The sequence below is a fragment of the Agrobacterium vitis genome (genome assembly GCF_013337045.2).
Classification (GTDB): domain Bacteria; phylum Pseudomonadota; class Alphaproteobacteria; order Rhizobiales; family Rhizobiaceae; genus Allorhizobium; species Allorhizobium vitis_B.
In genome coordinates, this window is the sequence record NZ_CP118259.1 from 1,033,435 (window position 1) to 1,147,159 (window position 113,725).

Below are 113,725 nucleotides of genomic sequence, written 5' to 3' on the forward strand. Positions count from 1 at the left end.
GCCGGAAGGTGCGACGCCTAAGGACGGTCCGTCGGCTGGCGTGGCAATGGCAACCGCCATCGTCTCGATCATGACGGGTATTCCGGTCAACAAGGATGTGGCGATGACGGGTGAAATCACCCTGCGCGGTCGCGTCTTGCCGATTGGCGGGTTGAAGGAAAAGCTGCTGGCAGCGCTTCGCGGCGGCATCAAGAAGGTTCTGATCCCGGAAGAAAACGCCAAGGACCTGGCGGATATTCCAGACAATGTGAAGAACAATCTTGAGATCGTACCGGTTGCCCGGATGGGTGAAGTGATTGCCCATGCGCTGGTGCGCATACCGGAGCCGATCGAGTGGGATGGCACGGTGGAAACGCCTGCCGTTGGCACTGTCGAAGGTGTCGATGATTCAGGCGCAACCGTGGCGCACTGAGCCGTCTTTGCCACGATCCTGCCCAATTGGCGGAAAAACTTCGAAAAGGCTGGCCTTCGGGCCAGCCTTTTTTGTGCAAACATCACCAGAAGCCTTGTTTTTCAGGCGATTGCGGTGCTTTTGGCTTGCGACGGGCATGGGCATGAGTATTGTCCGCCCGACTTGGAATTTTTGAGTCATGCCGGAGGCCATCGAAAATGGCGGTCGGTATTCCTTTGTGATCCTCTCGGGCGCCTGGCGCTTTGCGGTGGTCGCGGTTCCTCGATGCGGGGATGCGTTAGCATCTTCGCCGCTTTGATATTCATGTCATACAGAAAGGGTGGAAACATGAACAAGTCCGAACTCGTAAACGCAGTTGCCGATAAGGCCGGTCTCAGCAAGGCCGACGCAGCTTCCGCCGTGGACGCCGTCTTCGACACCGTCCAGGCGGAATTGAAGAATGGTGGCGACATTCGCCTCGCCGGTTTTGGCGCCTTCACGGTTTCCCATCGCGAAGCCTCGAAGGGCCGCAATCCTTCGACTGGCGCGGAAGTCGATATTCCGGCCCGTAACGTTCCGAAGTTCACGGCCGGCAAGGGCCTGAAGGACGCTGTTAACAGCTGATCCTGCTAGAGTTTGTCAGGGAAAAGTGGAAACCGGTTTTCCCGAAAAGACAAACGAAAACAAGAGTAGCTAGAGTCTGTCTGGTTCAATCTGAACCTGACAGACTCTAGCGGCAAACGTGCCAGTTCTACCGAAAACCCGGCTCTCAAGCCGGGTTTTTTGTGTTTTTGCAGGAAGGAGGCATCTCGTTGCCGTTTCACTGATCCAAGATGGTCGCTGCTTCGAAATAGCATTGAGTTCAATACAAAATGGCTGCCGCAAACGGGCTGCCAATGGTCCATTAGAGAGGCGCCCGTGGTCACCAAGAAAGCCGATCTCCCGACCAAGCTTTGCGCGGCCTGTCAGAGGCCTTTCGCGTGGCGTAAAAAGTGGGAGCGTTGCTGGGAGGAGGTGCGCTTCTGTTCCGAGCGCTGCCGTAACAGCAGGGCAGCGAGCCATAAATTCGAGGTGGCCTGTTCGAGAGTGTCGCACACCTCATGAAGCCACTGTCGAACCTGACTTTGCTATTTTATGCGCTTCCGGCCCTGCCTTTGGCAGCCATTGCCCTACCGCTCTATATCATCGTTCCGTCCGTCTATGCCGGGCGGTTCGGTATTGCTCTATCGGCCATTGGGGCCGCTTTGCTGGCCATTCGCTGTCTGGATGCGATCACCGATCCGCTGATCGGTTGGCTTGCGGACCGCATTCCCGGTCGGTATGGCCGCCGCCGCTTGTTCTTTCTGTTGTCGCTGCCGCTGACGGCGCTGTCTGCTTTCATGCTGTTCAGCCCGCCGGAAGGGGCAGGCCTTGCGCATCTCGTGGTTTGGGGCTGTCTTCTGTCGATTGGCAGTACCTGGACAAGCCTGCCTTATACGGCCTGGGGGGCCGAACTCGAGACTTCCTACGATGGCCGGGTCAGGCTTTCGGCCTGGCGTGAGGGTACGACACTGCTCGGCACGCTTCTCGCCATCTCGCTGCCTTTCCTGGGGCAGGCATCCACGGCAGGCGCCCAGCCGAACCTGAATGCGATTGCTGCTATGGTGGCATTGCTGTTGCCCGTCTTCGGAGCCGTCGCCGTGTGGCGCGTGGCGGAGCCGGTGGATTTTTCAAAGACGCGGCTTTCCCTACAGAAGGGTCTGGGCTTTCTGCTGGCCAATAGCGCCTTTCTGCGGCTGGCCATGGCTTTCCTGATGAATTCTCTGGCCAATGCCATCCCCGCTTCGCTGTTTCTTTATTTCGTGGCGGCACGGTTGGAGGCGCCTGAACTTCAGGGGCCTTTGCTGTTTACTTATTTCCTTTCGGCGGTCGCTGGCGTGCCGCTTGCGGTTTTCTTGGCGCGGCGGCTGGGCAAGCACCGGGCCTGGTGCTGGGCCATGCTGCTCAGCTGCGCGATATTTGCCTTGGCTGGCCTGCTGGGGCCGGGGGATGCCTGGCTGTTTCTCGGCATCTGCGTGGTAACCGGTGTCTTGCTCGGTTTCGATCTGGCGCTGCCGCCAGCCATTCAGGCCGATGTGATCGATCAGGACACATTGGCGTCGGGAGAACAGCGATCCGGGCTTTATTTCGCCGCCTGGAGTTTCGTCACCAAGCTGGCATTGGCGCTTTCTTCCGGAATTGTCTTTCCATTGCTGGCGTTGGCAGGCTTCCAGCCCGAAGGCAGCGCTCAAAGCGGGCAGGCGCTTTACGCCTTGTCGGCGCTTTATGCTTTCCTGCCAATCCTGTTCAAACTGCTTGCCATCGCTCTTATGTGGCGGTTTTCCATTGACAGCACGCACCAGCAAGCCACTCGACAGAAAATCGAGCAGCGCCAGAGGGATATGTCAAACCCATCATGATCAGGTTTGTGGTGTGGTGGATGGCTTGGGCAGGGCGCGGCCGTCCTGATAGATGCGCCGCAGGAAAGACAGCAGCTGGGCAAGCTCGTCTTTCGAAAACCGCTCGGTAAAACGGGCTTCATGGCCATGGCGAAGCTCTTTCGCCGCAGCCAGAACACGCTGGCCTTCCTGAGTTACGAACAGTTCCTGGCGTCGGCGATCCACCTGGGAGGGCCGACGCTCGACGGCGCCCCGGCCTTCGAGCTTGTTGATCAGCGCCATCATGGTTGCCTTGTCCATTCGCAGGCTTTGGGCAAAGTCGATCTGGCTGGCCCCGGCATTGTTGTCGATCAGTTCCAGTACGGCAAATTGCTTCGGGGTTAAGGCCAGCCCCGACATGGTCGCCTGAAAATCCTGAAACACTGCGACATTGGCCAATCGCAAGTGAAAGCCGAGGACTTTTTCCAGATCGCCGAATGCCACAGTACCGGAAAATTCCGGGGTTTCGAAATCGTCAGTCGCCTGTTCCGGTCCGTCCATGCGCTCAATCCATGTTCGATAATGCCTTCAAGATGAGGATGCTAGCAGCTTCACCTTGATAATATACGGCTCGCTCCGGTGATAAACCCATAAGCCCAAAAGGCAAAGCGCCATATTTGACCTGCGCATCGCGCAGATTTCACTTGTGCCTCCAGAAAGATAATATAATATGTAATACATACTAAATGGCCTTCGGGAGAACTGGCCAGGGAGGATATATGTCGTACTATGGTAGCGCAGGTTTGCGCGAAACATCTGCGTTCGCCGGCATGGTCGCGGAGGATCCTGTCCGGTTCCGCGCCAATAGCGGTCCGGATCGGCCAGCCGTTATGGAGCTGGCAACCGGGCAATCACTGACATTTTCTGAATTCGATACGCTGATTGGGCGATGTGCTGCCGCTCTTGACGATGTGATTGCGAGCGCGGGGACGGGGCAGGACAGCCCAGCCCGTATTGCCTATCTCGGACGCAATTCCACAGCCCAATTCGCGGTTTGTTTCGCCTGCCAGCGGATCGGTGCGATCTTCGTGCCATTGAACTGGCGTCTGAGCACCCGAGAAATTTCGTTGATCCTTGCCGACTGCGAACCGACGCTGTTGCTGTACGATGCGGAATTTGCCGAAACCGGTACCAGTTTCGATGTCGAAAGCCTTGTTGTGACCGGCAAGGGAGGCTTTCTGGACAAGGCCTCGGGTTTGGAGCCAATCACACCTCGCTATTCATCCGCCGACCGCACTTGCGTGATTCTCTACACATCCGGGACCACAGGTGTGCCAAAGGGCGTGCTGCTCAATGCCCGCAATCTGTTTTTCTCTGCCTTGAATTTTGCTTTCGTCGGTGAGGTAACGCCCGAATCGGTCGTGCTCTGCGACCTGCCGTTTTTCCACACGATTGGTCTGGTAGCCCTGGCACGCACCGCGATGGTGATGGGCGCCCGGCTGGTCATTTCTGACCGCTTTGTCGCCGAACGAACGATTGCCACCATGGCGGATGCCCAAATCGGCGTGAGCCACTATTGTGGCGTGCCGCAAATGGCCAGTACGTTGCGGAACTCGCCGAATTGGAACCCGGCTGCATTGCAGGGTCTGAAGGCGATCTTTCTGGGTGGCGCGCCTTTGCCACCTGTGTTGATCGAGCGTTTTCTCGATGACGGCATTGCGCTGGTCAATGGCTACGGGATGAGCGAAACCGGTACGGCCTATCATATGCCGCTCGACCGGCAACTCATCGCCCGTCATCCAGGCAGTATCGGTTTTGCCGCCCCACTGCTTGAAACCCGGGTTGTTGATTTCGATGGCGCCGATGTCACCAATGGCGGGGTCGGTGAAATCTGGCTACGAGGACCGAGCGTCACCGAGGGCTATTGGAACCGTCCGGACCTGACCGAGGCTGCCTTCACCGATGGCTGGTTTCGCAGCGGCGATATGGCGCGGGTCCAGGATGGCGTGGTCTATCTCGCAGACCGCCTGAAGGACATGTATATCAGCGGCGGTGAAAACGTTTACCCGGCGGAGGTCGAGGCGGCGATTGCCGCCCATCCCGGCGTTGCCGATGTTGCGGTCATGGGTCTTGCCCATGCCGAATGGGGTGAAGTCGGCCTGGCGCTGGTCGTCGCTGGCGACGGTAGCCTACGTGATCACGACATCCTACGCCATTGCGCTGATCGGCTTGCCAGCTTCAAACGGCCCAAGCACGTTGTGTTTGTGGATACCATTCCTCGCTCCGCTTCCGGCAAGGTGCAGAAGCACATTTTGCGCGAAGCCTACACTCACCTTTCATCCAGCTCGACATCGGCGTCCGGACAGCCCGGCGCATAAGGAGACATACTATGACAGTTGCAGAAAAATCCGACGCAGACACCGTACTGGTCGACATTGAAGACCGAATCGCCTTCGTGACCTTCAACCGGCCTGAAAAACGCAATGCGATGAACCCGGCGCTGAATATCCGCATGGCGGAAATTCTTGATGAGCTGGAAGCTGACGACCGTTGCGGTGTGCTGGTGTTGCGCGGGGCAGGAACCTCATGGTCTGCCGGCATGGATCTTCAGCAATATTTCCGCGACAATGACGACAAGCCTCGCCACGCAACACTGAAAAGCCGCCGCCAGTCGGGCGGGTGGTGGCAGCGCCTGACCTATTTCGAAAAGCCGACCGTCGCTATGGTCAATGGCTGGTGCTTCGGCGGTGCCTTCAATCCGCTGGTGGCCTGCGATCTGGCGATTGCCGCCAATGAAGCCACTTTTGGACTCTCGGAAATCAACTGGGGCATCCTGCCGGGTGGCAATGTGACTCGCGCTGTCGCTGAAGTGATGAATCACCGTGATTCGCTGTACTACATCATGACCGGCGAGCCCTTCGGTGGTGAGAAGGCCCGGGATATGGGCCTGGTCAACGAATCGGTGCCACTGGAAGAGTTGGAAACCCGCGTCCGCAAACTCTGCGCCAGCCTGCTCGAAAAAAATCCTGTGACAATGAAAGCCGCCAAGGACACGTTCAAGCGCGTCCGCAACATGCCCTGGGAACTGGCCGACGACTATATTTATGCCAAACTGGAGCAAATGCTGCTGCTGGACAAGACCCGGGGCCGTGACGAGGGCCTGAAGCAATTCCTGGATGACAAGACCTATCGCCCTGGGCTTGGCGCTTACAAACGGAAGTAACATTCCGAACGCATCGATAATTAAACGGAAGAAAAGACCCGCCGGACCACCGGCGGGTCTTTTTCGTCAAGTAGATCGAAACTCGTTCAAAAGAAACGAGCAACGGCGCCGAGTTTTCGAGCAAAACGGTACAAATATTGAATATCAATGGGGAAGAATGGTGGGCGATGAGAGACTCGAACTCCCGACATCCTCGGTGTAAACGAGGCGCTCTACCAACTGAGCTAATCGCCCTTCGCGTCATCGGGTCGTGCCCGCCGCGTCGGTGGCTGTGATCTATTCGGTCGTTGAAAAAACCGCAAGAGGGTTTTTTGCTTTTTTTGATTTTTTTACGACGGCAAGATGACGGCTGGATCAAAAACCCTACAGTTCCGGGCTTGTCGCTTCCTTTCGAAAAGGGGAGGCCGCCTTCGGTATTCTGCTATAGGGCGTGCGCTATGGCCTCGTTCTCAACAGGGCGCGGTTTTCTCTTGTGGCACCCGGTCTGGATTGGCGGTGGGGATCGTGTGACATGCGCAGGATGGCCGAAGGGCCGCACCTGGCAGTCAATACGGTCGGCGTCGTTTGGTCGGTTTGTTCTCGCTGCCTGTTTCGATCCCTGTGCCTGTGCACAATCGCCGGTGTTTTCTGTCCATCAACAGCGAAAAATCATTCTGTCACGTTTTTGTTTTCAATGCTGCTTGACACCCACCAAGGAACCACTTAGTTAGCCGCTCATCGAACGGCACATGACGGTCGGTAAGCGGGGAAGCAAGCTTCCCACCAGGAAATTGCGGGTGTAGCTCAGTTGGTTAGAGTGCCGGCCTGTCACGCCGGAGGTCGCGGGTTCGAGCCCCGTCACTCGCGCCATCCTGGTACTAAAAGTGAATGGCTTTCCATTCAGATGCTTATGACACGGCATCATCAATGCGCGGGTGTAGCTCAGTCGGTTAGAGTGCCGGCCTGTCACGCCGGAGGTCGCGGGTTCGAGCCCCGTCACTCGCGCCATTTTTCCACCTCCTTAGTTCGTTATATCTTTTGAACAGCAACGTACTATATACCAGCCTTCAATCTTGGTGTTAAAGTCTTTGTGTGCATGTGCGAAATGCGGTAAGCGCACTTGCGCACGGGCGCTGGCTGCGCTAACCAACAGCTCGTTGCAACAGTCTTTTTGGCTTGTCGGCGCACCGCCGTGAACGTCGCCCGGCGTTTTGACAAGCAAGGATGGATACGATGACTGAACTCCTCAGTTCCTACCTTCCGATCATGGTTTTCGTCGGAATTGCGATGGTTATCGGCATAGCCCTTCTGGTGACGCCGTTTGCCGTGGCATTCAAGGCGCCAGACTCGGAAAAGCTTTCTGCCTATGAATGCGGCTTCAATGCTTTTGACGATGCCCGCGTCAAATTCGATATTCGATTTTACCTCGTGTCGATTCTTTTTATCATCTTCGATCTCGAAGTTGCCTTCCTGTTTCCGTGGGCGGTTTCCTTCGGTGCGATCGGCTGGTTTGGTTTCTGGTCTATGATGGTGTTTCTCGGCGTGTTGACCATCGGATTTATCTATGAATGGAAGAAGGGAGCCCTGGAATGGGAGTGAGCCAAAGCGATCACCAGACCTTGGTTGCGCCGCAGCCGAAGGGTATTCTGGACCCTGCCACCGGCAAGCCGGTTGGCAATGACAGCACGTTTTTCGGCGAGATCAATGATGAGCTGGCCGACAAAGGGTTTCTCGTCACTTCCACTCAGGCTTTGATTACCTGGGCGCGCACCGGATCTTTGATGTGGATGCAGTTCGGTCTGGCTTGTTGCGCCGTCGAAGGTCTGATGCAGGCCTCTGGCCCGCGTTACGACATGGAGCGCTTCGGCGTCGCGCCGCGTGCATCTCCGCGCCAGTCGGACGTGATGATTGTCGCGGGAACCCTGACCAACAAGATGGCGCCCGCCTTGCGCAAGGTCTATGACCAGATGCCGGAGCCGCGCTATGTGATCTCCATGGGTTCCTGTGCCAATGGCGGCGGTTACTATCACTATTCGTACTCCGTGGTTCGGGGTTGTGACCGGGTCGTGCCTGTCGACATTTATGTGCCGGGCTGTCCCCCCACGGCAGAGGCGTTGCTCTATGGCGTCCTGCTGCTTCAGAAGAAAATCCGCCGCACCGGCACGATCGAGCGCTAAGGCGAGGGACCGACAAGATGAGTGAAGCCCTGCAAGTGCTGGCATCCCACATCACCGAAAACAGCGGTGGTCTCGCTTTGTCGAGCACCGTTGCCTTTGGTGAACTGACGGTCACCACGACCGTCGAAAATATTTACGCGCTGGTGACTTTCCTGCGTGACGACGCCCGTTGCGGCTTCATCAATATCATCGACATCTGCGGTGTGGATTATCCTGAGCGTGTCGAGCGTTTCGAGGTGGTCTATCACTTCCTGGCGCCGAAGCAGAATCAGCGCATCCGCGTCAAGCTTTCCACCAGCGAAGACAAGCCGGTTCCGTCGATCTGTCCGTTGTTTCCAGGCGCCGACTGGTTTGAGCGTGAGGCCTGGGATCTCTATGGCGTGATGTTTACCGGTCATCCGGACCTGCGTCGTCTGCTGACCGATTACGGCTTTGAAGGCCATCCGCTGCGCAAGGATTTTCCGCTGACAGGTTTTGTTGAAGTCCGCTATGATGACACGGTCAAGCGGGTGGTTTATGAACCGGTTGAGTTGAAGCAGGAGTTCCGTAGTTTCGACTTTCTCTCGCCTTGGGAAGGCACGGATTACGTGCTGCCCGGCGATGAAAAAGCCGCGAAGTAAGGGAACGGAAGGCGAGACCATGACTGAACATTCCGTCCGTAACTTCACGATCAATTTCGGCCCCGAACATCCCTCGGCGCACGGCGTTTTGCGTCTGGTGCTGGAGCTGGACGGCGAAATCGTCGAGCGTGTCGATCCGCATATCGGCCTCTTGCACCGTGGCACCGAAAAGCTGATCGAAGCCAAGACCTATTTGCAGGCATTGCCCTATTTCGACCGGCTGGACTATGTCGCGCCGATGAATCAGGAGCATGCCTATTGTCTGGCTATCGAAAAGCTCCTCGGCCTGGAAATTCCGATCCGTGGCCAGCTGATCCGGGTTCTCTATTCCGAAATCGGTCGCATCCTGTCGCATATCATGAACGTCACCACGCAAGCGATGGACGTCGGTGCGATGACGCCACCGGTCTGGGGCTTCGAAGAGCGCGAAAAATTGATGGTATTCTATGAGCGGGCATCTGGCGCGCGCATGCATGCCGCCTATTTCCGTCCCGGTGGCGTTCACCAGGATATTCCGGCCCAGCTGGTCGAGGATATCGGTGCCTGGTGCGATCCGTTCCTGAAAGTTCTAGATGACATCGAAGGTCTGTTGACCGAGAACCGTATTTTCAAGCAGCGCAATGTCGATATCGGCGTTGTCAGCCTGGAAGATGCCTGGAAATGGGGCTTCTCCGGCGTGATGGTTCGCGGTTCGGGTGCAGCCTGGGATTTGCGCCGCTCGCAGCCTTACGAATGCTATTCGGATTTGGAATTCGACATTCCGGTTGGTAAGAATGGCGACTGCTACGATCGCTATCTGATCCGCATGATGGAAATGCGCGAATCGGTGAAGATCATGAAGCAATGCGTCAATCGCCTGCTCGGCGATGCACGCGTTGGTCCGGTTTCGTCTGTGGATGGCAAGGTCGTGCCGCCGAAACGGGGTGAGATGAAGCGGTCGATGGAAGCGCTCATCCATCACTTCAAGCTTTATACCGAAGGTTTCCACGTGCCGGCTGGCGAAGTCTATGCGGCCGTCGAGGCGCCGAAGGGCGAATTCGGGGTTTATCTGGTGGCGGACGGCACAAACAAGCCGTATCGCTGCAAGATCCGCGCTCCTGGGTTCGTGCATCTGCAAGCCATGGACTTCATGTCGCGCGGTCATCAGCTTGCTGACGTAACGGCGGTGCTGGGGTCTCTCGACATCGTATTTGGTGAGGTGGATCGTTGATGCAGCTTATCCTTTCGGATCGGCAGTGTGGTGCTCCTCTTGCAACGTCGGTTGCAGGTTGGGGCTACGCATTGCAGACCGTTGGGACCGACCGGCACTGTCCCGCCACGCCGTCTGCTCTGCAGGCGGCAATCGGGCTTTCTGCCGCATTGCTCGTCAGCGTCCGCGAGAAGGACAATCTGAACGCAGGCCGGGATGTCGTCATGGCGACGCATCAGGGTCTTCTGTTCAAAAACTGAGATAAGGCGTGAGGAAGTATGTCCGTTCGTCGTTTAGCCGAAGATCAATTCCAGCCCGCATCCTTCGCTTTTAGCGAGGAGAATGCCGTTTGGGCCGAAGCCACCATCCGCAAATATCCGGAGGGTCGTCAGCAATCCGCTGTCATCCCGCTGTTGATGCGGGCGCAGGAGCAGGACGGCTGGGTCACCAAGGCGACGATCGAATTCGTCGCGGACAAGCTGGACATGCCCTATATCCGCGTGCTCGAAGTGGCGACCTTCTATACCCAGTTCCAGTTGAAGCCGGTCGGCACCAAAGCCCATATCCAGGTCTGTGGTACCACGCCCTGCATGCTGCGCGGCTCGGAAGAGCTGATGAAAATCTGTAAGAAAAAGATCCATCCGGAGCCTCTTGAGCGTAATGCGACCGGAACCCTGTCATGGGAAGAAGTCGAATGTCAGGGTGCCTGCGTCAACGCGCCGATGGTCATCATCTTCAAGGACGCTTATGAGGATCTGACACCCGCGCGCCTCGAAGAAATCATCGACGCCTTCGAAGCCGGCAAGGGTGGCGAGGTCAAGACAGGTCCGCAGATCGAGCGAGTGTTTTCTGCTCCTGAAGGCGGGCTGACCAGCCTGACGGAAGAGATCACCCCGGTCCGTTGGGGCGAGGGACAGTCTGGACAGGATGAGGTAGCGGTTCCACCGGCTAATGCCGGTCGTCCGACAACCGATACGCCGATAACCGATCCGAAGCTGAAGACGCCCGCCACCGACAAGCCGGCAGCGAGTGAAAATGCGAAAGTCTCCGGCGACAATGCCGACAAGGCCAAGGGGTGAGAGATGTTACAGGATAAGGACCGCATTTTCACCAATATCTACGGCCTCAAGGACAAGTCCCTGAAAGGCGCGATGAGCCGCGGCCACTGGGACGGGACCAAGCAGATCCTGGAAAAGGGACGCGACTGGATCATCAATGAGATGAAGGCCTCCGGTCTTCGTGGTCGCGGCGGCGCAGGCTTCCCCACGGGTCTGAAGTGGTCCTTCATGCCGAAGGAAAGCGACGGTCGCCCGCATTATCTGGTCGTCAATGCCGATGAGTCCGAACCCGGCACCTGCAAGGACCGGGAAATCATGCGCCATGATCCGCATACGCTGCTGGAAGGCTGCGTGATTGCCGGTTTCGCCATGGGCGCCCACGCCGCCTATATTTATGTGCGCGGCGAATATATGCGCGAACGCGAAGCGCTTCAGGCCGCAATCGACGAGTGCTACGAATACGGATTGCTGGGCAAAAACAACAAGCTCGGCTGGGATTATGACATTTACGTTCATCATGGCGCAGGGGCCTATATCTGCGGCGAGGAAACGGCTTTGCTCGAAAGCCTTGAAGGCAAGAAGGGCCAGCCACGCCTGAAGCCGCCGTTCCCGGCCAATATGGGTCTCTATGGCTGCCCGACGACGGTCAATAATGTCGAGTCGATTGCGGTCGCACCAACCATCCTGCGCCGTGGCGCTGGCTGGTTCTCGTCCTTCGGTCGCCCGAACAATGTCGGTACCAAGCTGTTCATGATCTCCGGTCATGTCAACAAGCCTTGCACGGTTGAAGAAACCATGGGGATCACGTTCCGCGAACTGATCGAGCGGCATGCTGGAGGCATTCGCGGCGGTTGGGACAATCTTCTGGCTGTCATTCCCGGCGGCGCGTCCTGTCCAGTGGTCAAGGCGGAAGATATTATTGACGTCCCCATGGATTTCGATGGGTTACGTGATGTGAAATCCTCGTTCGGTACCGCAGCGATTATCGTCATGGACAAGTCCACCGATATCATCAAGGCGATTGCCCGGCTGTCGCAGTTCTTCAAGCATGAAAGCTGCGGCCAATGCACACCGTGCCGCGAAGGGACCGGCTGGATGTGGCGGGTGATGGAGCGCATGGTGAAGGGCAATGCCCAGAAGCGTGAAATTGACATGCTGTTCCAGGTCACCAAGCAGATTGAAGGTCATACCATCTGCGCGCTTGGCGATGCGGCGGCTTGGCCGATCCAGGGTCTGATCCGTAATTTCCGGCCTGAGATCGAGGCCAGGATCGATGAATATACCCGCAAAGCCATGGACCATGGCGCGGTCATGGAAGCGGCTGAGTAACGAAGGCTCTGGTTACGGTGGTTGCCGAATAACAAAGGTGATGCAATGGTTGAGGCTTCGAAACGGACGGGAACGGATGCATCGGCAAAGCCGGCTGACGCCAGCCGCGGCGCTGAGATGGCCGGATCGTCACTGCATGCTTTGATGGCCAACCCGATGGCTGCCTTTGCGGCGGCCACGGTGCTTGGTTTCGGTTTTGCCACCCAGATGACCGGTGTGATGCTCGGTTCCATGCAAACGATGATGGACAAGCCCGCCCGTCGGCCGAAGGACGATGTGCCGGAAGATAAAGCTGATGATCAGGTTGCTGTCGCATCCGTTTCAGAGGTCAATTTGAAGCCTGAAACGCAGCTGCAACCAGTCGATGCTCCGGTTTCGGATACAGTGGTTCCCCCTAAGGCGGCACCCGCACGCCGTCCAGTCGCAAAAACGAAGAGCAAGCCGCAGCCTGCCAAGCCGGTAAAAAGCCAGGCAGTGCAGTCGGCCAAAAAGCCGACAGTCGCGCCTGTGAAATCTGTAGAGGAGCCCGAAGCGAAGGCCGCGCCTGTTGCCGTAAAGCCTGCTCGGCGGCGCGGCAAGAAGGCTGATCTGAAGGCGATCGGCGGTGTTGGACCGAAGGTTCAAGAGATGCTCGGTAAACTGGGTGTTCATGGCCTTGATGATATCGCCACCTGGACGCCCGAAGATGCGGCACGGATTGATGCGGAGCTTGGACTAGACGGTCGCATCCTGCGTGATGACTGGATCGGACAGGCCCGCAAGCTGACCGGTGCCTGATTAGGCGGGTGTGCCTGTATCGGTTTAGGAATTGTGATTGATATAGAATGTGTTACGACGTGTTTTGTGTCTCATGTATGAAGCACGGCACGGAAAAAATAGGCGAAGGCCTATTGGATGAATTAAGGGCGCTCTGCCGCCATGCATTCCATCTTGAATGATGAGATGCAGAGCAGGCGAGCGGTCGAGAACTGAGACATGCGTAGCGGAAAATCCTGTGCGATTTTCCTGGCCGGACTGAAGAAGCGGCGGCTGCGATGGACGTGAGACAGGAAGGCGAATATGGCAAAGCTGAAAGTCGACGGTAAGGAGATCGAGGTTCCCGATCATTTCACGCTGCTTCAAGCGTGCGAGGAAGCGGGTGCCGAAGTTCCGCGTTTTTGTTTCCACGAGCGGCTTTCGGTAGCCGGCAATTGCCGTATGTGCCTTGTCGAGGTGAAGGGCGGTCCGCCAAAGCCGGCAGCCTCCTGCGCCATGGGCGTGCGCGATATCCGTGGTGGTCCGAATGGCGAGTTGCCGGAAGTCTATACCAATACGCCAATGGTCAAGAAGGCGCGCGAAGGGGTGATGGAGTTCCTCCTCATCAACCATCCGCTTGATTGTCCGATCTGTGACCAGGGCGGCGAATGCGACTTGCAGGACCAGGCCATGGCCTTCGGTATCGACAGTTCCCGTTATGGCGAGGACAAGCGCGCCGTCGAGGACAAGTATATCGGACCGCTGGTCAAGACGGTGATGAACCGTTGCATTCACTGCACGCGCTGCGTCCGCTTCACCACCGAAGTGGCTGGCATTGCCGAACTTGGCCTGATCGGTCGCGGTGAGGATGCTGAAATCACCACCTATCTCGAACAGGCGATGACCTCGGAATTGCAGGGCAATGTCGTTGATCTTTGCCCGGTCGGTGCGCTGACTTCCAAGCCCTTTGCCTTCACGGCCCGTCCGTGGGAATTGGGCAAGACCGAATCGGTCGATGTGATGGATGCGCTGGGTTCGGCAATCCGCGTCGATACGCGCGGTCGCGAAGTGATGCGTGTCATGCCGCGCGTCAATGACAGCATCAATGAAGAGTGGATTTCCGATAAGAGCCGCTTCATCTGGGACGGATTGAAGACCCAGCGTCTGGACCGGCCTTATGTGCGACGCAATGGCCGCCTCCAGCCTGCAACCTGGCCGGAAGCCTTCGCTGAAATCAAGACTGCCGTTTCGGCCACCAATGGGTCGAAGATTGGCGCGATTGCCGGCGATCTGGCCTCCGTCGAGGAAATGTATGCACTGAAGGAACTGCTGACCTCGCTTGGTTCCACGAGCTATGATTGTCGCCAGGATGGCACGGCGCTCGATCCGGTTCTGGGGCGTTCGTCCTATATCCTCAACTCGACAATCGAGGGCATCGAGGATGCCGACGCGCTGCTGTTGATCGGTTGCAATCCGCGCCTTGAAGCGGCGGTCATGAATGCGCGTATCCGCAAGCGGTGGCGCCGAGGTGGCTTCCCGATTGGGGTAATCGGCGAGAACGCCGATCTGCGTTATGATTATAGCTATCTGGGTGCGGGCACTGATACGCTTGCCGATCTGGCTGCTGGCAAGAACAGCTTCTTTGATGCGTTGAAGACGGCGGCGAAGCCCTTGATCATCATCGGCCAAGGTGCCTTGACCCGTGGCGACGGCGCTGCCGTGCTGGCTCAGGTCGCAGCGCTTGCTGTTGCCGTCGGTGCGGTCGGCGAAAGCTGGAACGGTTTCGGTGTTCTGCATACCGCCGCGTCGCGCGTCGGTGGCCTCGATCTTGGCTTCGTGCCGGGGCAGGGGGGCAAGACAGCGGCAGAAATGCCAACGGCTATGGACGTCCTCTTCCTGCTCGGCGCGGACGAACTGGATCTGTCGGCCAAGACCGCAAAACTGACGGTCTATATCGGTTCGCATGGTGATAACGGCGCCCAGAATGCCGATGTTATCTTGCCGGCTGCCGCCTATACGGAAAAGTCGGGCACTTGGGTGAATACGGAAGGTCGCGTTCAGCTTGGCAATCGCGCTGGTTTCGCGCCGGGTGAGGCTCGCGAAGACTGGGCTGTGCTGCGCGCGCTTTCGGACGTGCTCGGCAAGAAGTTGCCGTTCGATTCGCTTGGCCAACTGCGACAGAAGCTCTATCAGGCCTATCCGCATTTTGCTGCGCTGGACGAGATTGCCGAAGGCAATCCGGTGGAAATCGACGCGTTGGCGAAAAAAGGCGGGAACATGACCCAATCCGGGTTTGCGTCTCCGATCAAAGACTTCTATTTGACAAACCCGATTGCACGCGCGTCTGCGGTGATGGCCGAGTGTTCGGCATTGGCCCGCAATAATTTCAAGGCTGCGGCAGAGTAAGGGCAAGGGACCATGGACAGTTTCGTTTCTACCTATGTGTGGCCGGCGGCCATCATGATCGGCCAGTCCCTGCTGCTGCTGGTCTGCCTGCTGGTGTTCATTGCCTATATTCTGTTGGCAGACCGCAAGATCTGGGCGGCGGTGCAATTGCGCCGTGGTCCCAATGTGGTGGGTCCCTGGGGGCTTTTCCAGTCCTTCGCCGACCTTTTGAAATTCGTGTTCAAGGAACCGATCATTCCGGCCGGTGCCAATAAGGCCGTTTTCCTCCTGGCGCCGCTTGTAGCCGTGACGCTGGCTCTGGCGACCTGGGCGGTTATTCCGCTCAACCAGGGCTGGGTAATTGCCAATATCAACGTCGGCATTCTCTATGTGTTTGCGATTTCCTCGCTGGAAGTCTACGGCATCATCATGGGGGGCTGGGCGTCCAACTCGAAATACCCATTCCTCGGTGCTTTGCGCTCTGCGGCGCAGATGGTCTCCTACGAAGTGTCGATCGGCTTCGTCATCGTCACGGTGCTGTTGTGTGCGGGATCTCTGAACCTCACCGACATCGTCAATTCCCAGAACCATGGTCTCGGCACGATGATGGGCATGCCGTCCTCGCTGCTGGATTGGCATTGGTTGTCGCTGTTTCCGATGTTTGTGATCTTTTTCATCTCGGCGCTGGCGGAAACAAATCGTCCCCCCTTCGACCTGCCGGAAGCTGAATCCGAACTGGTTGCCGGCTTCATGGTGGAATACGGATCGACCCCTTACATGATGTTCATGCTGGGTGAGTATGCGGCCATCGTGCTAATGTGCGCCCTGACCACCATCCTGTTCCTGGGGGGCTGGTTGCCGCCGTTGGACATTGCCGTACTCAACTGGGTGCCGGGCATTATCTGGTTCATCCTCAAGGCGACGCTGGTGTTCTTCATGTTCGGCATCACCAAGGCGATCGTTCCACGCTACCGTTATGACCAGTTGATGCGCCTGGGCTGGAAAGTGTTCCTGCCGCTGTCGCTGGCCATGGTGGTTATTGTTGCATTCGTGTTGAAACTGGGGGGCTGGGCATGAGCCTTCACCCCGCAGATTTCGGCAGAATTGGAGTTTGAAGATGGCAAGTGTTTCCCAGGCTGTCCGCTCGCTGTTTCTGAAAGAGTTCGTCAACGCATTTTTCCTGTCGATGCGTTACTTTTTCAAGCAGAAGGCGACCGTGAACTATCCGTTTGAGAAAGGCCCTGTCAGCCCGCGCTTTCGCGGCGAGCATGCGTTGCGCCGTTATCCCAATGGGGAAGAGCGTTGCATTGCCTGCAAATTATGCGAGGCGATCTGTCCGGCCCAGGCGATCACCATCGAAGCCGGCCCGCGCCGCAACGATGGCACGCGCCGCACGGTTCGTTACGATATCGACATGGTAAAATGCATCTATTGCGGCTTCTGCCAGGAAGCCTGCCCGGTCGATGCGATCGTCGAAGGTCCGAATTTCGAATTCTCGACGGAATCACGCGAAGAACTCTATTTCGACAAGGCCAAGCTTCTGGCCAATGGAGATCGGTGGGAGCGGGAAATCGCGCGCAATCTTGCGCAGGATGCTCCCTACCGCTGAGATCGTCTTTTGAGGAAACCGATGGCGGCTGGACAAAATCTGTCCGTCCCGGTTTGAAATTGAAACGAAATGCATGGATGGTCCGGCCCGGGCCACTGGCATTTCATGGGACACGGCCGCGCCGCGCTCCTGGGGAAGATGAAAAGGCACCATCATGGGTCTTCAGGCAATCTTTTTCTACCTTTTCGCCTTTGTCGCGATTGCGTCGGCGTTCATGGTTATTTCGTCACGCAATCCGGTTCATTCGGTTTTGTTCCTCATCCTCACCTTCGTCAACGCGGCTGGTCTGTTCATGCTGACGGGCGCCGAGTTCCTGGCGATGATCCTGCTGGTCGTCTATGTCGGCGCGGTTGCAGTGCTCTTCCTGTTCGTGGTGATGATGCTGGACATCGACTTCACGGAATTGAGGGCAGGGGCTTCGAAACATGGTCCCCTCGCGGCCTTGATCGGTGCCATCGTTGCAGCTGAACTGATCTTCGTGATCGGCGGCTCGGTCATCTCGCCTGCTGCTAAGCAGGCGATCACCATGCCGATCCCGGCACTGGCGGACCGTCAGAACACGGCGGCGCTCGGCGATGTGCTCTATACCAATTATGTCTTCTTCTTCCAAATTGCCGGCCTTGTGCTGCTGGTGGCCATGATCGGCGCCATCGTGCTGACGCTACGTCACCGCCAGCACATCAAGCGGCAGAATATTGCACACCAGGTTGCACGTGGACCGGCGACTGCCATCAAGGTGGTCAAGGTCAAGCCCGGCCAGGGCATCTGAGCTGAAGGCAAGGGATCTCAAGGAAACGAACAATGGAAATCGGACTTTCCCATTATCTCACCGTCAGCGCGATCCTGTTCATGCTGGGCGTCTTCGGTATCTTCCTGAACCGAAAGAACATCATCGTTATCCTGATGTCGGTGGAACTCATTCTTCTGGCGGTCAACGTCAACATGGTGGCCTTCTCGTCATTCCTCAATGACATCGTCGGCCAGGTTTTCGCGCTGTTTATCCTGACCGTCGCGGCTGCGGAAGCCGCGATCGGCCTTGCTATCCTCGTTGTCTTCTACCGCAACCGCGGATCGATCGCCGTTGAAGACGTCAACATGATGAAGGGCTGATACGGCTATGCTATTGTATAAGACAATCGTCTTTCTTCCGCTGCTTGGCGCGCTCATCGCCGGCCTGTTCGGTCGCCAGATCGGCGCCAAGGCATCGGAATTCATCACCACCGGCTTCATGGTGCTGACGGCGGCCCTGTCCTGGTACGTGTTCATCTCGGTTGGCTTCGGTCATTCTGAGCTGATCAAGGTTCCTGTGCTGCGCTGGATTCAGGTCGGCGGCATCGATGTCGAATGGGCGTTGAGGATCGACACGCTGACGGCGGTCATGCTGGTGGTGGTCAACAGCGTCTCGACGCTGGTGCATCTCTATTCCATCGGCTACATGCATCACGATCCGCATCGTCCTCGCTTTTTCAGCTATCTGTCGCTGTTTACCTTTGCAATGTTGATGCTGGTCACGTCAGACAATCTCCTGCAGATGTTCTTCGGCTGGGAAGGCGTCGGTCTGGCCTCTTACCTGCTGATCGGTTTCTGGTTCAAGAAACCTTCGGCAACGGCTGCTGCCATGAAAGCCTTCATCGTCAACCGTGTCGGCGACTTTGGCTTTATTCTCGGCATCGCCACGCTGTTCGTGCTGTTTGGCTCGATCAATTTCGAGACGATCTTCGCTTCGGCTCAGACATATCTGCCAGCCGAAGGCGCACCTGCCGGTGACGCTGTCATCAATCTGTTCGGTATGCATCTCGACAAGGGCCATGCGGTAACCGCAGCCTGCCTGCTGCTGTTCATGGGCGCCATGGGTAAGTCGGCGCAATTCTTGCTGCATACCTGGCTGCCGGATGCGATGGAGGGGCCGACACCGGTTTCGGCTCTGATCCACGCGGCAACCATGGTCACCGCTGGTGTCTTCCTCGTTGCCCGCATGTCGCCAGTCTTCGAATTGTCGCCGGATGCCCTGACTGTCGTCACCATCGTCGGTGCGATCACGGCCTTCTTCGCGGCCACCGTCGGTCTCGTGCAGAACGACATCAAGCGGGTGATTGCCTATTCGACCTGCTCGCAGCTTGGCTACATGTTCGTGGCGCTTGGCGTCGGTGCTTATGGCGCGGCTATTTTCCACCTGTTCACGCACGCATTCTTCAAGGCCCTGTTGTTCCTTGGTGCCGGTTCGGTCATTCATGCTGTGGATGGCGAGCAGGACATGCGTCACATGGGGGGCTTACGCAAGCATATCCCAGTGACCTTCTGGGCGATGACCATCGGCAATCTGGCGCTGACAGGTGTTGGCATTCCGGGAACGATGATCGGTACGGCAGGCTTCTTCTCCAAGGATGCGATTATCGAATCCTCCTTTGCCGCTGGCACAGGCGTTTCAACCTTTGCCTTCGTGCTTCTGGTCATTGCCGCCCTGTTCACCAGCTTCTATTCCTGGCGCCTGGCGTTCATGACCTTCTTCGGCAAGCCGCGCGCCTCGCACGAAGTCATGCATCATGTGCATGAATCGCCTCAGGTCATGCTGGTGCCGCTTTACCTTCTGACCGCAGGAGCCTTGTTCGCTGGCTTTATCTTCCATGACTATTTCTTTGGCGAAGCCTATGCCGAGTTCTGGAAGGGTGCATTGTTTACCGGTGCGCATAATGAAGTCCTCCATGAGGTTCATCACGTTCCGACCTGGGTCAAGCTCAGCCCGTTTGTTGCCATGCTCGTCGGCCTGGTTACGGCTTGGTACATGTATATCAAGTCGCCGGAAACGCCGAAGAAACTGGCGCAAAGCCAGTGGCTTCTCTACCAATTCCTGCTCAACAAGTGGTATTTCGACGAGCTTTATGACTTCCTCTTCGTACGGTCGGCCAAGGCGCTTGGACGGTTCCTGTGGAAGAAGGGCGATGTCGCCACCATTGATGCCTACGGCCCGAACGGCGTTGCCGCCGGGGTCGCAGGTCTGACGCAGCGGGTTGTCCGGCTGCAATCCGGCTATCTCTACCACTATGCGTTCGCAATGCTGCTCGGAATTGCAGCGCTTATTACCTGGATGATGCTCGGGAGTTCGATCTGATGACCGATTGGCCAATTCTTTCAACGGTCACCTTTCTGCCGCTGGTCGGGGTTGCCCTGCTGCTGCTGATGAATGGCGACACTCCATCCGGACGCCGGAACGTTCTCAACATTTCGTTGTTGACGACGGTTGCGACCTTCATTGTCTCGCTTTTCATCTGGATCGGCTTCGATAACGCCAATCCAGGCTTCCAGATGGTGGAAAATCATCCCTGGCTCGGCACCGGCATTGCCTATCACCTCGGCGTCGATGGCATTTCCATGCTGTTCGTGGTGTTGACGGCGTTCCTCATGCCGTTCTGCGTGCTCGCCAGCTGGACCTCGGTCCAGAAGCGGATCAAGGAATACATGATCGCCTTCCTCATTCTTGAAGTGATGATGGTCGGCGTGTTCGTGTCGCTGGATATCGTGCTGTTCTACGTGTTCTTCGAAGCGGGCCTGATCCCGATGTTCATCATCATCGGTGTCTGGGGTGGTAAGGACCGCGTCTATGCGTCCTACAAGTTCTTCCTCTATACGCTGCTTGGCTCCGTGTTGATGATGCTGGCGATTATGGCAATGTACTGGGATGCCGGCACGACCGATATCGCAGCGCTTCTCGCTCATAAATTCCCGCCGCATCTGCAGACGGTGCTATGGCTGGCCTTCTTCGCTTCCTTCGCGGTGAAGATGCCGATGTGGCCTGTCCACACCTGGCTTCCCGATGCGCACGTCCAGGCGCCGACCGCTGGTTCGGTCATTCTGGCGGGGATCATGCTGAAGCTCGGTGGTTATGGGTTCATTCGCTTTTCGCTGGCGATGTTCCCGCTTGCCTCCGACTATTTCGCACCAGCGGTCTTTGCGCTCTCCGTTATCGCCATCATCTACACTTCGCTTGTGGCGCTGATGCAGGAGGATATGAAGAAGCTAATCGCCTATTCCTCCATTGCTCATATGGGCTATGTGACGATTGGTATCTTTGCTGCCAATACCCAAGGCTTGCAGGGTGCGGTTTTCCAGATGATCAGCCACGGCTTTGTCTCAGGCGCGCTGTTTCTCTGCGTCGGCGTGATCTATGATCGCATGCATACCCGCGAAATCGTCGCCTATGGCGGTCTCGCCAACAACATGCCGAAATACGCGCTGGCCTTTATGATCTTCACCATGGCCAATGTCGGCCTGCCTGGCACCTCGGGCTTTATCGGCGAATTCCTGACGCTGATCGGTGCGTTCCGCGCCAATAGCTGGGTGGCGTTGTTTGCCGCCACCGGCGTTATCCTGTCGGCGGCCTACGCGCTCTGGCTTTATCGCCGGGTCGTTTTCGGGGCGCTGGACAAGGAGAGTCTGAAAGCGCTTCTCGATCTGTCCTTCCGCGAAAAGGTCACGCTTTATCCGTTGATCGCGCTTACCATCCTGTTCGGTGTCTATCCGGCCCCGATCTTCGACGTGACGACGGCTTCGGTGGATGCGCTTTTGAATAACTACACCGCTGCTCTGCAGGCTGCGCAAAATGTTGCGCTCCTGGTGAACTGACGACAGGATCATTGGACATGAATGCTGAAACTCTCCTTGCAAGCCTGCATCTCGCCACGCCGGAGCTTCTGCTTGCGGTTGGCGCGCTGGTATTGCTGATGATCGGCGTGTTCACCAACAAGACCTCGTTGGTGACGGGCCTGGCGGTGGCGCTTCTGGCCGCTGCCTGCGCGTGGATCCTGTTGATGCCCGCCGATGGCGTCGCCTTCGGCGGTGCCTATATCTCTGACGGCTATGCCCGTTTCATGAAGGTCCTGGCCCTGATTGGCTCCATCACCACGATGGTGATGGCGTTCGGTCAGGCACGCGCCAACGATCTCGACAAGTTCGAGTTTCCGGTCTTGCTGGTGCTGGCGACCCTCGGCATTCTCTTGATGATCTCGGCCAATAGCCTGATCTCTCTTTATATGTCGCTGGAACTCCAGTCTCTGGCGCTCTACGTCATCGCCGCCATGAACCGCGACAGCGCGCGGTCTTCGGAAGCTGGCCTGAAATATTTCGTGCTTGGTGCCCTGTCGTCGGGCATGTTGCTCTACGGCATGTCTCTGGTCTACGGCTTCACCGGCAATGTCGAGTTCGACAAGATCGCTGCCGTCCTGGCCGCTGGTCACACCAATCTCGGACTTATTTTCGGTCTGGTCTTCGTGCTGGCCGGTCTCGCCTTCAAGATTTCCGCCGTTCCCTTTCATATGTGGACACCGGATGTTTACGAAGGCGCGCCGACCCCCGTCACGGCCTTTCTTGCTGCCGCCCCAAAGGTTGGCGCCATGGCGATCCTGGTGCGCATCGTTATCGACGCCTTCCAGCCGATCACCGCCGAATGGCAGCAGATCGTCGTGTTCATCGCGATTGCCTCCATGGTTCTGGGCTCGGTCGCCGCCATCGGCCAGCGCAATATCAAGCGCCTGATGGCCTATTCCTCCATTGGTCATATGGGTTACGCTCTGGTCGGCCTGGCCGCTGGCTCCAAGCAGGGCATTGAGGGCGTTCTGCTCTATATGCTGATCTACCTGATTATGAATCTCGGTACCTTCGCCTGCATCATGGCGATGCGGACCAAGGAGGGCGAAGCGCTTGAAACAGTGGATGATCTGGCTGGTCTGTCGCAGACCCGTCCGTTCATGGCCTTCGTTCTGACGGCACTGATGTTCTCGTTGGCCGGTATTCCGCCGCTCGCGGGCTTCTTCGGGAAGTATTTCGTCTTCCTGGCGGCTATCGAGGCCCATCTCTATGCCCTGGCGATCATCGGTGTTCTGGCCTCGGTTATCGGCGCCTACTACTACCTGCGCCTCGTCAAGGTCATGTGGTTCGACGATGCCAAGATCGAGTTTGCCGCGACGTCTGGCACGTTGCGGGTGGTCTTTGGCCTGTCCGGTCTGTTCGTCATTGCCTATGTGTTGATCGGTGGTCCGATCGGCAGTGCGGCGTCGGCAGCGGCAGCGACCTTGTTCCGTTGAGCGACTATTCCACCCATCGTCGGAAGGCGCTCGACGCCTTCCGACATATTGCGCTGGACGAGGTGGATTCCACCAACCAGCAATGCCTGATCAGGGCCCGTGACGGTGATCCGGGTGATCTCTGGATCACGGCCAACCGCCAGACAGGCGGCCGGGGTCGTCGTGGCAGGCCTTGGGCCTCGGAGCCCGGCAATCTCTATAGCTCTCTTTTATTGATCGATCCGGCGCCGTTGGCCGATCTGGCTTCGCTTCCCCTGGCCGTGGCCGTGGCCGTGCATGATGCGATTGGCGTCGTGTTGCCGCCGGGTGCGCCGCCTTTGGAAATCAAATGGCCGAATGACGTGCTGATCGGTCGTGCCAAGACCTCCGGCATTCTGCTGGAAGCCGAGCGGACGCCGGATGGCCGCAACGCCCTGGTCATCGGTATCGGCATCAATCTTGGTTTCAAGCCCACGGAAACGCCGTATCCCACGGCTTCCCTCGCCGAGCATGGCGCAGCCGTTACACCTGATGAGCTTTTCACGCATCTTTTTGCCGCCATGGCCGATGCCCTGGCGCTTTGGGATCGCGGACGCGGCGTCAAGGCAGTGATGCAGCGCTGGCGGCAGGTGGCGTGTGGGATCGGCGAGAAAATCACCGTCAATCTCCCGGATCGGTCGATTTCCGGTGTGTTTTCAGGAATCGATGATAAAGGGATATTATTGCTCGACCGGGGCTCGCTAGGCATCACGCCAGTTGCGGCGGGAGATGTGTTTTTCGAGCCGAATGGGCCAAGGAAAGAATGACAAAGACAGACGAACTGGTATTTCTGCCGCTGGGCGGCGTAGGTGAAATTGGCATGAACCTGGCGCTTTACGGCTTTGGCCCGCCGAAGAACCGGGAATGGATCATGGTGGACTGCGGCGTGACCTTCCCTGGTCCCGATCTGCCGGGCGTGGATCTGGTGTTGCCTGACATCCGCTTCGTTCTCTCGCAGAAAAACCGGCTCAAGGCTATCTTCATCACCCACGCGCATGAAGATCATTATGGCGGATTGAACGATATCTGGCCGGGCCTGAATGTACCGGTCTATGCCTCGGGTTTTACCGCCGGCATGCTGGAAGCCAAGCGCAATTATGAGGGAACCCGGGCTGAAATTCCGGTAACGCCCTTCAAGCCAGGCGACAAGGTCCATGTCGGCCCCTTCGTTGTCGAGGCTTCGGATGTCAATCACTCGATTCCCGAGCCGATGTCGCTGATTATTCGCACGCCGCTTGGCAATGTCATCCATACCGGTGACTGGAAGATCGACCATGCGCCGTCGCTTGGCCCGCTGACCGATGAGGCGCGGTTCCGTGCTCTCGGCGACGAGGGCGTGCTGGCTGTCATGTGCGATAGCACCAACGCGATGCGCGAGGGCGTTTCTCCCTCCGAGCAGGAAGTCTCGGAAGGATTGCGCAAAATCATCAAGACGGCGGAAGGGCGCGTGGCAATTACCACGTTTTCGTCCAATGTCGGACGTATCCGCTCGATTGCCAAGGCGGCCGAGGCTGCTGGGCGCGAAGTGCTGCTTCTGGGCAGTTCCTTGAAGCGGGTCGTCGGTGTGGCGCGCGATGTCGGTTTGATGGAAGGCGTGCAGCCTTTTATTGCCGAGGACGAATATGGCTATATTCCCCGCGACAAGGTTGTGGTGATCCTGACCGGCAGCCAAGGTGAGTCGCGCGCGGCACTTGCCAAGTTGTCACGCGATGAAATGCGCAATGTGGCGCTGACCAAAGGCGACACGGTGGTATTCTCGTCTCGCGCTATTCCGGGCAATGAAAAGCCGATCAACGATATCAAGAATGGTCTGATCGAGCAGGGCGTAACCATCGTTACCGATAGCGACGCGCTGGTGCATGTCTCCGGCCATCCACGTCGCAACGAGCTTTTGCAGATGTACCAATGGACGCGCCCGCAAATTCTTGTCCCTGTTCATGGCGAGGCGGCTCACCTGACGGCGCAGCAGAAACTGGCTCTGGAAGCCGGGATTGCGCAGGTGCCGAAAGTGCGCAATGGCGACATTCTGCGGCTGGCGCCTGGTCCTGCCGAAGTCATCGGTGAAGCGCCGTATGGCCGGGTCTTCAAGGATGGCAAGCTGCTGGGCGATTTCGAGCAGATGGGCATTGGTGAGCGGCGTAAGCTGTCTTTTGCAGGCCATGTCTCGGTCAGCGTCCTCCTGGACGAACGCTTTGAGTTCCGCGACGATCCGGAAGTGGTTGCCCATGGCCTGCCAGCGGAAGATCTGGAAGGCGATGACATGGAGGATATTCTCTATGACGCCGTGCTGAGCGCCGTCGAGAGCATTCCGCGCACCCGACGCAAGGATCTTGGCGCTCTGCGTGAAAGTATCCGTCGCGCTGTGCGCTCCACCGCCAATGAGTGTTGGGGCAAGAAGCCGGTCGTTACGGTTTTTGTGACCAAGGTCTGATTGCCGGAGCCCGAATAGGTCAGCTATAAACAGACATGGAGCGCCATTCATCTCGTGATAATGGTGCTCCATGTGCGCAGATATGGGAGAAGGGTATGCTGGGCCGGGTCAACCATATCGCCATCGCCGTGCCAGATCTTGGCTCTGCGGTGGAGACTTACGCTGACACGCTTGGCGCGACGGTTTCCGCTGCTCAAGCCTTGCCGGAGCATGGTGTGACGGTGGTTTTTGTCGAACTGCCAAATACCAAGGTCGAGCTGCTGGCACCGCTGGGCGAACATTCTCCGATCAAAGCCTTTCTCGAGAAATCACCCAATGGTGGCATGCACCATATTTGCTATGAGGTCGATGATATTTATGCCGCGCGAGACCGCCTGATTTCCAAAGGCGCTCGCGTTTTGGGAGATGGCGAACCGAAAATCGGCGCGCATGGCAAGCCGGTTCTTTTTCTGCATCCCAAGGATTTTACTGGGACATTGATCGAACTCGAGCAACTCTAAGCAATCCCCGACTCTTTGACGGTTCTGTTTCAATGAATTTTTGGAATGCGGGCAATGACCTTTATTTCAAAATCGAAACCGGCAAGCCAGGTGACGCCAACAGCCGTCCAGTTCGGATAGGGTGCGCGGTGAAAGAACTCCTGCTTGACAGGCATGATGATTGCAAACTGCTGTTCGGGGTCCGTGTGAAACGTCGTTACATCGACGATATCCTCCAAGCCGCATCCCGCAGCACCCAAGACAGCCCTAAGATTTTCAAAAGCCAGTTGGACTTGACGCTTGAAATCAGGCTCGGGTGTTCCATCGTCACGGCTGCCGACCTGACCTGAGACAAACAACAGGTCACCGGAGCGGATGGCGGCGGAATAACCGTGTTCTTCGTAAAGAGCATGTCGGTTGGCAGGAAAGATTGCTTCGCGTTCAGCCATTTTTTCTCTTCTCTGTATTATCGGATAAAAATGCGAGTGGGTCTGCGCGATGCTTCGCACTGAAACCGGTATTTCGTATACGGTTCGTATGCGAAATACCGGTATACGAACCGTATGTCAAATTCACATGCATTTCGTATGTGAAATGAGGTCTAAATGATAAAGTCCCGACAAGAAACGATGCAGGAAAACCGCGTCAAGTTGATCGCGGCTGGACGAAAAGCCTTTGCTGAAAAGGGCTATTCGGCGGCGTCCATGGACGAGTTGACCGCCCATGCGGGGCTGACGCGCGGTGCGCTGTATCATAACTTTGGCGACAAGCGCGGTCTGCTGGCGGCGGTTGTCGACCAGATCGATTCGGAAATGGCCGCGCGCGCCCAGCAAATCGGTTCTCATGCCGCGACGGACTGGCAGCGCCTGCTGGCTGAGGGTGTGGCCTATATCGAAATGGCAATGGAGCCAGAGGTGCAGCGCATCGTGTTACTTGACGGCCCCGCAGTGTTGGGTGACCCCTCCCAATGGCCAAGCCAGAACACCTGTCTTCAAATAACCCGCCGGGCTTTGGAGAGCCTTATTGCTCAGGAAGTCCTAAAGCCGGTTGATGCGGAAGCCGCAGCACGGCTCCTGAGTGGGGCCGCCCTTGATGCGGCACTTTGGATTGCGGCCAGCGACGATCCGGAAAATGTCTTGCCAAAGGCAGTCGAGGCTTTCCGCGCCATGGCTGAAGGCCTGCTTCGCAATCCGCTTTGATTGGTTGGCCCACACTGCCGGATTGAAGAACCACGGTGTGAAAGGCGCAACTGATAGGCTCGGGTTTTCCCCAGAACCGGTTTTCACTTTTCGGTCCGATGCTGTAGATTGCGTTCTTGCGACTGTGTTCGGGGTGCATTTCGGGGAGGAAAAGTGATGTCCTGGGTTACCGGTGGAGCGATCTATTTCATTCTCTGGTGGGTTACGCTGTTTGCAGTCCTGCCCTTTGGAGTGCGGACGCAGGACGAAGAAAGCGACATTGTTCCAGGCACTGTGGCCAGCGCCCCAGCAGGCTTCCGCTTCTGGCGGGTGATGGGCACCACGACGATTGTTGCCGCCGTCATCTTTTTTGGCTGGAATTTCGTGTCGGGCTATTTCGGCTTCAGTTTTTCCGATCTGCCGCACGTCATGCCTGATATTCGCTAAGCCCCGTTATTCGCAAAGCAATGGGTGTGTCCTGTAAGCGGACACACCATATGGGCAAAAAAAAACAAGGCCCGAAGACCTTGTTATTGAAATGTCGCGTGACCTTTCACCAATTAAGGGGCTGCGAATGACCGCGCCTAAGATCTGATCCTCCCAAGACTTTAACCGCGAAATCGGCAGAAATTTAAGCTTTCTGCCTGTTTTGTGAGCGTAAACTAGCTCAACAAGGCAGACTTGTCATCAACTTTTTGCATTTTTGTTACAGCTTTCTAAAAAAAGAAAATGAGCTGGAAATTTTTGCTGATTTGTCAATATTTTGACATGGTTGAGCTGTGAGCGAATGCCCAGGCGAGAGTGATTTGCTCCTATTTTGGAGCAGAGTCTCGGTTGTTTGGTCAGCTGTTCAGTCATGGGCCAACCAGAGCAAGCCCATCTTCAAGATGTCTCTGCATGAGGCAGGTTGGGCCGCGGGCCTTGTTATCCTTCGCCGCCGTGAACAAAAGGACGGGGCGGGTTTTCTTCCGCGTGCGAAACGGTTAGAAGGCTTCAAGAAAAACCAGATATATGGCTGATTCCGCACGACAGGCGGCTCGCCTAACCAATGGAAGTCGGTATGCGTCTCTCCCGTTATTTTTTGCCCATCCTGAAGGAAAATCCCAAGGAAGCGGAAATCGTTTCTCATCGGCTGATGCTGCGCACCGGCATGATCCGGCAGCAGTCGCAGGGCATCTACTCCTGGCTGCCGCTGGGCAAGCGCGTGCTGGACAAGGTCAATGCGATCATTCGTCAGGAGCAAAACCGGGCAGGGGCAGTGGAATTGCTGATGCCGACGCTGCAATCGGCGGAGCTTTGGCAGGAAAGCGGTCGCTACGACGACTATGGCAAGGAAATGCTGCGGATCAAGGATCGCCAGGACCGGCCCATGCTGTACGGTCCCACCAATGAGGAAATGGTCACGGACATCTTCCGGTCCTATGTAAAGTCCTACAAGAGCCTGCCGTTGAACCTCTATCACATACAATTGAAATTCCGTGATGAGATCAGGCCGCGCTTCGGCACGATGCGGTCGCGCGAATTTCTGATGAAAGACGCCTATTCCTTCGATCTGACGAAGGAAGCCGCCATTCACTCCTATAACAAGATGTTTACCGCCTATCTCAGGACCTTCGACCAGCTTGGTCTGCGGGCCATTCCGATGCGCGCCGATACCGGCCCGATCGGCGGTAATCACAGCCATGAATTCATCATTCTCGCCGATACCGGTGAATCGGAAGTGTTCTGTCACAAGAGCTTCTTGGATCGCGCCATTCCGGCTGCCGATACCGATTTTGATGATGTTGCTGGCCTTCAGGCGATTTTTGACGACTGGACGTCAAACTATGCCGCCACATCCGAAATGCATGATGAGGCGGCTTACGGCGCCATGCCCGATGATGCGAAGATTTCCGCGCGTGGTATCGAGGTCGGTCATATCTTCTATTTCGGCACCAAATATTCCGAGCCGATGGGCGCCAAGGTGCAGGGACCTGACGGTAAGGAACATCTTGTCCACATGGGATCCTACGGTATCGGTCCGACCCGCCTTGTTCCGGCCATTATCGAAGCTTCCCATGATGAAAATGGCATTATCTGGCCGGCTTCAGTCGCGCCGTTCGATGCTATCATCATCAACATGAAGGCTGGGGATGCCGGTTGCGATGGCGCATGCGACACCGTGTACGGGGCGCTGACCAAGGCCGGCAAGGATGTTCTTCTCGACGATACCGATGATCGCGCCGGTGCGAAATTCGCACTCGCGGATTTGATCGGCGTTCCCTACCAGGTGATCGTCGGTCCGAGGTCGGTCGCCAATGGCGAAGTCGAGCTGAAGAACCGTAAAACCGGCGAGCGTGAAACCATGACCATCGAGGCCGCCATCAACCGTCTTGCCGGTTGAGCGACGCCAGGAGGCAAGATTGAGCAGTGAAACCGGAAGCTCTGCGGCAGGCGATACCGCAGTGCCGTCATCCGCAAAGCCGTTTTCCGCATTCGAGCGCATGGTGGCCTGGCGCTACCTGCGCGCTCGGCGCAAGGAGGCGGTGATTTCGGTCATTGCCGGCTTTTCCTTCGTCGGCATTATGCTAGGGGTTGCGACCCTGATCATCGTCATGGCTGTCATGAACGGTTTTCGGACCGAGTTGATTTCTCGTATCCTCGGCATAAACGGGCATATGATCGTTCAGCCGGTCGATAGTCCCTTCACCGACTTTGCCGATCTTGCCAAGAAATTCTCCGCCGTGCCCGGGGTCACCATGGCGCTGCCGTTGGTCGAGGGGCAGACTCTGGCCTCCGGCAAGGGCGGGGCTGGAACGGGTGCGCTGGTGCGCGGCATCCGCCCCGACGACCTGTTGAAGCTCAAGGAAGTAGCGGCAAATATCAAGACCGGCGACATGGTTGGCTTCACGTCCGGCCAAGGCGTGCTGATTGGTTCGCGCATGGCCAACGATCTCGGCTTGCAGGCGGGCGATTCCATCACCCTGGTCTCGCCAGAGGGGGACGTGACGCCGATGGGTGTCAACCCGCGGGTCAAATCCTACAAGATTTCCGGTACGTTTGAGATCGGCATGTCGGAATATGATTCTTCGATTATCTATATGCCGCTTGAAGAATCGCAGCTCTATTTCAACGCGGAAGGCGTGGTGCAATCCATCGAATTGTTTGTCACCAATCCTGACGACATCGATGAACTCCGTCCCAAGGTCGAGGCGGCAGCGGGTCGGCAGGTGTTTATCAGCGATTGGCGCCAGCGCAACCAGACCTTCTTCTCCGCCTTGCAGGTGGAGCGCAATGTGATGTTCATGATCCTGACATTGATCGTCATCGTCGCGGCGCTGAACATCATCTCCGGCCTGATCATGCTGGTAAAGGACAAGAGCAGCGATATCGCCATTCTGAAGACCATGGGCGCCAGTTCAAGTTCGATCCTTCGGATCTTCTTCATGACAGGTGCGGCCATCGGCATCGCTGGCACATTCGCAGGCGTGGGACTGGGCGTGCTGGTCTGTCTGAACATCGAATCGATCCGGAATTTCTTCTCCTGGGTCTCCGGTACTGTGTTGTTTGATCCGCAACTCTATTTCCTCAGCAAATTGCCAGCGGATATGAGCTTTGGTGAAACGGTTTCGGTGATTATCATGTCGCTGACCCTGTCCTTTATCGCCACCATCTTTCCGGCATGGCGGGCGGCCCGGCTCGATCCCGTGCAAGCCCTGCGTTACGAATAAGGAACAGCGGATCCATGGCGAACAACCCTGTTCTTGAAATTTCGGAGGTCTCGCGCACCTATGGGGAAGGCGAAACCAAGCTTTCGATTCTGAAAGGTGCCGGACTAAAATTATACGAAGGCGAAACCGTCGCTCTGGTTGCTCCTTCGGGCACGGGCAAGTCCACCCTGCTGCATATTGCCGGGTTGCTGGAACATCCGACCGATGGCGACGTGCTGATTGGCGGCACCCGTTGCAATGAATTGTCCGAGGAAGGCCGCACGGCCATGCGCCGCACCAGCATTGGCTTCGTCTATCAGTTCCATCACCTGTTGCCGGAGTTTTCGGCGCTTGAAAATATCATGATGCCGCAGATGATCGCGGGCCTGAGCATTCCGGAAGCCAGCAAGCGCGCCAAGGCTTTGCTCGATTACATGCGCATCGGTCATCGCGGCGACCACCGGCCCGCCGAGCTTTCCGGCGGCGAACAGCAGCGCGTGGCCATTGCCCGGGCTGTCGCCAATGCACCGCTATTGCTGCTTGCGGACGAGCCGACCGGCAATCTCGATCCGGAAACCGCGGCTTACGTGTTTTCCGCCCTGGAAGCGCTGGTGCGCCAGTCTGGCCTTGCGGCGTTGATCGCCACCCATAATCATGAACTCGCCCGGCGGATGGACCGCTGCGTCACGCTTCAGGACGGCAGAATCGTCGATTTCGATTTGTAATTGCCCACGGGTCTGGAAAGAACTTTTTACATTAGAGATATCAAAGCCCGTCGATCACTTTATCGGCGGGCTTTTCGTATGGTGCATAGAGTTTGTCAGAGAAAAATGGAAACCGGTTTCGGCAGACAAATGATTGGAAAAATTTCTGTTGACGAACAAACAAAAGGAGAACAAAGTGAATACATAACCAGACAGGAGTGAGCTATGAGTGACATTCTGCATGACATCGCCGCATTCGCATCGCTGGCTGTTTTTATCGCCAGCTTGTCTGTTCTGGCGTTGGCTTTTTGAAATGCCGGGCATCGTCTTGGCGCGATCTGACCTGGATGGGCCTGCCAAAGGCACACGTCGCTTTAAGGGGATAGGTGGCAGTGAGGCTGCATGTCTTCTGGACATGGCAGGCCAAACCTAGGACAATAACCTCCATACAGCGCCGTGCGTTTTGTTAAATGCACATCGGACGCGGTAACACTTTCATCTGCTGCATTGCTTTTTCCTTGGGCCGATTTCGGTTTAACGAGAAGTTTTATGGCGGCGGTCTTCAGTGTGTAGCGGCGACAAGCAAGCAGGATGGATGCAATGAGTAATATGGGCGCAAGCGGACAGGCTGTAGTGAAGGCGGGTCCAGGTTTCGTCCATTTGAGAGTGCATTCCGCCTATTCGCTGCTGGAAGGTGCGCTGCCGCTGAAGAAGATCCTGAGCAAGGTTGCGTCTGACCAGCAACCGGCCATTGCCATTACCGATACCAATAACCTGTTCATCGCTCTGGAATTTTCCCAGAAGGCGCTCGGCGATGGCTTGCAGCCGATCATTGGCTGTCAATTGTCCATCGATATGGAAGACGCCAGTGAGGAAAAGCGGGGCAATAGCTCTCTTGCCAAATATCCCGCCATCGTTCTTCTGGCTGCCGATCCGGCGGGTTACGAGCGGTTGGTGGACCTCGTCAGTCGTGCCTATCTTCAAGGCGACAATAATCAATCCGTGCATATCACCGCATCCTGGCTGGAAGAGATCGGCACGGATGGCCTGATCGCCCTGACGGGTGCATCAGGCGGTCCGGTCGATCTGCCGTTGAAGGACGGCCATCACGCCCAGGCGCTGTCGCGGCTTCAGACGCTCAAATCCCTGTTCGGTGATCGGCTTTATCTCGAATTGCAGCGCCACCAAGGCTATGACCGGGTGCATGAAAGCCGGATGATCGCGCTGGCTTATGATCACGACATTCCATTGGTTGCCACCAATGAGGCCTTCTTTCCCAGCCGTGACGATTATGATGCCCATGACGCGCTGATGGCGGTTGCCCATAATGCCATCGTGTCCGACGACCGCCGGTTTCGCCTGACACCGGATCATTATCTGAAAAGTCGCAAGGAAATGCAGGCCTTGTTTAAGGATCTGCCGGAAGCGCTTGAAAACACGGTGGAGATTGCCAGCCGCTGTTCTTTCGTTCTCGATACCCGCAATCCTATATTGCCGCGCTTTACCGGTGGCAGTGACGATCCGGAAGAGGCCGAGCGCGCTGAAGCCGGGGAGTTACGCCGTCAAGCTATCGAGGGATTGGACGACCGGCTGGCGAAGCTTGGCATGGCGCCAGGCTACGAGGAAAAGGAATATCGAGACCGGCTGGATTTCGAACTCGGCGTCATTGAGCGGATGAAATTTCCCGGCTACTTCCTGATCGTTGCCGACTTCATCAAATGGGCCAAGAGCCAGGACATTCCAGTTGGCCCCGGCCGTGGTTCCGGTGCGGGTTCGCTGGTTGCCTATGCCCTGACCATTACCGATGTCGATCCGCTGCGGTTCTCCCTGCTGTTCGAACGCTTCCTCAATCCTGAGCGCGTCTCGATGCCCGACTTCGACATCGACTTCTGCCAGGATCGCCGTGAAGAGGTGATCCGTTATGTGCAGCGCAAATATGGGCGCGAACAGGTGGCGCAGATCATCACCTTCGGGTCGCTCCAGGCCCGTGCAGCCTTGCGTGACGTTGGCCGGGTGCTGGAAATGCCCTATGGGCAGGTCGACAGGATCTGCAAGCTGGTGCCGAACAATCCGGCCAATCCGACCCCCTTGTCCAAGGCGATTGAAGAAGAGCCAAAGTTTCAGGAGGAGGCGGAGAAGGAACCGGTCGTCGCCCGTCTGCTGGATATCGCCCAGAAGATCGAGGGGCTTTATCGCCACGCCTCCACCCATGCCGCCGGTATTGTTATCGGTGACCGCCCGCTGTCCAAGCTGGTGCCGATGTATCGCGATCCGCGTTCGGATATGCCGGTCACCCAGTTCAACATGAAATGGGTGGAACAGGCCGGGCTGGTCAAGTTCGACTTTCTCGGATTGAAGACGCTGACGGTGCTGAAAACCGCTGTGGATTTCTGCCGGCTGCGCGATATCGAGATCGATCTGGCGACCATTCCGCTGGACGACGAAAAAACCTATCAAATGCTGTCACGCGGTGAGACCGTCGGTGTGTTCCAGGTGGAAAGTGCCGGCATGCGCAAGGCGCTGATCGGCATGCGGCCCGACTGTATCGAGGATATTATCGCGCTAGTGGCGCTTTATCGCCCTGGCCCGATGGAAAATATTCCGGTCTACAATGCCCGCAAGCATGGCGAGGAGGAGATCGAATCGATCCATCCGACCATCGATTACCTGCTGAAGGAAACCCAGGGGGTTATCGTCTATCAGGAGCAGGTCATGCAGGTGGCCCAGGTTCTGTCGGGCTATTCGCTCGGTGAAGCGGATCTTCTGCGCCGCGCCATGGGTAAGAAGATCAAGGAGGAAATGGATAAGCAGCGCGCCCGTTTCGTCGATGGTGCGGTGAAGAATGGGGTCTCAAAGCCCCAGGCCGACAACATTTTCGACCTGTTGGCAAAGTTTGCCAATTACGGCTTCAACAAATCCCACGCTGCCGCCTATGCCATTGTCTCCTACCAGACCGCCTATATGAAGGCGCATTATCCGGTGGAGTTTCTGGCCGCGTCGATGACACTCGATATGGCCAATACCGAAAAACTGGTGGATTTTCGCCAGGACGCCGGGCGTCTCGGTATTGAGGTGGTGCCGCCCTCGGTGCAGACGTCTTTCCGGCACTTCCAGACCGGTCCGAACAGGATTTACTATTCATTGGCCGCCTTGAAGGGCGTCGGTGATGCAGCCGTCGAGCATATCGTGGCGGTCCGCGCCGATACGCCCTTTGCCGATCTGGAGGATTTTTGTCTGCGGATCGACCCGAAGCAGATCAATCGCCGGGTGTTTGAAAGCCTGATTTTTGCCGGTGCCTTCGATTGCTTTGGCCGCGATCGTCCCGAACTGTTGGCTGGCATGGACCGGATCATCGGCTATGCGCAGCGCGCCCAGGAAAATGCCGTCAGCGGCCAGTCGGATATGTTCGGCTCTGGCGGCGCCACAGGGCCGGAACGGATTTCCTTTCCGACCTATACGCCCTGGCTGCCATCTGAAAAGCTGATGCGGGAGTTTCAGGTTCTGGGTTTCTATCTGTCGGCTCATCCGCTCGACACCTATAAACCGCTGCTGGAAAAGATGCGCGTGCAGAATTTCGCTGACTTTTCCGGCGCTGTGCGCCAGGGTGCGACGGCTGGCCGGCTGGCTGGGACGGTGATTTCAAAGCAGGAGCGCAAGACGCGAACCGGAAACAAAATGGGCATCGTTACCTTCTCGGATGCCACTGGCCAGTTCGAGGCGGTGCTGTTTTCGGAAGGCTTGAACCAGTATCGCGACCTGCTCGAATCGGGCAAGTCATTGGTGATCACGGTTGCTGCCGAAGAACGACCGGAAGGCATTGGTCTTCGTATCCAGACGGCGCAATCTCTGGAAGAGAAATCCTTGCAGATGCAAAAGACGCTGCGCGTCTATCTGCGCGATTCCGGCCCCTTGCGGGCGCTGGCCGCCCATCTCAACACCAAGGGCGATGGACTGGTTTCCTTCGTCGTGATCAAGGAGGATGGCCGCCGCGAAATCGAGGTCGAACTCAATCAACGTTTCCGCATCACGCCCGAAATTGCCGCCGCCATGCGGTCCGCGCCGGGCGTGGTGGATGTTGAATTGGTATAGGCACCTTTGTGGCGTCGCTCTCGCAAAACTGCGGCACGGGCTCAGACCACGCGGATTATTTCGGCATTGCCGTTATCCCGGCAGGTAGGTGATGAAGTCAGTGCCGTCAACCGTATCCTGGCCTAGTCCATGGTCGGTAATCGTCATCACGGTGCCTGTCGTCATGGTCGTTTCAATACGCTCGCGGATGTCGTCCGGGATGTGAATGCGATTGAGAACCGTATCCAACCCATTGGGGGCGGTTGGTTGAGGCTTGCCAATGATGACAATCGACGAATTTGAGACCGCCGGAGCCGGCTCAAGGCTGGTTACCTGCCAATCGACCGTTCCATGGGCACTCTCTATGTTCGCCGCGAAAAAATGCGTGCCAAGTGGTTTTTCCGGCTGGTCGATGACAATAGGCGCGTCGAAGACCGGCTTGAATGCCTGGCGCACATAGATTTGGCCAGTGGGTGGCATCGGCTTGCCAGCGCTTTGATAGAGAGCGCTCAGGAATGTCGGCGTAATAAGGGGCCCCTTCAGGGGCAGACCTTTCCACCGTTTGAAGCCCTGGATGGCGGTCCGTGTTAGAGGACCGGCATGACCATCATGACCGCCGGTCTCAAATCCCATGTCTTGCAAGATAAGTTGGGCGTCATGAATGGTTTCGGTTTCACCCCGGAAGGTGATTAACAGGCTCAAAGGTGGTTGTCCGGCAATCGCGGGCTGGGGTTTGGGGCGGGGCAGATCGGCCATTGCCACTTCCACCGGTTCTGTGCTGCTGGTGCCATCCGTACCGCGCAGTCGGGCGTCAGACAGGATCTGTGGACCTTGCTGTTGTTGCACCGGGCTGAACAGAAACGGATGCTCGATAGGAACTGGCGTGACCGGAGCGTCGCTGATCAGCACATGCGCACCCAGCCGGGTCATGCCGTAGAGCTCACGGGCAAATTGGCCTGGCAGGCGCACGCAGCCATGCGAGGCTGGCCGGCTTGGCACACTGTTTGATTCATGCAAGGCAACGCCGGACCAGGTGATGCGTTGCATCCAGGGCATGGGCGCATTCGAATAGAGGTTGGATTCGTGATATTTCGCCTTCTGGATGATCGAGAAGATGCCTGATGGCGTCGTATGACCTTCCTTACCGGTCGAAACCTTCGAAGAGGCGACGATCCGTTCTCCATCATAGACCGTGAGAGATTGCGTCTGTTTCGACACGATGATTTGCAATACGCTGCCGTCTCTGGCTGAGGCCTGCGATAGGGTCGCGCTCAACGCAAGCACGGAAGCGGACAGGAACATCGAACGAAACATGGTGCGGACCGTCATGGTGCCCTCATTATGCAAACCGGGAAAAACTGGGCCTTCAAAAGGTCGCCTGATCATGTAAGCAACGATGTGCCGAGAAATCAGTTGGTAAACGCCTATACCGCCGTGCGTTTTATAAAACGCACAAAGGGTGCAGTCGCGTGCGGGCCGAATCCTAAAATAAACGTCGATCTTTAACGATTGCTTACCCGGCATGGCCGCTCACACAAAGTTGACGGGCAATGCTTTGATAGTGGCTATTTTTTAGTGCTGCCGAAGGTGAAGCCGGTTTCGACCATGCCCTTGCCGAATTTCATCCGCAATTGGTCCATGGCGGCTTCCGCCTTGGCGCGGCGGGCGGCGTCTGGATCGACCAGATCCGGTGGGTCGGCCAGATTTGGATCGGCAAAATCGCTGACGCCGATACCGATCAGCCGAAATTTTGTGCCATCGGCTTCCTTCTCCAGCAATTGCAGGCCCGTGCGAAAGATCCGGTCGGCGAGCTGGGTGGGGTCGTCCAAGCGACGATTGCGGGTGCGCAGTTTGAAATCGGCGCTCTTCAGCTTCAAGATAACAGTGTGTCCAGCCAGTTCCTGCTTTTTCAAGCGCCATGCGACTTTCTCCGAGAGCTTGCGCAGATGGGGAACAAGGTCTTCCCGGCGGGAAATATCGTCAAAGAACGTGGTTTCAGCGGAGACGCTTTTAGCCGCGTCATTGATATGAACATCCCGGTCGTCGATGCCTTTTGATAGCCGGGCCAGTCGTTGGCCCATGCTGCCATAGCGCCGGATCAGGTCGCTTTCCTGCATGGTTTGCAATTGCCCGATGGTGCGAATGCCGTCTTTTTCCAAGGTGGCGGCGAAGGCCTTGCCGACGCCCCAGATCGTGGTGACAGGGCGGGGCGCCAGAAAATCCAGCGCTTCAGCCTCGCCGATGACCGAAAATCCCCGTGGTTTTTGCAGGTCGGACGCCACTTTCGCCAGAAATTTACAATAGGAGAGACCAACGGAAACGGTGATGCCGATCTCGCTTTCGATACGCCGGGCAAGCCGTGCCAGCACAAGGGCGGGTGGCGCGTGGTGCAGGGTTTCTGTGCCTTTCAATTCCAAAAAGGCCTCATCAATGGACAGGGGTTGCACCAGAGGGGTCAGTTCCTCCATCATCGCCCGCACTTGCCGTCCGACGCGGGAATATTTTTCCATATTCGGCGGAATGACCACCGCGTCAGGGCAGGCTTCCAGCGCCTTGAACATCGGCATGGCCGAGCGCACGCCATGGATGCGGGCCACATAACAGGCGGTGGAAACCACGCCGCGCTTACCGCCGCCAATGATCAATGGCTTGTCGATCAGGTCTGGATTGTCGCGCTTTTCAACCGAGGCATAAAAGGCGTCGCAATCGATATGGGCCAATGTCAGCTTGAACAGTTCAGGGTGATAGACGAGGCGAGGGCTGCCGCAAGCCGTGCATCTCCGCTTGCCTTCCGCCTGTAGCGAAAGGCAATCACGACAAAAGCCGGAACGGAGTGGCGGCGCAGCAGACATGGGCGAGAACATAAGTTGAACATCGCCACCATAAGCCGGGTTTTCAAGGCCTGCAAGTGGATACCCTGCCAATCCCCAATCCCCAATCCCCAATCCCCGAAAATGTAAAAGACGGGAGTGGATCAGATCCGCGCCTGGAAATGGCGGAGAACGCGCTCGCTGGCATCGTGCCAATCGTTTGCACGCAGTACATGGGGGCCAGGCGGCGGCGCGTGGCGATGAATTTCTGACTGCGGCCCGATTTGCACCAGCAGGCAGTCCGGCGCATGCTCTCCCACGGAATGGAGATTGTGGGCCATGTCATCCATGAAGGCGAAGGGCAGGGGCCGGTCTCCATGCAGGGCTTTCACGACTGGCCCCTTTGGGCTTTCCGTGGCCAACAGCGGGAAATCCAGCCCTAGCCGATCCAGCAGACGGCGTCGCTGGGCGGTAAAGGCGGGGGGCATGGCTGTCAGAAAGACAATATCGGCAATCTTGCCGATGCGTTGCAGCACGGCCACGGCATCGCCAAACGGGGTTTGCCACTCTTCCTGCTTTTCGAAAAATGTCAGCAGCAGATTCGTGACGATCTGATCTTCCAGCGCAAGCTGATCCTTGGCTGACACGATATTGCCATGCAGTCGGAACGATTTCGGCAAGAGACGATGGCCCAGGCTGTCGAGATAGGCCTCGAAGGGCACCAGGAATTCCAGCACGACGTCATCGACATCGCTGATCAGCAACGGCCGGTCCACTAGACGAACATGGTTGAAGTCAACGATCTCACCCATCAGATTTCACCGGAATCAAGTGCAGGCCGAACATAGACGTGATAGGCTGCAATAACATCTTCCGGTCGGGTCTGTGTGGCGGAGCAGAATTCCAGCAAGGTCGGCTCATGCTGCATGAGAAACTCCAGAAGTCCGGCTAGAAATTCCGGGTCATTGACGGCCAGACGCAATTGCTTAGGCTCCAGACCTGTCAGGGACAGAAAGCGTCCCAGCATGTCCGGCTCACTCGCCAGCCAACCCAGCACGGCAATCGCCGTTTGTTCGGCATGCTCTGCTGAAACCGTCTTGATCGTCACTTTGTTTCGCACAGTCTAGGCCCATTTCAGTTTGTTTCGTCCGGCAGCTCGTTCCACCCGGTCAACTCGCTTAAATCGGTTGTTATTTTTGGTTTATCACGGTTAAATTGTCTTGACTGACTTGTGTCGCAATGTGCCGGGGAATTACCTATTTCTCAACCAAATCGCGCTAAATTCTATTTCACAAAAGAATGAATCTTTATGTCTGTTACTCCTGTCATCCACCATGGAGGGCGGGAAAGCAAGGATTGAAAATGCCGAAAAAGGTCATGATCGTTGAAGATAACGAGCTGAACATGAAACTGTTTCGTGATCTGATCGAAGCGTCGGGCTATGCGACTATCCAGACCCGTAACGGCATGGAAGCGCTGGAACTGGCACGCAAGCATCATCCCGATCTGATTCTGATGGACATACAGCTACCGGAAGTTTCCGGCCTGGAAGTGACCAAATGGCTGAAGCAGGATAGCGAGTTGCACGTCATTCCCGTGATCGCGGTCACTGCCTTTGCCATGAAGGGCGATGAAGAACGTATTCGCCAAGGTGGGTGTGAGGCCTATGTGTCGAAGCCGATTTCCGTGCCGAAATTTCTGGAAACGATCAAGACCTATCTGGGAGACGCCTGAGGCGCAGGTAGCGCGGGCGTCTTAACCCCATAGCAGATCGTCGTGAGACCTGGGCAAATGCCTGAAGGACCGTGGCGCTCAGAATTTTATATGAAACGCCAGTCTGCCGGGTTGGCGCAATGTCCATGCAGAGCCGGTAGCGCGTGCGCGCCAGGCTTGCTTCAAGGGGTGATGGCTGATGACAGCCCGTATTCTGGTTGTTGATGATGTTCCTGCCAATGTGAAGCTGCTGGAAACACGGCTGCTGGCGGAATATTTTGAGGTATTGACGGCCGAAGACGGATTGAAGGCTCTGGATATCTGCGACCGCACCCAGGTGGACGTCGTTCTTCTCGATGTCATGATGCCAGGCATTGATGGTTTTGAAGTTTGCGAGCGGCTGAAATCCAGCCCGCGCACGGCCCATATTCCCGTGGTGATGGTCACGGCACTGGACCAGCCTTCGGACCGGGTGAGGGGATTGAAGGCTGGCGCTGACGATTTTCTGACCAAGCCGGTTAACGATCTACAACTGATCTCCCGGGTCAAAAGCCTGGTACGGTTGAAAACTCTCTCCGATGAATTGCGCATCCGCGCCGAGACGGCGCAGAAAATGGGCATAGACAGCAACCTTCATCTCGGGGACGGACGTATGGACGAGGTCGGCCAAGTCTTGCTGGTCGACAGCCGCGCCAGTTCGCAGGAGCGCATCATCAAGGCGTTGAAGCCTGTGGCTGATGTTGTTGCGATGTCCGACGCTCAGGCCGCGCTGTTTGAAGCGGCGGAAAGCAATTTCGACCTGGTGATCGTCAATGGCACGCTGGAGGATTACGATCCGCTGCGCCTGTGTTCGCAATTGCGGTCGCTGGAACGCACCCGATTCATTCCGATTTTGCTGATTGCCGACCAAGGCGAGGAACACTTGATCGTGCGGGCCTTGGATCTGGGCGTCAACGATTACATTGTCCGGCCGGTAGACACCAATGAACTGCTGGCGCGCACGCTGACCCAGCTGCGCCGCAAACGGTATAATGACAGGCTGCGCAGCAGCGTGCAGCAAACCATCGAACTGGCGGTGACTGACGATCTTACCGGCCTTCACAATCGGCGCTATCTCGATACTCATATCAAAGTGTTGTTTGAGCGATCCAGCCTGCGCAAACAGCCTCTTTCGGTATGTCTTGTCGATATCGATCGGTTCAAGCTGGTCAATGACACCTATGGCCATGAGGCGGGCGATGACGTTCTGCGGGAGTTTGCCGCTCGTATTCGCGCCACCGTGCGCGGCGCCGATCTTGCTTGCCGCTTTGGCGGTGAGGAATTCGTGGTCATCATGCCGGATACGTCGCAGGAGATGGCCGGCACGGTCGCTGAACGCCTGCGCGAGATGGTAGAGAAGAAACCGTTTCGGTTGCAATCTGGTGGCGAACTGAGTGTTACGGCATCGTTTGGCATCGCCACGGTGGGCGATGAGATCGCCACTCCGGAACACTTGCTAAGACAGGCCGACCGCGCGCTCTATCAGGCCAAAACCGAAGGCCGTAACAGGGTGGTGTTGGCAGCAGCCTAGGGCACCGTGTAGAAAATTGGAACCAGCGCGATGCTCTCCGTTTTTGTGTGTGCATCGGATGTATCCGAAAGCCCGTTTCCATTTTTCCGGTCCGAGCTGTAATACCAGGTCTCGAAGATGCTCACGCATCCTCGACTTGAACAAATTCAAAATATCACAAATGCGCCTTTGTATTTTGGTTCTCGCGGAGCTGGCTCTTCCGCGTCATCAAAAATTCATCTGCCGTGATTTTCCGTTACATGCAGGCGCGAATTCAAGGATACGGTTTTGCAAAAATTTGCCCCCAACATGGAAAGCCATGTTTGGCCGGACTTTTCCAAAGGCTTGTAGATGCGCTCGATACATGTCTATTCTCTTTTAAAAATACAAAAAATATACCATAAATAGATAAGGGTATATTCTCATTTTTTTACTCTGTTCTGGATAGAAATAGTGCTTCAATAGAAAATTATGTTTTTCGAATTTTTGATAACCACGCTTTTGCGTCGATATCGAGAGTTTTTCGTAGAAAATACTTGCCTCTCTGAAATGTTAATTCTATTTGTTTTTGACAAGAGGAAATGAACAGAATTTAACCATGCCGACATCGAAAAGATGCAACGGTTAAGAAAATGTTGATTTTTTCTTTCACATGCGCATAGTTGGGACAACTACGGTTCATCCATAGCAAGCTGTGTTTTCACGAGCGCTTTGGTTCTTCATAAATGCCGTTTTTATAAGCTGCTTAAAGATATCCATCGATCTCTATGGATCTAAGGAATTACGCAGTAAAAATTGACGAATAACAGGTTTAACCAATACCCCATGGTGCTCAGGTCCGCCGCATCTCCTGGGTCGTGGGGTTGGTCGGCAGGTGTGCGATTATCAAGCGGTTCCTCGTGCCGTTATTGCATACCCGCCGACCCCCATTCCAACGCCGCTTCTTTTCCAGGAGGCGGCGTTTTGCGTTTCACGGTCAGGATGGTTTCCGATGCGCTCTCTCCTGCGGGGCCCATGCGCGGGTTCACGATGCTCGCGCCGACAGCATCCTTACGCCTATTGCCACAGGCAGTATCGGGCTCGGCTTTTAGAGCTGGTCTGCGTGGTGTGCTGGCCCATCCTCAAAAAGGCATAAAAAAAGCGCGCCGGATGGGGCGCGCTTTTCAATCTTCTCACGAAGAACCAGGATCACTTGATCTTGGTTTCCTTGAACTCGACATGCTTACGAGCGATCGGGTCGTATTTGGTCTTCGTCATCTTGTCCGTCATTGTACGGCTGTTCTTGGTGGTGACGTAGAAGAAACCCGTATCGGCTGTCGACAGCAGCTTGATCTTGATGGTTGTAGCCTTGGCCATGGTCGTCCTGCCTTACATGAATAACACAAAGCCGTGACGACCTTCAGGGCCCACGGCAAATCTGGGCGGAAACTACAAATCGCCACCGAAAAGTCAACCCCGCGCACCCTTGAAAAACAATCGTGCGACGGAAAGAACCACATATAACGCAAAGAAGCCGGCAATCGACCAGGCAAAACCGGCATTTCCGCCCATGTCAATCGCTGCACCCACCACTTGTGGTCCGGCCACCGTGCCAACGGCGTAGCAGAAAACGAAGGCGGCATTGGCGGCGGCAAGGTCAGATCCTGTGAGTCGGGAACCCAGATGGCTGAGGCCGATCGTGTAGAGGCCGGAGACGCAGCCGCCCCAGAACAGCAGGATGACGGCCATCGCCATCCAGCTATGGGAAATCAGCGGCAGCAGCAGCGATCCGATCAGGCCGACTGTCGCCAAGGCGCCGAGCAGCAATCGTCGATCCTTAAGCTTGTCGGAGAGCATGCCAAGCGGGATCTGGAACACCATGTTGCCAACCCCCATCACAGTGAGCAGCAGGGCTGACTGGGCCTCTGTGAAGCCGATACGGGTCGCGTAGACGGGCATCAGTGACAGTCCGCCGACTTCGACCGCGCCGAACACGAAGACCGCGGCTGTGGCGGTTGGCACCAGGAAGATATAGCGGAAGAAATGCATCTCCGGCTTTTCATCCAGCGCCGGGCTTTCGTTGCGGGCAACGAAGATCGGCACCGCTGCCATCATTATGGCAACCGCGCCGATGGCAAAGGGAAGCACGCCCTCACTACCGACAATTGAAAACAGCAAGGGGCCTGCGGCAAAGCCGACCGACAGGACGGTGGCATAAATGCCGAGCACCAGCCCGCGCCGCGATGGCGGGGCGGCGGCGTTGATCCAGAATTCCGACAGGATGAACAGAGTGGTCGTGGCGCCGTGAAACACCAGCCGCAGGGGAAACCACATCCAGAAGGCTTCGGCGTAATAGAAGCCGAGCGAACTGAGCGCTGCCAGCAGCACCGCCCAGATCATCGTCTGCGCCACACCGAAACGGTGCGCGAGCCTGGTGGTGATCGGCGCGGCAATCATCGCCGCCACCCCTGCCATGGCTGAATTCAGCCCGATCAGGGTGGAGGGAATACCGCGTTTTTCCAGAATGATGCTGAGCAGCGGCAATCCCAGCCCGATGGCAATGCCAACAGCGGAAATCGACGAGACGGCGGCAATCAGCGAGGGCCAGTGGATCTCTTCGCGATGTCCGGTAACAGGGTCTCTGGTGTCAGACATGGAAGGTCCTCAGAAGAAAATGCACGCAATGCGCGGTGAAGGATAACGGCGCAAGGCGTCATGCCAGGGCAACAAAGGCCGATTACATTTCATAATATGCCAGCGATCCTCCGGGGCTTTACTCCATAACGGCAAAAATCGAAACCGGTTTAAGCCAAGATGTAGAAAAACTACTTATTCGATTGTCGTAATACGTCGAATGCCAGAATTTGGCCTGACCGGATTTGGCCCTGCTTGACTGGTCCATCCGATATGGGGTGGTGAAACCGTCACTTTGGCGGATAGCGCTCGTCGTAGTCCTCAATCACCTCTGGTTCTTCCCCGAAGCCGTGCATACGCAGCGCCCATTGCAGCCCCACCACGCCGCCCTTGATGGGCTGGATGATCAGCAGAGAGGTGATGACGGCAATCGGCGTCCAGATCGCCAGATGCGCCCAGGTCGATAGCACGAAGACCAGATCGGTCATCATATAGCCACCCAGCAGCACATGGCCGACGATCATGATGACGATATAGGGCGGCAGATCGTCGGCCCTCTGGTGGGAAAGATCCTCGTCGCAGACTGCGCAGGTGTCGACCGGCTTAAGGAAGGCCTTGAACAGCCGACCGGAGCCGCAGGCGGGACAGGTGCACATCAGGCCGCGCAGAATGGAGCGTCCAAGCGGGCGAACCGCATCCTTGCCGCCGCCGAAGCGGATAACGGGGGGAGACTGGCTGACAGACATGCGGTTCCTCCTGAACTTCTATCAAATCCTATAGGCTTTGATCAAAGATGGGGCATGAAAGTTGATATTTCATCGCGGCATTTGCGCACAAGTGCGCCGAGTTCGTATATCTGGGCTTCGTATACCAAGCCCAGATATACGAACTCGGCGCGCGGTTTCAACGCCTGCCGCGCGGTGGTCTGGTTCCCGGTGTCTTGCCGGGGCCGGGTCGGCCGCGCCGCGTCGCCTTGTGGAAGGAACGGATGCCGGTCGGCATTTTCTTGCCTTCGCTGAGGATTTCAAACCGCAAGGCACCGGCAAGCGGCACAGCTTCCACCAGCTTGACGCTGACGCTGTCGCCCAATTGATAGCCAAGCCCTGTCTTTTCGCCGGTCAGCGCCTGATGTGCCTCGTCATAGATGAAATAATCGCGGCCAAGTGTCGAGACCGGAATGAAGCCATCGGCGCCATATTGCGGCAGGGAGATAAACAGGCCGGATTTGGTGACGCCGGAAACCTGCCCGTCGAATTCATCACCGATCCGTGTTGCCAGGTGGTGGGCGATCAACCGGTTGATCGTGTCGCGCTCGGCCGCCATGGCGCGGCGCTCGAAGGTGGAGATTTCGGCGGCGACATCGGCCAGCGCCGCTTCTTCATCGGATGTAATGCCGCCTTCGCCAAGCCCCAGCGTGCCGACCAGCGCCCGATGCACGATCAGGTCGGCGTAGCGGCGGATGGGGGAGGTGAAATGCGCGTATTTCAGCAGGTTCAGGCCGAAATGGCCGATATTTTCAGGGCTATAGACCGCCTGGCTCTGGGAGCGCAGCACCATTTCGTTGACGATGGTCTGGTGCGGCGTGTCCTGGGCCTTGGCGAGAATGCCATTGAACGAATTGGAGCGCAGATTACCGCCCTTGGCCAGCGAAAAGCCGATCGTGGCTAGGAACTCGCGCAGCACTTCTTGCTTGGCCAATGTCGGCGTGTCGTGGATACGGTAGACCAGCGGCTGTTTTTTCTTTTCCAGCGTTTCGGCGGCGGCCACATTGGCCTGGATCATCATTTCCTCGATCAGCTTATGGGCGTCCAGCCGTTCGGGCACGAAGACCCGATCTACCGTGCCATCGGCTTTGAGGATGATCTTGCGCTCCGGCATGTCCAGTTCCAGCGGCTGGCGGCGGTCGCGGCCACGCTTCAGGATCGCATAGGCGGCCCAGAGCGGTTTCAGGATCGGCTCTAGCAACGGTCCGGCCTTGTCGTCCGGGTTGCCGTCGATGGCGGCCTGCGCCTGTTGGTAGGATAATTTGGCCGCACTCTTCATCATGATGCGATGAAAGGTGTGGCCTGCCTTGCGGCCTTCATGGGAAAACACCATGCGCACGGCCAGTGCTGGCCGGTCAACGCCCTCGCGTAGCGAGCAGAGATCGTTGGAAATCCGCTCCGGCAGCATCGGTACGACCCGGTCGGGGAAATAGACCGAATTGCCGCGCTTCAGCGCCTCGCGGTCCAAGGCTGACTTACTGCGAATATAGTAGGAGACATCGGCAATCGCCACGGTGACGATCACGCCACCCGGATTATCGGGCGAGGGGTCCGGCTCGGCATGAACAGCGTCGTCATGGTCCTTGGCATCATGCGGGTCGATGGTGACCAGCGGCAAGCTGCGCCAATCCTCCCGATGCGCCATGCTGGCCGGTTTGGCGGCCTCGGCCTCGTCCAGCACCGATTGCGGGAAGATATGCGGAATGCCATGGGCGTGGATGGCGATCATCGAGATCGCTTTTTCCGAGGCCACCGAGCCGATCACTGACAGAACCTTGGCGCGGGCAAGACCCAGACGGCTGGAGAGCCGCCCGACTTCCACCTCGACCAAATCGCCGTCGCGGGCGTCGCCGACATCTGACGCTTCGATGACCATTTCCTCGCCGCGGCGCTCGATTGGCATCAGCCTGCCGCCGCCATCTCCGGCCATTTCGCGGTAAACGCCCAAAAGCGCGCCGCGCCGCTTGTCGATCACTTTGATGATCCGGGCGGTATAGGCGGGACCGATATGGTCCTTGGAGGGGAAAATCTTTGCCAGAACCCGGTCGCCTAGCCCGCCAACGGGCGTCTTGCACTTGGCGCGGTCCGCGCTGGACTGACGAATGGAGACCGCAGGGGCAGCGCCCAATTCATCCGGCCATTCGGCGGGGCGCCCGATCAGGTCGCCATCCTTGTCGCGGGTGGTGATGTCGAGAACGGTCACGGGCGGCAGCGCGCCGGGTCGGCTCAGGGACTTACGGTTCTTGTTGACCAGACCATCTTCTTCCAGCGCCCGCAAGGCTTCCTTCAGCTCGATCCGAGCTTCGCCCTTCAGGCCGAAAGCCTTGGCGATTTCGCGCTTGGAGGCCCGGTCGGGATTGTCGGTGATGAACTGCATCAGGATCTCGCGGGGCGGCACCGCCCCGTGAATGATCACCGTTTCATTTTTGTCCGCCGCCTTTTGCGCCGCAAGCTCCGCCTTCCGCGTTCTGTTGGTGAGGCTGCGGGTGTCGGGTCGCGGGGATTTGCTCAAGGTCAGGCTTTCTCTGTTTTTGCGGCGGGCTTTGCCTTGGGCTTCGTCGCCTTCGGCTTGGCGGCTGCTTTCTTTGGTTTGGCGTCTGCGGCATCATCATCCGCATCGGCCTTGGCGGCTTTCGCAGCCGGTTTTTTCGCAGGCGCCTTCTTTGCGCTGGCGGATTTGGCGGCAGGTTTCGCCTTGGTCTTGCCGCTGCCTTCCTTGGCGGCGCGCTCAACGATCAGGGCAATTGCCTCTTCCATGGTTACGGCTTGCGGGTCCATGCCTTTGGGAATGGTCGCGTTGATCTTACCCCAATTCACGTAGGGACCATAGCGGCCATCGCGCACGGTAATCGCGCCGCCATCGGGATGATCGCCGATCTCCTTCAGGGCGGCAGGTGCTGCGCGGCCACGGCCACCGGGGTTCGCCTGCTTTTCCGCCAGAACGGTGACGGCACGATTGAGGCCGATGGTCAGCACATCCTCGATACCGTCGAGATTGGCATAGGTGCCATCATGCAGCACGAAAGGTCCGTAGCGGCCAAGTCCTGCCGTCATCATCTTGCCGGTTTCCGGGTGAAGACCGACTTCACGCGGCAGCGACAGCAGTGACAGCGCCTTATCGAAATCCACATCGGTCGGCGACCAGCCCTTGGGTAGGGACGAACGCTTGGCTTCCTTGCCATCGCCACGCTGGACGTAGGGGCCGAAGCGGCCACTGCGAAGCGTGATCTGTTCGCCGGTTGCGGGATCTTCACCCAGGGCCTTCGGTTCATTGCCGACGGCTTCCGCCTCCGTGCCGCCATCGGCGGACAATTGGCGGGTGAAATTGCATTCCGGATAGTTGGAGCAGCCGACGAAGGCGCCGTATTTACCAAGCTTCAGCGAAAGATTGCCAGTGCCACAAACCTGGCAGATGCGCGGGTCCGAGCCGTCTTCGCGCTTCGGGAACACCAGCGGGGCTAGCGCCTCATTCAGCGCGTCGAGCACGTTGGTGACGCGTAATTCCTTGGTGCCTTCGATCTGGGCAAAGAAATTCTGCCAGAATTCGCGCAGCACGTCCTTCCAGTTCAGTTCGCCAGCAGAAATCTTGTCGAGCTTTTCTTCAAGATCCGCGGTGAAATCATATTCGACATAGCGGGTGAAGAAGCTTTCCAGGAATGCTGTCACCAATCGGCCCTTGGCTTCGGGGATCAGCTTGCGCTTGTCGATAACAACATATTCGCGGTCGCTGAGCGTCTTCAGCGTTGCGGCATAGGTGGAAGGCCGGCCAATGCCAAGCTCTTCCATCTTCTTGATCAGGGTCGCTTCCGAATAGCGCGGCGGCGGTTCGGTGAAATGCTGGGTGGCATTGACCTTTTGCTTGGCCAGCGCCTCACGGGCGTTGATCTCCGGCAGGCGGCCATCTTCATCGTCGTCCTCGCTCTTTTCACCTTCTTCACGGTGATCAGTATAGGCAGCGATAAAGCCGTCGAAACGGATGACCGAGCCAACGGCGCGTAAACCGGCCTTTTCACCGGCCTTGTCGGCGAGGATTTCAGCGGTAGTCCGCTCGATTTCGGCAGAGGCCATCTGGCTGGCAATGCCACGCTTCCAGACCAGATCGTAAAGACGCAACTGGTCGGCATCGAGATAACGGCGGACCTGATCCGGTGTCCGGTTGAAATCGGTCGGACGGATGGCTTCATGCGCTTCCTGGGCGTTTTTCGCCTTGGTGGAATAGAAGCGTGGCTTTTCCGGCATGTAGCGCGGGCCGAATTGCTGGGTAATCGCGGAGCGGGCGGCCTCAATAGCTTCCGGCGCCATCTGTACGCCATCGGTACGCATATAGGTGATCAGACCGACGGTCTCGCCGCCGATATCGACACCTTCATAAAGCTTCTGCGCCACCTGCATGGTGCGCGATGCGGAAAAACCGAGCTTGGAGGAGGCGGCTTGTTGTAGCGTAGAGGTTGTAAAGGGTGGTGATGGGTTGCGCTTGACGGGCTTTGCCTCAATCGATTCCACCACATAGTTGGCGCCGTCGAGCAGGTCTTTCAGCCGGTTGGCCATTTCGCCATTGCCGACGCTGCGCGCTTGCAAGCGCTTGCCATCGGCAGACACCAGACGGGCCAGGAATTCATCGCCGCGTGGGGTTTTCAGCAGCGCCGACAGGTTCCAGTATTCTTCCGAGACGAAGCGTTCGATCTCGTTTTCCCGGTCGCAAACCAGCCGCAGCGCCACCGATTGCACCCGGCCTGCCGAACGGGCACCAGGCAGCTTGCGCCACAGGACGGGCGACAGGTTGAAGCCGACCAGATAGTCCATGGCACGGCGCGCCAGATAGGCATCGACCAGATCGCCATCGATATCACGCGGGGCAGCCATGGCGTCGAGCACGGCCTTCTTGGTGATGGCGTTGAAAACCACGCGCTTCACCGGCTTGTCGCCGATCACCTTCTTCTTTTTGAGGAGATCCAGCACATGCCAGGAAATCGCTTCACCCTCACGATCCGGGTCGGTTGCGAGAAACAAGGCGTCGGCCCCCTTCATCGCATCGGCAATGTCCTTCATGCGTTTGGCAGAGGCGGTGTCCACTTCCCATAGCATTTCGAAATCCTGATCCGGCAGGACCGAGCCGTCCTTGGCAGGCAGGTCGCGGACATGGCCGAAGGAAGCGAGCACCTTATATCCCGGTCCGAGATACTTGTTGATCGTCTTGGCTTTGGCAGGGGATTCGACAACGACTACATTCATTCTGTTTCTCTGAACATGGCCCCGTTTGTTGCATATGGCGTCGATTCTGGCGAGGGTTCAAGCATCGATGGTTCGACATGGACAGGGATTGCGCCGGGGTCAAGTCCCCTCATGCATTTTATCCATTACACGTTTGCACAACCGACAGTTTATGAAAATGGTATTGCAATCATAAATCATTTCTGTATCCTATGTTGCATAGGTAGCAAATATACATATTCAGGTTGTATTTCCACGACGGGAACACGTAATGACGGGCAGTGGCGCAGCGGAACTTCATAGCCGGGAAAGCATAGCCTATGTGCGCCAGATGCTGGGCGAATTACGGCTGGTTGCCGAAAAGGAGGGGGCACAAATGCTGTGCTACCTGATCGAGATGGCCTTTGAAGAGGCCGGCGACCTTCAACGCCGCCATAAAGCGCCGAGAATGATCTCAAACACCAAAAGATCGCTTTGAAAATCTTTGGTTTTGTCTTGTTCTGATAGAGCCAGAGTACGCGACACAGACGTTTTCAGTTGTGCCTCCCCCCATCGGCCGTGCCAGGCAGATTGTCGCGTCCATTGCTTTCGCTGATCTTTTTGGACGACCCGGTTTCGACTTTTCCTAAGGCAGCCTTGTTTAATCCAGCGGTACAATCGAAACCAGGCCACCGGGATGCCGGTGCAGGCGACCTGCAATATCCAGTTCCAGCATCACCAGATAGACAGCGGATGGTGGCAATTGGGTGTGGCGAATGATATCATCGACTTCGACCGGCGTTATGCCCAGCGCATCGATGATCCGGCTGCGATCGTGTTCTCCGGGCGGCTGGTTGAAGGTCTCGCTTTCTTCATAGACCGGTTCTTCCACCTGCGGCTGGGAAAACAAGTCAATACTGCTGAGCGGGGATAGCGCCTCGAGAATATCCCGGGCCTCGGTGGTGATCGTCGCACCGTTTTTCAACAATCCATTGGTACCATGACAGCGCGGATCGAGCGGCGAGCCAGGTACTGCAAACACCAGTCGTCCGAAATCGGCGGCCAGCCGTGCGGTAATCAGTGAACCGGAGCGGCTGGCGGCTTCGATGACTACAACCCCAAGTGAGGTTCCGGCAATCAACCGGTTGCGTCTTGGAAAGTCACGGGCGCGGGGCTCCCAGCCAAATGGCATTTCGCTGATCGCCACACCCTTGCCATCCCAGATGTCTTTCAAGAGATCGACATTCTCAGGCGGATAGGGCCGGTCGAGCCCACCGGCCAGAGCTGCCATCGTGCCGGTGTCCAGGCTTGCTCGATGCGCGCCCGCATCGATGCCGCGCGCCAGGCCTGAAGTGATGGTGTAGCCGGTTGTGCCGCAATCGCGTGCCAGCAGTGCTGCCATTTTCACGCCGCTGATCGAGGCATTTCGTGAGCCGACGATACCGATCGACGGGCGAATGGCGGTACTGCCCAAGCCTTTCATCGCCAGAAGCGGCGGTGCCGCGTCGATCTGGCGCAGGGCGGGAGGATAGTCCGGTTCGCCGATCCCAACGAATCGCGCACCGAATTTGCGGGCAAATTCCAGCTCACGTTCAGCCTCGGCCACTGTGGCGATGCGGATAGAGCGGGTAGCGCCGCCGCGCTGCGACAATTCCGGCAGCATGTCCAGGGCGCGTTCGGCGGTGCCGAAATTGTTGATCAGGTCGCGAAAGGTGGCCGGGCCAACATTGTCGGAACGTATCAACCTCAGCCAGGCGGTTCTTTGTTTTTCCGTCAGGGCGATCCCCGAGCGTCCAGAACCGCCTGCCGACATTGTGTGCTATCCTTTTTTACCGATCTTGCTCTCGGTGCCTGAAATAAGTCTTTCAATATTTGCCTTGTGCTTGCCCCAGGTGATCACGGTCATTGCAGACGTGATCATGGCAGCTTCCGGCTGACCGAGTATCCACAATGCAACCGGAATGACAAGGGTTGCAACCAATGCTGATAGCGAGGAATAGCGGCTGAGAAAAGCAATCGATAGCCAGACGATGGCAAAGACCAGCACCATCAACGGAAAAATCCCGAGCAATGTGCCGATATAGGTAGCCACGCCCTTGCCGCCCTTGAAGCCCAGCCAGACCGGGAACAGGTGGCCGATAAAGGCAGCAAAGCCGCCAAGCAGGCCCGGCAGATGCACCGTATCGGAGCCGAACAATTTCTGGGCGATCAGCGCCGCAGCCGTTGCCTTCAGCGCGTCGAGCAGCAGGGTGGCAGCCGCGAGCTTCTTGTTGCCAGTGCGCAGAACATTGGTGGCGCCAATATTGCCGGATCCGATATTGCGCACGTCGCCCAGACCTGCCATCCGGGTCAGGATCAGTCCGAAGGGAATGGAGCCGAGCAGATAGCCGATCGCCAGCGAGGCGATAAGGGCGGTGATCGTCACCTGGCTGTAATCGAGGCTGGGCATGGCCGGCTCCTATACGTTCAAGACAGAGAAAATACCGAACGGCCTGCCACATAGGTGGCAACAGCGCGGCCGGAGAAGCGGGCGTCTTCAAAGGGTGTATTCTTGGAGCGCGACAACAGCGTCTCCTTGGCAACCAACCATGGCTCGTCCAGATCGATGAGCACGATATCGGCCTTTGCGCCGGGCTTCAATGTGCCTGCATCCAGACCGAAAATTTCGGCAGGCCGGGTGGACATTGCATCAATCAGCCGCATCAGCGGCACCTGACCGGCGTGATGCAGTCTGAGAGCCGCTGCCAGCAAGGTTTCCAGGCCGACCGCGCCATCGGCGGCATCGGCAAATGGCAGGCGCTTGGTATCGACATCCTGCGGATCATGGGCCGAAACGATGATGTCGATATCGCCATTTGCCAAGGCCTCGACCATCGCCACCCGATCATCCTCGGCTCGCAGCGGCGGCGCCAGCTTGAAGAATGTCCGGTATTCGCCGATATCGTTTTCATTCAGCGACAGATTGTTGATGGAAATGCCGCAGGTAACGTTCGCGCCGCGTGAGCGGGCAAGCTTGATGGCCTCCACCGAGCCCGGCACCGAAATCTTGGCGGCATGATATTTTGCCCGCGTCAGCCCGGCGATGCGCAGATCGCGTTCCAGCGGAATGATTTCGGCCTCCCTCGGCACGCCGGACAAGCCCAGCCAGCTGGCAAACAGGCCCTCGTTCATCACGCCATTGCCGAGATATTTTTCGTGCAGTTCCAGCGAAATGACCGCGCCGAATTCCCGCGCATAGGTCATCGCCCGGCGCAGCACAAGCGTATCGTCCAGCCCGTGGCGGCCATTGGTGAAGCAGACGGCGCCCGCCTGTTGCAACAGGCCGAATTCGGTCATTTCCTCGCCGCGCAGCCGACGGGTCAGGGCCGCGGCCGGATAGATATTGACCGGCGATTTTTCCCGCGCCGCATTTTTGATGAATTCCACCAGGGCGATGTCGTCGATGACAGGATCGGTATCCGGCATCATCACGAAGGAGGTCACGCCGCCTGCCGCTGCGGCCTTGCCGGCGGAGGCCAGTGTTTCGCGGTGTTCACCGCCGGGTTCGCCGACAAACACCTGCGCATCCACCAGACCCGGTGCTGCGACCAGACCTTTGCAGTCCCTGACCTCGGCACCCTCGGGTGCGCCCTGATTGCGGGCATCGGCACCGGCGGCCAGAATGCTGCCATCGGCACCGACGATAATGCTGCCAACCTCATCCAGCGAACGCGACGGGTCGATAATGCGGGCATTGTTGAAGACAAGCGGCTTGTTCATGCGCCAACTCCTTCGCTACGCGGGCCGTTATTGTCCGAGATCAGCAGCGATTCCATCACGGCCATGCGCACGGCGACGCCCATCTCGACCTGGCTTTCGATGACGCTTTGCGGCCCATCGGCCACATCGGAGGCGATTTCCACCCCTCGGTTCATTGGGCCGGGATGCATGACCAGGGCGTCTTCCTTGGCGGCTTTCAGCTTTTCAGCATCAAGCCCGTAGAAGTGGAAATATTCGCGGATCGATGGGACAAACGACCCTGCCATGCGCTCGCGCTGCAAGCGCAGCATCATCACGACATCGGCGCCCTTCAGGCCTTCCTTCATATCGTGGAAGACTTCGACGCTCATATCGGCAATGCCAGAGGGCAGCAGCGTGGCGGGGGCCACGACCCTGACCCGCGCGCCCATCGCATTGAGCAGGAGAATATTGGAACGGGCCACGCGCGAATGCAGCACGTCGCCGCAGATCGCGACGATGATCCGCGACAGCTTGCCCTTGGCGCGCCGGATGGTCAGTGCGTCGAGTAGCGCCTGGGTCGGATGTTCATGCTGGCCGTCGCCGGCATTGATCACCGCGCAGGCGACTTTTTGCGACAGAAGGGCTGCGGCACCGGCCGAGGCATGGCGCACCACCAGCACGTCCGGATGCATGGCATTCAGCGTCATCGCCGTATCGATCAGCGTTTCGCCTTTCTTGACCGACGAATTGCCGACCGACATGTTCATCACATCGGCACCGAGCCGCTTGCCCGCCAACTCGAAGGATGACTGGGTGCGGGTGGAAGCCTCAAAAAACAGGTTGATCTGGGTCAGACCGCGCAGGGTCGAGGTCTTTTTTTCGCGCTGGCGGCTGATTTTTACCGCTTCGTCAGCTTTATCGAGCAGATAGGTAATATCGGTTTCGGTAAGGCCCTTGATGCCAATCAGATGGCGATGGGGAAAGAAGACCATGCGCATGTTCTCCTAGGATTTGTCAGGGAAAAGTGGCAACCGGTTTTCCGAAAGACAAACGATAATAAAAGACTTCAGAATTTTTCGGTTTCACGATGGAACCAGGGGACTCCGAAGGGATCGCGCGGTCTATAAAGACTGCGATGATCAGGAGCAAGCCTGCTTGAGGCGTGCAAGCCTTTGTCCCCCGTTTTGGTCGGTTGGTCCGACCCATGCTGTCGCAAATCTGCGCAAACGTGTTAAAGACCATCGACAAAGATCGATTTGCGGCATTGCTGTAAGACTAAAGATAAAAATTGGAACGCGGATGAGCCGTACGGAAGACAAATTGCTGGAACTCAATCAGCCAAGGCCCTGGTCCGGCGTGAACGCCTTTCGCACCGATCCGCTGGTGGTCGATATTACCAATGGCCTCAGCCGCAACCTGCGCGATGAATATGATACGCTTGGCCGCTATGTAACCTCGCATGAGGCGCAGGAACTGGCCCGCATGGCCAACCACAATCCGCCGGAACTGCGCACCCACGGGCCGCGCGGCGAGCGGCTGGATGTGGTGGAGTTTCATCCGGCCTGGCATGCGCTGATGCGCCGCTCCATGGCGACCGGCCTGCATTCCTCCGTCTGGGAAAATTTAGCTGATGCACGCGGCCAGGATCACAAGGCCCGCGCCGTGCGATTCTATCTCACCGCCCAGCTTGAATGCGGCCATCTCTGCCCGCTGACCATGACCAGCGCCTCGGTCGCCGCCCTGATGGGCTCGCCCCGAGTGCAGAAGGAATGGGCGCCGAAGATTCTCTCGCGTAAATATGACAGTTCCAACCGCCCCGCCATGCAGAAATCCGCCATTACCATTGGCATGGGCATGACGGAGAAACAGGGCGGCACCGATGTGCGCGCCAATATCTCCACCGCCACGCGGGTAGGCGAGGGGATCTACCGGCTGTCCGGCCACAAATGGTTCATGTCGGCACCGATGAGCGATGGTTTCGTCATGCTGGCGCAAATGCCTGAGGGCGTTGGCTGTTTCCTGGTGCCGCGCCTGTTGGAAGACGGTTCGGCCAATGGCTTGCAGTTCCAGCGGCTGAAGGACAAGATCGGCAACCGGTCCAATGCCTCCTCCGAGGTCGAATTTACCGATGCCTTCGGCTTCCTGCTGGGCGAGCAGGGCGGCGGCATCCGCACCATCCTGGAAATGGTGACCTTGACCCGGCTGGATTGCGCGCTGGCCTCTGCGGGCATAATGCGCGCTTCGATGGCAGAGGCTGTCCACCATGTGCGGGGCCGCTCCGTATTCGGCAAGAAGCTGGTGGACCAGCCGATCATGACCCGCGTTCTGGCCGATATGGCACTGGATGTGGCGGCGGCTACGGCGCTGTCCTTCCGGCTGGCCGAGGCCTTCGACCGTGCCCGTGACAATCCCGCCGATGCGGCTTACGCACGAGTAATGACGCCGGTGGTGAAATACTGGGTCTGCAAGATGGCGCCGCCGCTGATCTATGAAGCGATGGAATGCATTGGCGGCAGCGGCTATGTCGAAGAACGCGCCATTGCCCGCCATTACCGCGAGGCCCCTGTTAACGCCATCTGGGAAGGCTCCGGCAATGTCATGGCGCTGGACGTATTGCGCGTTCTCGCCCGCGGCAAGGACCTGTTCGAAATGGTGTTTGCCGAGTTGGAGCGCGATCTCGGCCCATCCGGCCGCAAGACCGTCGAAGTGCTGCGCGCCGCCATGGCGCTCTGCGAACGCGACGAGGGCGCGGCCCGCCTGCTGGTCGAACAAATGGCGCTGGCTGCCGCCGCCGCCGAGCTTTACCGCATGGGGGCAGGCAAAATCGCTGATGCCTTTCTGGAGACACGCCTGACGGGCGGCTGGCGCAATACTTACGGCGTGCTCGATGCGCGATTCGACAGCCGGTATTTGATTGATTTGCTGTATCCGGCGGTGGATTGACGTGTTTACAGCTTTGCGCGTCGGCGAAAATCTCATTTGATAGTGCCTTGGAATAATGCACACGGAAACGAGGAAAATGAATAACCTCTGCAATGAATCTCAAGGGTTTCCGCAGTTGCGCTGGAGATATTGTTGTCTGATCTGCGTCCTGTATATGCCCGGAGTGTTATCCGCTCTCTTTTACACCGGTGGCTTCTTTCTCCCGATGTATCTATTAATTTGCCTGGTTATTATGTTCGTGGTTCGTACGAAAACGGTAGATTACAAAGTTAGTCCGTTTTTAGTGAAAATTAATAATCCAAAAAACACCCAAGAGCGAATTTCGGCTCAGGAATCCCGATGGATGGCGCCTTCATTTTTAATAGGGATGATGATGTACACAGTTGTTAACGCTCTCTTCCGCGGGGAATTAGACGGCTTGCCACGTCTTTTGGCCATTGTCGTATTTGTTATATTTGCTGCCGTATCGGTAATGGAATATTTCAGACGTGTTGAGTGGAAATTTTAGAGCCTGACCGAAGAGAGATGTCTAAAAACTTGGTTTACAATGAAGGGAGCTTATTTGTAATGCCCTTGGGCAATGGTGGCTATGCCAGAGGTGTCGTTGCAGGGGCGGCTCCGCGTGGTACTGTGCTCTTTGGATGTTTTTTGGTCCTCATATAGTGCATCCAGATGAGGCTGATTATGAAGGCATACATCCGGAACACGCCTTGGGTCAGATGATTTTTGGCGATCTTGGCTTGATAAAAGGGAGAATGGAAGATCGTAGGAACGCTTTCTGAATGGCATCAGCCGTTCTGGAAATGCCCTATTTTTAAGGCGAGAGCCTATCAGCAAGCGTGCTTGGATCGTGTATCGTTCAGATATCGAACCGTCGAAAATCGAATTTGAATAGCCTGTTGACTTCGATGTCAATCTGCTGCCCGACAGCACCTTTGGATATTGCGCTGTCGAGCTAAAATTTAACAAAGCTCAATGGATAGGATACTTGATCTCGCGGCCCCTTGAATGAGGGGACGCTCTATCCACAGCCCCTCCCTTAAAAATTAACCTTAATAAAAGGTTTACGTTGTGCGGCATTCATTAACCGTTAACTCTGCTGGTGAATGCAACCAATAGGGGCGGGTAATGATGACTGGCCTTCGGAAATATGTGGCACTGGGCGTCATGATGGCGTTTTTTGCCGTTTTGGCATTGGATATTGCGGTGCCGGCATTGGTGCTGTCTGTCATGGCGGCGCTCAATTGGCTGGTGCTGAAGGCACCGGATGATCTTTTCGATCATCTCCTGCCGCGTCAGTCCGTCTCGGCCCACTCCCTCTCGATCAAGGGGAGGCTGGCATGAAATATCTGCTGATCTTCTGGGCCGGGCCAATCCTGCTTTTGGGAAGCTGGTATTATCTGTCGCTTAACGACATGAGCTTCGGTTTTTTCATGCTGACCCGCCAGACCCATGATCTGGTCTTTACCATCTATGGCAATGTTCTGGGCATCGCGCCGGAGAGCATTCCGCCGCTGGTCATGCGGGCCATCGTCGTCGATAGCACTGTGCTGTTCAGCCTGGTTGCTTTTCGCCGCCGCAAGCAGATTGCCGCCTGGTGGAAAGCGCGTCAGCTTCAGAGCGTCGATGCAAGGCCAGACAGCCTGTCCAGCGCCCCTTGAAGAATGAAGCTGGCGGCGGCCGAATCAATCCGTTCGGCACGCTTGGCTCGCGACACGTCCATTTCCAGCAGCGCCCGCGTTGCCGCGACTGTTGATAGCCGCTCATCCCAGTAGACGAAGGGTATGTCGGTTTTTTCGGCCATGGCGCGCACAAAGGCGCGGGTGGCCTGGACACGCGGCCCGGAAGAACCATCCATGTTGATCGGCAGGCCAATGACGAAGGCGGCGACTTTTTCTTTCGCGGCAAAAGCCAGCAGAACCTCGGCGTCTTTGGTAAATTTCGTCCGCTTGATCACCGTGCGCGGCGAGGCGAAGCGGCGCCCAAGATCCGACATGGCAAGACCGATGGTCTTAGTGCCGAGATCAAGCCCCGCTATGGCCTGACCCGGTTGCAGGCTTTGCGCCAATTCTTCGATATCAAGGGTCGCCATAACTGTTTCTCAAAATGTGAATAGTGTGTTCATGCCAAACCGTGGGGATACGGGGATATCCTAGTGGTTTGGTCTTTTCTTGCGCTGCTTATGCCATATGTCTTGGCGGGCAAACCATTTTCATTCATCCATAGAGGATATTCCATGAAACTCACCTGGCTAGGCCATTCGGCTTTTCGTCTCGAAACTGCCAAGGCCACCATTCTGATCGACCCGTTCCTCACCCACAATGCCAGCTTTTCCGGGCTGGATATGAAGGATATGACCAAGGGCGTCACTCATATTCTTCTGACCCACGGTCATGGCGACCATGTCGGCGATACGGTGGCAATTGCCAATGATACCGGCGCAACCGTGCTGGCCAATGCCGATCTGGCTGCCTGGCTTGGCGCCAAGGGTGTGTCCAAAATCGAAATGGGCAATACGGGCGGCACGATCGATCTCGGCGGCTTTACCGCGACCTTCACCAATGCGCTGCATTCCTCCGCGCAGATCACCGAGGATGGCGTGTCGCATGCGCTCGGCAATGCCAATGGGTTGATGCTGCATTTCCAAGATGAAGCGTCCCTGCTGCATATGGGCGATACCGATATTTTCTCGGATATGGCGCTGATCAACGAGCTGCATCAGCCTGATATCGGCATCGTACCGATTGGTGACCGATTTACTATGGGCGGTGCCGTTGCAGCACTTGCCTGCCAGCGATTCTTCAAATTCAAGACCGCTATCCCCGCCCATTACGGCACGTTTCCGATCATCGATCAGACCCCGGAAAAATTCGTGGGCGGCATGGAAGGCTCGAAAACCGAGGTCAAGGCACCCAAGCCGGGCGAAACGCTGTCGCTTTGAAATGATGCCCTGCTAAAAATTTCAGTCTTGCCCCTGGAACAGTATTCCAGGGGTGAAAATCTGGGCCAAAGGCGAAAATTCGAGGGTGGTAAAAACCTGCCCGTTGCGCAGGCGCGGTTCGGCGATTATAGCGGGTCTGATAATCGATCTGGAGAATGCCGATGTCCGTTGATCTCGCCACTGTCAAGCGTGTTGCCAAGCTTGCCCGTATTGCTCTGCCCGAAGACGAGGCCGAGCGGGTGATGGGAGAGTTGAATGGCATTCTCGGCTTTGTCGAGCAATTGTCGGAAGTGAATGTCGATGGCGTCGAGCCGATGACCTCTGTCATGCCGATGGCGATGCGCAAGCGCAAGGACGCCGTTACCGATGGCGGCAAGGCTGATGACATCGTTGCCAATGCGCCGGAAACCGACCGCCATTTCTTCCTGGTGCCGAAGGTTGTCGAATAAGCCCGCCCGGTTTTCCACCGAGCCATCGACGCCTTCGACGCAGCCGCGCCAACTATAAAGTGACCGTATTCATGAGCGAACTCACCAGCCTCACCATTGCCGAAGCCCGCGAAAAGCTGGTTTCCAAGGATATCACCGCCATCGAGTTGACCGATGCCTATCTGGGCGCCATCGAGGCTGCCAATGGTGCCATCAATGCCTATGTGACGGTGACGCCGGAGATCGCCCGCGACATGGCCAAGGCCTCGGATGCGCGGCTGGCCAGCGGCAAGGCTGGCGCGCTGGAAGGCATTCCGCTCGGCGTCAAGGACCTGTTCGCCACCCGCGACGTCCATACCCAGGCCTGCTCGAACATTCTCGACGGCTTTAAGCCGAAATACGAATCGACCGTTACCCAAAACCTCTGGAATGAGGGCGCGGTGATGTTGGGCAAGCTGAACATGGACGAATTCGCCATGGGCTCGTCCAACGAAAACTCCTTCTATGGTCCGGTGGTCAATCCGTGGCGCGCCACGGGCTCTGAGGAAAAGCTGGTGCCGGGCGGCTCATCCGGTGGCTCGGCGGCAGCTGTCGCCGCACGGCTCTGCGCGGGTGCCACTGCCTCCGATACCGGCGGCTCCATCCGCCAGCCGGCAGCCTTTACAGGCACAGTCGGCATCAAGCCCACCTATGGCCGCTGCTCGCGTTGGGGCATTGTTGCCTATGCCTCGTCGCTTGATCAGGCTGGGCCTATTGCCCGCGATGTGCGCGATGCCGCGATCCTGCTCAAATCCATGGCCAGCATAGACGAGAAGGACACGACCTCGGTCGATCTGCTCGCTCCAAACTATGAGGCGGCCATTGGCCAGTCCGTCAAGGGCATGAAGATCGGCATTCCCAAGGAATATCGTGTTGATGGCATGCCGGAAGAAATCGAGGCTCTTTGGCAGAAGGGCATGGCCTGGCTGAAGGAGGCCGGTGCCGAGATTGTCGACATCTCACTGCCACATACCAAATATGCATTGCCAGCCTATTATATCGTCGCCTCCGCCGAAGCCTCATCGAACCTCGCCCGCTATGATGGCGTGCGCTACGGTTTGCGCGTCGACGGCAAGGACATTGCCGACATGTATGAAAAGAGCCGTGCGGCGGGCTTCGGCAAGGAAGTGCAGCGCCGTATCCTGATGGGCACCTATGTGCTTTCGGCTGGCTATTACGATGCCTACTACTTGCGCGCCCAGAAAGTCCGCACCCTGATCAAGCGCGATTTCGAACAGGTGTTTGCCGCAGGGGTCGATGCGATCCTGACGCCGATCACCCCGTCCTCAGCCTTTGCCATTGGCGACAAGGATCTGGCCGCCGATCCGGTGAAAATGTATCTGAATGACATCTTCTCGGTAACGTTGAACATGGCGGGTCTGCCGGGCCTTTCGGTTCCCGCTGGTCTCGACGCCAAGGGTCTGCCGCTCGGCCTGCAACTGATTGGCAAGCCCTTCGAGGAAGAAACCCTTTTCAAGACCGCTCATGTCATCGAACAGGCTGCCGGAAAGTTCACACCCGCTCAATGGTGGTAAGCCATTGATCCTGAGGCCGATGGAGGAGGCTGACCGGCAGATGGTCGGCCACGTCGGCTGGGACAGCTGGCGCTCCACCGGGCCGCTGGATCGCGCCATGACCGATCCGGCTATTGCGCAAAAGGTCAAGGAAGCGTTTTTGCGCTTCCCCTTCGGGCCTGCGCTGGATGTCATTGTTGCCGAGATCGAAGGCGCGATTGCCGGTTGGGGCGCGCGTGAGGCGCAACGGGATGTGATTTCCGATATCTGGATCTCGCCTGACCGCCAGCGGCGTGGCATTGGCCGGTGTCTGGTGCTGCATTTTTGCGAGACGATGCGACGCGAAGGCGTGAAGCAGGCCCGAATTTCCACCCATCAGAATAATTTTGCGGCCCAGGCCCTTTATAAAAGCTGCGGATTTGAGACCGTCTGGCAAGGTATGGAGCGCGACGCGGTCATGGAATTGGAAATTCCCAAGGTCCGGCTGCGGCGACGGCTTTACTGAACCGCGCCCTCAGCAAAGTGTTCATAAAACCTTAACGCCACTGGCGCTGTTGCATTCCTGGTGATCTACTCAACCGATCATCCAGGTGAGGAGCCGATGTCGACGATTCGCAGCGCGCATTCCGACGAAGCAGGGATTTTGGCCGATATCGGCTTTCGCGCCTGGGAACAGGCGATGATTCCCGTCGGCGAAACGCGGACGATGGTCGATACTGCCCGCAGCGCATTTATCAATTTCGCCCGCTCGAACCTGATTACCATGTCCGTGGTCGAACATGCAGGCCACCCCGTTGGCTGGGCGGCGCGCGAAAATCTCGATGATAAGATCTCCGATTTCTGGATCGATCCCGATTACCAGCGGCGCGGCTATAGTAGGACGCTGCTCGCCTCCATCGAGGAGGATATCGTTCACTTGGGCTTTGAGGAAGCGCATCTCGAAACTCATGCGCGCAACCGTCAGGCCGTCGGTTTTTTCGAGCACCACGGATATAGCGTCCACTGGCTGTCGGTGGTCTATAATCCGAAGCTTGACCGGGATGTGGAGACGGTCGGCATGTCTAAGCGTCTCGTTGAAAAACGCAGCTTTACCTATGGCCCCGGCGGCGGGTTTGAGTAGGACGCAAGGGGTTTATGTCAGCTGGTTGGTCAGGCAGCTGGCGGAAATCGCGTAGGCTTTCAGCTTGCGTCCCATGAGATAGCCATCCTTGGGTGTCAGGTCCGCCACAGGATCGACCACCGCGCCGTGGCAGGTGACATTGGCTCCGGTCACATACAGCACGGTTTCCGTGCCGAGCGCCGAGGTCAGCGGAAATTCCTGCTCATAGTAATTGCGCGGAAAACCACCGGTGGTCCGGGCCTTGATGGCGAAGGGTTCGTCGCGCAGCGTGTGAAACAGATCGGCAAGAATATCGCGGTTATCAGCGACGATGGTGGCTGTGCCGGTCCTCGCGGCCGTCGTGGCAATCGCCCAGCTCAGATCGGTTCGTCCCAGATAGCGGGCCAGCACCGATTGGCCTTTTGGTGTCGTGACGTGCTGAGGAAAAGCCGTCAGCAGCGGAAAGGCTATGGCGATGATGCCATTGATCGCCAGCGAGATCTTCAGCGCCCGAGGCGAGGACTGGAGAAGATACCAGACCGCCAGCATGGTGCCTGCTGCGTAAGCGGTGGCTGCCCAATTGGCATAGGCACGCGACATCAAGGCCTGGAAAACGATGGCGAGAATGATTGGCCAAGACAGGATGAACAGATGTTTTTCGGTCGTGGAGGCACGCCCCCGCAGCAGCCGGTAAAACACGATCAGCAGAGCGGCAAACAACACCGGTCCGACCACGCCGAACTGACTGCCGAGAAACTCTGCTGCCTTGCCGATCTTGAAGTTCAGCCCGTGCCAATCGGCATTTTCCGACGTGTGTTTCAGCGTCGCGCCGCCATGGGTGCTATTCCACCAGATATTCGGAGCGATAACAACGACTGCCGCGAAGACGGCAAGCATGGTGTCTCTCAGCGCGATGCGCGCCTTGGGCAGGGTGATCGCGGCAATGATTGCGGTCGCGGCGAAATACAGCATCGCATATTTTGACAGGGTGCCGCAGCCGATGGCGATGCCCATCAAAACTGCATAGCCAGCCGAGCGTCGCTCGATCAGACGCGAATAGCACAGCAGTGTCAGCGCCAGGAAAGGAAACAGGATCGTGTCGGTGGACATGAACACCGATGACAGCGCCACGCCCGGCAGGATCGCATAGCTTAGTCCTGTCCACAGCCCGGCCTTTTCAGAACCGGTCAGCCTGGACGTCGCCGGGATCAGCAGCAGCGCCGTTGCCATATGGAACAACGGACTTGCCACACGGACCCAGAAAATATCCTGGCTGCCGCCGATCAGCGTGAACAGATGGATCACCCAGGCGATCATCGGCGGCTTGGAATAATAGCCGAAGTCGAGATGGGTTGACCACAGCCAGTATTGCGCCTCATCCACAAACAGGTCGGTGCCGTCGAAATGCAGCATCACGATCCGGTAGAGCGTGATGGCAAGGATGAGGAAGACGCTGGTGGTCAGGGTGATGCGCATCAGGGCCGCCGGTTTATGATTTGGATTCGGAGGGCAGGTCGGTCTTGCGGCCCTGATGCAACAGCATCAGGTTGCGGATATAGACGATGATGCCAAGCCCCTGGCCAAGCATGATGATCGGCTCGCCACGGTGAATGCCATAGGCCAGCAGCATGATACCCCCGATCACCGAAAACCACCAGAAGGCGGCGGGAATCACGGAGCGTTTCTGCTTTTCAGACACCAGCCACTGGATGATGAACCGTAGCGAAAACATCAACTGGGCAATCACCCCCAGCGCCAGCCAGATCAGGTCGTTGGTGTCATGGATTTTGAAATAGGCGAGAAGATCATTCATGGGATGACGGTCCGATATCTTGCGGGCGCACGGTCTTGCGGCGTTTGATCAGCCAGCTGACGCCGATCAGGTCATGAATGCCGACCAGGGCGCGCTGAAGATTGTTGTAATTTGAAGTTCCGGCATGGCGGTGCCGATGGCCGACATCCACATGCGCCACCCGCCAGCCATAGGCGGAAAACAGGGCCGGCAGATAGCGGTGCATGTGATTGAAAAACGGCAGGTCCAGAAAGGCATCGCGCCGAAAGGCTTTTAGCCCGCAGCCAGTGTCGCGGGTGTTGTCCTGCAAGATGCTCTGGCGGATGCCATTGGCAAGACGCGAGGCGATCTTCTTCGACAAAGTGTCCTGCCGCTTGGCCCGCTGCCCGGCGACCAGGCCCAGATCGGGAGCGATGTTATCGCCCAAAAGCGGAGCGACGAGCCGGGGGATTTCCGAGGGCGGGTTCTGGCCGTCGCCATCCATGGTGCAGATGATCGGCGCACGCGCCGCGTTGACGCCCGAATGGATCGCTGCCGATTGACCGCCGGAGACGGGATGATGCAGCACGCGCACCCATGGCTTGAGGCTGGCTGCTTGCCTTAGCCGGGCAAGCGTGGCGTCCGTCGATCCGTCATCCACGAAAATCGCCTCGAAATTCTCGCCCTGACAGGCAGATTCGATCTCCCCGATCAGCAGGTCGATGTTATCCGCCTCATTCTTCATGGGGACGACAACGGCAAAGCGGGGCAATTGGGCGTTCATGTCTGTTTCCAAGGGCTGTTCTCCGCCGCCCCCATAGCCTGTTTTCCAAGGCGCGTCATCCGCCTTGAACGGCTGTTTAGGCTGCTTTGCCCTGCATTTTGCGAGCAACCGCTAATTTTGCCACGTCATCCGCTTTTTTCAGTGGTGCCGGGCCATTCCTTGACAGGCGAGGTCACTGCGCCGTCTTGCGCCTTGCGCGCATTTGTTTTAACCGGGAAGGTGAAAATCACCTGTCGGAGCATTGCTGTTTTTTCCCGATCGCCGACCGCTCCGGCTTCTTTATGTTTGTGCAATTCCTCAGGCGAAATCTCTCGTGTTTTTGCCGGAATTGGTCTGAAAAGAGCATGTCATGACCCTTGTCGATACGCGCACCCCCGACCCGAAACGCCTGATTCCCGGCGCCACCGGCGATTGGGAAATCGTTATCGGCATGGAAGTTCATGCTCAGGTGTTGAGCCAGTCCAAGCTGTTTTCCGGGGCCTCAACCACATTCGGCAATGCACCGAACGACAATGTGTCGCTGGTCGATGCGGCCATGCCCGGCATGTTGCCTGTCATCAACGAGGAATGCGTTCGCCAGGCGGTGCGCACCGGTCTCGGCCTGAAGGCGAAAATCAACAAGCGTTCGATTTTTGACCGCAAGAACTATTTCTATCCCGACCTGCCGCAGGGCTATCAGATCTCGCAGTTCAAGGACCCGATTGTTGGCGAAGGCAAGATCATCATTTCGCTCGGCCCCGATCGTCAGGGGAATTTCGAGGATATCGAAATCGGCATCGAACGGCTGCATCTGGAACAGGATGCCGGCAAGTCGATGCATGACCAGCATCCGACCATGTCCTATGTCGATCTGAACCGCTCCGGCGTGGCGCTGATGGAAATCGTCTCGAAGCCGGACATGCGCTCGTCTGATGAAGCCAAGGCCTATATGACCAAGCTGCGCTCTATCGTGCGCTATCTCGGCACCTGCGACGGCAATATGGACGAAGGCTCGATGCGCGCCGACGTCAACGTCTCGGTGCGCAAGCCGGGCGGCGAATTCGGCACGCGCTGCGAAATCAAGAACGTCAATTCCATCCGCTTCATCGGCCAGGCCATCGAGTATGAAGCTCGTCGCCAGATCGCTATTCTGGAGGATGGCGGCTCGATTGATCAGGAAACCCGGCTGTTTGATCCGGGCAAGGGCGAGACCCGCTCAATGCGCTCCAAGGAGGACGCACATGATTATCGCTATTTCCCCGATCCCGACCTGCTGCCGCTGGAGTTCGATGATGCCTTCGTGCAGGCCTTGAAGAAGGATCTGCCGGAATTGCCCGACGACAAGAAGGCGCGTTTTGTCGCCTCCCTGGGCCTTTCCGTCTACGATGCCTCGGTGCTGGTGTCTGAAAAGGCGATTGCTGATTATTACGAAGCCGTGGCTGCGGGTCGCGATGGCAAGATTGCCGCCAACTGGGTGATCAATGACTTGCTGGGTGCCTTGAACAAAGCCGGCAAAGGCATTGAAGAGACCCCGGTTTCACCTGCCCAGCTCGGTGGTATCATCGATCTGATCAAGGCGGAGACCATTTCCGGCAAGATCGCCAAGGACCTGTTTGAAATCGTCTTCAACGAGGGCGGTGATCCCGCCGATATCGTTGAAAGCCGGGGCATGAAACAGGTGACCGACACCGGCGCCATCGAAAAGGCTGTGGACGAGATCATCGCCGCCAATCCCGATCAGGTCGCCAAGGTGCTGGCCAAGCCGACGCTGGCTGGCTGGTTCGTCGGTCAGGTGATGAAGGCGACTGGCGGCAAGGCCAATCCGCAGGCGGTGCAGGCGCTGGTCAAGGCCAAACTGGGCCTGGAGGAGTAAAGTCCGATGTTCTTCATCCGCACCGCCAATGATCGGGATCTGGAAAAGGTGCGGGTGCTGCTGGGGGAAACCTGGCATGCCACCTATGACGCCCTCTATGGCGTGGCCAAGGTGCAGAAGATTATCGATACCTGGCATTCGGCTGCCGCGCTGAAAGCGCGGCTGGCCAAAAAGGGTGGAGAATTTCTGGTGGCTGACGATGGCAAGCGCCTCGGCGGCATGGGGTTTGCTGCCATGGCGGATAATATGGTCAAGACCGCCATTCTGCATCAGCTTTATGTCCACCCGAGTTTTCACCGTCAGGGCATTGGCACTGATATTCTGGCCGAACTGGAAACCTGCTTTCCGGACGCCGAGATCCTGCGGCTGGACGTGGAGCCCAAAAATACTGGTGCCGTCACTTTTTACACCGCTCACGGCTTCGTGGAGGTCGATCGCACCCAGAATTGCGGGGCAGCGGGCAGCGGCATCGAAGGCTTGGTCATGGAAAAGCCGCTGGTCAATGTTTTATCCGGGCCATTCTAGGGCGCTTATAACCCTCAGCCCGAAACCTTCAGGATCATCATGCCCCCGTTGACCATTCGCCCGGCGCAAGAATCGGATATTGCCGCCATCGTGGCGCTGTTTGCCGTTGACGATCTCGGCGGCCATGGCGATACCACGGACCCTGATGCCCTACCGGATTACCTTACTGCTTTCCGACGCATTGCCGCATCGAGCAATGAGATCCTGTATGTTGCGGAGCGTGATGGCGCGGTGGTTGGCACCTTCCAGACCATGGTTACCACGACATTGACCGGACGCGGTTCGTCTTCGATGATCGTTGAGGCTGTGCAGACACGGGCCGATTGCCGGGGGCAGGGGATCGGGGCGCAGATGATCGAATTTTGCCTTGAACAGGCACGGGAGCAGGGCTTGCAGCAGGTGCAATTGACGTCAAACGCAGTGCGGCTTGACGCGCATCGGTTTTATGAGCGGCTGGGCTTCAAGAAGAGTCATTTCGGCTTCAAGTTCAAGCTGAAATGAACAGGGCTTTGACCCGACTCTCTGGACAAGAGCCCGTCAAGGCGTCATAAGCAAATCATCATTGAAAGCCGCCGGACCGTGGCGGAGCCGAGGAAAAGACATGAAGCAGCTTTTGTTGCAGATTTTCACCTGGTGGAGTGGCCAGACCGTCGGAACCCGTTTCTTCACCTGGCGTGAAGGTAAGCGCGTTGGTGAAGACGAGGCAGGTAATGTCTATTATGAAGGCGGCATGAGCAGCTTCGGCCTGCAACGCCGCTGGGTGATTTACAACGGTTATGCCGATGCCTCTGCCATTCCGCCTGGCTGGCATGGCTGGATGCATCACCGCACCGATGTTCCGCCTACCAAGGACAATTACGTGCCACGGGAATGGGAAAAGCCGCATGAGGCAAACCTGACCGGCACCGCCAAAGCCTATCGTCCGCAGGGCTCTATTGCCGCGACCGGTGCTCGTCCGCGCGTCACCGGCGACTACGACGCCTGGACACCCGGCAATTAACAGAGACTTTATGAGCGCATGACGGGTTACGCGTTGTGCGCTCTTCCGGTTTTGGCCACAAATTTCCGGTACATGGGTTTGTCAGCGCGTTCCTGCTGACATTTGTTTTGCGCGTAGGGCGGACGTGTCTGCAATTCGGATCACCGGTCCAATTGCTGGCGCATTTGAAAATTGGCCCATCTGAGCGACGACGGCCGGAAACGACAGGAATACGATCTGTGAAACAGACGAAAAGGGTGTTGAGAGCGGTTCTGGCAGCAACCAGCCTCACCGTAGCGTTCTCGATAACGGCCACTGTTCCAGCCGATGCCGCCCGCATTTCCAACGCCGTTGCGGTTTTTTCGGGATTGGACAAGATCACCGGGCGGATTACCGAATTCGACGTCTATATCAATGAGACAGTCCAGTTCGGTGCCTTGCAGGTGACGCCCAAGGCCTGTTATTCCCGTGATGAAACGGAGGCTCAGCATGTCGATGCCTTCGTGCAGGTCGAGGAAATTACCCTGGATCGCCGTATCCGCCAGATCTTTTCAGGCTGGATGTTTGCCGATAGCCCGGCACTAAACGCCATTGAGCACCCGATCTACGATGTCTGGCTGAAAGATTGCAAGCAAACCTCCGACGTGCCGAAGCCGGTAAAATAAGGCAAAAATCGGAATGTCGAAAACCGGCTATTCTGGGCTGATTTCTTCCGGCAGTAGAAATGGCACATTGGCCATGGTTACGGCCTCGTCCAGCATTTTGCTGTACTCGTCTTTTGCCACATCTATCGCTCCGAAGGTTTTCAGATGCTCGGTGGTGAACTGGGTGTCGAGCAGCACGAAGCCCTGTGCCCGCAGCCTGTCGACCAGATGCACAAGACAGATTTTCGATGCATTGGAACGGCGGGAAAACATGCTTTCGCCGAAGAAGGCCGCCCCCAGAGACACGCCGTAAAGGCCGCCGACCAGTTCATCGCCCTCAAAGGCTTCGACGCTATGGGCGTGGCCCATGTGAAACAGGGCTGTGTAGAGGTCGCGGATTGTCTGGTTGATCCAGGTGCTGGGCCGGTCCGGCGCAGGCTCGGCGCATTTGTCCAGAACCGCCGCAAAAGCCGTATCGAAGCGGATATCAAACGGCTTTTGCCGGATGATCTTGGCCAGACTTTTGGAATAGTGAAAACTCTCGAGGGGAATGATGCCCCGTAGGTCCGGCTCGACCCAGAACAGCTCCGGGTCGTCGCTGGATTCGGCCATGGGAAACAGGCCGATGGAATAGGCGCGCAGCAGGATGTCGGGTGTGATGCTTCTATCCTTGCTGCGCCGACCCATTCTATGTCCTTATTTCGTGGACGTTTTGGCCAGATAGTGCTCCAGCCAATGTATGTCGTAATCACCCTTGGCAATATCCGGATTGTTGATCAGATCCTGGAACAATGGCAGGGTCGTCTTGATCCCGTCAATAACGAATTCATCGAGAACCCGGCGCAGACGCATCATGCATTCTTCGCGGGTGCGGCCATGCACGATCAGCTTGCCGATCAAGCTATCATAGTAAGGTGGGATCTTGTAGCCAGCGTAAGCGCCGGAATCCACCCGCACCCCAAGTCCACCAGGAGCGTGGAAATGGGTGATTGTGCCAGGCGACGGCGTGAAGGTGCGCGGGTCTTCGGCATTGATGCGGCATTCGATGGCATGGCCACGGAATTCCACTTCTTCCTGCGTCACGGAAAGACCAGCGCCCGATGCAACGCGGATCTGTTCATAGACTAGATCGATGCCGGTAATGGCTTCCGTCACCGGATGCTCCACCTGCAAACGGGTGTTCATTTCGATGAAATAGAACTCGCCGTTTTCATAGAGGAACTCGATCGTGCCAGCGCCGCGATATTTCAGCTTCTTCATGGCGTCGGCGCAGATCTGGCCGATCTTCATCCGCTGTTCCTGGGTCAGGGCAGGGGAATTGGCCTCTTCCCAGACCTTCTGGTGGCGGCGCTGAAGCGAGCAATCGCGTTCGCCCAGGTGAATGGCATTGCCTTCACCGTCGCCGAATACCTGGATTTCGATATGCCGGGGCGTACCGAGGTATTTTTCCATATAAACGGCGTCGTTACCGAAAGCAGCTGCGGCTTCCGAACGGGCCGTGGACACGGCTTCTTCCAGCTCTGCTTCGGTGTTCGCGACTTTCATGCCGCGTCCACCGCCGCCAGCCGTTGCCTTGATCAGCACTGGAAAGCCGATTTCTCGGGCGATTTCCAGCGCAGTTTCCGGCTTAACTTCGCCAGCGGAACCGGGAACCACGGGAATGCCGAGGGATTTTGCGGTTTCCTTGGCGGTAATCTTATCGCCCATCAGCCGGATATGATCGGCGGTCGGTCCGATGAAGGTAATGCCGTGGGCATCGAGAATATCGGCGAACTTGGAATTTTCCGAGAGGAAGCCATAGCCGGGATGGACGGCATCCGCCCCGGTGATTTCGCAGGCGGCAACGATCTGGTGGATGTTCAGATAGCTGTCACGCGAGGGCGGCGGGCCGATGCAGACGCTTTCGTCGGCGAGGCGCACATGCATGGCGTCGGCATCCGCGGTGGAATGCACGGCAACGGAGGCAATGCCAAGCTCCTTGCAAGCGCGCAGCACGCGAAGGGCGATTTCGCCGCGATTGGCGATGAGTATTTTTGAGATGACTGGCATCGGCTTACTCGATGATGACCATGGCTTCGCCATATTCGACCGGGCTTGCATCGTCGATGAGGATTTCGACGACCTTGCCGGAACGAGGCGAAGGGATCTGGTTCATTGTCTTCATGGCTTCGATGATCAGCAGCGTCTGGCCTTCCTTGACCGTCGAGCCGACTTCGATGAAGGGCTTTGAACCGGGGGCGGGGGACATATAGACCGTACCGACCATGGGAGCCGTTACGGCTTTGGACAGATCGCGGGCAGCAGGAGCCGCGACCGCGACCGGAGCAGGCGCTGCGGCAGGTGCCGGGGCACCGTAAGGCGCGCCATACTGCATCTGCGGCATCGCCATCATTTGCGGAGCCACCATTTGCGGCGCAGCGCGGGAAACGCGAATTCTCAGCGCATCCTGTTCCACTTCGATCTCGCTCAGATCGGTCTCGTTCAAGATATTCGCCAGCTCGCGGATAAGCGCCTGATCGATGCCGGTTTTCTTCTCTGCCATGGAGGTTGTCCCTGAATTTCTTGTTCTATCGTGTGAGGTTATCAAGCGCTTGCAGCGCCAGGAGGTAGGAATGCGGTCCGAAGCCGCAAATAACTCCCTTGGCGGCGGGCGCTATCATCGAGGTGTGGCGGAATTCTTCCCGCGCGTGGACATTCGAAATATGAACTTCGATGACCGGAACAGTAATCGCCCGCATGGCGTCATGCAGTGCGATCGATGTATGCGTATAGGCACCGGCATTGAGCGCGACACCGACAGCTTTATCGCCGGCTTCATGCAACCAATCGACCAGATCGCCCTCATGATTGCTCTGGCGGCAGTCGACGGAAATGCCGAGCTGCTCACCCAATCGAACGCAATCCGTTTCGATGTCGGCCAATGTCTTGCCACCGTAAATCCCGGGTTCCCGCTTGCCAAGCGCATTGAGATTGGGGCCGTTCAGCACGAAAATTGTTCTGCTCATTGCTGTTCCGTCGCGTTTTCGACCGCCTCCTATAAACCGGCATCCGTTGAAGGAAAAGCCCTTTGCGCTTTTCTCCCTATGGCTTCACTGTAAAATCAGCTGGATATCGCGACTATCTGGTGGATTCAGCAGGTTGATTTGCCGCAGGTGCGAACATTCGTCAGCTTCTCCTGGAGAGCATCTGCACCAATGGCACCGGAAACCAGTTCATTGCCGATCACATAGGCGGGTGTGCCGTTAATGCCCAGGTCCTGGGCCAGTTGATAGACCTTTTTGACCGATGTGTCATTGGGGCTGTCAGCCATTTCCTTGCGAAGGGCTGCTTCGGAAATCCCCAAGGTCACACCGGCGTCAATGGCGCTTGCTTCCGTAGCTCGGCCTTCACTGCCCAGAAGTGCGTGGTGGAAGTCGCTGTATTTTTCCGGTGCCAGCTTGCGAAAAGCGTCTGCAACCCGGTGGGCGGCCACCGAATCCGGCCCAAGGATCGGGAATTCCTTCAGGACGAACCGCACATTCTTGTCAGTCTTCAGAATGGTGTCCATGTCCGCCAGCGCATGGCGGCAATAGCCGCAATTGTAATCGAAGAACTCGACAATCGTCACATCGCCCTTTGGATTGCCAAGGACGATATCATCCTTCGAATTGAAGATCTCTGCCTTGTTGCGTTCGATGCCGCTGGAGGCCTGGCTGGCGCGGGCCGCTTCCTGTTTCTTTTGCAGGGCGTCCTGCACGTCGAGCATGATTTCCGGGTGGGCGATCAGATATTCCTTGATGAAGGCGCCGATTTCTTGCTTCTGCTTGTCATCCAGCGCGTAGGCTGGTGCGCCGAGGCCGGTCGTGGCAATGAGCGTTGCCAGAACGGCGCTGCGAAAAAATCGTGTCTTCATGTCAATCCTCGTCTCTGGCCATTGTCTTCGGCCATTATTTTCGGCCTACGTGTTCGGCGGCATGCATGTCCGCCCTGCCGGTCTTCGGGCTTTGTGCCAGCCGCAGCGCTGGCGGTCTAGTCTGTCCGGTTATTTTCGTGGTCAATCCACCTCGAATTGGACGTGTGACCGTAGCTCATTCCCTGACCGGGAAAAGCGGGAAAACGCTTTCCGGCATGGCTCTTACCATTGTGATAGGGTGCGCAATGCGGCAAATGTCAGGCGCATTTCTGTTTCAGCCTCCTAATAGATTAGAAAGAGATCCATCTTGGTTATGCTTTCCACCCGTAGTGCTGTCGAACCGTTTCACGCCATGGATATTCTGGCTGAGGCCAACCGTTTGAAGGCCGCTGGCCATAAGGTGATTTCTCTGGCAGTCGGCCAGCCAGGCGCGCCAGCGCCCGAGCGGGCAATACGGGCGGCGGAAGTCGCCTTGCGGGCGGGCCAGATCGGCTATACCGACGCCTTGGGCCGCGCCGACCTGCGTCAGGGGCTTTCCGATTATTATCATCGTCGCCACGGCACGGAGGTCGCGGCGGAGCGGATCATGGTGACGACTGGCTCGTCGGCGGGCTTCAACCTGGCATTTCTGACGCTGTTTGATGCAGGCGACGCGGTGGCCATTGCCCGTCCTGGCTATCCCGCCTATCGCAACATCCTGAAGGCGCTGGGATTGGTGGTGATTGAAGTGCCTGTTGGCCCCGAGACTGATTTCACCCTGACGCCCGACAGTCTGGAGCGCGCGGCAAGGGCTGCGGGTGTTCGGCTGAAAGGCGTGCTTCTGGCCAGCCCCGCCAATCCCACCGGCACGGTCACAGGCCGGGCTTCGTTACAGCGTCTGGCACTGTGGTGCGACGACAACGGCGTCAGCTTTATCTCCGACGAGATCTATCACGGCCTGACCTATGGCGTGGAGGAAGCGAGCGCGGTGGAATTTGCGCCTGACGCCGTCGTCATTAATTCCTTCTCCAAATATTATCGGATGACTGGCTGGCGGATCGGCTGGATGGTCCTGCCACCAGCCTTGGTGCGTGGCGTGGAATGCGTGGCCCAGAGCCTCTATATTTCGGCGCCCGAATTATCGCAGATTGCCGCCATGGCCGCGCTGGAAGCAGGCGATGAATTGGAAGAATACCGAGCCGGTTGCCGCGCCAATCGTGATTTTCTCCAGGCTCGGCTGCCTGCGTTGGGCATGCCGCTGCTCTCTCCCATGGATGGCGCGTTCTATGCCTATGTCGATGTCAGCCGCTTCACCAATGACAGTATGGAATTTGCCCGCAGATTGCTGGCGCAAACCCATGTGGCGGCAACGCCTGGCCTCGATTTCGATCCGCTGGAAGGCCACCGGGCATTGCGGATTTCCTATGCGGGAACACTGGCCGACCTGACCGATGCCACCGACAGAATCGCCAACTGGCTTGCGTGAGTTTTATGAGATATCAATGACTTGAGATCGATTTCAGACTCAATGTGGCAAGCTCTTGAATCAATCTGTGAAAGGGTTGATTCTGTTTGTCAGGATCGTTCAAGACGCAGCAGGGGATGTCAAATGCAGGATGAGCCAATGATGTCGCGCGTGCCTGTTCTTGAAACCGAAAGGCTGCGATTGCGCGGTCATCGCCTCGAGGATTTCGAGGCATCGGCCCGGATGTGGGCGGACGAGAGAGTGGTGCGCTATATCAGCGGGAAGCCATCGAGCCGCTCCGACAGCTGGTCGCGGCTGCTGCGCTATATCGGCCATTGGCAGGCGCTATCCTTCGGCTATTGGGTCGTTGAAGACCGTATCAGCGGCGATTTTCTCGGTGAAGTCGGCTTCGCCAATTACAAGCGCGATATCACCCCACCCTTGGACGAGGTGCCGGAAATTGGCTGGGTGCTGATTGCCGATGCCCATGGCCGGGGGATTGCAACCGAAGCCGTCGCGGCCGCGCTTGGCTGGGCCGATCGGCATTTTGCCCATGCAGAAACAGTCTGCCTTTTCGACCCACAGCACCAGGCGTCGATCCGGGTCGCAGAGAAAAGCGGTTATTGTCGTAAGGGTGAGGCGACCTATATGGGCAGACCGACGCTGGTCATGCAGCGCATGAGGCCATTATTGGTCGCAGCGCCGGACTTCGGTTGATCACACCGTTTCACAGACCATAGGACTGATGGACGCTTACCATTAAACGAAAACGGCCACGCTGGAGCGTGGCCGTTTTTGAATGTTTAAGACGCAAATCCCTCCTAGAGGAAACCGCGCTTCTGCCACCATCCGCCCTTCTTGGGCTTCGGAGCTTCGTCGCCGTTGGTCACCGAGGTAACGACCGGTTCGGATGTGCTGACATTGGACGACCGATTGGCGCGCACCGGCTTTTCGGCACTGGCATCACTTACGGCCTCTGGCTCGCTCGCAACTTCAGGAGCAGGCGCTTCGACCGCAGGCTCTGGCGACGAGACGTCCTGAGCAGGTGCCGGTACTGACGTCTCTTCCGAGACGGGGGAGGCGGCGACAGGCTCGACAGCAGCCGGTGCTTCGACAACCACAGCCTCAGGTTCCGTGACCGTTTCGACGCTGCCAGCGGCTTCGGTTTTGGCTGACGCTTTCGGCTTGCGAGCCCGGCGTGGCTTGGCAGCCACTGGCTCATCGGCTTTCACGGCCTCTGTTGCTGGGACACTGACTTCGGCAGCCACCGCAACACTGTCGGCGACGGCTTCGGACGGAACCTCAGCGACGGCGACAGCCTGATCGGCATCGGCCTGCGCCGACTCTTCAGAAGAGTCGTCATCTTCAGCAGTGTCATTACCTTCGGCATCGGCGCTCACACCATTTTCATCGCGACCGCGACGTCCACCGCGTTTGCCGCGACGGCGGCGCTTGCGGCGCTGGCTTTCGCTGTTGCCGTCTTCAGAAGCTTCAGAGGCCTCGACGCTATCATCGCGGTCTTCTGCCGTATCTTCGGCGTCGTCCTCGCCTTCGCTGTCATCGTCGCCTTCGTCACCGCCGGCAGCGTTCTGCTGTCCATCGGCATGGCCATTGCCATTCTTGCCACGGCGGCGGCGGCGGCGCTTGCGCTTGCGATTACCGTCTTCGGCGGCGCTTGCTGCGGCATTGCCACTTGATGCGGTCTGCGCCTGAACAGGAGCCTCGACGACGTCCTCGTCATCCTCTTCCTCGATCTCGATGATCGGATCGTCTTCTTCCGGCTCGCTGATCAGCGGCAGCAAGGTTTCGATGCGGACCGGATTGGCAACCGGCTCGCCCTTGTCGATGGCGAAATGCTGGTGGCCGACGCTGGCATCCGAGTCGATGATGATCGACACGCCGAAGCGGTTTTCATAATCGACTATCGACCCGCGCTTGTGATTGAGCAGGTAAAGCGCTGTTTCGGGCAGGGTACGCACGGTAATGTCGTGAGTGGTGCTTTTCAGCAGATATTCCTCGACGCCGCGCAACACATGCAGGGCAACGGAGGATTGCGAACGGATCAGGCCCGTGCCGGAGCAATGCTGGCAGACCTGGGTGGTCGATTCCAACACGCTGGCGCGAATGCGCTGACGCGACATTTCCAGCAGACCGAAATGCGAAATACGTCCGACCTGAATACGGGCGCGGTCGTTTTTCAGGCAATCCTTCAGCTTCTTCTCGACGGAGCGGTTGTTGCGCTTCTCTTCCATGTCGATGAAGTCGATGACGATCAGACCTGCAAGGTCACGCAGGCGTAGCTGACGAGCCACTTCTTCCGCTGCTTCCAGATTGGTTTGCAGCGCCGTGTCTTCGATGGAATATTCGCGGGTCGAACGACCCGAGTTCACGTCGATGGACACCAGAGCTTCGGTCTGGTTGATGATGATATAACCACCCGACTTCAGCGTGACCTGCGGCTGCAACATCCGGTCCAGTTGTGCCTCGATGCCGGAGCGCGAGAAGATCGGGTGAATGTCGCGGTAGGGCTGAACCACCTTGGCATGGCTCGGCATCAGCATTTTCATGAAGTCTTTCGCTTCACGATAGCCTTCTTCGCCTGATACCACGATCTCGCTGATATCCTTGTTGTAGAGGTCGCGGATCGAGCGCTTGATCAGCGATCCTTCCTCATAGACGAGGCAAGGCGCGGTGGAATTCAGCGTCAGGGTGCGAACGTTTTCCCAGAGACGCATCAGATATTCGAAATCGCGCTTGACCTCGACCTTGGTGCGATTGGCGCCTGCCGTGCGCAGGATAACGCCCATGCCCAGCGGCACTTCCAGATCGCGGGCCACTTCCTTCAACCGCTTGCGGTCGGCAGGGTTGGTGATCTTGCGGGAAATGCCACCGCCGCGTGCCGTATTCGGCATCAGAACAGAATAGCGGCCTGCCAGAGACAGGTAGGTGGTCAGCGCAGCACCCTTGTTGCCACGTTCTTCCTTGGCGACCTGCACCAGCAGGATCTGGCGGCGCTTGATGACTTCCTGGATGCGATATTGCTTGCGCGGTGTCCGGCGTACGCGGTCGGGAACCTCTTCCATGGCGTCTTCAGCGCCGACGGATTCGATCTCTTCCTTCTCGCCGTCATCGTCATCATCATCATCGTCGTCATCGTGGCGATGGCGGCTATCGGCGTCTTCTGAAATAGAATCCGTATCGACCATGGCGGCCATGCTACCATTGTTCGATCCATCATCCGGTGTCTCGTCGCTTTCGACGGCGATAGGGTCTACGGCGGCTTCATCGGCGCTTGCCTCAACCTCGCCGGCCTTCTTGCGGGGCTTGCGCGGGCGGCGGGCCTTGGGCTTTGCGGCGGCTTCAGGGGCTGCCTCCTCCGCCTGTGGCTCGGCAATTGCTGCGTCGGGCTCCTGCGCCTCTACAGGCGCGACAAGAATTTCTGTGGGCTGCTCGGTTGTGGTTTCGGCGTGATCGTCATCGGCGCGATTGACAGCGAGACCGGCTACTTCTTCGGCTTCATTGGCGAATTCAGCGGGATCGGCGACAACCGGCTGGTCGCGTTCGCCAGGATCTCTGCTGCGCACCGGCTCGAAATCACCGTCGTCGTGACGGCCATGCTCTTCGGCTTCGGCCTTCAGCAGGGCCTGACGATCGGCAAGCGGGATCTGATAATAATCGGGATGGATTTCTGCAAAAGCCAGGAAACCGTGGCGATTGCCGCCGTAATCGACGAAGGCGGCCTGCAAGGAAGGCTCGACCCGTGTGACTTTGGCCAGATAGATGTTGCCGCGGATCTGTTTCTTATGCTGGGATTCAAAATCGAATTCTTCGATCCTGTTACCGCGAACGACAACGACGCGCGTCTCTTCTTCGTGAGACGCATCGATTAGCATTTTGTCTGCCATGTAAGCTCTGCTCCTCGGCGCGACCGGTGGCGAGCAATGCCGCAGGCCTGGTGCCAAGCGGGGCTGATCTCGTGAGCGATGCGCCGGATATCGGTGCTCTCGTCTGCGGTATCTTTCCTGGCAGCAGTCCGTCAGCGTTCAGGGCATCAAAGGCCCCAAGGCGGACAACATTGGACAAAGGCTGCTGCAACGACATCAAATACCAAAACAAAAGCGACAATGACAAAGGCCTTTTGATAAGGCCCAATGAATGCTCAAAAGAGCGTTTAGCGGTTTCCCGCCCTGTTATTTTGCCGGAGATTCCGGCTGGACGATTCAGTTTCGGGACAAAAATGCCTTGGCGGCGGATGAAAAATCAGACAAATGGCGCCAGGTCCGTTATTGGTTGGCAGCCGTCGGATGACTCTATCCCGTCGACAATTTTAACCCTTATTTCTGTTGTATGTCGTCTGTGTCACATTGGCAAGCGGCAAAGCCTGCCCTGCCATAATATTGATAAGACCAATAGATTAGAATTGTTGCACTTGCGTGCGGCGATGAGGAATGATGGATAGTCGGTATGCGCGCTCCGGTTTATGTTTAGGATCGCATCCTGTGCCGCCGATGGTTGCAATTTCCGGTCGTCCGGTCGGTCCGGCGTTTGAGTAGGGTTGAAGGATGGGCGTGAATGATCAAGGCGCTCAAAGCGTGAGCGAAATGGTGTCATGGCATGGACGGGTGGTGCGTTTGACGATGGAAAGGATAGGGCAAGGCAAGCGGCCCGGCGTGATGATTCTGTGGCTACTGGCCTGTATTATAGCGGGTTTTGCGCCTGCAAAGGCCTTTTCTGCGGAACGTCTTGCGGCGTTTGCGGCTCGCATCGCCGGTGACGATGCCCGCACCCGTATCGTCATGGATTTCGACCAGAAGCCGGAAGCAACCGTGCGCTATATCGGCAATCCGGATCGCATCGTCGTCGATCTGCCTGCCGCCGTCTTTGCCTTTCCAGCCGAGGCACTGGCAGCCCGTGGCCTGTTTCGGGATATCCGTTTCGGCTCCATCGACGCCACCCATTCCCGTATTGTCCTAACGACTGCTCGCCCTGCCAAACTCGTCCTGACCGACATTCGCAAGAATGACGAGGGGCAGGGGTTTCGGCTGATTCTCGATGCGGAGATGACCGATAATGATACATTTTCCAAACTGGTCGCCTCCCAGGCCTGGGATGCCGATGCCTACAGCAATGGCAAGAGCCCGCGCATAGAACAGGCGGCGCCGGCGACGGATGGCGAGTTTCTGATTGCCGTCGATGCCGGCCATGGCGGCATCGATACCGGGGCCACAGGCAAGACTACCAATACGCCGGAAAAAACCGTGACGCTGGGCTTTGCCCGGGCGCTGGCTGTCGAGCTTAACCGGCAGAAGGGCGTCAAGGCCTTCTTGACCCGTGACGGCGATACGTTCCTGTCCCTGTCGCAGCGCGTGACGCTGGCGCGGCAGAAGGGCGCAAACCTGTTTATTTCGCTGCATGCCGACATGCTGGGTCAGGCCAATATTCGTGGCGCGACAGTTTATACCATTTCCGACAAGGCATCAGACCATCTTGCCGAAGCGGCGGCGGCGCGTGAAAACCAATCGGACGAGGTTGGCGGTGTCGATGCGAGCGCCGAACCACAGGAGGTTTCCGACATCCTGGCGGACCTCACCCGGCGCGAGACCCAGGCCTTTTCCATTGCCATGGCCAAATCGGTGGTGACGTCGTTCGACGGGCAGATCAACCTGATCAACAATCCGCATCGCTTTGCCGGCTTCCGAGTGTTGCAGGCCCAGGATGTACCGTCCGTGCTGCTCGAACTTGGGTTTCTGTCCAACAAGGACGACGAGAAGCTGTTGCTCGATCCGGCCTGGCGCAGCAAAGTGGTGAAACTGATCGCTGAGGCGGTGAAGAAATATCGCCAGCCGCTTGTTGCCAAAGGTGGTTGACGCTAAACCGCGAGCCACTTCGGCTGGAAATGCTCTAACGGCAAAGCCTGGGTGTTTACATCGAATGCATCGGCGGACGCCGATTTATCGAAGAATAAAGCGGCAACACGAAAGTTGATCGCGATGGCTGTGTGTAAAACGGGTAAGGCCCTATTTTACGCACATTGTCACAACAACACCAGGAAAGACCCGGGCGGTGGTGTTCAATGCGCCTCCCGACTTGTAATTGGTGGCGTCGTATGCAAAACGCCACGATATAAGCGATGCTTGACATACAGGCGTATGCGAACCGAAAGCGATTGCCGGTAGCTTCACGATGATAAGACTGATTGGATATCTCTTCGGATTGGCTTCCGTTGCCGCGCTTGCCGCGGCGGCCGCTGCTGCCATCTATCTGACGACCATTACCAAGGATCTGCCTGATTATGAGGTGTTGAGCCGGTATGCGCCGCCCGTGATGACCCGCGTCCATGCCGGTAACGGCGCGCTGATTGCCGAATATGCCCATGAACGGCGGCTGTTCATGCCGATCCAGGCCATTCCTGATCGTGTGAAGGCGGCTTTCCTGTCGGCGGAAGACAAGAATTTCTATACCCATCCCGGTGTCGATATCTGGGGCCTTGGCCGCGCCATCCTGGTAAACTTGCAGAATTTCGGCTCCGGTCGCCGTCCTGTCGGCGCTTCGACCATCACCCAGCAGGTCGCCAAGAACTTTCTTCTGTCCTCCGACCAGACCATGGACCGCAAGATCAAGGAGGCCATTCTCTCCTTCCGCATCGAGCAGGCCTATTCCAAGGACAAGATCCTCGAGCTTTATCTGAACGAGATTTTCTTCGGCCTGAATTCCTATGGTATCGCGGCGGCGGCTCTGACCTATTTTGACAAGCCGGTCACCGAACTGACCATTGCCGAAACCGCTTACCTTGCCTCGCTGCCCAAAGGTCCGGCCAATTACCATCCCTATCGCCATACCCAGGCCGCTATCGAGCGCCGCAATTGGGTTATCGACCGGCTGGTGGAAAACGGCTTCGTCAGCCAAGCCGATGGCGACACCGCCAAGAAGGAAGACCTGGGCGTCAACCTGCGGCGCGGTGGCGGCAATGTGTTTGCCTCGGATTATTTCTCCGAAGAAGTCCGCCGTCAGATTATCGATAAATACGGCAACAAGTCGCTTTATGAAGGTGGACTTTCGGTGCGCACCTCGCTCGATCCAGAGCTTCAGGTCGCGGCCCGTAAGGCATTGCAGGATGGTTTGCTGAGCTATGACGAACGGCGCGGCTATCGCGGCCCGATCACCCATATTGACATGGGGTCTGATTGGGGCGTGCCGCTGGCCGATGTGGCAAGCCTTGCCGACGTGCCTGAATGGGAAGTTGCGGTCGTGCTTTCGACCTCCAAGACCGAGGTGCAGATTGGCCTGAAACCGGATCGTGACGGCGCGGGCAAAGTCGTGCCGGAGCGTCTGACAGGCACGATCAAGGCCGATGCCATGGACTGGGCCTATCGCTCGGGACGTGGCGACCGCAAGACGGCGAAATCACCTGACGGTGTGTTGCAGCCCGGGGATGTCGTCTATGCGGAAAAAATCGGGGCTGATACCTCCACCAATTATCGCCTGCGGCAGCCGCCGAAAGTACAGGGTGGTTTCGTTGCCATGGACCCGCATACGGGCCGCGTTCTGGCGCTGGTTGGCGGCTTTTCCTACGCCCAGTCGGAATTCAACCGCGCGACACAGGCCATGCGCCAGCCGGGTTCGTCCTTCAAGCCGTTCGTCTATGCGGCGGCGCTCGATAGCGGCTATACGCCAGCCTCCGTCGTTCTCGATGCACCGGTGGAATTCGTGTCCGGCGGCGAAGTCTGGCGGCCGCAAAACGACGGCGGTGGCTCCATCGGCCCGGCGACGCTGCGCTTTGCCATCGAGCATTCGCGCAATCTGATGACGGTGCGCCTGGCCAATGATATGGGCATGAATCTGGTGGCCGAATATGCCGAGCGCTTTGGCATTTACGATCATATGCAGCCCGTGCTGTCCATGTCGCTTGGGGCAGGGGAAACCACTGTCATGCGCATGGTGTCCGCTTACGCGGTAATCGCCAATGGCGGCAAGCAGATCAAGCCAACCCTGATCGACCGAATTCAGGATCGCTACGGCAAGACGATTTTCAAGCATGAAGAGCGGATTTGCGAAGGCTGTAATGCCGACGAATGGCACAATCAGGACGAGCCGGTTCTGGCCGATAACCGGTTGCAGGTGCTTGATCCGATGACCTCCTATCAGATCACCTCGATGATGCAGGGCGTCATCCAGCGCGGTACCGCCTATGGCAAGATCAAGCTGGACCGCGACGTAGCGGGCAAAACCGGCACCACCAACGACGCCAAGGATACCTGGTTCGTCGGTTTCACCCCGAATATCGTCGCCGGTGTGTATATCGGTTATGACAATCCCACCCCGATGGGCCGGGGTGCGACGGGTGGCTCGATGTCGGCGCCGGTGTTCAATGAATTCATGCAGACCGCAGTGAAGGGCACACCGCCCAGCAAGTTCAAAGTGCCTGATGGGATGCAGATGATTGCCGTCAACCGCAAGACCGGCATGGCGGCGGTTGAGGGTGATCCGGATACGATTGTCGAGGCGTTCAAGCCCGGCACCGGCCCGGCCGACAGCCTCTCGGTCATCGGTATGGATAGCAATATGCAGCCGGATGAGATCATGAAAAGCTCGCCGCAGGTCAATCAGGCCGTTCAGTCCGGGACGCCCGGACTGTTTTAACAGAACGATCAAGCTTGTCGCCATGCCCCGGACTTTACTTCCGGGGCATCGGCAATTATGGACCGGGCACGATATCGAAAAACCAGATTCCGAGAAAAGGACCCATGCGTAACGAAATCGAAAATGTCGTCGACGAAATCAAGCAGGCCATAAGCCTGCTGAGGAGGCATCTTTGACTGGGATCAGGCGGTAAGACGACTGGACTGGTTGAATAACAAGGCAGAGGACCCCAACCTCTGGAACGACGCGGCTGAGGCCCAGAAGCTGATGCGCGAGCGCCAGCAGCTGGAAGACAGCATTGCCGGCGTGCGCCGTCTTGAACAGCAGATGAAGGATAATATCGAGCTGATCGAGATGGGTGAGGAAGAGGGCGACGAGAGCATCGTCAAGGAGGCTGAGGAAGGCCTGAAAGCCCTCAAGGCCGAATCCGGTAAATTGCAGGTCGAAGCGATGCTTTCGGGTGAAGCCGATGGCAATGACACCTATGTCGAAGTGCATTCGGGTGCTGGTGGCACGGAAAGCCAGGACTGGGCCAACATGCTATTGCGCATGTATACCCGTTGGGCTGAGCGCAGCGGTTTCAAGGTGGAATTGCTGGAAGTGCATGACGGCGAAGAAGCTGGCATCAAGTCGGCCACCATCCTGGTCAAGGGACATAATGCCTATGGCTGGATGAAGACCGAATCGGGCGTGCATCGGCTGGTGCGCATTTCGCCTTATGACAGCAATGCACGGCGCCATACTTCGTTTTCCTCCATCTGGGTCTATCCGGTGGTCGATGATTCGATTCAGATCGACATCAACGAAAGCGATTGCCGTATCGATACCTACCGCTCCTCCGGTGCGGGCGGCCAGCACGTCAATACCACCGACTCGGCAGTGCGTATCACCCATATTCCAAGCGGGATCGCGGTCTCGTGTCAGCAGGAACGGTCGCAGCATAAGAACAAGGCCAAGGCCTGGGACATGTTGCGCGCCCGTCTCTACGAAGTCGAGCTGAAGAAGCGTGAGGAAGCTGCCAATGCTGAGGCCGCCTCCAAAACCGATATCGGCTGGGGTCACCAGATTCGTTCTTACGTGTTGCAGCCCTATCAGTTGGTCAAGGATCTGCGCACCGGCGTTGAAAGCACGGCGCCCGATGACGTGCTGAACGGCGAGATCAGCCCCTTCATGGAGGCCGCTCTCGCCCACCGTATCAGCGGCAGCGCGGATGCGGTGTCTGATATCGATTGATGTCGGGCCAGGTTGGGCGGTGCTTCTGCCACGCCTGTTGTACTCAGTGAAATGCAAACCGTCTGAGCTTCTGTTCAGGCGGTTTTTTTGTATAATGATTGTCGGATCGTGAGCAAAAGGAAAGCACCTCATGCCGACATGGACTGAAATCGTTAAAGCCAATGTCGAGCACTATGGCGATCTGGTCGCTGGAATTGACCCAGCGCTTGGCGATGTGCCCGCTCTATTCGAGAATGGCGATGGCTGCTGGATCGAAGACTATGTGGAGTTTCTTCTCGATACGATCGAGGGCCATGTTGGCTTCGTCAAGTTTCAGTCGGCTTATTTCGAGGCTTGCGGCATCAAAGGCTTGAAGGCTCTGTCTATGGGCATGGCACGAGCGCGGGCGTCGGGCATTGGCGTTATCCTCGATGCAAAGCGCGGCGATATCGGTGCAACCGCGTCAGCCTATGCCAAAGCCTATCTTGTTCCCGGCGCGGAAGGGGGAAGCGGTGACTTCGAGGCGGATTGCCTGACCGTCAATCCACTGATGGGACCCGACACGCTTGCCCCCTTTGTCGAGGCAGCGCAGGCACATGGCAAAGGCCTGTTTGTCCTCTGCCGCACCTCCAATCCGGGCGCAGGCTGGCTACAGGACAAGATGACGGGCAACCAGCTTATCTCGGATCGGCTAGCGGGGCTGATCGGTGGTTTTATACCTGACACGATTAAGGACGGTGATCTCAGTGCCATTGGGGCGGTCATCGGCGCGACGGTTCCTGCGGAAGGTCGTCGCCTCAGACAATTTATGCCCCATTCGATCATTCTTGCACCAGGATTGGGTGCGCAAGGCGCTGACCCGCTGGCCATCCACTCCCTGCGTGGCATCGTGCCCGGTGACCTGCTGGTGCCCGTATCCCGTGGCCTGACGAAGGTTGAAGACAGAAGCCTTTCCCTGGGAGCGTATGCCGAGTTGATCCTCGGCAGGCTGGACAGTTTCAAGCAGTCCATTGCCTATGATTACAGCCGGCCAAGGAGCCGAGCGGTCTGATTGCGCTCAGTGGCTCTCACGCTCGACCTGGATTTCGCCGAATTCATCGACCACCACCGTCCAGCTTTCCGGGTCATTCGAACGGGCGTCCTGCTTTAGATAGACGGTTGCCGAAAGGCCAAAACCGCGATTAACCCCGGATGGGTCTTCGCTGCGAATATCGGTGACATAGGCATGCAGATCGGTAATTTCCTGCAATTCAACGGTGTCGATAATCTGTGACCCTTGACCTCCAACGGAAATCTGGCTGAGGAAAACCTTGGCGGTGCGGTCTGGCTGGCGCAGGGCGTAGAGCCGGTAATAACCGCGCCGCGTCCCGTCCTTGCTTGCGTCGATGACGGCAGGGCTTTTGACGATACCGGTGCTGCTTGCCGTGCCGGGATCCTCCCAATAGCCCCCGCTGATCAAGAATGTCACGGCGGGCGGCACCGTTTCGGCTTCCTGTGCCAATGCGGCGGTATTCGTGAACGAAAATGTGAAGGTGCAGACCATCAGTGCCGCGGCAACAGCGGTGGCGGCTGCTGAAAAATCCAGGCGTCCCTTCATCTGCATCGGTTCACTCCGGCTTACGCCCCTTGTGCTGCACAATATGTTTCAATTGGCAAATTGCTCGGCGAGGATTCGTTCCGACCAGGAATGATCAGGATCTGACAAGATCCGCGCGGTAATATCCTTGGCCTGTTCGATCTGGACGGTGAGAACCGACTTGACCTCTATATTGTCGGCGACGGCATTGACCGGACGCTTTCGTTCTTCGAGCACCTCGATCATCACCGTAACCCGGTCGGGAAGCAAGGCACCACGCCAGCGCCGGGGCCGAAACGGGCAGACGGGGGTAAGCGCAAGAAGAGGTGCATCAAGCGGCAGAATCGGCCCATGGGCGGAAAGATTATAGGCGGTGGAGCCGACCGGTGTCGCCACCATCAGCCCATCGCAGATCAGCTCATCGAGGCGCTCCTGGCCGTCGATCAGGACCCTTAATTTCGCCGCCTGATAGGATTGCCGCAGCAAAGAGACCTCGTTGATGGCAAGCGCAACGGTTTGCGTGCCGTCTTCGCTGAGCGCGGTCATTTTCAAGGGATGAAAATCATTCTCGGTGGCGATTGCGATTCGCTCCGGCAGATCGTCCACCCGGTAATCATTCATCAGGAAGCCGACGCTGCCCCGGTTCATGCCATAGATCAGCCGCCCGGAATTCATAGTGTCATGCAGGTTTTGCAGCATAAAGCCATCGCCGCCCAGCACGACGAGCACATCGGCCTCTTCGGGTGGCGTGTAGCCATAGGTTCGAATCAGCTCTTCGCGGGATGCAAGCGCCTCCGGGGTGTTCGTTGCGACGAAAGAAAGCGACCGGAAGGAACGCGCCATGCGAAAAAACCTGTTGGAAAGGGCCTTCTTCGTACATGATAAACTAACCCTACGCCAAGTTTTTTCGCGTTGTTAAAACCCTTGAAATCAGGGTTGCGGACGTGGAGCGCGATGGATAACACCAGGCAGGTGTTGTGGTTCAAAACCAGATCCAGACAGATATCGTTTGAGCCGTCCTGCATGACGCTTTTTCGTTATACCCTCTTTACAGCGCGGAAAAATCTGGTAGTCAGACGCCACTGCCCTTGTAGCTCAGTTGGTAGAGCACCTGATTTGTAATCAGGGGGTCGCGGGTTCGAATCCTGCCGGGGGCACCATTATTTCACATCAATTCCATCGCTTGAACTGCTGATCCTAGGATCGTCGTAGCGACGACGTTCGTCAAAGCCCGCCGGGTGCGATAAACGCGAAATACGCCCAGGCGAGCGCGAAAGCCGCGACGATACAGAGTACGACCACCACTTTGCGCAGCCCCGGCCGCGGTTGCTTCGGCGGGGCAGGTTTTCTGAATTTTATAACATTGTCGCTCATGGGTGCCTCCTCTCATGGGCTATGATAAAGCCATGCATGATCGGCGGCATTTATTTCACGCAAAGCTTGCGGCATGGTTACGATGAGCCACAAAATCAGCGGCCCACGAATCGGTTAATCTCAAAGTCGGCGACTGCCATGAACGGACTGGCATTGCCTCGCCACCGATAAAAAAGAATATCCCCGCCGCTTCACAATGCGCCGGGGAGAGTATTCAAAGATAATTGTCAGGCCAGTCCGGCAGGGTCGCCGATCGGTAGCAGGGGCGGGCTTGGTACCGGATCATTGGGATTTTTGGTGTCGCCCTGATCCTGGATTGGCGGTTTTACCGCGCCATCCTGCTTACGGTCTGGAATGCCGGGCGTGCCCTGCGGGCCGCGCGGTGCGCCTTCTGGTCTTTCGGGAATTGTGGTTGGCATGGTTATCCTCCTTCTTCTGTTCAGAAGGACAACCATAGGGCTGGGCATTGGTTCCGAAGATTTTGACGTCTCGCCAAATGTCGAGCCTACCGTGATGCTATCAGCTAGCAGTATTGGCGTCTGACCGGCCGGGAATGATAGAGGATATTCCCGGAAAGGCTTGCAGATAGTCGGCTCCGAGGTCGAGGACATCGGAACCGACGCCGTGATGTCAGCTTTTGCGCAACAGGAACTGGCGTGAAGCATAGAGGGCGATAGCCGCCGCATTCGACACGTTCAGTGATTTGATTTCACCGGGCATGTCGAGCCGCGCCAGTGCGTTGACTGTGTCACGAGTCTTTTGGCGCAGGCCCTTACCTTCGGAGCCCAGCACCAGTGCCAGCTTGTCGCCACTGAATGTCTCTTCCAGCGGGCTTGGCCCTTCCGAATCGAGCCCGATGGAAACGAAGCCTAGCTTGTGCAATTCGCCCAGCGCATCGGCGAGATTGGTGATCTGAATATAGGGAATCAATTCCAGCGCACCGGAGGCAGATTTCGCCAATACACCTGATTCGGTCGGGCTGTGGCGCATGGTGGTGATCACCGCGCCAGCACCGAAGGCGACGGCGGTGCGCATGATTGCCCCGACATTATGCGGATCGGTCACCTGGTCCAGCACCAGCAACAGTGGGCTTTCCTTCAGCGCTTCAAGACGGCGAGGCGGCAGCGGCCGGGTTTCCAGCATGACGCCCTGGTGAATGGCTTCCGGCCCCAGATGCTTGTCGAGATCTTGCGGCGTGACGATTTCCACAGGAAAGGGCAGGGCATCGACCGGGCCGATTTCCAGCCGTACCAGCGCATTCTGGGTCAACGACAGCTTGATTGGCTTGCGTTCGGGATTGTTGAGGGCAGCACGCACCGTATGCAGGCCATATAAAAATACCTGGTCGGGGGCGATTGGCGGTGGTGTCCAATCGCCGTTGGACTTGCGCCGCTTTTGCGGCTGCGGGGTGGGAATCTCGCCGCGTTCACGCTTTGCATCCCGCACCTGACGGCGCAAAGTTGCATAGTGGCTATCGCGGTCGGACGTGTCGTTTGGGTTATCTTTGCTCATGGCGCCTTATAGCGGGCTTGCGTGCCAGGGGATAGAGACCCCCGGTTTGCCGGGATGCCCGAACGAGGAAAAAACATGAAAATTTTCCTTCTAAGGCGTGTTGACATCTCCGTTTCGGGCCGTCATATAGCCGCCACGGAACGCGGTGAGCCAAGCTTGAAAGCGAAGTTCAACGCACCGGGATAGTAAGCTTGGTTGCTTGATCCGGTCGAAATACTGGAGGGATGCCCGAGTGGTTAAAGGGGACGGACTGTAAATCCGTTGGCTCAGCCTACGTTGGTTCAAATCCAACTCCCTCCACCATTTCGACACCTGGATCTAAAACCGCCGCGGGTATAGCTCAATGGTAGAGCAGCAGCCTTCCAAGCTGAATACGCGGGTTCGATTCCCGCTACCCGCTCCAGCTTTCCATAATATCTTTCAGTCATTTTCCAACGTGCGATCTGTGCCGTTTTCACGCGTATTTGCTGGAATTGCACTGCTGGACACCCTCGCAAAGCACCCGCTTTGGGCCATGCGCATTTATGGCTTGCGCAATCGGACCGAAAGCCTTAAACGGCGGCACTAAACCGGTTCGCCGCGTCAACCTTTTACGTTCACAGGAAGCATTCAAATGGCAAAGAGTAAGTTTGAGCGCAACAAGCCGCACGTTAACATCGGCACGATCGGCCACGTTGACCACGGCAAGACATCGCTGACGGCAGCAATCACGAAGTATTTCGGCGAGTTCAAGGCGTATGACCAAATCGACGCCGCTCCGGAAGAAAAGGCACGTGGTATCACCATTTCGACGGCCCACGTTGAATATGAAACACCTGCCCGTCACTACGCTCACGTTGACTGCCCCGGCCACGCCGACTACGTCAAGAACATGATCACCGGTGCAGCGCAGATGGACGGCGCGATCCTGGTTTGCTCGGCTGCTGACGGCCCGATGCCGCAGACCCGCGAGCACATCCTGCTGGCCCGTCAGGTTGGCGTTCCCGCGATCGTCGTGTTCCTGAACAAGGTTGACCAGGTTGACGACGCCGAACTTCTGGAACTGGTCGAACTGGAAGTGCGCGAACTTCTGTCGTCCTACGACTTCCCTGGTGACGACATTCCGGTTGTCAAGGGTTCGGCTCTGGCCGCTCTTGAAGATTCGGACAAGAAGATCGGCGAAGACGCGATCCGCGAACTGATGGCGGCTGTTGATGCCTACATCCCGACGCCTGAGCGTCCGATTGACCAGCCGTTCCTGATGCCGATCGAAGACGTGTTCTCGATCTCTGGCCGTGGTACGGTTGTGACGGGCCGCGTTGAGCGTGGTATCGTCAAGGTTGGCGAAGAAGTCGAAATCGTCGGCATCCGCGCGACCTCGAAGACGACGGTTACCGGCGTTGAAATGTTCCGCAAGCTGCTCGATCAGGGCCAGGCTGGCGACAACATCGGCGCTCTGGTTCGCGGTGTGAACCGTGACGGCGTTGAGCGTGGTCAGATCCTGTGCAAGCCTGGTTCGGTCAAGCCGCACAAGAAGTTCATGGCGGAAGCCTACATCCTGACGAAGGAAGAAGGCGGCCGTCATACACCGTTCTTCACCAACTATCGTCCGCAGTTCTACTTCCGCACGACGGACGTTACCGGTATTGTTTCCCTGCCAGAAGGCACGGAAATGGTTATGCCTGGTGACAACGTGACGGTTCAGGTTGAGCTGATCGTTCCGATCGCGATGGAAGAAAAGCTGCGCTTCGCGATCCGCGAAGGCGGCCGTACCGTCGGCGCCGGCATCGTCGCTTCGATCATCGAATAATAATTTCTTCCCTTAGGGGGATGAGATGGAACCCCGCTGGCAACAGCGGGGTTTTTGCATTTAGGATGTTACGATTGAACTGTTTATGTTTCTGGGGAGCGGTCTTCCTCAAATTGGACGCTATTGCGATGGAGACCATGACAAAATCTGCAAAACGGCAAGCCGTACTGCAAATTCTTGGTGGCTAATGCAGTTAAGGGCCTGGTTCTCTTGTCCGCAGCGGCCCCTATCCTTTAATAGGAAACAGACCTACAATTTCAGGAGTTGCGGTGTTGGACAACAAGCTTCAGATCTTCATTGGCTTCGATACAAAGGAAGTCGTGGCCTATCATGTGCTCGCCCAGAGCATTCTTGAACACTCGTCCATTCCCGTCGCCTTCACACCTATCGTCCTCGACAACCTAACTGGTATTTTCACGCGCGAGCGCAATCCGCTGCAATCGACAGAGTTTTCCTTCTCACGGTTTCTCGTGCCTTATCTGAGCGATTACCAGGGCTGGAGCATGTTCATGGATTGCGACATGCTGGCGCGCGCCGATCTGGCCGAACTCTGGGCGCTGCGCGACGACCGCTACGCCGTGATGTGTGTCAAGCATGACTACCAGCCGAAGGTGGAAACCAAGTTCCTCGGTCAGACTCAGACCAAATACGAAAAGAAGAACTGGTCGAGCGTTATGCTGTTCAACAACGCCAAATGCACGGCGTTGACCAAGGATTACGTCAACACGGCAACCGGTCTGCAACTGCACCAGTTCAAATGGCTTGAAAGTGATGACCTGATCGGTGGGCTGCCGCTGCATTGGAATTATCTGGTCAATGAGTATGACCATGATCCGGCCGCGAAGATCGTCCATTTCACCGATGGCGGCCCTTATTTCGAACAGTACAAGAATGACGATTATGCAGAAGAGTGGTTTGCTGCCCGCGAACGCATGCTGCACGTCACGCAGAGCCTGTGACCATGACAGTCCAGAACGGCAGCGCGCGCCCCACGACCGCCAGCATCCAGGCCTTTACGGACTGGCAGGCGTTGCTCGGCCGTTTCACTCACATTGTCCTCGTCGCCAACAGCGAGGAGGCCAATGTGGACAGGCTGCGGCGGGAGTTGCCGCAAACCGCCTTGTTCGTGTTTTTCAACAAGGTCTACAAGATCCTCGACAAGCCGTTCGATCGCCCGTCTCTGCTGGTGGCACGCAGTGGTTCGGTTGGCGCCAACATCGTTTACCGCAAGGAAGTCAAGAACGTGCTTGGCTATTTTCCGGACGATGCATTTCTGGGCGTGATGAATGTCAGGGCCCATCCTGGCGAATTGTTCAGTGATGCCACAAAATTCGAAGGGGCTGCGGTCGGCCATCTGGATCTCTCCAGCCATTTTTCCAGTTTTTATCCTGACGATCATATTCCGACCAGCGGATTTGCCTTGGCCTTGTGGCTGAGCGAGTACCTGCCCGAAAAGACCATCCTGTTGGATGGGTTTTCAGCGCGGCGCAGTGAGAAATGGAAAGTCTTTCATTTGCATGACTGGACATTCGAACAGGTCGTGCTGCGATTGTTCATCCATTCCGGCAAACTTGTCGCTCCTGGAGCAGCCGAGAAAAATGCTTATGCTGCGTTGCTGCAACGATTCCCTGATTTGAGCGAGGGGGCGGTTGCGCTGTCTGCCGCTGACGTGCTGGCCAGCCGTCTTGAAGGGGCAAACAAGGAAATCGATAAGCTGATTTCCGTCACCAAGATCCTGCGCTGGTTCTATCAGCTTTCCAAAAAGCTGAAGCCGAAAACCAGAAAACAGCGATTGAACGCCAAGAAGGCGAAGAACTGATCAAAGTCTTGTCATGCTGCAACGCAAAAATGTGATTTGCGGTCAAGAGAGCTGTTCGTTTATATAGCTTTATAACTATCTACGCCGTCCCGTTTTGCCTGGGCCGAGCCCACCCTGAACACATAAAGATGCGTCTATGATTCGTCTGATGTGCGCGGTTGCGATTGCGCCTTTTTTGATTCTACCATTTTCCTGGGCTGGTCACGCTGCCGACTTTGGCCGGCCGCTCATCTGGAACGTCTCACGCAACGGCACGAGTGGCGTTGCCATTCAAACCGGCGTTCAGTTGCGCAATGCCTTTGAACCGAAAATAGGTGTCGATACCTCTGTTATTGCCACCAAGAGCGGGCAGGTGGATCAATCCACGCTGCCGTTGCGGCTTTGGGGACGGGTGCGACTGGAAGGGAGCGACAAAACCAATGGGCCTGCGACCTATCTCAATACCAGTTTCACGCCCGCAACGGGTGCCTCCAGCCTGTCGATGGAGCGTGCCTGGAACTGGACGTTGACACCTGATTTCACGCTTGGCTCGACGCGCATTATAGAGGTGCGCCGAGTTAGTGGTGATGGGGCGGGGCTGTCTGCAAGCCAGCGGTTGGATTTGTCCATGCCGGATTGGTCGGCGTCGCTCTACAGCGAAGCAGGCATCGACCAGCTGGATGCGACGACGACTGGATCTGTCGGTATCGAGAAAAAGGTTTTCGGCGATGTCGGTCTTTCCGCCGCTATGACCAATCTGCTCGATGCGCCTTCGACGACCTTCCGGGCAAGCTATAGCCGTCACTGGTAGGAAAACGGTATTTTGTTCTGAATGTGCAAAAAACCCTCTTGCCAATCGTCACCGACCGTCTTAAACGGAGCGCCAAGCAACGGACGGGATGGCCATAGGCACATCACTCGGACGTGCAGATAGGGGTATAGCTCAGTTGGTAGAGCGGCGGTCTCCAAAACCGCAGGTCGTAAGTTCGAGCCTTACTGCCCCTGCCATTTTTCACACAGTGTTGGAATTGATTTTTTCGGCTGGTGGGTTTTGGCGTTGTAGAATTTGTTTAAATGTCGGTTTTGCCCTTGTTAAAGTGAGAATCGGCGTTTATGTAACACTCAAACAGACACGCGGTGCGTGGGGCTGATCTTTTCAGCTTTACGTGCCGTAAATGCGTGGGCATTAGATGGCATCGAAGACTAATCCATTTGCGTTTTTGCAGCAGGTTCGCTCTGAAACGTCCAAAGTCACCTGGCCGTCGCGCCGCGAGACTGTGATCTCGACGCTGATGGTGTTGGCCATGGTGATTTTTGCCTCGCTGTTTTTCTTTGCGGCGGATCAGGTTATTGGCTGGGTTTTGAGCCTTGTCCTGAATCTCGGCAATTAACAGGACGGGAACGAACATGGCTGCACGTTGGTATATCGTCCACGCATATTCTAATTTTGAAAAGAAAGTCGCGGAATCGATTGAAGAGAAGGCTCGCCAAAAGGGTCTTGAGCATCTCTTTGAGAAAATCCTCGTTCCGACCGAAAAGGTCGTCGAGGTTCGTCGCGGCCGCAAGGTGGACAGCGAACGCAAGTTCTTCCCTGGCTATGTGCTGGTGCGGGCGAATTTGACGGATGAGGTGTATCACCTGATTAAGAATACCCCGAAGGTTACGGGCTTCCTTGGTTCCGACAATAAGCCGGTTCCGATTCCTGATTATGAAGCTGATCGCATTCTCGGTCAGGTTCAGGAAGGTGTCGAGCGTCCCAAGTCGTCGCTTTCCTTCGAGATCGGTGAGCAGGTTCGTGTTTCTGACGGTCCTTTTGCATCCTTCAACGGTGTTGTTCAGGATGTTGACGAAGAGCGGTCGCGCCTTAAGGTCGAAGTGTCGATCTTTGGCCGCGCTACACCGGTCGAGCTTGAATACAGTCAGGTCGAAAAGGTCTGATTGCTGCGGGAGGGAAACCTCCCGTTTCGCGTGGGAGTGCGGCGGTCTCTTAAGCCGGACCGTTCATACGCACCACGCAACCGCAGCCGCCGGCATATCCGGCATGAGTGGGCCGGGCAACCGGTCTGATAGAAAGGCAGAGAGAAATGGCTAAAAAAGTTGCAGGCCAGCTCAAGCTTCAGGTCAAGGCAGGATCGGCTAACCCGTCCCCGCCAATCGGTCCTGCGCTTGGTCAGCGTGGCGTAAATATCATGGAATTCTGCAAGGCGTTCAATGCCGCCACGCAGGAAATGGAAAAGGGCATGCCGATTCCGGTCGTCATCACCTATTACCAGGACAAGTCCTTCACCTTCATCATGAAGCAGCCGCCAGTTACCTACTGGCTGAAGAAGGAAGCAAAGATCCAGTCTGGCTCGAAGACTCCGGGCAAGGGTGCAAAGGTTGGTACCATCACCAAGGCTCAGGTTCGTACGATCGCCGAAGCCAAGATGAAGGATCTGAATGCTGCCGACGTTGACGGCGCTATGGCAATGGTCGAGGGTTCTGCCCGCTCCATGGGCCTGGAAGTGGTAGGTTAATCATGGCAAAGCTTGCAAAGCGTATTCAGAAGATCCGCGAAGGCGTTGATCCCACCAAGCTGGTTGCCCTGTCCGACGCCATTTCGATGGTCAAGGAACGTGCCGTTGCCAAGTTCGATGAAACCATCGAAATCGCCATGAACCTTGGCGTTGATCCGCGTCACGCCGACCAGATGGTCCGTGGCGTTGTCAACCTGCCGAATGGCACTGGCCGCGACGTTCGCGTTGCTGTCTTCGCTCGTGGCGCCAAGGCTGATGAAGCCCGCGCAGCTGGCGCAGAAGTTGTTGGCGCCGAAGACCTGGTCGAAATCGTCCAGGGCGGCAAGATCGACTTTGACCGTTGCATCGCAACGCCTGACATGATGCCGCTGGTCGGCCGCCTCGGTAAGGTTCTCGGCCCACGTGGCATGATGCCGAACCCGAAGGTTGGCACTGTGACCATGGATGTCGCAGGCGCTGTCAAGGCTTCCAAGGGTGGCGCCGTCGAGTTCCGCGTCGAAAAGGCTGGTATCATCCATGCCGGTATCGGCAAGGCCTCGTTTGAAGCCAAGGCTCTTGAAGAAAACATCAAGGCTTTCGCTGACGCCGTCATCAAGGCAAAGCCAGCTGGCGCCAAGGGTAACTACGTCAAGCGCGTAGCGATCTCCTCGACCATGGGTCCTGGCGTCAAGATCGACCCTTCGTCGGTCACAGCTTAAATTTCTCGGGGTGTTTTGCCCCGTATCCAAGAATTCCCGGTCCTTCGGGACCGGGAATGTCCGGTTTTATCACCGGATTTCCTGTCCGAGATTGTGGGCGGCCTTGCGGCCTTAATAACTGCCTGCATGAGACGGGTAAGACCCGAAATTCTTCACGGACGCCAAGGCGTTACGGAAGTGTCGGTTCGAGCCTTGTGTGCCTTGTGCCTGACGCCTTCGGGTGACAGTGCGGGGGGACAGGATCCTCAAGCGTCGCTTGGGATCTGACGAGTTTAGATCCCTTGAGGCAAAGGCAAACCCGATGGGGCCTGCAGGATTGCGGTCCCGTCTACTGGAGACAGACAGTGGAAAGAGCGGAAAAACGCGAATTCGTCACAGAACTGAACGAAGTCTTCAAGGCTTCTGGTTCGGTTGTTGTGGCCCACTATGCTGGTGTCACGGTTGCGCAGATGAACGACTTCCGTTCAAAAATGCGTGCTGCTGGCGGCACCGTCAAAGTCGCGAAGAACCGTCTGGCCAAGATCGCTCTTCAGGGCACGGAGTCGGAAGGGATGACAGATCTCTTCAAGGGCCAGACGCTGATTGCTTACAGCGTCGACCCGATCACGGCTCCGAAAGTCGTCATGGACTTTGCCAAGACCAACGACAAGCTCGTTGTTCTCGGTGGTTCCATGGGAACAACCACGCTCTCCGTGGATGCAGTCAAGTCGCTTGCGACCCTGCCTTCGCTGGACGAGTTGCGTGCAAAGCTGGTCGGCATGATTCAGACCCCGGCTACTCGCATCGCAGGCGTTGTTCAGGCACCGGCAGCTCAGCTTGCTCGCGTGTTTGCGGCTTATGCCAAGAAGGACGAAGCCGCGTAAGGCGGTTTTTCGCTGTTCATACCCAAAACCAGTTCGTTTCGAACCGAACACTGATAAAGGACTAGTAAAATGGCTGATCTCGCTAAGATCGTAGAAGACCTCTCCTCTTTGACCGTTCTGGAAGCTGCTGAGCTTTCCAAGCTGCTCGAAGAAAAGTGGGGCGTATCTGCAGCTGCTCCTGTGGCTGTTGCTGCTGCTGGCGGCGCTGCTGCTGCAGTTGTTGAAGAAGAAAAGACCGAATTCGACGTTATCCTGACGGATGCCGGCGCAAACAAGATCAACGTCATCAAGGAAGTTCGCGCGATCACAGGCCTCGGCCTGAAGGAAGCCAAGGACCTCGTTGAAGGCGCTCCTAAGGCTGTCAAGGAAGCCGTTTCCAAGGCTGAAGCTGCAGACCTGAAGAAGAAGCTTGAAGACGCTGGCGCCAAGGTTGACGTCAAGTAATTCAGACTTTCGGCTCCGGCGAGGGTGCAAACTCTTTCCGGAGCCGTTCTCCTGACGGAAATTATTACCCAAAAGCCGGTAAAACGGCTTTTGGGTAATGGGTTCTCAAGAGGATGGTTCCGATCAGGCGTTCAAGGCAAACCGGCCTTTCCGCCTGAACTGGAACGAGATTGACGATCCATGATTGACGGAGCCGCCTGGCCAGCGGTGTTCGTCTGTTGCAGGCCCGGGTGCAAACTGACAAGGAGCGACGATGGCTCAGACCCTTTCCTTTAACGGTCGCAGGCGCGTACGCAAGTTTTTCGGAAAAATTCCAGAAGTCGCAGAAATGCCGAACCTCATCGAGGTTCAGAAGGCATCTTACGATCAGTTCCTCATGGTTGACGAGCCGGAAGGTGGTCGTCCCGACGAGGGACTTCAAACCGTTTTCAAGTCCGTCTTCCCGATCACCGATTTTTCCGGTGCCTCGATGCTGGAATTCGTGTCCTACGAATTCGAGCCGCCGAAGTTCGACGTCGATGAATGCCGCCAGCGCGATCTGACCTATGCAGCACCGCTGAAGGTTACGTTGCGCCTGATCGTGTTCGATATTGATGAAGATACGGGCGCCCGCTCGATCAAGGACATCAAGGAACAGTCGGTCTACATGGGCGACATGCCTCTGATGACCAATAACGGCACGTTTATCGTCAACGGCACCGAGCGCGTTATTGTCTCGCAGATGCACCGTTCGCCGGGCGTGTTCTTCGACCACGACAAGGGCAAGAGCCATTCCTCCGGCAAGCTGCTGTTTGCTGCCCGCGTCATTCCTTACCGCGGTTCCTGGCTCGATATCGAATTCGACGCCAAGGACATCGTCCACGCCCGTATCGACCGCCGCCGCAAGATCCCCGTGACCTCGCTGCTGATGGCGCTGGGCATGGACGGCGAAGAAATCCTGTCGACCTTCTATTCGAAGTCCGACTACAAGCGCGATGGCAAGGGCTGGCGCGTGCCGTTCCAGGCGGAAACGCTGAAGGGTTCCAAGACGCTCGTCGACATGGTCGATGCCGATAGCGGCGAAGTCGTTGTCGAAGCCGGCAAGAAGCTCACCCCGCGTCTTCTGCGTCAGTTGCAGGACAAGGGTCTGAAGGCCCTTAAGGCGACCGACGAAGACCTCTACGGTAATTATCTGGCCGAAGACATCGTTAATTTCGCAACCGGCGAGATCTATCTCGAAGCTGGTGACGAAATCGACGAAAAGACCCTGCCGATCATTCTGGACGCAGGTTTTGACGAGATCCCGGTTCTGGGCATCGATCATATCAATGTCGGCGCCTATATCCGCAACACGCTGGCCGCCGATAAGAACGAAAACCGCCAGGACGCGCTGTTCGACATCTACCGCGTCATGCGTCCGGGTGAGCCGCCAACCATGGATTCGGCTGAAGCCATGTTCAACTCGCTTTTCTTCGACAGCGAGCGCTATGACCTGTCGGCTGTTGGCCGCGTCAAGATGAACATGCGTCTCGACCTCGAAGTGGCCGACACCGTGCGCGTTCTGCGCAAGGAAGACATCCTGGCCGTGGTCAAGATGCTGGTCGAATTGCGCGACGGCAAGGGCGAAATCGACGACATCGACAACCTCGGCAACCGCCGTGTTCGTTCCGTCGGTGAATTGATGGAGAACCAGTATCGTCTGGGTCTGCTGCGCATGGAGCGCGCCATCAAGGAACGCATGTCGTCGATCGAAATCGACACGGTCATGCCGCAGGATCTGATCAACGCCAAGCCTGCTGCTGCTGCTGTGCGCGAATTCTTCGGTTCGTCCCAGCTCAGCCAGTTCATGGACCAGGTCAATCCGCTGTCGGAAATCACCCACAAGCGCCGTCTATCGGCTCTTGGACCGGGTGGTCTGACCCGCGAGCGCGCCGGCTTTGAAGTGCGCGACGTGCATCCAACCCATTATGGCCGTATTTGCCCGATTGAGACGCCTGAAGGCCCGAATATCGGTCTGATCAACTCGCTTGCCACCTTCGCACGGGTCAACAAATACGGCTTCATCGAAAGCCCGTATCGTAAGATCATCGACGGCGTTGTGACCAAGGACGTGATCTACCTTTCCGCTATGGAAGAGGCCAAGTATTACGTCGCGCAGGCCAATGCCGAGCTGAACGCGGAAGGCCAATTCGTCGAGGAATTCGTCGTTTGCCGTCACGCTGGGGAAGTGATGCTGTCGCCGCGCGACACCATCAACCTGATGGACGTTTCGCCAAAGCAGCTCGTGTCCGTTGCCGCCGCTCTTATTCCATTCCTGGAAAACGACGACGCCAACCGCGCGCTGATGGGCTCTAACATGCAGCGTCAGGCTGTTCCGCTGCTGCGGGCCGAAGCCCCGTTCGTTGGGACCGGCATGGAACCGATCGTGGCACGTGACTCCGGTGCGGCTATCGGCGCCCGTCGTGGTGGCGTGGTCGACCAGGTGGATGCGACGCGTATCGTTATCCGCGCCACGGAAGATCTCGATGCGGGCAAGTCCGGTGTTGATATCTACCGCCTGCAGAAGTTCCAGCGTTCCAACCAGAATACCTGCGTCAACCAGCGGCCGCTGGTCGCCGTCGGCGATATTCTGAACAAGGGCGATATCATCGCGGACGGTCCGTCGACCGACCTCGGCGACCTGGCGCTTGGCCGCAACGCGCTCGTCGCGTTCATGCCGTGGAACGGCTACAACTATGAGGACTCGATCCTCATGTCGGAGCGTATCGTTTCGGAAGACGTCTTCACCTCGATCCATATCGAGGAATTTGAAGTCATGGCCCGTGACACCAAGCTTGGGCCGGAAGAAATTACCCGCGATATTCCGAACGTTTCGGAAGAAGCGCTGCGCAACCTCGATGAAGCCGGTATCGTCTACATTGGTGCGGAAGTGCAGCCGGGCGATATCCTGGTCGGCAAGATCACTCCTAAGGGCGAAAGCCCGATGACGCCGGAAGAAAAGCTTCTGCGCGCCATCTTCGGTGAAAAGGCTTCCGACGTCCGCGATACCTCGATGCGCATGCCTCCGGGCACGTTCGGGACCATTGTCGAAGTTCGTGTTTTCAACCGCCACGGCGTTGAAAAGGACGAGCGTGCCATGGCCATCGAGCGCGAGGAAATTGAACGTCTCGCCAAGGACCGTGACGACGAACAGGCGATTCTGGACCGCAACGTCTATGGTCGTTTGCTCGACACGCTGCGCGGTCAGGTTTCGATTGCCGGTCCGAAAGGCTTCAAGAAGGGCGTTGAGCTTAACAACGCCGTCATTTCTGAATATCCGCGTTCGCAATGGTGGATGTTTGCCGTTGAAGACGAGAAGGTTCAAAGCGAGCTGGAAGCGCTTCGCGGCCAGTACGACGAATCCAAGTCGCGACTTGAGCAGCGCTTCATGGACAAGGTCGAAAAGGTCCAGCGCGGCGATGAAATGCCTCCGGGCGTCATGAAGATGGTCAAGGTCTTTGTTGCTGTGAAGCGCAAGATTCAGCCAGGCGACAAGATGGCTGGCCGTCACGGTAACAAGGGTGTCGTGTCGCGCATCGTTCCGGTCGAAGACATGCCGTTCCTGGAAGACGGTACGCATGTCGATATCGTTCTGAACCCGCTCGGCGTGCCGTCGCGTATGAATGTCGGCCAGATTCTTGAAACCCACCTTGCCTGGGCTTGCGCCGGCATGGGTCGCAAGATCGGGCAGATGCTTGAAGACTACCACAAGCATCTCGACATTACCGAGCTCAGGACGGAACTGGTCGATCTCTACGCCAGCGAGTCGCATGACGAAGTGGCCAAATTCGACGACGAGTCGCTGCTGCGGCTGGCTGATCAGGCCAAGAGCGGCCTTTCCATCGCAACGCCGGTTTTCGACGGTGCGCATGAAAGCGACGTTTCGGAAATGCTGACCCGCGCCGGTCTGCACACGTCTGGCCAGTCGGTGCTCTATGATGGACGGACGGGTGAAACCTTCGACCGTAAGGTCACGGTTGGTTATATGTACATGATCAAGCTCAACCACTTGGTTGACGACAAGATCCATGCGCGTTCCATCGGTCCTTACTCGCTTGTGACCCAGCAGCCTTTGGGCGGCAAGGCACAGTTCGGCGGTCAGCGCTTCGGGGAAATGGAAGTCTGGGCTCTGGAAGCTTACGGCGCCGCCTACACCCTGCAGGAAATGCTGACGGTGAAGTCGGACGACGTGGCCGGTCGTACCAAGGTCTACGAGGCGATTGTCCGGGGCGACGATACGTTCGAAGCCGGTATTCCAGAAAGCTTCAACGTTCTCGTCAAGGAAATGCGGTCGCTTGGTCTGTCGGTCGAGCTGGAGAATTCCAAGCTCGAAACGGTTGATACCGTCAACCCGTTGCCGGACGCTGCGGAATAACAGTGACAGTGGGGCGCGCGCGTTTCGATGCGCGCGCCGTCCTCCGCCAGTTGTAAAGTTCAACTGGCGCGGGGACTTTTGCCGCATTCAGCGGTTGTTGTCGTTTTAAGGCGCGGTGCGGCTTCCCGGGAAGGGTCGCAATCGTTGCCAAGCTGAGGGCCCCAGGCCCCACAAGGAGATAGGCATGAACCAAGAGGTCATGAACCTTTTCAACCCGCAGGTCCCTGCGCAGCATTTCGATTCCATCCGGATTTCGATTGCCTCGCCGGAGAAGATCCTGTCCTGGTCGTATGGCGAAATTAAAAAGCCTGAGACCATCAACTACCGCACTTTCAAGCCGGAGCGCGACGGTCTGTTCTGCGCCCGCATCTTTGGACCGATCAAGGATTACGAGTGCCTGTGCGGCAAGTACAAGCGTATGAAGTACAAGGGCATCATCTGCGAAAAGTGCGGCGTGGAAGTCACCCTGTCGCGCGTTCGCCGTGAGCGCATGGGCCATATTGAGTTGGCCGCTCCGGTTGCCCATATCTGGTTCCTGAAATCGCTGCCATCGCGCATTTCGACCCTGCTCGACATGACGTTGAAGGATGTGGAGCGCGTTCTCTACTTCGAAAACTACATCGTCACGGAGCCGGGCCTCACCGCCCTGAAGCAGAACCAGCTTCTGTCCGAAGAAGAATATATGATGGCGGTCGATGAATATGGTGAAGACCAGTTCACCGCCATGATCGGTGCTGAAGCCATCTTTGAAATGCTGGCTTCGATGAATCTCGAGCGCATCGCCGGCGAATTGCGTCAGGACCTTGCCGACACCACGTCGGACCTGAAGCAGAAGAAGCTGATGAAGCGTCTCAAGATCGTCGAGAACTTCATGGAATCGGGCAATCGTCCTGAATGGATGATTATGAAGGTCGTTCCCGTGATCCCACCGGACCTGCGTCCGCTGGTTCCTCTGGATGGTGGCCGCTTCGCGACCTCCGACCTGAACGATCTCTACCGCCGCGTGATCAACCGTAACAACCGTTTGAAGCGGTTGATCGAGCTTCGTGCGCCTGGCATCATCATCCGTAACGAAAAGCGCATGTTGCAGGAATCTGTTGACGCGCTGTTCGACAACGGCCGCCGTGGCCGTGTCATCACCGGCGCCAACAAGCGTCCGCTGAAGTCGCTGTCCGATATGCTCAAGGGCAAGCAGGGCCGCTTCCGCCAGAACCTTCTCGGCAAGCGCGTCGACTATTCTGGTCGTTCGGTTATCGTGACCGGTCCTGAACTGAAGCTGCACCAGTGCGGCCTGCCAAAGAAAATGGCGCTCGAACTGTTCAAGCCCTTCATCTATGCCCGTCTCGACGCCAAGGGTTATTCCTCGACCGTCAAGCAGGCCAAGAAGCTGGTTGAAAAGGAAAAGCCGGAAGTCTGGGATATCCTGGACGAGGTTATTCGCGAACATCCCGTGCTGCTGAACCGCGCACCGACGCTGCACCGTCTGGGTATCCAGGCCTTCGAACCAATTCTGGTTGAAGGCAAGGCCATTCAGCTGCATCCGCTCGTCTGCACGGCTTTCAACGCCGACTTCGACGGCGACCAGATGGCTGTTCACGTTCCGCTTTCGCTGGAAGCCCAGCTGGAAGCCCGCGTGTTGATGATGTCCACCAACAACATTCTGCATCCGGCAAACGGTGCACCGATTATCGTTCCTTCGCAGGACATGGTTCTCGGTCTCTACTATCTGTCGATCATGAACCAGAATGAGCCGGGCGAAGGCATGGTCTTCTCCGACATCGGTGAGCTGCATCACGCGCTGGAAAACAAGGTCGTGACGCTGCACTCCAAGATCCGTGGTCGTTTCAAGACCGTGGATGCGGAAGGCAAGCCTGTTTCGAAGATTTTCGAAACCACGCCTGGCCGTATGCTGATTGGCGAACTTCTGCCGAAGAACGTCAACGTGCCGTTCGACACCTGCAATCAGGAAATGACCAAGAAGAACATCTCCAAGATGATCGACACGGTTTATCGTCATTGCGGCCAGAAGGACACGGTGATTTTCTGCGACCGGATCATGCAGCTTGGCTTCCGCCATGCATGTAAGGCTGGTATTTCCTTTGGTAAGGATGACATGGTCATTCCTGACTCCAAGGTGAAGATCGTCGGCGACACCGAATCCTTGGTGAAGGAATACGAACAGCAGTATAACGACGGTCTGATCACCCAGGGTGAGAAGTACAACAAGGTCGTTGACGCTTGGGGTAAGGCGACTGAAAAGGTTGCGGAAGACATGATGGCCCGTATTAAGGCCGTTGAGTTTGATCCGGAAACTGGCCGCCAAAAGCCAATGAACGCGATTTACATGATGTCTCACTCCGGTGCGCGTGGTTCTCCGAACCAGATGCGTCAGCTGGGTGGTATGCGTGGTCTTATGGCCAAGCCATCGGGCGAAATCATCGAAACGCCGATCATTTCGAACTTTAAGGAAGGTCTGACCGTTAACGAGTACTTCAACTCGACCCACGGTGCCCGTAAGGGTCTTGCAGACACAGCCTTGAAGACCGCGAACTCCGGTTACCTGACCCGTCGTCTGGTTGACGTAGCGCAGGATTGCATCGTCAATCTGGTCGATTGCGGTACCGACAAGGGCCTGACCATGACGGCAATTGTTGATGCCGGTCAGGTTGTGGCGTCGATTGGTGTGCGCGTTCTTGGTCGTACTGCGCTGGACGATATCGACCATCCAGTCACGGGTGAGCGCATCGTTGATGCAGGTCGGATGATCCTTGAAGCCGATGTCATCGAAATCGAAAAGGCTGGCATTCAGTCGATCCGTATTCGTTCGGCTCTGACCTGCGAAGTTCAGACCGGCGTATGCTCGATCTGCTACGGTCGCGACCTTGCCCGTGGTACACCTGTGAACATGGGTGAAGCCGTGGGTGTCATCGCTGCTCAGTCTATCGGTGAGCCTGGTACACAGCTGACCATGCGTACGTTCCACTTGGGCGGTACGGCCAACGTGGTCGACCAATCGTTCCTGGAAGCGTCCTATGAGGGCACGATCCAGATCAAGAACCGCAACATGCTGCGCAACTCTGACGGCATTTATGTCGCCATGGGCCGTAGCATCGCAGTGACGATCCTGGATGAACGCGGCGTCGAGCGCTCCTCGCAGCGTGTTGCCTATGGTTCCAAGCTGTTTGTCGACGATGGCGACAAGGTCAAGCGCGGTCAGCGTCTGGCTGAGTGGGACCCATATACACGCCCGATGATGACCGAAGTGGAAGGTATCGTTCACTTCGAGGATCTGGTCGACGGCATCTCCGTTCTGGAAGCTACCGACGAATCCACCGGCATCACCAAGCGTCAGGTTATCGACTGGCGTTCGACGCCACGTGGCGCCGATCTGAAGCCGGCAATCGTCATCAAGGACATCCAGGGCAATGTGCTCAAGGTTCCGCGGGGTGGTGAAGCCCGGTTCCAGCTGTCGGTCGATGCGATCCTGTCGGTTGAACCAGGCCAGCGTGTCTCCCAGGGTGACGTGCTTGCTCGTTCGCCAATGGAAAGCGCTAAGACCAAGGACATCACCGGTGGTCTGCCGCGTGTTGCCGAATTGTTCGAAGCCCGTCGTCCGAAGGATCACGCCATCATCGCTGAAATCGATGGGACGATCCGGCTGGGCCGCGACTACAAGAACAAGCGTCGCGTTATCATCGAGCCGGCGGAAGACGGTGTCGAGCCTGTCGAATACCTGATCCCGAAGGGCAAGCCCTTCCATCTTCAGGAAGGCGACTATATCGAAAAGGGTGACTATATCCTCGACGGTAATCCGGCTCCGCACGATATTCTGGCGATCAAGGGTGTCGAAGCGCTGGCAAGCTACCTGGTCAACGAAATCCAGGAAGTTTATCGCTTGCAGGGCGTTGTGATCAACGACAAGCACATCGAGGTGATCGTTCGCCAGATGCTGCAGAAGGTCGAAATCACCGACAGCGGCGACAGCCAGTATATCGTGGGCGACAATGTCGACCGTATCGAGCTGGACGAAGCCAACGAGCGTCTGGTTGAAGAAGGCAAGAAGCCAGCCTTTGGCGATCCGGTATTGCTCGGTATTACCAAGGCCTCGCTGCAGACGCCGTCGTTCATCTCGGCTGCGTCCTTCCAGGAAACCACCAAGGTTCTCACGGAAGCGGCAATTGCTGGCAAGACCGATACGCTGCAAGGCCTGAAGGAAAACGTCATCGTCGGTCGTCTGATCCCGGCCGGTACCGGTGGTACCATGACGCAGATTCGCCGTATCGCTACCTCGCGGGACGACCTCATTCTCGAGGAACGTCGCAAGGGAACCGGTGCGGATCTCGCAACCCCGATGCTGCGCGACATGGCAGGCGAGGGTGCTCCTGCCGCCGAATAATCGGTGCAGAGCGATTGAAATAAAAAAGCCGTCCGGAGCGATCCGGGCGGCTTTTACGTTTTCATGATGTTTGCCAGACAGAGAGGTCAAAATCAGCCTCCAGGAATGACAAATTCTAGAGCATCGTATAGAAAATCGGAACCAGCACGATGCTCTAAGTTTTTGCTTGCGCATCGGATTTATCCGAAAACCGGTTCCCACTGTTCGGTCCGATGCTCTAGGGCAGCAGGGACAGGGCAGCCCCATGCTCATAGCCAAGACGGTGACTTGCTTCGTCTCGGGTTAACCAGAAGAAGGAAAATTGCACTGGATCGCCACCGCCATGGGGCTTTGTTTCGCTGTGAATCCAGCTCTGCGGATAGTGAGTGTGAAGCAAAGGCAGGTGGAAAAAATGGCGTTTGTGGTGGATGGAAACCCCATCTCGAATATCCCGATAATCGACAGAGGTCAGAAAGCGGGGAGGCGAGGGACAGGCAAAGCCCGTCTCCTCCTCGAATTCGCGACAAGCTGCAGCGCTGGGGCTTTCACCGTGTTCAATGGTGCCGCCAGGCACCTGGGGTAGAATATGCGGAAAATCCGGCTCATCGAAAACCAGGAGCCGGTCGCGGTGCGTTGCATAGACAAGGACCTTTTCAATGACATGTCCTGTCATTCATGGCTCACTCAGTTGAAGCGGATGATCGCCACTTCACCTTCGAGCGCGCCTTGATACGCTGAGGCATGCGGCTCGTCGGAAGGGGGCTCGGTCACCATGCCGATCTGGTCCAGGTCGGCCTCCAGGAAGCCCTCCTCGGCCAGTGCATTCAAAGCCTCGCGCACGGCGGAATCGTCATCGGGTGCGCTCAGCAGAATATGCAAGTCGATACCTTCCGTGCCCGTTTCTTCATAGGCCTTGGCAATGATGATGAAGACCATCGGTCCGTCCGAATTATTGTCATTGTCAGGGGTCGAAATCATCAGTCGGTCCTTATGACGGGTCGCCTTTCTTCTGGCTCGAAACAGGCGAGCCGCCAGGTGACCACGATAGCAACGGTTAGAAAGTCTTGTAGACGGGAATCGCCTCGGCACAATAACCTAATCGATAATTTCATCGTTATAGAGCCATCCGCCTTCGTCAAGCTGAAGGCTGGTTGCAAATCCCAAATCGCTCAGCTTCATGTGCAAAAACTGACGTTTGGCAGGCATGAAAACGATTCTTCTATCGCAGGCTGAAAATCGGTAGGCGCAAGGTCGGAATTGGCCGATGACAATTGCATAATCGATCGAAACCCGTCATAACGGCAAATAGGCCGGGACCAAAGCGGCCACAGGGCTTTGGAGAGCTATTAATTTTGCGCCATGGCTTGACGGAACGGGGTGAAAACAGTAGTACGCCCCGCATCGGAGCCAATGCACGGTTATGATTTTCAGGACATATTGTTCTGAAGTTTGCCCCAGGCTTAGGATCCAAACGCACTTTGAAGACATGAATGCTGCACGCATGACGCATTCGCATGCGTCCTCTGCTTTTTGTGGTCCATCCGGAAGCCCGGATCGGGCCACATTTCGCGCATGGCGAAAATTGTGCGAGCGCCGCCGGAAACGGCACAAACGGGCCTGAAAAGGCTCAAGTGACAAGAATTATAAGGGATGGTTCTATGCCTACCGTAAATCAGCTGATCCGCAAGCCGCGTCAGGCGCAGGTAAAGCGCAACAAGGTTCCTGCCTTGCAGGAAAATCCACAGAAGCGCGGCGTTTGCACCCGCGTTTATACAACGACCCCGAAGAAGCCGAACTCGGCTCTGCGTAAGGTTGCCAAGATCCGTTTGACCAATGGCTTCGAAGTCATCGGCTACATTCCGGGTGAAGGCCACAACCTGCAGGAACACTCTGTCGTCATGATCCGTGGCGGCCGCGTAAAGGACTTGCCCGGCGTTCGTTACCACATCATCCGTGGTGTTCTCGATACCCAGGGTGTCAAGAACCGTAAGCAGCGCCGTTCCAAGTATGGTGCAAAGCGTCCGAAGTAAGTCGGAAGCCTTCTTTGAAATTCAGCGCTGCGCGAGGTTCTCCGCGTGATAAAGCGTTCTAACCGTTGAGAGACGAAGTAAAATGTCCCGTCGCCATAAAGCCGAAAAGCGTGAGATCAACCCGGACCCAAAGTTCGGCGATCTGGTCGTCACTAAGTTCATGAACGCCATCATGTTGCACGGCAAGAAGTCCGTTGCTGAAAGCATCGTCTACGGTGCCTTCGATGTCGTTGAAGCCAAGTCCAAGGCAGAGCCGATCGCAATCTTCCATCAGGCGCTTGAAAATGTCGCCCCGCATGTTGAAGTTCGTTCGCGCCGCGTTGGTGGTGCAACATACCAGGTCCCCGTCGACGTCCGTCCGGAGCGCCGCCAGGCGCTCGCCATTCGCTGGCTGATCATCGCCGCCCGCAAGCGCAACGAGACCACCATGGTCGATCGCCTGTCCGGCGAATTGCTTGATGCGTCCAACAATCGCGGCAGCGCTGTCAAGAAGCGTGAAGACACGCACAAGATGGCCGACGCCAACCGCGCCTTCTCGCATTACCGCTGGTAATCTTAGACGATCGAATATCGAAAGGCAGTCCACTATGGCTCGCGAATATAAAATCGAAGACTACCGCAATTTCGGGATCATGGCGCATATCGACGCCGGCAAGACCACGACGACTGAGCGGATTCTCTACTACACCGGCAAGTCGCACAAGATCGGCGAAGTTCATGATGGCGCAGCCACGATGGACTGGATGGAGCAGGAGCAGGAGCGTGGTATCACTATCACCTCTGCTGCGACCACGACCTACTGGAAGGGTCGCGATGGCAAGATGCGCCGTTTCAACATCATCGACACCCCCGGCCACGTCGACTTCACGATTGAAGTCGAACGTTCGCTCCGCGTGCTCGACGGTGCTATCGCACTTCTCGATGCCAACGCCGGTGTTGAGCCGCAGACCGAAACCGTCTGGCGTCAGGCTGAGAAGTACAACGTTCCGCGGATGATTTTCTGCAACAAGATGGACAAGACAGGTGCTGACTTCTACCGTTCGGTAGAAATGATCAAGACCCGTCTCGGTGCCACCGCTGTTGTTATGCAGCTGCCAATCGGCGCTGAAACAGAGTTCAAGGGCGTTGTTGACCTGATCGAGATGAACGCTCTCGTCTGGCGCGATGAATCGCTGGGCGCTGCCTGGGACGTTGTGGAAATCCCCGACGACCTGAAGGAAAAGGCCGTTGAATATCGCGAAAAGCTGATCGAGACCGTTGTCGAGATCGACGAACAGGCGATGGAAGACTACCTGAACGGCATCATGCCTGATAATGACAAGATCCGCGCTCTCGTTCGTCAGGGCACGATTGAAGTCAAGTTCCATCCGATGTTCTGCGGTACGGCCTTTAAGAACAAGGGCGTTCAGCCTTTGCTCGACGCTGTTTGCGAATATTTGCCTTCGCCGCTCGATATCCCTGCCATCAAGGGTATCGACGTCAAGACCGACGCTGAAATCGAACGTCATCCCGATGATGCAGAGCCTTTGTCGATGCTGGCGTTCAAGATCATGAACGACCCCTTCGTCGGTTCGCTGACATTCTGCCGTATCTATTCTGGCAAGCTCGAAAAGGGCGCGTCTGTCATGAACACGGTCAAGGAAAAGCGCGAACGCGTTGGTCGTATGCTCCAGATGCATTCCAACAGCCGTGAAGACATCGAAGAAGCCTTTGCAGGCGACATCGTTGCCCTGGCTGGCCTGAAGGAAAGCACCACGGGCGATACGCTCTGCGATCCCCTGAACCAGGTTATCCTGGAGCGCATGGAATTCCCCGAGCCGGTCATTCAGATCGCCATCGAGCCGAAGACCAAGGGCGACCAGGAAAAGATGGGCCTCGCGCTCAACCGTCTGGCTGCTGAGGACCCGTCCTTCCGCGTCAAGACTGACCAGGAATCCGGCCAGACGATCATCGCCGGCATGGGTGAACTTCACCTCGACATCATCGTCGACCGTATGCGTCGTGAGTTCAAGGTAGAAGCAACTGTCGGCGCGCCGCAGGTTGCCTATCGCGAAACCATTACGCGTCAGCACGAAGAAGACTACACTCACAAAAAGCAGTCTGGTGGTACGGGTCAGTTTGCCCGCGTCAAGATCATCTTCGAACCCAATCCTGAAGGTGATGAGTTCAAGTTCGATTCGAAGATCGTCGGTGGTTCGGTTCCCAAGGAATACATCCCCGGCGTTCAGAAGGGCATCGAAAGCGTTCTGTCTTCCGGTCCGCTGGCTGGCTTCCCGATGCTCGGCGTCAAGGCGACGCTCATCGACGGTGCATACCACGATGTGGACTCGTCGGTTTTGGCCTTCGAAATCGCTTCGCGTGCCTGCTTCCGTGAAGCAGCCAAGAAGGCTGGCGCTCAGTTGCTCGAGCCGATGATGAAGGTGGAAGTCGTGACGCCGGAAGATTACGTCGGTGACGTGATTGGCGACCTGAACTCCCGCCGTGGCCAGATCCAGGGCCAGGAAAGCCGTGGTATTGCCGTTGTCATCAACGCGCATGTACCGTTGGCCAACATGTTCAAATACGTCGACAACCTGCGCTCCATGAGCCAGGGTCGCGCTCAGTACTCGATGGTGTTCGATCACTATTCGCCCGTTCCGAGCAATGTCGCTGCCGAAATTCAGGCAAAGTACTCCGGTCAGAAATGATCGGGGTAGTCCGCCGGAACAGATAACAGGAATTTCCCCCTTCATGGGGATGAGATAATGGAGAGCCGAAAATGGCAAAGAGTAAGTTTGAGCGCAACAAGCCGCACGTTAACATCGGCACGATCGGCCACGTTGACCACGGCAAGACATCGCTGACGGCAGCAATCACGAAGTATTTCGGCGAGTTCAAGGCGTATGACCAAATCGACGCCGCTCCGGAAGAAAAGGCACGTGGTATCACCATTTCGACGGCCCACGTTGAATATGAAACACCTGCCCGTCACTACGCTCACGTTGACTGCCCCGGCCACGCCGACTACGTCAAGAACATGATCACCGGTGCAGCGCAGATGGACGGCGCGATCCTGGTTTGCTCGGCTGCTGACGGCCCGATGCCGCAGACCCGCGAGCACATCCTGCTGGCCCGTCAGGTTGGCGTTCCCGCGATCGTCGTGTTCCTGAACAAGGTTGACCAGGTTGACGACGCCGAACTTCTGGAACTGGTCGAACTGGAAGTGCGCGAACTTCTGTCGTCCTACGACTTCCCTGGTGACGACATTCCGGTTGTCAAGGGTTCGGCTCTGGCCGCTCTTGAAGATTCGGACAAGAAGATCGGCGAAGACGCGATCCGCGAACTGATGGCGGCTGTTGATGCCTACATCCCGACGCCTGAGCGTCCGATTGACCAGCCGTTCCTGATGCCGATCGAAGACGTGTTCTCGATCTCTGGCCGTGGTACGGTTGTGACGGGCCGCGTTGAGCGTGGTATCGTCAAGGTTGGCGAAGAAGTCGAAATCGTCGGCATCCGCGCGACCTCGAAGACGACGGTTACCGGCGTTGAAATGTTCCGCAAGCTGCTCGATCAGGGCCAGGCAGGCGACAACATCGGCGCCCTGGTTCGCGGTGTGAACCGTGACGGCGTTGAGCGTGGTCAGATCCTGTGCAAGCCCGGTTCGGTTAAGCCGCACAAGAAGTTCATGGCAGAAGCCTACATCCTGACGAAGGAAGAGGGCGGCCGTCATACACCGTTCTTCACTAACTATCGTCCGCAGTTCTACTTCCGCACGACGGACGTGACCGGCATTGTTTCTCTGCCTGAAGGCACGGAAATGGTTATGCCTGGTGACAACGTAACGGTTCAGGTTGAGCTGATCGTTCCGATCGCGATGGAAGAAAAGCTGCGCTTCGCGATCCGCGAAGGCGGCCGTACCGTCGGCGCCGGCATCGTCGCTTCGATCATTGAGTAAGTCGTCTTAATACAGACGAAGAAGCGCGGCATTTAATGCCGCGCTTCTTTATTTCCGGGAATCAGTTGACGAATTGACGGGGACGTTGTATGCCCCCGCCACGAACAAGGAAGAGCGGCGTATCGCTTCTCTTTCCTCTGGCTCTGCTAAGTTTCGCGACCCGGTCTTGGGTCGCACTGGTAGGGCCCCTGATGCAGTAAGGTGACATGGACGTCGAACCGTCCTTGTGATTTTTGACAATACGGGGCCGGCCAGAAATTGGTAATTCACTGTCTTTGCGTGAGCGGGGACGTTTAAGAAAAACGAATAAGGACACGTCGAATGAACGGCCAGAATATCCGTATCCGCCTGAAGGCGTTTGATCACCGGGTTCTCGATGCCTCTACGCGGGAGATCGTTTCTACCGCCAAGCGCACCGGTGCAAGCGTCCGCGGCCCGGTTCCGCTTCCGACCCGTATTGAAAAATTCACCGTCAACCGTTCGCCCCACGTCGACAAGAAGAGCCGCGAACAGTTTGAAATGCGCACGCATAAGCGTCTGCTGGACATCGTTGATCCGACTCCGCAGACCGTCGATGCTTTGATGAAGCTCGACCTGGCTGCTGGCGTAGACGTCGAAATCAAGCTTTAAAAACCAATTCCGGCGAGAGCCGAAATAACAAGGAAGGTACGTGGCAAGACCTGCCAACGACTTCTCGAAACGGGAAACCTGAAAGTCTGGAAGGACTGGAATGGAATCCTTAAACAAAGAGGCGGGCAAGGGCCGTAAGGCGCTTGTTTTACTCTCAAGAGGAATGAACCGATGCGTTCAGGTGTGATTGCACAGAAAGTGGGAATGACCCGGGTCTATAATGACGCCGGCGAGCATGTCCCGGTAACAGTACTACGCTTGGATAACTGCCAGGTCCTGGCTCAGCGGACTGTCGATAAGCACGGCTACACTGCCGTTCAGCTCGGCGCCGGTCAGGCCAAGGTCAAGAATACATCCAAGGCAATGCGCGGCAATTTTGCCGCTGCAAACGTCGAGCCGAAGGCCAAGCTCGTCGAATTCCGCGTTTCCGAAGACAACCTCATCGAGATCGGTGCTGAGTTGAAGGCTGGTCACTTTGCTGCTGGCCAGCTGGTTGACGTTACCGGCACCACGATCGGTAAGGGTTTTGCCGGTGCGATGAAGCGCCATAATTTCGGCGGTCTTCGTGCAACCCACGGCGTGTCCGTTTCGCACCGTTCGCATGGCTCGACTGGTTCCAATCAGGATCCGGGCAAGGTCTGGAAGGGCAAGCGTATGGCCGGTCACATGGGTCAGACCCGCGTCACCACCCAGAATCTGGAAGTCGTTTCGACCGATGAAGATCGCGGTCTGATCCTTGTGAAGGGCGCTGTGCCCGGTTCCAAGGGTTCCTGGATCATCGTGCGCGACGCCGTCAAGTCGGCAGCGAAGTAAGGGAGCCAAACCATGGAACTCAACGTCAAGACCCTCGAGGGGAAGGATGCCGGTACGGTTTCCCTGTCCGACGCCATTTTCGGCCTCGAACCCCGTGAAGATATCATTGCGCGCATGGTGCGTTGGCAGCTTGCCAAGAAGCAGCAGGGCACGCACAAGACCAAGACCCGTGCCGAAGT

Annotated in this window: 106 protein-coding genes and 7 tRNA genes (2 of these 113 running past the window's edge); 80 read left to right on the forward strand and 33 right to left on the reverse strand. The window is 57.2% G+C overall.

Annotation, left to right across the window (positions count from 1 at the left end; translation table 11 throughout):
* From lon to G6L01_RS04805, 4 genes are all read left to right on the forward strand, one after another.
* On the forward strand, positions 1-412 hold the end of the coding sequence (lon, locus tag G6L01_RS04790) for an endopeptidase La (RefSeq protein ID WP_070167228.1). 2,009 nt of this gene lie to the left of the window's left edge; the window shows 412 of its 2,421 coding nt (coding positions 2,010-2,421); its start codon lies beyond the left edge, outside the window; the stop codon is at positions 410-412.
* Between the two features lie 327 nt (positions 413-739).
* A complete protein-coding gene (gene hupB, locus G6L01_RS04795; RefSeq protein WP_015915641.1) occupies positions 740-1,015 on the forward strand; it encodes a DNA-binding protein HupB in 276 nt (91 codons plus the stop codon).
* 294 nt (positions 1,016-1,309) lie between these two features.
* The gene (locus tag G6L01_RS04800) at positions 1,310-1,495 is read left to right on the forward strand and encodes a DUF2256 domain-containing protein (protein WP_081344220.1); all 186 of its coding nucleotides are present in this window, start codon (positions 1,310-1,312) and stop codon (positions 1,493-1,495) included.
* Positions 1,492-2,829, forward strand: a complete 1,338-nt coding sequence (locus tag G6L01_RS04805) for an MFS transporter (RefSeq protein WP_070167227.1) — start codon at positions 1,492-1,494, stop codon at positions 2,827-2,829. Before G6L01_RS04800 ends, G6L01_RS04805 begins: the two co-directional genes overlap by 4 nt.
* Here the strand turns inward: G6L01_RS04805 and G6L01_RS04810 are convergent, their stop codons facing one another.
* Positions 2,830-3,348: a MarR family winged helix-turn-helix transcriptional regulator gene (locus G6L01_RS04810; protein WP_070150401.1), complete on the reverse strand. Its 519-nt coding sequence runs from the start codon at positions 3,346-3,348 to the stop codon at positions 2,830-2,832.
* Between the two features lie 218 nt (positions 3,349-3,566).
* Between G6L01_RS04810 and G6L01_RS04815 the strand changes: the two genes are divergently transcribed.
* Together G6L01_RS04815 and G6L01_RS04820 are read left to right on the forward strand one after the other, a co-directional pair.
* The gene (locus tag G6L01_RS04815; RefSeq protein WP_070167226.1) at positions 3,567-5,165 is read left to right on the forward strand and encodes an AMP-binding protein; all 1,599 of its coding nucleotides are present in this window, start codon (positions 3,567-3,569) and stop codon (positions 5,163-5,165) included.
* 11 nt (positions 5,166-5,176) lie between these two features.
* A complete protein-coding gene (locus G6L01_RS04820; protein WP_070150399.1) occupies positions 5,177-6,010 on the forward strand; it encodes a p-hydroxycinnamoyl CoA hydratase/lyase in 834 nt (277 codons plus the stop codon).
* Between the two features lie 158 nt (positions 6,011-6,168).
* Here G6L01_RS04820 and G6L01_RS04825 read toward each other — a convergent pair.
* Positions 6,169-6,244 (reverse strand) — tRNA-Val (locus tag G6L01_RS04825).
* Positions 6,245-6,782: 538 nt separating this feature from the next.
* Here G6L01_RS04825 and G6L01_RS04830 point away from each other — a divergent pair.
* The 21 genes from G6L01_RS04830 (at position 6,783) to mce (ending at position 26,117) form a co-directional block, all read left to right on the forward strand.
* Positions 6,783-6,859, forward strand: a tRNA-Asp gene (locus G6L01_RS04830).
* 61 nt (positions 6,860-6,920) lie between these two features.
* Positions 6,921-6,997 (forward strand) — tRNA-Asp (locus G6L01_RS04835).
* A gap of 225 nt (positions 6,998-7,222) precedes the next feature.
* Positions 7,223-7,588 (forward strand): NADH-quinone oxidoreductase subunit A, encoded by a 366-nt coding sequence (locus G6L01_RS04840; protein ID WP_070167276.1) that lies wholly within the window; start codon positions 7,223-7,225, stop codon positions 7,586-7,588.
* On the forward strand, positions 7,579-8,166 hold the full coding sequence (locus G6L01_RS04845; RefSeq protein ID WP_015915649.1) for a NuoB/complex I 20 kDa subunit family protein: 588 nt from the start codon (positions 7,579-7,581) through the stop codon (positions 8,164-8,166). Before G6L01_RS04840 ends, G6L01_RS04845 begins: the two co-directional genes overlap by 10 nt.
* Before the next feature lie 17 nt (positions 8,167-8,183).
* Entirely contained in the window at positions 8,184-8,786 is a 603-nt protein-coding gene (locus G6L01_RS04850; RefSeq protein ID WP_015915650.1) for an NADH-quinone oxidoreductase subunit C, read from the forward strand.
* Between the two features lie 19 nt (positions 8,787-8,805).
* Positions 8,806-9,996, forward strand: a complete 1,191-nt coding sequence (locus tag G6L01_RS04855) for an NADH-quinone oxidoreductase subunit D (protein ID WP_070167225.1) — start codon at positions 8,806-8,808, stop codon at positions 9,994-9,996.
* A complete protein-coding gene (locus G6L01_RS04860; RefSeq protein ID WP_070167224.1) occupies positions 9,996-10,235 on the forward strand; it encodes a hypothetical protein in 240 nt (79 codons plus the stop codon). The genes G6L01_RS04855 and G6L01_RS04860 overlap by 1 nt, the downstream gene beginning before the upstream one ends.
* Before the next feature lie 18 nt (positions 10,236-10,253).
* Complete coding sequence (gene nuoE, locus G6L01_RS04865) at positions 10,254-11,054, forward strand: NADH-quinone oxidoreductase subunit NuoE (protein WP_070167223.1); 801 nt, start codon at positions 10,254-10,256, stop codon at positions 11,052-11,054.
* A 3-nt stretch (positions 11,055-11,057) separates the two neighbouring features.
* Entirely contained in the window at positions 11,058-12,362 is a 1,305-nt protein-coding gene (nuoF, locus tag G6L01_RS04870) for an NADH-quinone oxidoreductase subunit NuoF (RefSeq protein ID WP_060715770.1), read from the forward strand.
* Between the two features lie 45 nt (positions 12,363-12,407).
* Positions 12,408-13,139 (forward strand): hypothetical protein, encoded by a 732-nt coding sequence (locus G6L01_RS04875; protein WP_081344219.1) that lies wholly within the window; start codon positions 12,408-12,410, stop codon positions 13,137-13,139.
* Between the two features lie 282 nt (positions 13,140-13,421).
* Complete coding sequence (gene nuoG / locus G6L01_RS04880) at positions 13,422-15,503, forward strand: NADH-quinone oxidoreductase subunit NuoG (RefSeq protein WP_070167222.1); 2,082 nt, start codon at positions 13,422-13,424, stop codon at positions 15,501-15,503.
* A 12-nt stretch (positions 15,504-15,515) separates the two neighbouring features.
* Positions 15,516-16,559: an NADH-quinone oxidoreductase subunit NuoH gene (gene nuoH, locus G6L01_RS04885; RefSeq protein ID WP_060715767.1), complete on the forward strand. Its 1,044-nt coding sequence runs from the start codon at positions 15,516-15,518 to the stop codon at positions 16,557-16,559.
* A 40-nt stretch (positions 16,560-16,599) separates the two neighbouring features.
* Positions 16,600-17,091, forward strand: coding sequence for an NADH-quinone oxidoreductase subunit NuoI (nuoI, locus tag G6L01_RS04890; protein WP_015915657.1), 492 nt, complete (start codon positions 16,600-16,602; stop codon positions 17,089-17,091).
* Positions 17,092-17,245: 154 nt separating this feature from the next.
* On the forward strand, positions 17,246-17,860 hold the full coding sequence (locus G6L01_RS04895) for an NADH-quinone oxidoreductase subunit J (protein WP_060715766.1): 615 nt from the start codon (positions 17,246-17,248) through the stop codon (positions 17,858-17,860).
* Positions 17,861-17,892: 32 nt separating this feature from the next.
* Positions 17,893-18,201 carry an NADH-quinone oxidoreductase subunit NuoK gene (gene nuoK / locus G6L01_RS04900; RefSeq protein ID WP_015915659.1) on the forward strand — a complete coding sequence of 103 codons (309 nt, stop codon included), beginning with the start codon at positions 17,893-17,895 and terminating at the stop codon, positions 18,199-18,201.
* A 7-nt stretch (positions 18,202-18,208) separates the two neighbouring features.
* Positions 18,209-20,200, forward strand: a complete 1,992-nt coding sequence (nuoL, locus tag G6L01_RS04905; protein ID WP_060715764.1) for an NADH-quinone oxidoreductase subunit L — start codon at positions 18,209-18,211, stop codon at positions 20,198-20,200.
* Positions 20,200-21,711: an NADH-quinone oxidoreductase subunit M gene (locus G6L01_RS04910; RefSeq protein ID WP_070167221.1), complete on the forward strand. Its 1,512-nt coding sequence runs from the start codon at positions 20,200-20,202 to the stop codon at positions 21,709-21,711. Before nuoL ends, G6L01_RS04910 begins: the two co-directional genes overlap by 1 nt.
* Positions 21,712-21,728: 17 nt before the next feature.
* Positions 21,729-23,168 carry an NADH-quinone oxidoreductase subunit NuoN gene (gene nuoN, locus G6L01_RS04915; RefSeq protein ID WP_070167220.1) on the forward strand — a complete coding sequence of 480 codons (1,440 nt, stop codon included), beginning with the start codon at positions 21,729-21,731 and terminating at the stop codon, positions 23,166-23,168.
* A complete protein-coding gene (locus G6L01_RS04920; RefSeq protein ID WP_070167219.1) occupies positions 23,165-23,953 on the forward strand; it encodes a biotin--[acetyl-CoA-carboxylase] ligase in 789 nt (262 codons plus the stop codon). The genes nuoN and G6L01_RS04920 overlap by 4 nt, the downstream gene beginning before the upstream one ends.
* Positions 23,950-25,617: a ribonuclease J gene (locus G6L01_RS04925; protein ID WP_070167218.1), complete on the forward strand. Its 1,668-nt coding sequence runs from the start codon at positions 23,950-23,952 to the stop codon at positions 25,615-25,617. The genes G6L01_RS04920 and G6L01_RS04925 overlap by 4 nt, the downstream gene beginning before the upstream one ends.
* 95 nt (positions 25,618-25,712) lie before the next feature.
* Positions 25,713-26,117, forward strand: coding sequence for a methylmalonyl-CoA epimerase (mce, locus tag G6L01_RS04930; RefSeq protein WP_070167217.1), 405 nt, complete (start codon positions 25,713-25,715; stop codon positions 26,115-26,117).
* A gap of 29 nt (positions 26,118-26,146) precedes the next feature.
* On the opposite strand, the gene G6L01_RS04935 is transcribed toward mce, so the two are convergent.
* Positions 26,147-26,545, reverse strand: coding sequence for a RidA family protein (locus tag G6L01_RS04935; protein ID WP_070167216.1), 399 nt, complete (start codon positions 26,543-26,545; stop codon positions 26,147-26,149).
* Positions 26,546-26,701: 156 nt separating this feature from the next.
* On the opposite strand from G6L01_RS04935, the gene G6L01_RS04940 reads away from it, so the two are divergent.
* The 6 genes from G6L01_RS04940 (at position 26,702) to dnaE (ending at position 35,756) form a co-directional block, all read left to right on the forward strand.
* Positions 26,702-27,295 carry a TetR/AcrR family transcriptional regulator gene (locus G6L01_RS04940; protein WP_070167215.1) on the forward strand — a complete coding sequence of 198 codons (594 nt, stop codon included), beginning with the start codon at positions 26,702-26,704 and terminating at the stop codon, positions 27,293-27,295.
* Between the two features lie 156 nt (positions 27,296-27,451).
* A complete protein-coding gene (locus G6L01_RS04945; RefSeq protein ID WP_060715757.1) occupies positions 27,452-27,721 on the forward strand; it encodes a DUF1467 family protein in 270 nt (89 codons plus the stop codon).
* A gap of 613 nt (positions 27,722-28,334) precedes the next feature.
* A complete protein-coding gene (gene proS / locus G6L01_RS04950) occupies positions 28,335-29,657 on the forward strand; it encodes a proline--tRNA ligase (RefSeq protein ID WP_070167214.1) in 1,323 nt (440 codons plus the stop codon).
* Positions 29,658-29,676: 19 nt separating this feature from the next.
* A complete protein-coding gene (locus G6L01_RS04955; protein WP_015915670.1) occupies positions 29,677-30,984 on the forward strand; it encodes a lipoprotein-releasing ABC transporter permease subunit in 1,308 nt (435 codons plus the stop codon).
* A 14-nt stretch (positions 30,985-30,998) separates the two neighbouring features.
* Positions 30,999-31,688, forward strand: coding sequence for an ABC transporter ATP-binding protein (locus tag G6L01_RS04960; RefSeq protein WP_015915671.1), 690 nt, complete (start codon positions 30,999-31,001; stop codon positions 31,686-31,688).
* A 579-nt stretch (positions 31,689-32,267) separates the two neighbouring features.
* The gene (gene dnaE, locus G6L01_RS04965) at positions 32,268-35,756 is read left to right on the forward strand and encodes a DNA polymerase III subunit alpha (protein ID WP_070167213.1); all 3,489 of its coding nucleotides are present in this window, start codon (positions 32,268-32,270) and stop codon (positions 35,754-35,756) included.
* 72 nt (positions 35,757-35,828) lie between these two features.
* Here the strand turns inward: dnaE and G6L01_RS04970 are convergent, their stop codons facing one another.
* The 4 genes from G6L01_RS04970 to G6L01_RS04985 form a co-directional block, all read right to left on the reverse strand.
* On the reverse strand, positions 35,829-37,064 hold the full coding sequence (locus G6L01_RS04970; protein WP_070167212.1) for a L,D-transpeptidase family protein: 1,236 nt from the start codon (positions 37,062-37,064) through the stop codon (positions 35,829-35,831).
* A gap of 236 nt (positions 37,065-37,300) precedes the next feature.
* Positions 37,301-38,587, reverse strand: coding sequence for a DNA polymerase IV (locus G6L01_RS04975; RefSeq protein ID WP_070167274.1), 1,287 nt, complete (start codon positions 38,585-38,587; stop codon positions 37,301-37,303).
* Between the two features lie 122 nt (positions 38,588-38,709).
* Positions 38,710-39,357, reverse strand: a complete 648-nt coding sequence (locus tag G6L01_RS04980) for a hypothetical protein (protein ID WP_070167211.1) — start codon at positions 39,355-39,357, stop codon at positions 38,710-38,712.
* Positions 39,357-39,572, reverse strand: coding sequence for a DUF3572 domain-containing protein (locus G6L01_RS04985; protein WP_234891992.1), 216 nt, complete (start codon positions 39,570-39,572; stop codon positions 39,357-39,359). Before G6L01_RS04985 ends, G6L01_RS04980 begins: the two co-directional genes overlap by 1 nt.
* Before the next feature lie 335 nt (positions 39,573-39,907).
* On the opposite strand from G6L01_RS04985, the gene G6L01_RS04990 reads away from it, so the two are divergent.
* Both G6L01_RS04990 and G6L01_RS04995 read left to right on the forward strand, forming a co-directional pair.
* Positions 39,908-40,279 (forward strand): response regulator, encoded by a 372-nt coding sequence (locus G6L01_RS04990; RefSeq protein WP_015915677.1) that lies wholly within the window; start codon positions 39,908-39,910, stop codon positions 40,277-40,279.
* 178 nt (positions 40,280-40,457) lie between these two features.
* Positions 40,458-41,828: a PleD family two-component system response regulator gene (locus tag G6L01_RS04995; protein WP_070167209.1), complete on the forward strand. Its 1,371-nt coding sequence runs from the start codon at positions 40,458-40,460 to the stop codon at positions 41,826-41,828.
* A 1,167-nt stretch (positions 41,829-42,995) separates the two neighbouring features.
* Here the strand turns inward: G6L01_RS04995 and rpmG are convergent.
* The 5 genes from rpmG to topA form a co-directional block, all read right to left on the reverse strand.
* A complete protein-coding gene (gene rpmG / locus G6L01_RS05000; protein WP_015915679.1) occupies positions 42,996-43,163 on the reverse strand; it encodes a 50S ribosomal protein L33 in 168 nt (55 codons plus the stop codon).
* A 93-nt stretch (positions 43,164-43,256) separates the two neighbouring features.
* Entirely contained in the window at positions 43,257-44,441 is a 1,185-nt protein-coding gene (locus G6L01_RS05005) for an MFS transporter (protein ID WP_070167208.1), read from the reverse strand.
* 269 nt (positions 44,442-44,710) lie between these two features.
* A complete protein-coding gene (locus tag G6L01_RS05010) occupies positions 44,711-45,166 on the reverse strand; it encodes a DUF983 domain-containing protein (RefSeq protein ID WP_070167207.1) in 456 nt (151 codons plus the stop codon).
* Positions 45,167-45,323: 157 nt separating this feature from the next.
* A complete protein-coding gene (gene rnr, locus G6L01_RS05015) occupies positions 45,324-47,600 on the reverse strand; it encodes a ribonuclease R (protein ID WP_337692732.1) in 2,277 nt (758 codons plus the stop codon).
* A gap of 98 nt (positions 47,601-47,698) precedes the next feature.
* Positions 47,699-50,416 (reverse strand): type I DNA topoisomerase, encoded by a 2,718-nt coding sequence (gene topA, locus G6L01_RS05020; protein ID WP_070167205.1) that lies wholly within the window; start codon positions 50,414-50,416, stop codon positions 47,699-47,701.
* 250 nt (positions 50,417-50,666) lie between these two features.
* Here topA and G6L01_RS05025 point away from each other — a divergent pair, with 250 nt between their 5' ends.
* Entirely contained in the window at positions 50,667-50,873 is a 207-nt protein-coding gene (locus G6L01_RS05025) for a hypothetical protein (protein WP_070167204.1), read from the forward strand.
* A 162-nt stretch (positions 50,874-51,035) separates the two neighbouring features.
* Here G6L01_RS05025 and dprA read toward each other — a convergent pair whose 3' ends face one another.
* Genes dprA through G6L01_RS05045 form a run of 4 tightly spaced genes read right to left on the reverse strand, consistent with a single transcriptional unit; the run spans position 51,036 to position 55,086 of the window.
* Positions 51,036-52,187, reverse strand: coding sequence for a DNA-processing protein DprA (gene dprA / locus G6L01_RS05030; RefSeq protein ID WP_070167203.1), 1,152 nt, complete (start codon positions 52,185-52,187; stop codon positions 51,036-51,038).
* Between the two features lie 6 nt (positions 52,188-52,193).
* Complete coding sequence (gene plsY, locus G6L01_RS05035; RefSeq protein WP_070150376.1) at positions 52,194-52,823, reverse strand: glycerol-3-phosphate 1-O-acyltransferase PlsY; 630 nt, start codon at positions 52,821-52,823, stop codon at positions 52,194-52,196.
* Positions 52,824-52,840: 17 nt separating this feature from the next.
* Positions 52,841-54,133 carry a dihydroorotase gene (locus tag G6L01_RS05040; protein WP_070167202.1) on the reverse strand — a complete coding sequence of 431 codons (1,293 nt, stop codon included), beginning with the start codon at positions 54,131-54,133 and terminating at the stop codon, positions 52,841-52,843.
* The gene (locus G6L01_RS05045; protein WP_060715742.1) at positions 54,130-55,086 is read right to left on the reverse strand and encodes an aspartate carbamoyltransferase catalytic subunit; all 957 of its coding nucleotides are present in this window, start codon (positions 55,084-55,086) and stop codon (positions 54,130-54,132) included. The genes G6L01_RS05040 and G6L01_RS05045 overlap by 4 nt, the downstream gene beginning before the upstream one ends.
* Before the next feature lie 307 nt (positions 55,087-55,393).
* Here G6L01_RS05045 and G6L01_RS05050 point away from each other — a divergent pair, with 307 nt between their 5' ends.
* The 4 genes from G6L01_RS05050 (at position 55,394) to G6L01_RS05065 (ending at position 58,698) form a co-directional block, all read left to right on the forward strand.
* Complete coding sequence (locus G6L01_RS05050) at positions 55,394-57,037, forward strand: acyl-CoA dehydrogenase family protein (RefSeq protein WP_015915688.1); 1,644 nt, start codon at positions 55,394-55,396, stop codon at positions 57,035-57,037.
* Between the two features lie 76 nt (positions 57,038-57,113).
* Positions 57,114-57,545, forward strand: a complete 432-nt coding sequence (locus tag G6L01_RS05055) for a hypothetical protein (RefSeq protein WP_070167200.1) — start codon at positions 57,114-57,116, stop codon at positions 57,543-57,545.
* A gap of 620 nt (positions 57,546-58,165) precedes the next feature.
* On the forward strand, positions 58,166-58,381 hold the full coding sequence (locus G6L01_RS05060; RefSeq protein WP_070167199.1) for a hypothetical protein: 216 nt from the start codon (positions 58,166-58,168) through the stop codon (positions 58,379-58,381).
* Entirely contained in the window at positions 58,378-58,698 is a 321-nt protein-coding gene (locus G6L01_RS05065; RefSeq protein WP_070150373.1) for a DUF6105 family protein, read from the forward strand. The genes G6L01_RS05060 and G6L01_RS05065 overlap by 4 nt, the downstream gene beginning before the upstream one ends.
* On the opposite strand, the gene ruvX is transcribed toward G6L01_RS05065, so the two are convergent.
* Positions 58,653-59,129: a Holliday junction resolvase RuvX gene (ruvX, locus tag G6L01_RS05070; RefSeq protein WP_070167198.1), complete on the reverse strand. Its 477-nt coding sequence runs from the start codon at positions 59,127-59,129 to the stop codon at positions 58,653-58,655. The two genes, G6L01_RS05065 and ruvX, sit on opposite strands and share 46 nt — an antisense overlap.
* 144 nt (positions 59,130-59,273) lie before the next feature.
* Here ruvX and G6L01_RS05075 point away from each other — a divergent pair, with 144 nt between their 5' ends.
* The 5 genes from G6L01_RS05075 (at position 59,274) to G6L01_RS05095 (ending at position 63,079) form a co-directional block, all read left to right on the forward strand.
* On the forward strand, positions 59,274-59,978 hold the full coding sequence (locus tag G6L01_RS05075; RefSeq protein WP_070167197.1) for a metal-dependent hydrolase: 705 nt from the start codon (positions 59,274-59,276) through the stop codon (positions 59,976-59,978).
* A 161-nt stretch (positions 59,979-60,139) separates the two neighbouring features.
* A complete protein-coding gene (gene gatC / locus G6L01_RS05080; protein ID WP_015915693.1) occupies positions 60,140-60,427 on the forward strand; it encodes an Asp-tRNA(Asn)/Glu-tRNA(Gln) amidotransferase subunit GatC in 288 nt (95 codons plus the stop codon).
* 71 nt (positions 60,428-60,498) lie between these two features.
* Complete coding sequence (gatA, locus tag G6L01_RS05085; RefSeq protein WP_070167196.1) at positions 60,499-61,980, forward strand: Asp-tRNA(Asn)/Glu-tRNA(Gln) amidotransferase subunit GatA; 1,482 nt, start codon at positions 60,499-60,501, stop codon at positions 61,978-61,980.
* Complete coding sequence (locus tag G6L01_RS05090; RefSeq protein WP_081344218.1) at positions 61,931-62,464, forward strand: GNAT family N-acetyltransferase; 534 nt, start codon at positions 61,931-61,933, stop codon at positions 62,462-62,464. Before gatA ends, G6L01_RS05090 begins: the two co-directional genes overlap by 50 nt.
* A gap of 96 nt (positions 62,465-62,560) precedes the next feature.
* The gene (locus tag G6L01_RS05095; protein ID WP_070167194.1) at positions 62,561-63,079 is read left to right on the forward strand and encodes a GNAT family N-acetyltransferase; all 519 of its coding nucleotides are present in this window, start codon (positions 62,561-62,563) and stop codon (positions 63,077-63,079) included.
* A 12-nt stretch (positions 63,080-63,091) separates the two neighbouring features.
* Here G6L01_RS05095 and G6L01_RS05100 read toward each other — a convergent pair whose 3' ends face one another.
* Genes G6L01_RS05100 through G6L01_RS05110 form a run of 3 tightly spaced genes read right to left on the reverse strand, consistent with a single transcriptional unit; the run spans position 63,092 to position 65,613 of the window.
* The gene (locus tag G6L01_RS05100) at positions 63,092-64,534 is read right to left on the reverse strand and encodes an ArnT family glycosyltransferase (RefSeq protein WP_081344217.1); all 1,443 of its coding nucleotides are present in this window, start codon (positions 64,532-64,534) and stop codon (positions 63,092-63,094) included.
* A 13-nt stretch (positions 64,535-64,547) separates the two neighbouring features.
* Complete coding sequence (locus G6L01_RS05105; RefSeq protein WP_060715729.1) at positions 64,548-64,871, reverse strand: lipid-A-disaccharide synthase N-terminal domain-containing protein; 324 nt, start codon at positions 64,869-64,871, stop codon at positions 64,548-64,550.
* Positions 64,864-65,613: a glycosyltransferase family 2 protein gene (locus G6L01_RS05110; protein WP_081344216.1), complete on the reverse strand. Its 750-nt coding sequence runs from the start codon at positions 65,611-65,613 to the stop codon at positions 64,864-64,866. Before G6L01_RS05110 ends, G6L01_RS05105 begins: the two co-directional genes overlap by 8 nt.
* Before the next feature lie 349 nt (positions 65,614-65,962).
* Here G6L01_RS05110 and gatB point away from each other — a divergent pair, with 349 nt between their 5' ends.
* The 5 genes from gatB (at position 65,963) to G6L01_RS05135 (ending at position 69,634) form a co-directional block, all read left to right on the forward strand.
* A complete protein-coding gene (gatB, locus tag G6L01_RS05115; RefSeq protein WP_015915700.1) occupies positions 65,963-67,465 on the forward strand; it encodes an Asp-tRNA(Asn)/Glu-tRNA(Gln) amidotransferase subunit GatB in 1,503 nt (500 codons plus the stop codon).
* A gap of 6 nt (positions 67,466-67,471) precedes the next feature.
* Complete coding sequence (locus G6L01_RS05120) at positions 67,472-67,990, forward strand: GNAT family N-acetyltransferase (RefSeq protein WP_070167193.1); 519 nt, start codon at positions 67,472-67,474, stop codon at positions 67,988-67,990.
* A 39-nt stretch (positions 67,991-68,029) separates the two neighbouring features.
* Positions 68,030-68,491: a GNAT family N-acetyltransferase gene (locus tag G6L01_RS05125; protein WP_070167192.1), complete on the forward strand. Its 462-nt coding sequence runs from the start codon at positions 68,030-68,032 to the stop codon at positions 68,489-68,491.
* Between the two features lie 100 nt (positions 68,492-68,591).
* Positions 68,592-68,990 (forward strand): NADH:ubiquinone oxidoreductase subunit NDUFA12, encoded by a 399-nt coding sequence (locus G6L01_RS05130; protein WP_015915703.1) that lies wholly within the window; start codon positions 68,592-68,594, stop codon positions 68,988-68,990.
* A 251-nt stretch (positions 68,991-69,241) separates the two neighbouring features.
* Positions 69,242-69,634: a DUF2155 domain-containing protein gene (locus G6L01_RS05135; RefSeq protein WP_234624901.1), complete on the forward strand. Its 393-nt coding sequence runs from the start codon at positions 69,242-69,244 to the stop codon at positions 69,632-69,634.
* Between the two features lie 27 nt (positions 69,635-69,661).
* On the opposite strand, the gene aat is transcribed toward G6L01_RS05135, so the two are convergent.
* From aat to G6L01_RS05160, 5 genes are all read right to left on the reverse strand, one after another.
* Positions 69,662-70,300, reverse strand: a complete 639-nt coding sequence (gene aat, locus G6L01_RS05140; protein ID WP_070167190.1) for a leucyl/phenylalanyl-tRNA--protein transferase — start codon at positions 70,298-70,300, stop codon at positions 69,662-69,664.
* A 9-nt stretch (positions 70,301-70,309) separates the two neighbouring features.
* Positions 70,310-71,662: an acetyl-CoA carboxylase biotin carboxylase subunit gene (gene accC, locus G6L01_RS05145; RefSeq protein WP_015915706.1), complete on the reverse strand. Its 1,353-nt coding sequence runs from the start codon at positions 71,660-71,662 to the stop codon at positions 70,310-70,312.
* 4 nt (positions 71,663-71,666) lie between these two features.
* A complete protein-coding gene (gene accB, locus G6L01_RS05150) occupies positions 71,667-72,155 on the reverse strand; it encodes an acetyl-CoA carboxylase biotin carboxyl carrier protein (RefSeq protein ID WP_015915707.1) in 489 nt (162 codons plus the stop codon).
* A 25-nt stretch (positions 72,156-72,180) separates the two neighbouring features.
* Complete coding sequence (aroQ, locus tag G6L01_RS05155) at positions 72,181-72,618, reverse strand: type II 3-dehydroquinate dehydratase (protein WP_070167189.1); 438 nt, start codon at positions 72,616-72,618, stop codon at positions 72,181-72,183.
* 125 nt (positions 72,619-72,743) lie between these two features.
* Complete coding sequence (locus tag G6L01_RS05160) at positions 72,744-73,505, reverse strand: DsbA family protein (protein ID WP_070167188.1); 762 nt, start codon at positions 73,503-73,505, stop codon at positions 72,744-72,746.
* 307 nt (positions 73,506-73,812) lie between these two features.
* On the opposite strand from G6L01_RS05160, the gene G6L01_RS05165 reads away from it, so the two are divergent.
* Positions 73,813-74,970 (forward strand): pyridoxal phosphate-dependent aminotransferase, encoded by a 1,158-nt coding sequence (locus G6L01_RS05165; RefSeq protein ID WP_139190279.1) that lies wholly within the window; start codon positions 73,813-73,815, stop codon positions 74,968-74,970.
* 123 nt (positions 74,971-75,093) lie between these two features.
* Positions 75,094-75,666 (forward strand): GNAT family N-acetyltransferase, encoded by a 573-nt coding sequence (locus tag G6L01_RS05170; protein ID WP_070167186.1) that lies wholly within the window; start codon positions 75,094-75,096, stop codon positions 75,664-75,666.
* Positions 75,667-75,770: 104 nt separating this feature from the next.
* Here G6L01_RS05170 and G6L01_RS05175 read toward each other — a convergent pair whose 3' ends face one another.
* Positions 75,771-78,854 (reverse strand): Rne/Rng family ribonuclease, encoded by a 3,084-nt coding sequence (locus tag G6L01_RS05175; RefSeq protein WP_070167185.1) that lies wholly within the window; start codon positions 78,852-78,854, stop codon positions 75,771-75,773.
* A 71-nt stretch (positions 78,855-78,925) separates the two neighbouring features.
* On the opposite strand from G6L01_RS05175, the gene G6L01_RS05180 reads away from it, so the two are divergent.
* From G6L01_RS05180 to pyrF, 5 genes are all read left to right on the forward strand, one after another.
* The gene (locus tag G6L01_RS05180) at positions 78,926-79,408 is read left to right on the forward strand and encodes a hypothetical protein (RefSeq protein WP_139190278.1); all 483 of its coding nucleotides are present in this window, start codon (positions 78,926-78,928) and stop codon (positions 79,406-79,408) included.
* A gap of 178 nt (positions 79,409-79,586) precedes the next feature.
* Complete coding sequence (locus G6L01_RS05185; protein WP_420359868.1) at positions 79,587-80,816, forward strand: N-acetylmuramoyl-L-alanine amidase; 1,230 nt, start codon at positions 79,587-79,589, stop codon at positions 80,814-80,816.
* A 316-nt stretch (positions 80,817-81,132) separates the two neighbouring features.
* Entirely contained in the window at positions 81,133-83,589 is a 2,457-nt protein-coding gene (locus G6L01_RS05190) for a penicillin-binding protein 1A (RefSeq protein ID WP_070167184.1), read from the forward strand.
* 104 nt (positions 83,590-83,693) lie between these two features.
* A protein-coding gene (gene prfB, locus G6L01_RS05195; protein WP_139190276.1) for a peptide chain release factor 2 occupies positions 83,694-84,822 on the forward strand; the annotation gives its coding sequence in 2 pieces (ribosomal slippage) (positions 83,694-83,762 and positions 83,764-84,822; 1,128 coding nt in all).
* Positions 84,823-84,952: 130 nt separating this feature from the next.
* Positions 84,953-85,852 (forward strand): orotidine-5'-phosphate decarboxylase, encoded by a 900-nt coding sequence (pyrF, locus tag G6L01_RS05200; protein ID WP_070167182.1) that lies wholly within the window; start codon positions 84,953-84,955, stop codon positions 85,850-85,852.
* Positions 85,853-85,858: 6 nt separating this feature from the next.
* Here pyrF and G6L01_RS05205 read toward each other — a convergent pair whose 3' ends face one another.
* Both G6L01_RS05205 and G6L01_RS05210 read right to left on the reverse strand, forming a co-directional pair.
* On the reverse strand, positions 85,859-86,404 hold the full coding sequence (locus tag G6L01_RS05205; RefSeq protein ID WP_234891984.1) for a hypothetical protein: 546 nt from the start codon (positions 86,402-86,404) through the stop codon (positions 85,859-85,861).
* 42 nt (positions 86,405-86,446) lie between these two features.
* Entirely contained in the window at positions 86,447-87,220 is a 774-nt protein-coding gene (locus tag G6L01_RS05210; protein WP_070167181.1) for an NAD kinase, read from the reverse strand.
* A gap of 241 nt (positions 87,221-87,461) precedes the next feature.
* Here G6L01_RS05210 and G6L01_RS05215 point away from each other — a divergent pair.
* A tRNA-Thr gene (locus G6L01_RS05215) sits at positions 87,462-87,537 on the forward strand.
* A 64-nt stretch (positions 87,538-87,601) separates the two neighbouring features.
* Here G6L01_RS05215 and G6L01_RS05220 read toward each other — a convergent pair.
* The 3 genes from G6L01_RS05220 to rlmB form a co-directional block, all read right to left on the reverse strand.
* Complete coding sequence (locus G6L01_RS05220; protein WP_174089195.1) at positions 87,602-87,751, reverse strand: hypothetical protein; 150 nt, start codon at positions 87,749-87,751, stop codon at positions 87,602-87,604.
* A 227-nt stretch (positions 87,752-87,978) separates the two neighbouring features.
* Positions 87,979-88,170: a hypothetical protein gene (locus G6L01_RS05225; RefSeq protein WP_070167180.1), complete on the reverse strand. Its 192-nt coding sequence runs from the start codon at positions 88,168-88,170 to the stop codon at positions 87,979-87,981.
* A 211-nt stretch (positions 88,171-88,381) separates the two neighbouring features.
* Entirely contained in the window at positions 88,382-89,263 is an 882-nt protein-coding gene (gene rlmB / locus G6L01_RS05230) for a 23S rRNA (guanosine(2251)-2'-O)-methyltransferase RlmB (RefSeq protein WP_070167179.1), read from the reverse strand.
* A gap of 218 nt (positions 89,264-89,481) precedes the next feature.
* Here rlmB and G6L01_RS05235 point away from each other — a divergent pair.
* The 15 genes from G6L01_RS05235 to rpoC all read left to right on the forward strand — a co-directional run bounded on the left by G6L01_RS05235 (position 89,482) and on the right by rpoC (position 106,160).
* Positions 89,482-89,566, forward strand: a tRNA-Tyr gene (locus tag G6L01_RS05235).
* Between the two features lie 26 nt (positions 89,567-89,592).
* Positions 89,593-89,666: transfer RNA gene (locus G6L01_RS05240), tRNA-Gly, on the forward strand.
* 210 nt (positions 89,667-89,876) lie between these two features.
* Positions 89,877-91,052, forward strand: coding sequence for an elongation factor Tu (gene tuf / locus G6L01_RS05245; protein ID WP_060715705.1), 1,176 nt, complete (start codon positions 89,877-89,879; stop codon positions 91,050-91,052).
* Positions 91,053-91,321: 269 nt separating this feature from the next.
* Entirely contained in the window at positions 91,322-92,011 is a 690-nt protein-coding gene (locus G6L01_RS05250) for a glycosyltransferase family protein (RefSeq protein WP_070167178.1), read from the forward strand.
* 2 nt (positions 92,012-92,013) lie between these two features.
* Positions 92,014-92,871: a 3-deoxy-manno-octulosonate cytidylyltransferase gene (locus G6L01_RS05255; protein ID WP_234891985.1), complete on the forward strand. Its 858-nt coding sequence runs from the start codon at positions 92,014-92,016 to the stop codon at positions 92,869-92,871.
* Positions 92,872-93,007: 136 nt separating this feature from the next.
* The gene (locus G6L01_RS05260; RefSeq protein WP_070167177.1) at positions 93,008-93,661 is read left to right on the forward strand and encodes a hypothetical protein; all 654 of its coding nucleotides are present in this window, start codon (positions 93,008-93,010) and stop codon (positions 93,659-93,661) included.
* A 121-nt stretch (positions 93,662-93,782) separates the two neighbouring features.
* Positions 93,783-93,858, forward strand: a tRNA-Trp gene (locus G6L01_RS05265).
* A 182-nt stretch (positions 93,859-94,040) separates the two neighbouring features.
* On the forward strand, positions 94,041-94,241 hold the full coding sequence (secE, locus tag G6L01_RS05270) for a preprotein translocase subunit SecE (protein ID WP_015915725.1): 201 nt from the start codon (positions 94,041-94,043) through the stop codon (positions 94,239-94,241).
* 16 nt (positions 94,242-94,257) lie between these two features.
* Complete coding sequence (nusG, locus tag G6L01_RS05275) at positions 94,258-94,788, forward strand: transcription termination/antitermination protein NusG (protein ID WP_060715712.1); 531 nt, start codon at positions 94,258-94,260, stop codon at positions 94,786-94,788.
* 146 nt (positions 94,789-94,934) lie between these two features.
* Positions 94,935-95,366, forward strand: a complete 432-nt coding sequence (gene rplK, locus G6L01_RS05280; RefSeq protein WP_070167176.1) for a 50S ribosomal protein L11 — start codon at positions 94,935-94,937, stop codon at positions 95,364-95,366.
* A gap of 2 nt (positions 95,367-95,368) precedes the next feature.
* Positions 95,369-96,064 (forward strand): 50S ribosomal protein L1, encoded by a 696-nt coding sequence (gene rplA, locus G6L01_RS05285; protein ID WP_015915728.1) that lies wholly within the window; start codon positions 95,369-95,371, stop codon positions 96,062-96,064.
* A gap of 344 nt (positions 96,065-96,408) precedes the next feature.
* Positions 96,409-96,927: a 50S ribosomal protein L10 gene (rplJ, locus tag G6L01_RS05290; protein ID WP_015915729.1), complete on the forward strand. Its 519-nt coding sequence runs from the start codon at positions 96,409-96,411 to the stop codon at positions 96,925-96,927.
* A 69-nt stretch (positions 96,928-96,996) separates the two neighbouring features.
* Positions 96,997-97,371, forward strand: coding sequence for a 50S ribosomal protein L7/L12 (gene rplL / locus G6L01_RS05295; protein ID WP_070150352.1), 375 nt, complete (start codon positions 96,997-96,999; stop codon positions 97,369-97,371).
* A gap of 253 nt (positions 97,372-97,624) precedes the next feature.
* Positions 97,625-101,764 (forward strand): DNA-directed RNA polymerase subunit beta, encoded by a 4,140-nt coding sequence (gene rpoB, locus G6L01_RS05300; protein ID WP_070167175.1) that lies wholly within the window; start codon positions 97,625-97,627, stop codon positions 101,762-101,764.
* A 184-nt stretch (positions 101,765-101,948) separates the two neighbouring features.
* Positions 101,949-106,160, forward strand: coding sequence for a DNA-directed RNA polymerase subunit beta' (gene rpoC / locus G6L01_RS05305; protein ID WP_070167174.1), 4,212 nt, complete (start codon positions 101,949-101,951; stop codon positions 106,158-106,160).
* Positions 106,161-106,377: 217 nt separating this feature from the next.
* On the opposite strand, the gene G6L01_RS05310 is transcribed toward rpoC, so the two are convergent.
* A complete protein-coding gene (locus tag G6L01_RS05310) occupies positions 106,378-106,812 on the reverse strand; it encodes an NUDIX hydrolase (RefSeq protein ID WP_070167173.1) in 435 nt (144 codons plus the stop codon).
* 11 nt (positions 106,813-106,823) lie between these two features.
* On the reverse strand, positions 106,824-107,117 hold the full coding sequence (locus tag G6L01_RS05315; protein WP_015915734.1) for a hypothetical protein: 294 nt from the start codon (positions 107,115-107,117) through the stop codon (positions 106,824-106,826).
* Positions 107,118-107,797: 680 nt separating this feature from the next.
* Between G6L01_RS05315 and rpsL the strand changes: the two genes are divergently transcribed.
* The 7 genes from rpsL to rplD form a co-directional block, all read left to right on the forward strand.
* Entirely contained in the window at positions 107,798-108,169 is a 372-nt protein-coding gene (gene rpsL, locus G6L01_RS05320; protein ID WP_003507760.1) for a 30S ribosomal protein S12, read from the forward strand.
* An 82-nt stretch (positions 108,170-108,251) separates the two neighbouring features.
* A complete protein-coding gene (gene rpsG / locus G6L01_RS05325) occupies positions 108,252-108,722 on the forward strand; it encodes a 30S ribosomal protein S7 (RefSeq protein WP_015915736.1) in 471 nt (156 codons plus the stop codon).
* Between the two features lie 34 nt (positions 108,723-108,756).
* On the forward strand, positions 108,757-110,856 hold the full coding sequence (gene fusA / locus G6L01_RS05330; protein WP_071206309.1) for an elongation factor G: 2,100 nt from the start codon (positions 108,757-108,759) through the stop codon (positions 110,854-110,856).
* 71 nt (positions 110,857-110,927) lie between these two features.
* Positions 110,928-112,103: an elongation factor Tu gene (gene tuf / locus G6L01_RS05335; RefSeq protein ID WP_060715705.1), complete on the forward strand. Its 1,176-nt coding sequence runs from the start codon at positions 110,928-110,930 to the stop codon at positions 112,101-112,103.
* A 321-nt stretch (positions 112,104-112,424) separates the two neighbouring features.
* Positions 112,425-112,733, forward strand: coding sequence for a 30S ribosomal protein S10 (rpsJ, locus tag G6L01_RS05340; RefSeq protein WP_006728688.1), 309 nt, complete (start codon positions 112,425-112,427; stop codon positions 112,731-112,733).
* A 171-nt stretch (positions 112,734-112,904) separates the two neighbouring features.
* Positions 112,905-113,546, forward strand: coding sequence for a 50S ribosomal protein L3 (gene rplC, locus G6L01_RS05345; RefSeq protein WP_070167171.1), 642 nt, complete (start codon positions 112,905-112,907; stop codon positions 113,544-113,546).
* A gap of 12 nt (positions 113,547-113,558) precedes the next feature.
* A protein-coding gene (rplD, locus tag G6L01_RS05350; RefSeq protein WP_060715703.1) for a 50S ribosomal protein L4 crosses the window boundary here: on the forward strand, positions 113,559-113,725 show its 5' end (the start). It continues 454 nt past the right edge of the window; 167 of the gene's 621 nt are visible here — the first part of the coding sequence; it begins with the start codon at positions 113,559-113,561; its stop codon lies off the right edge, out of view.

Bases quoted from the DNA above. Each gene is read 5' to 3' on its own strand.
- hupB (WP_015915641.1), top strand. From the start codon at position 740: ATGAACAAGTCCGAACTCGTAAACGCAGTTGCCGATAAGGCCGGTCTC.
- G6L01_RS04805 (WP_070167227.1), top strand. From the start codon at position 1,492: ATGAAGCCACTGTCGAACCTGACTTTGCTATTTTATGCGCTTCCGGCC.
- G6L01_RS04810 (WP_070150401.1), bottom strand. From the start codon at position 3,348: ATGGACGGACCGGAACAGGCGACTGACGATTTCGAAACCCCGGAATTT.
- G6L01_RS04815 (WP_070167226.1), top strand. From the start codon at position 3,567: ATGTCGTACTATGGTAGCGCAGGTTTGCGCGAAACATCTGCGTTCGCC.
- G6L01_RS04820 (WP_070150399.1), top strand. From the start codon at position 5,177: ATGACAGTTGCAGAAAAATCCGACGCAGACACCGTACTGGTCGACATT.
- G6L01_RS04840 (WP_070167276.1), top strand. From the start codon at position 7,223: ATGACTGAACTCCTCAGTTCCTACCTTCCGATCATGGTTTTCGTCGGA.
- G6L01_RS04845 (WP_015915649.1), top strand. From the start codon at position 7,579: ATGGGAGTGAGCCAAAGCGATCACCAGACCTTGGTTGCGCCGCAGCCG.
- G6L01_RS04850 (WP_015915650.1), top strand. From the start codon at position 8,184: ATGAGTGAAGCCCTGCAAGTGCTGGCATCCCACATCACCGAAAACAGC.
- G6L01_RS04855 (WP_070167225.1), top strand. From the start codon at position 8,806: ATGACTGAACATTCCGTCCGTAACTTCACGATCAATTTCGGCCCCGAA.
- G6L01_RS04860 (WP_070167224.1), top strand. From the start codon at position 9,996: ATGCAGCTTATCCTTTCGGATCGGCAGTGTGGTGCTCCTCTTGCAACG.
- nuoE (WP_070167223.1), top strand. From the start codon at position 10,254: ATGTCCGTTCGTCGTTTAGCCGAAGATCAATTCCAGCCCGCATCCTTC.
- nuoF (WP_060715770.1), top strand. From the start codon at position 11,058: ATGTTACAGGATAAGGACCGCATTTTCACCAATATCTACGGCCTCAAG.
- G6L01_RS04875 (WP_081344219.1), top strand. From the start codon at position 12,408: ATGGTTGAGGCTTCGAAACGGACGGGAACGGATGCATCGGCAAAGCCG.
- nuoG (WP_070167222.1), top strand. From the start codon at position 13,422: ATGGCAAAGCTGAAAGTCGACGGTAAGGAGATCGAGGTTCCCGATCAT.
- nuoH (WP_060715767.1), top strand. From the start codon at position 15,516: ATGGACAGTTTCGTTTCTACCTATGTGTGGCCGGCGGCCATCATGATC.
- nuoI (WP_015915657.1), top strand. From the start codon at position 16,600: ATGGCAAGTGTTTCCCAGGCTGTCCGCTCGCTGTTTCTGAAAGAGTTC.
- G6L01_RS04895 (WP_060715766.1), top strand. From the start codon at position 17,246: ATGGGTCTTCAGGCAATCTTTTTCTACCTTTTCGCCTTTGTCGCGATT.
- nuoK (WP_015915659.1), top strand. From the start codon at position 17,893: ATGGAAATCGGACTTTCCCATTATCTCACCGTCAGCGCGATCCTGTTC.
- nuoL (WP_060715764.1), top strand. From the start codon at position 18,209: ATGCTATTGTATAAGACAATCGTCTTTCTTCCGCTGCTTGGCGCGCTC.
- G6L01_RS04910 (WP_070167221.1), top strand. From the start codon at position 20,200: ATGACCGATTGGCCAATTCTTTCAACGGTCACCTTTCTGCCGCTGGTC.
- nuoN (WP_070167220.1), top strand. From the start codon at position 21,729: ATGAATGCTGAAACTCTCCTTGCAAGCCTGCATCTCGCCACGCCGGAG.
- G6L01_RS04925 (WP_070167218.1), top strand. From the start codon at position 23,950: ATGACAAAGACAGACGAACTGGTATTTCTGCCGCTGGGCGGCGTAGGT.
- mce (WP_070167217.1), top strand. From the start codon at position 25,713: ATGCTGGGCCGGGTCAACCATATCGCCATCGCCGTGCCAGATCTTGGC.
- G6L01_RS04935 (WP_070167216.1), bottom strand. From the start codon at position 26,545: ATGGCTGAACGCGAAGCAATCTTTCCTGCCAACCGACATGCTCTTTAC.
- G6L01_RS04940 (WP_070167215.1), top strand. From the start codon at position 26,702: ATGATAAAGTCCCGACAAGAAACGATGCAGGAAAACCGCGTCAAGTTG.
- G6L01_RS04945 (WP_060715757.1), top strand. From the start codon at position 27,452: ATGTCCTGGGTTACCGGTGGAGCGATCTATTTCATTCTCTGGTGGGTT.
- proS (WP_070167214.1), top strand. From the start codon at position 28,335: ATGCGTCTCTCCCGTTATTTTTTGCCCATCCTGAAGGAAAATCCCAAG.
- G6L01_RS04960 (WP_015915671.1), top strand. From the start codon at position 30,999: ATGGCGAACAACCCTGTTCTTGAAATTTCGGAGGTCTCGCGCACCTAT.
- dnaE (WP_070167213.1), top strand. From the start codon at position 32,268: ATGAGTAATATGGGCGCAAGCGGACAGGCTGTAGTGAAGGCGGGTCCA.
- G6L01_RS04970 (WP_070167212.1), bottom strand. From the start codon at position 37,064: ATGACGGTCCGCACCATGTTTCGTTCGATGTTCCTGTCCGCTTCCGTG.
- G6L01_RS04975 (WP_070167274.1), bottom strand. From the start codon at position 38,587: ATGTCTGCTGCGCCGCCACTCCGTTCCGGCTTTTGTCGTGATTGCCTT.
- G6L01_RS04980 (WP_070167211.1), bottom strand. From the start codon at position 39,357: ATGGGTGAGATCGTTGACTTCAACCATGTTCGTCTAGTGGACCGGCCG.
- G6L01_RS04985 (WP_234891992.1), bottom strand. From the start codon at position 39,572: ATGCTGGGACGCTTTCTGTCCCTGACAGGTCTGGAGCCTAAGCAATTG.
- G6L01_RS04990 (WP_015915677.1), top strand. From the start codon at position 39,908: ATGCCGAAAAAGGTCATGATCGTTGAAGATAACGAGCTGAACATGAAA.
- G6L01_RS04995 (WP_070167209.1), top strand. From the start codon at position 40,458: ATGACAGCCCGTATTCTGGTTGTTGATGATGTTCCTGCCAATGTGAAG.
- rpmG (WP_015915679.1), bottom strand. From the start codon at position 43,163: ATGGCCAAGGCTACAACCATCAAGATCAAGCTGCTGTCGACAGCCGAT.
- G6L01_RS05005 (WP_070167208.1), bottom strand. From the start codon at position 44,441: ATGTCTGACACCAGAGACCCTGTTACCGGACATCGCGAAGAGATCCAC.
- G6L01_RS05010 (WP_070167207.1), bottom strand. From the start codon at position 45,166: ATGTCTGTCAGCCAGTCTCCCCCCGTTATCCGCTTCGGCGGCGGCAAG.
- topA (WP_070167205.1), bottom strand. From the start codon at position 50,416: ATGAATGTAGTCGTTGTCGAATCCCCTGCCAAAGCCAAGACGATCAAC.
- G6L01_RS05025 (WP_070167204.1), top strand. From the start codon at position 50,667: ATGACGGGCAGTGGCGCAGCGGAACTTCATAGCCGGGAAAGCATAGCC.
- dprA (WP_070167203.1), bottom strand. From the start codon at position 52,187: ATGTCGGCAGGCGGTTCTGGACGCTCGGGGATCGCCCTGACGGAAAAA.
- plsY (WP_070150376.1), bottom strand. From the start codon at position 52,823: ATGCCCAGCCTCGATTACAGCCAGGTGACGATCACCGCCCTTATCGCC.
- G6L01_RS05040 (WP_070167202.1), bottom strand. From the start codon at position 54,133: ATGAACAAGCCGCTTGTCTTCAACAATGCCCGCATTATCGACCCGTCG.
- G6L01_RS05045 (WP_060715742.1), bottom strand. From the start codon at position 55,086: ATGGTCTTCTTTCCCCATCGCCATCTGATTGGCATCAAGGGCCTTACC.
- G6L01_RS05050 (WP_015915688.1), top strand. From the start codon at position 55,394: ATGAGCCGTACGGAAGACAAATTGCTGGAACTCAATCAGCCAAGGCCC.
- G6L01_RS05055 (WP_070167200.1), top strand. From the start codon at position 57,114: ATGAATAACCTCTGCAATGAATCTCAAGGGTTTCCGCAGTTGCGCTGG.
- G6L01_RS05060 (WP_070167199.1), top strand. From the start codon at position 58,166: ATGATGACTGGCCTTCGGAAATATGTGGCACTGGGCGTCATGATGGCG.
- G6L01_RS05065 (WP_070150373.1), top strand. From the start codon at position 58,378: ATGAAATATCTGCTGATCTTCTGGGCCGGGCCAATCCTGCTTTTGGGA.
- ruvX (WP_070167198.1), bottom strand. From the start codon at position 59,129: ATGGCGACCCTTGATATCGAAGAATTGGCGCAAAGCCTGCAACCGGGT.
- G6L01_RS05075 (WP_070167197.1), top strand. From the start codon at position 59,274: ATGAAACTCACCTGGCTAGGCCATTCGGCTTTTCGTCTCGAAACTGCC.
- gatC (WP_015915693.1), top strand. From the start codon at position 60,140: ATGTCCGTTGATCTCGCCACTGTCAAGCGTGTTGCCAAGCTTGCCCGT.
- gatA (WP_070167196.1), top strand. From the start codon at position 60,499: ATGAGCGAACTCACCAGCCTCACCATTGCCGAAGCCCGCGAAAAGCTG.
- G6L01_RS05090 (WP_081344218.1), top strand. From the start codon at position 61,931: ATGTCATCGAACAGGCTGCCGGAAAGTTCACACCCGCTCAATGGTGGT.
- G6L01_RS05095 (WP_070167194.1), top strand. From the start codon at position 62,561: ATGTCGACGATTCGCAGCGCGCATTCCGACGAAGCAGGGATTTTGGCC.
- G6L01_RS05100 (WP_081344217.1), bottom strand. From the start codon at position 64,534: ATGCGCATCACCCTGACCACCAGCGTCTTCCTCATCCTTGCCATCACG.
- G6L01_RS05105 (WP_060715729.1), bottom strand. From the start codon at position 64,871: ATGAATGATCTTCTCGCCTATTTCAAAATCCATGACACCAACGACCTG.
- G6L01_RS05110 (WP_081344216.1), bottom strand. From the start codon at position 65,613: ATGAACGCCCAATTGCCCCGCTTTGCCGTTGTCGTCCCCATGAAGAAT.
- gatB (WP_015915700.1), top strand. From the start codon at position 65,963: ATGACCCTTGTCGATACGCGCACCCCCGACCCGAAACGCCTGATTCCC.
- G6L01_RS05120 (WP_070167193.1), top strand. From the start codon at position 67,472: ATGTTCTTCATCCGCACCGCCAATGATCGGGATCTGGAAAAGGTGCGG.
- G6L01_RS05125 (WP_070167192.1), top strand. From the start codon at position 68,030: ATGCCCCCGTTGACCATTCGCCCGGCGCAAGAATCGGATATTGCCGCC.
- G6L01_RS05130 (WP_015915703.1), top strand. From the start codon at position 68,592: ATGAAGCAGCTTTTGTTGCAGATTTTCACCTGGTGGAGTGGCCAGACC.
- aat (WP_070167190.1), bottom strand. From the start codon at position 70,300: ATGGGTCGGCGCAGCAAGGATAGAAGCATCACACCCGACATCCTGCTG.
- accC (WP_015915706.1), bottom strand. From the start codon at position 71,662: ATGCCAGTCATCTCAAAAATACTCATCGCCAATCGCGGCGAAATCGCC.
- accB (WP_015915707.1), bottom strand. From the start codon at position 72,155: ATGGCAGAGAAGAAAACCGGCATCGATCAGGCGCTTATCCGCGAGCTG.
- aroQ (WP_070167189.1), bottom strand. From the start codon at position 72,618: ATGAGCAGAACAATTTTCGTGCTGAACGGCCCCAATCTCAATGCGCTT.
- G6L01_RS05160 (WP_070167188.1), bottom strand. From the start codon at position 73,505: ATGAAGACACGATTTTTTCGCAGCGCCGTTCTGGCAACGCTCATTGCC.
- G6L01_RS05170 (WP_070167186.1), top strand. From the start codon at position 75,094: ATGCAGGATGAGCCAATGATGTCGCGCGTGCCTGTTCTTGAAACCGAA.
- G6L01_RS05175 (WP_070167185.1), bottom strand. From the start codon at position 78,854: ATGGCAGACAAAATGCTAATCGATGCGTCTCACGAAGAAGAGACGCGC.
- G6L01_RS05185 (WP_420359868.1), top strand. From the start codon at position 79,587: ATGGAAAGGATAGGGCAAGGCAAGCGGCCCGGCGTGATGATTCTGTGG.
- G6L01_RS05190 (WP_070167184.1), top strand. From the start codon at position 81,133: ATGATAAGACTGATTGGATATCTCTTCGGATTGGCTTCCGTTGCCGCG.
- pyrF (WP_070167182.1), top strand. From the start codon at position 84,953: ATGCCGACATGGACTGAAATCGTTAAAGCCAATGTCGAGCACTATGGC.
- G6L01_RS05205 (WP_234891984.1), bottom strand. From the start codon at position 86,404: ATGCAGATGAAGGGACGCCTGGATTTTTCAGCAGCCGCCACCGCTGTT.
- G6L01_RS05210 (WP_070167181.1), bottom strand. From the start codon at position 87,220: ATGGCGCGTTCCTTCCGGTCGCTTTCTTTCGTCGCAACGAACACCCCG.
- G6L01_RS05220 (WP_174089195.1), bottom strand. From the start codon at position 87,751: ATGAGCGACAATGTTATAAAATTCAGAAAACCTGCCCCGCCGAAGCAA.
- G6L01_RS05225 (WP_070167180.1), bottom strand. From the start codon at position 88,170: ATGCCAACCACAATTCCCGAAAGACCAGAAGGCGCACCGCGCGGCCCG.
- rlmB (WP_070167179.1), bottom strand. From the start codon at position 89,263: ATGAGCAAAGATAACCCAAACGACACGTCCGACCGCGATAGCCACTAT.
- tuf (WP_060715705.1), top strand. From the start codon at position 89,877: ATGGCAAAGAGTAAGTTTGAGCGCAACAAGCCGCACGTTAACATCGGC.
- G6L01_RS05255 (WP_234891985.1), top strand. From the start codon at position 92,014: ATGACAGTCCAGAACGGCAGCGCGCGCCCCACGACCGCCAGCATCCAG.
- G6L01_RS05260 (WP_070167177.1), top strand. From the start codon at position 93,008: ATGATTCGTCTGATGTGCGCGGTTGCGATTGCGCCTTTTTTGATTCTA.
- secE (WP_015915725.1), top strand. From the start codon at position 94,041: ATGGCATCGAAGACTAATCCATTTGCGTTTTTGCAGCAGGTTCGCTCT.
- nusG (WP_060715712.1), top strand. From the start codon at position 94,258: ATGGCTGCACGTTGGTATATCGTCCACGCATATTCTAATTTTGAAAAG.
- rplK (WP_070167176.1), top strand. From the start codon at position 94,935: ATGGCTAAAAAAGTTGCAGGCCAGCTCAAGCTTCAGGTCAAGGCAGGA.
- rplA (WP_015915728.1), top strand. From the start codon at position 95,369: ATGGCAAAGCTTGCAAAGCGTATTCAGAAGATCCGCGAAGGCGTTGAT.
- rplL (WP_070150352.1), top strand. From the start codon at position 96,997: ATGGCTGATCTCGCTAAGATCGTAGAAGACCTCTCCTCTTTGACCGTT.
- rpoB (WP_070167175.1), top strand. From the start codon at position 97,625: ATGGCTCAGACCCTTTCCTTTAACGGTCGCAGGCGCGTACGCAAGTTT.
- rpoC (WP_070167174.1), top strand. From the start codon at position 101,949: ATGAACCAAGAGGTCATGAACCTTTTCAACCCGCAGGTCCCTGCGCAG.
- G6L01_RS05310 (WP_070167173.1), bottom strand. From the start codon at position 106,812: ATGACAGGACATGTCATTGAAAAGGTCCTTGTCTATGCAACGCACCGC.
- G6L01_RS05315 (WP_015915734.1), bottom strand. From the start codon at position 107,117: ATGATTTCGACCCCTGACAATGACAATAATTCGGACGGACCGATGGTC.
- rpsL (WP_003507760.1), top strand. From the start codon at position 107,798: ATGCCTACCGTAAATCAGCTGATCCGCAAGCCGCGTCAGGCGCAGGTA.
- rpsG (WP_015915736.1), top strand. From the start codon at position 108,252: ATGTCCCGTCGCCATAAAGCCGAAAAGCGTGAGATCAACCCGGACCCA.
- fusA (WP_071206309.1), top strand. From the start codon at position 108,757: ATGGCTCGCGAATATAAAATCGAAGACTACCGCAATTTCGGGATCATG.
- tuf (WP_060715705.1), top strand. From the start codon at position 110,928: ATGGCAAAGAGTAAGTTTGAGCGCAACAAGCCGCACGTTAACATCGGC.
- rpsJ (WP_006728688.1), top strand. From the start codon at position 112,425: ATGAACGGCCAGAATATCCGTATCCGCCTGAAGGCGTTTGATCACCGG.
- rplC (WP_070167171.1), top strand. From the start codon at position 112,905: ATGCGTTCAGGTGTGATTGCACAGAAAGTGGGAATGACCCGGGTCTAT.